74 protein-coding genes and 1 tRNA gene (1 of these 75 running past the window's edge) are annotated in these 85,891 nt (G+C 43.5%); 56 read left to right on the forward strand and 19 right to left on the reverse strand.

Annotation, left to right across the window (positions count from 1 at the left end; genetic code table 11):
• Nucleotides 1–865, reverse strand: partial view of a bifunctional proline dehydrogenase/L-glutamate gamma-semialdehyde dehydrogenase PutA gene (gene putA, locus CCS90_RS05100; protein WP_099018404.1) — the start only. It extends 2,246 nt beyond the left edge of the window; the window shows 865 of its 3,111 coding nt (coding positions 1–865); the start codon lies at nucleotides 863–865; its stop codon lies beyond the left edge, outside the window.
• A 162-nt stretch (nucleotides 866–1,027) separates the two neighbouring features.
• Between putA and CCS90_RS05105 the strand changes: the two genes are divergently transcribed.
• A complete protein-coding gene (locus CCS90_RS05105; RefSeq protein ID WP_099018405.1) occupies nucleotides 1,028–1,594 on the forward strand; it encodes an RNA polymerase sigma factor in 567 nt (188 codons plus the stop codon).
• Nucleotides 1,591–4,158, forward strand: a complete 2,568-nt coding sequence (locus tag CCS90_RS05110; protein WP_099018406.1) for a serine/threonine-protein kinase — start codon at nucleotides 1,591–1,593, stop codon at nucleotides 4,156–4,158. Before CCS90_RS05105 ends, CCS90_RS05110 begins: the two co-directional genes overlap by 4 nt.
• Nucleotides 4,159–4,198: 40 nt before the next feature.
• On the opposite strand, the gene CCS90_RS05115 is transcribed toward CCS90_RS05110, so the two are convergent.
• Nucleotides 4,199–5,290 carry a right-handed parallel beta-helix repeat-containing protein gene (locus tag CCS90_RS05115; protein ID WP_099018407.1) on the reverse strand — a complete coding sequence of 364 codons (1,092 nt, stop codon included), beginning with the start codon at nucleotides 5,288–5,290 and terminating at the stop codon, nucleotides 4,199–4,201.
• 519 nt (nucleotides 5,291–5,809) lie between these two features.
• Here CCS90_RS05115 and coxB point away from each other — a divergent pair.
• The 12 genes from coxB to CCS90_RS05170 all read left to right on the forward strand — a co-directional run bounded on the left by coxB (nucleotide 5,810) and on the right by CCS90_RS05170 (nucleotide 15,196).
• A complete protein-coding gene (coxB, locus tag CCS90_RS05120; RefSeq protein ID WP_099018408.1) occupies nucleotides 5,810–6,964 on the forward strand; it encodes a cytochrome c oxidase subunit II in 1,155 nt (384 codons plus the stop codon).
• A gap of 15 nt (nucleotides 6,965–6,979) precedes the next feature.
• The gene (gene ctaD, locus CCS90_RS05125; RefSeq protein ID WP_099018409.1) at nucleotides 6,980–8,602 is read left to right on the forward strand and encodes a cytochrome c oxidase subunit I; all 1,623 of its coding nucleotides are present in this window, start codon (nucleotides 6,980–6,982) and stop codon (nucleotides 8,600–8,602) included.
• A gap of 13 nt (nucleotides 8,603–8,615) precedes the next feature.
• On the forward strand, nucleotides 8,616–8,747 hold the full coding sequence (locus tag CCS90_RS15095) for a hypothetical protein (protein WP_257205607.1): 132 nt from the start codon (nucleotides 8,616–8,618) through the stop codon (nucleotides 8,745–8,747).
• Nucleotides 8,734–9,318, forward strand: a complete 585-nt coding sequence (locus CCS90_RS05130) for a cytochrome c oxidase assembly protein (protein ID WP_099018410.1) — start codon at nucleotides 8,734–8,736, stop codon at nucleotides 9,316–9,318. Before CCS90_RS15095 ends, CCS90_RS05130 begins: the two co-directional genes overlap by 14 nt.
• A 12-nt stretch (nucleotides 9,319–9,330) precedes the next feature.
• Nucleotides 9,331–10,209 (forward strand): cytochrome c oxidase subunit 3, encoded by an 879-nt coding sequence (locus tag CCS90_RS05135; RefSeq protein ID WP_442757002.1) that lies wholly within the window; start codon nucleotides 9,331–9,333, stop codon nucleotides 10,207–10,209.
• 103 nt (nucleotides 10,210–10,312) lie between these two features.
• Entirely contained in the window at nucleotides 10,313–10,525 is a 213-nt protein-coding gene (locus CCS90_RS05140) for a twin transmembrane helix small protein (RefSeq protein WP_099018412.1), read from the forward strand.
• 6 nt (nucleotides 10,526–10,531) lie between these two features.
• On the forward strand, nucleotides 10,532–11,239 hold the full coding sequence (locus CCS90_RS05145) for an SURF1 family protein (protein WP_133566487.1): 708 nt from the start codon (nucleotides 10,532–10,534) through the stop codon (nucleotides 11,237–11,239).
• Nucleotides 11,240–11,245: 6 nt separating this feature from the next.
• Entirely contained in the window at nucleotides 11,246–11,812 is a 567-nt protein-coding gene (locus CCS90_RS05150) for a redox-active disulfide-containing membrane protein (protein ID WP_099018414.1), read from the forward strand.
• Nucleotide 11,813: 1 nt separating this feature from the next.
• Entirely contained in the window at nucleotides 11,814–12,788 is a 975-nt protein-coding gene (locus CCS90_RS05155) for a COX15/CtaA family protein (protein ID WP_099018415.1), read from the forward strand.
• Nucleotides 12,789–12,795: 7 nt separating this feature from the next.
• A complete protein-coding gene (gene cyoE, locus CCS90_RS05160) occupies nucleotides 12,796–13,704 on the forward strand; it encodes a heme o synthase (RefSeq protein ID WP_099018416.1) in 909 nt (302 codons plus the stop codon).
• Nucleotides 13,701–14,465: a TatD family hydrolase gene (locus CCS90_RS05165; RefSeq protein ID WP_099018417.1), complete on the forward strand. Its 765-nt coding sequence runs from the start codon at nucleotides 13,701–13,703 to the stop codon at nucleotides 14,463–14,465. Before cyoE ends, CCS90_RS05165 begins: the two co-directional genes overlap by 4 nt.
• Entirely contained in the window at nucleotides 14,462–15,196 is a 735-nt protein-coding gene (locus CCS90_RS05170) for a tRNA threonylcarbamoyladenosine dehydratase (RefSeq protein ID WP_099018418.1), read from the forward strand. The genes CCS90_RS05165 and CCS90_RS05170 overlap by 4 nt, the downstream gene beginning before the upstream one ends.
• A gap of 103 nt (nucleotides 15,197–15,299) precedes the next feature.
• On the opposite strand, the gene lysM is transcribed toward CCS90_RS05170, so the two are convergent.
• Nucleotides 15,300–15,809 (reverse strand): peptidoglycan-binding protein LysM, encoded by a 510-nt coding sequence (lysM, locus tag CCS90_RS05175; protein ID WP_099018419.1) that lies wholly within the window; start codon nucleotides 15,807–15,809, stop codon nucleotides 15,300–15,302.
• 253 nt (nucleotides 15,810–16,062) lie between these two features.
• On the opposite strand from lysM, the gene CCS90_RS05180 reads away from it, so the two are divergent.
• The 4 genes from CCS90_RS05180 (at nucleotide 16,063) to CCS90_RS05195 (ending at nucleotide 20,923) form a co-directional block, all read left to right on the forward strand.
• The gene (locus CCS90_RS05180) at nucleotides 16,063–17,349 is read left to right on the forward strand and encodes a hypothetical protein (RefSeq protein WP_099018420.1); all 1,287 of its coding nucleotides are present in this window, start codon (nucleotides 16,063–16,065) and stop codon (nucleotides 17,347–17,349) included.
• A gap of 185 nt (nucleotides 17,350–17,534) precedes the next feature.
• A complete protein-coding gene (locus CCS90_RS05185; RefSeq protein WP_099018421.1) occupies nucleotides 17,535–19,619 on the forward strand; it encodes a VIT domain-containing protein in 2,085 nt (694 codons plus the stop codon).
• Nucleotides 19,620–19,644: 25 nt separating this feature from the next.
• Nucleotides 19,645–20,280 carry a class GN sortase gene (locus CCS90_RS05190; RefSeq protein WP_162846816.1) on the forward strand — a complete coding sequence of 212 codons (636 nt, stop codon included), beginning with the start codon at nucleotides 19,645–19,647 and terminating at the stop codon, nucleotides 20,278–20,280.
• A 277-nt stretch (nucleotides 20,281–20,557) separates the two neighbouring features.
• Nucleotides 20,558–20,923: a hypothetical protein gene (locus CCS90_RS05195; protein ID WP_099018423.1), complete on the forward strand. Its 366-nt coding sequence runs from the start codon at nucleotides 20,558–20,560 to the stop codon at nucleotides 20,921–20,923.
• 76 nt (nucleotides 20,924–20,999) lie between these two features.
• Here the strand turns inward: CCS90_RS05195 and CCS90_RS05200 are convergent, their stop codons facing one another.
• Nucleotides 21,000–21,962 (reverse strand): integron integrase, encoded by a 963-nt coding sequence (locus CCS90_RS05200; RefSeq protein ID WP_099018424.1) that lies wholly within the window; start codon nucleotides 21,960–21,962, stop codon nucleotides 21,000–21,002.
• Between the two features lie 202 nt (nucleotides 21,963–22,164).
• Between CCS90_RS05200 and CCS90_RS05205 the strand changes: the two genes are divergently transcribed.
• From CCS90_RS05205 to CCS90_RS05240, 7 genes are all read left to right on the forward strand, one after another.
• The gene (locus CCS90_RS05205) at nucleotides 22,165–22,596 is read left to right on the forward strand and encodes a hypothetical protein (protein WP_099018425.1); all 432 of its coding nucleotides are present in this window, start codon (nucleotides 22,165–22,167) and stop codon (nucleotides 22,594–22,596) included.
• A gap of 933 nt (nucleotides 22,597–23,529) precedes the next feature.
• Nucleotides 23,530–23,940 (forward strand): DUF4279 domain-containing protein, encoded by a 411-nt coding sequence (locus CCS90_RS05215; protein ID WP_099018427.1) that lies wholly within the window; start codon nucleotides 23,530–23,532, stop codon nucleotides 23,938–23,940.
• A gap of 269 nt (nucleotides 23,941–24,209) precedes the next feature.
• Entirely contained in the window at nucleotides 24,210–24,578 is a 369-nt protein-coding gene (locus tag CCS90_RS05220; RefSeq protein ID WP_099018428.1) for a DUF1428 domain-containing protein, read from the forward strand.
• A 36-nt stretch (nucleotides 24,579–24,614) separates the two neighbouring features.
• Nucleotides 24,615–25,289: a DUF2306 domain-containing protein gene (locus tag CCS90_RS05225; RefSeq protein ID WP_099018429.1), complete on the forward strand. Its 675-nt coding sequence runs from the start codon at nucleotides 24,615–24,617 to the stop codon at nucleotides 25,287–25,289.
• Nucleotides 25,290–25,393: 104 nt separating this feature from the next.
• Nucleotides 25,394–25,795: an ACT domain-containing protein gene (locus tag CCS90_RS05230; RefSeq protein WP_099018752.1), complete on the forward strand. Its 402-nt coding sequence runs from the start codon at nucleotides 25,394–25,396 to the stop codon at nucleotides 25,793–25,795.
• Between the two features lie 265 nt (nucleotides 25,796–26,060).
• Nucleotides 26,061–27,932, forward strand: a complete 1,872-nt coding sequence (mnmG, locus tag CCS90_RS05235) for a tRNA uridine-5-carboxymethylaminomethyl(34) synthesis enzyme MnmG (protein ID WP_099018753.1) — start codon at nucleotides 26,061–26,063, stop codon at nucleotides 27,930–27,932.
• A gap of 226 nt (nucleotides 27,933–28,158) precedes the next feature.
• The gene (locus tag CCS90_RS05240; RefSeq protein ID WP_246027012.1) at nucleotides 28,159–28,410 is read left to right on the forward strand and encodes a PLDc N-terminal domain-containing protein; all 252 of its coding nucleotides are present in this window, start codon (nucleotides 28,159–28,161) and stop codon (nucleotides 28,408–28,410) included.
• Nucleotides 28,411–28,714: 304 nt separating this feature from the next.
• Here CCS90_RS05240 and CCS90_RS05245 read toward each other — a convergent pair whose 3' ends face one another.
• Nucleotides 28,715–29,473: a fructosamine kinase family protein gene (locus tag CCS90_RS05245; protein ID WP_099018430.1), complete on the reverse strand. Its 759-nt coding sequence runs from the start codon at nucleotides 29,471–29,473 to the stop codon at nucleotides 28,715–28,717.
• Nucleotides 29,474–29,621: 148 nt separating this feature from the next.
• Between CCS90_RS05245 and CCS90_RS05250 the strand changes: the two genes are divergently transcribed.
• The 6 genes from CCS90_RS05250 to CCS90_RS05275 all read left to right on the forward strand — a co-directional run bounded on the left by CCS90_RS05250 (nucleotide 29,622) and on the right by CCS90_RS05275 (nucleotide 35,180).
• Nucleotides 29,622–31,058 carry an aldehyde dehydrogenase family protein gene (locus CCS90_RS05250; RefSeq protein WP_099018431.1) on the forward strand — a complete coding sequence of 479 codons (1,437 nt, stop codon included), beginning with the start codon at nucleotides 29,622–29,624 and terminating at the stop codon, nucleotides 31,056–31,058.
• On the forward strand, nucleotides 31,055–31,486 hold the full coding sequence (locus CCS90_RS05255) for a hypothetical protein (protein ID WP_099018432.1): 432 nt from the start codon (nucleotides 31,055–31,057) through the stop codon (nucleotides 31,484–31,486). The genes CCS90_RS05250 and CCS90_RS05255 overlap by 4 nt, the downstream gene beginning before the upstream one ends.
• An 82-nt stretch (nucleotides 31,487–31,568) precedes the next feature.
• Nucleotides 31,569–31,943, forward strand: a complete 375-nt coding sequence (locus CCS90_RS05260) for a hypothetical protein (RefSeq protein WP_099018433.1) — start codon at nucleotides 31,569–31,571, stop codon at nucleotides 31,941–31,943.
• A gap of 123 nt (nucleotides 31,944–32,066) precedes the next feature.
• Nucleotides 32,067–32,618 (forward strand): Pycsar system effector family protein, encoded by a 552-nt coding sequence (locus tag CCS90_RS05265; RefSeq protein WP_099018434.1) that lies wholly within the window; start codon nucleotides 32,067–32,069, stop codon nucleotides 32,616–32,618.
• 141 nt (nucleotides 32,619–32,759) lie between these two features.
• The gene (locus tag CCS90_RS05270; protein ID WP_099018435.1) at nucleotides 32,760–33,830 is read left to right on the forward strand and encodes an SO_0444 family Cu/Zn efflux transporter; all 1,071 of its coding nucleotides are present in this window, start codon (nucleotides 32,760–32,762) and stop codon (nucleotides 33,828–33,830) included.
• Between the two features lie 135 nt (nucleotides 33,831–33,965).
• The gene (locus tag CCS90_RS05275) at nucleotides 33,966–35,180 is read left to right on the forward strand and encodes a multidrug effflux MFS transporter (protein ID WP_099018436.1); all 1,215 of its coding nucleotides are present in this window, start codon (nucleotides 33,966–33,968) and stop codon (nucleotides 35,178–35,180) included.
• Here the strand turns inward: CCS90_RS05275 and CCS90_RS05280 are convergent.
• The 3 genes from CCS90_RS05280 to CCS90_RS05290 all read right to left on the reverse strand — a co-directional run bounded on the left by CCS90_RS05280 (nucleotide 35,177) and on the right by CCS90_RS05290 (nucleotide 38,829).
• Nucleotides 35,177–37,213 carry a putative bifunctional diguanylate cyclase/phosphodiesterase gene (locus CCS90_RS05280; protein ID WP_099018437.1) on the reverse strand — a complete coding sequence of 679 codons (2,037 nt, stop codon included), beginning with the start codon at nucleotides 37,211–37,213 and terminating at the stop codon, nucleotides 35,177–35,179. The two genes, CCS90_RS05275 and CCS90_RS05280, sit on opposite strands and share 4 nt — an antisense overlap.
• A 75-nt stretch (nucleotides 37,214–37,288) precedes the next feature.
• Nucleotides 37,289–37,858 carry a nucleotidyltransferase family protein gene (locus CCS90_RS05285; protein WP_099018438.1) on the reverse strand — a complete coding sequence of 190 codons (570 nt, stop codon included), beginning with the start codon at nucleotides 37,856–37,858 and terminating at the stop codon, nucleotides 37,289–37,291.
• The gene (locus CCS90_RS05290; protein ID WP_099018439.1) at nucleotides 37,855–38,829 is read right to left on the reverse strand and encodes an XdhC family protein; all 975 of its coding nucleotides are present in this window, start codon (nucleotides 38,827–38,829) and stop codon (nucleotides 37,855–37,857) included. The genes CCS90_RS05285 and CCS90_RS05290 overlap by 4 nt, the downstream gene beginning before the upstream one ends.
• Before the next feature lie 148 nt (nucleotides 38,830–38,977).
• Between CCS90_RS05290 and CCS90_RS05295 the strand changes: the two genes are divergently transcribed.
• Both CCS90_RS05295 and CCS90_RS05300 read left to right on the forward strand, forming a co-directional pair.
• Nucleotides 38,978–39,448, forward strand: coding sequence for a (2Fe-2S)-binding protein (locus CCS90_RS05295; RefSeq protein ID WP_099018440.1), 471 nt, complete (start codon nucleotides 38,978–38,980; stop codon nucleotides 39,446–39,448).
• Nucleotides 39,445–41,700: a xanthine dehydrogenase family protein molybdopterin-binding subunit gene (locus CCS90_RS05300; RefSeq protein ID WP_099018441.1), complete on the forward strand. Its 2,256-nt coding sequence runs from the start codon at nucleotides 39,445–39,447 to the stop codon at nucleotides 41,698–41,700. Before CCS90_RS05295 ends, CCS90_RS05300 begins: the two co-directional genes overlap by 4 nt.
• Here the strand turns inward: CCS90_RS05300 and CCS90_RS05305 are convergent.
• The 3 genes from CCS90_RS05305 to CCS90_RS05315 form a co-directional block, all read right to left on the reverse strand.
• Complete coding sequence (locus CCS90_RS05305) at nucleotides 41,697–42,308, reverse strand: flavin reductase family protein (RefSeq protein WP_099018442.1); 612 nt, start codon at nucleotides 42,306–42,308, stop codon at nucleotides 41,697–41,699. The two genes, CCS90_RS05300 and CCS90_RS05305, sit on opposite strands and share 4 nt — an antisense overlap.
• 114 nt (nucleotides 42,309–42,422) lie before the next feature.
• Complete coding sequence (locus CCS90_RS05310) at nucleotides 42,423–44,336, reverse strand: M1 family metallopeptidase (RefSeq protein WP_099018443.1); 1,914 nt, start codon at nucleotides 44,334–44,336, stop codon at nucleotides 42,423–42,425.
• Nucleotides 44,337–44,418: 82 nt separating this feature from the next.
• Nucleotides 44,419–44,495: transfer RNA gene (locus CCS90_RS05315), tRNA-Asp, on the reverse strand.
• 279 nt (nucleotides 44,496–44,774) lie between these two features.
• Between CCS90_RS05315 and CCS90_RS05320 the strand changes: the two genes are divergently transcribed.
• The 5 genes from CCS90_RS05320 to CCS90_RS05335 all read left to right on the forward strand — a co-directional run bounded on the left by CCS90_RS05320 (nucleotide 44,775) and on the right by CCS90_RS05335 (nucleotide 50,003).
• Nucleotides 44,775–46,247: a glyceraldehyde-3-phosphate dehydrogenase gene (locus tag CCS90_RS05320; protein WP_099018444.1), complete on the forward strand. Its 1,473-nt coding sequence runs from the start codon at nucleotides 44,775–44,777 to the stop codon at nucleotides 46,245–46,247.
• 247 nt (nucleotides 46,248–46,494) lie between these two features.
• A complete protein-coding gene (locus tag CCS90_RS15200) occupies nucleotides 46,495–46,557 on the forward strand; it encodes a hypothetical protein (protein ID WP_371411553.1) in 63 nt (20 codons plus the stop codon).
• Nucleotides 46,532–47,128 carry a DUF937 domain-containing protein gene (locus tag CCS90_RS05325; RefSeq protein ID WP_162846817.1) on the forward strand — a complete coding sequence of 199 codons (597 nt, stop codon included), beginning with the start codon at nucleotides 46,532–46,534 and terminating at the stop codon, nucleotides 47,126–47,128. Before CCS90_RS15200 ends, CCS90_RS05325 begins: the two co-directional genes overlap by 26 nt.
• A 194-nt stretch (nucleotides 47,129–47,322) precedes the next feature.
• Nucleotides 47,323–49,653, forward strand: a complete 2,331-nt coding sequence (locus CCS90_RS05330) for a DUF1631 family protein (RefSeq protein WP_099018446.1) — start codon at nucleotides 47,323–47,325, stop codon at nucleotides 49,651–49,653.
• 20 nt (nucleotides 49,654–49,673) lie between these two features.
• Nucleotides 49,674–50,003: a PilZ domain-containing protein gene (locus tag CCS90_RS05335; protein WP_099018447.1), complete on the forward strand. Its 330-nt coding sequence runs from the start codon at nucleotides 49,674–49,676 to the stop codon at nucleotides 50,001–50,003.
• Here the strand turns inward: CCS90_RS05335 and CCS90_RS05340 are convergent.
• Nucleotides 49,997–51,349, reverse strand: a complete 1,353-nt coding sequence (locus CCS90_RS05340; protein ID WP_099018448.1) for a TolC family outer membrane protein — start codon at nucleotides 51,347–51,349, stop codon at nucleotides 49,997–49,999. The two genes, CCS90_RS05335 and CCS90_RS05340, sit on opposite strands and share 7 nt — an antisense overlap.
• Nucleotides 51,350–51,354: 5 nt before the next feature.
• Nucleotides 51,355–51,993 (reverse strand): protein-L-isoaspartate O-methyltransferase family protein, encoded by a 639-nt coding sequence (locus CCS90_RS05345; RefSeq protein ID WP_099018449.1) that lies wholly within the window; start codon nucleotides 51,991–51,993, stop codon nucleotides 51,355–51,357.
• A gap of 139 nt (nucleotides 51,994–52,132) precedes the next feature.
• Here CCS90_RS05345 and rsmG point away from each other — a divergent pair, with 139 nt between their 5' ends.
• From rsmG to CCS90_RS05370, 5 genes are all read left to right on the forward strand, one after another.
• The gene (gene rsmG, locus CCS90_RS05350) at nucleotides 52,133–52,774 is read left to right on the forward strand and encodes a 16S rRNA (guanine(527)-N(7))-methyltransferase RsmG (protein ID WP_180236494.1); all 642 of its coding nucleotides are present in this window, start codon (nucleotides 52,133–52,135) and stop codon (nucleotides 52,772–52,774) included.
• A complete protein-coding gene (locus CCS90_RS05355) occupies nucleotides 52,764–53,534 on the forward strand; it encodes a ParA family protein (RefSeq protein ID WP_099018755.1) in 771 nt (256 codons plus the stop codon). The genes rsmG and CCS90_RS05355 overlap by 11 nt, the downstream gene beginning before the upstream one ends.
• Nucleotides 53,527–54,447 carry a ParB/RepB/Spo0J family partition protein gene (locus CCS90_RS05360; protein WP_246027013.1) on the forward strand — a complete coding sequence of 307 codons (921 nt, stop codon included), beginning with the start codon at nucleotides 53,527–53,529 and terminating at the stop codon, nucleotides 54,445–54,447. Before CCS90_RS05355 ends, CCS90_RS05360 begins: the two co-directional genes overlap by 8 nt.
• A gap of 118 nt (nucleotides 54,448–54,565) precedes the next feature.
• Nucleotides 54,566–56,314 (forward strand): phosphoenolpyruvate carboxykinase (GTP), encoded by a 1,749-nt coding sequence (locus CCS90_RS05365; RefSeq protein WP_099018451.1) that lies wholly within the window; start codon nucleotides 54,566–54,568, stop codon nucleotides 56,312–56,314.
• Between the two features lie 263 nt (nucleotides 56,315–56,577).
• Nucleotides 56,578–59,661, forward strand: coding sequence for an Ig-like domain-containing protein (locus CCS90_RS05370; protein ID WP_099018452.1), 3,084 nt, complete (start codon nucleotides 56,578–56,580; stop codon nucleotides 59,659–59,661).
• Between the two features lie 51 nt (nucleotides 59,662–59,712).
• On the opposite strand, the gene rimI is transcribed toward CCS90_RS05370, so the two are convergent.
• Entirely contained in the window at nucleotides 59,713–60,189 is a 477-nt protein-coding gene (gene rimI, locus CCS90_RS05375; RefSeq protein ID WP_162846818.1) for a ribosomal protein S18-alanine N-acetyltransferase, read from the reverse strand.
• Nucleotides 60,190–60,453: 264 nt separating this feature from the next.
• On the opposite strand from rimI, the gene iadA reads away from it, so the two are divergent.
• The 5 genes from iadA (at nucleotide 60,454) to mgtE (ending at nucleotide 68,514) form a co-directional block, all read left to right on the forward strand.
• On the forward strand, nucleotides 60,454–61,623 hold the full coding sequence (gene iadA / locus CCS90_RS05380) for a beta-aspartyl-peptidase (RefSeq protein WP_099018757.1): 1,170 nt from the start codon (nucleotides 60,454–60,456) through the stop codon (nucleotides 61,621–61,623).
• A gap of 25 nt (nucleotides 61,624–61,648) precedes the next feature.
• The gene (locus tag CCS90_RS05385; protein WP_099018454.1) at nucleotides 61,649–62,467 is read left to right on the forward strand and encodes a cyanophycinase; all 819 of its coding nucleotides are present in this window, start codon (nucleotides 61,649–61,651) and stop codon (nucleotides 62,465–62,467) included.
• Between the two features lie 113 nt (nucleotides 62,468–62,580).
• Nucleotides 62,581–65,385: a cyanophycin synthetase gene (gene cphA / locus CCS90_RS05390; protein ID WP_099018455.1), complete on the forward strand. Its 2,805-nt coding sequence runs from the start codon at nucleotides 62,581–62,583 to the stop codon at nucleotides 65,383–65,385.
• Nucleotides 65,378–67,075, forward strand: a complete 1,698-nt coding sequence (locus tag CCS90_RS05395) for a Mur ligase family protein (protein ID WP_099018456.1) — start codon at nucleotides 65,378–65,380, stop codon at nucleotides 67,073–67,075. The genes cphA and CCS90_RS05395 overlap by 8 nt, the downstream gene beginning before the upstream one ends.
• Before the next feature lie 77 nt (nucleotides 67,076–67,152).
• Nucleotides 67,153–68,514, forward strand: a complete 1,362-nt coding sequence (gene mgtE / locus CCS90_RS05400) for a magnesium transporter (RefSeq protein WP_099018457.1) — start codon at nucleotides 67,153–67,155, stop codon at nucleotides 68,512–68,514.
• 22 nt (nucleotides 68,515–68,536) lie between these two features.
• Here mgtE and tsaB read toward each other — a convergent pair whose 3' ends face one another.
• Nucleotides 68,537–69,196, reverse strand: a complete 660-nt coding sequence (tsaB, locus tag CCS90_RS05405) for a tRNA (adenosine(37)-N6)-threonylcarbamoyltransferase complex dimerization subunit type 1 TsaB (protein ID WP_099018458.1) — start codon at nucleotides 69,194–69,196, stop codon at nucleotides 68,537–68,539.
• A 56-nt stretch (nucleotides 69,197–69,252) separates the two neighbouring features.
• On the opposite strand from tsaB, the gene CCS90_RS05410 reads away from it, so the two are divergent.
• Both CCS90_RS05410 and CCS90_RS05415 read left to right on the forward strand, forming a co-directional pair.
• The gene (locus CCS90_RS05410) at nucleotides 69,253–70,062 is read left to right on the forward strand and encodes a M23 family metallopeptidase (protein ID WP_099018758.1); all 810 of its coding nucleotides are present in this window, start codon (nucleotides 69,253–69,255) and stop codon (nucleotides 70,060–70,062) included.
• Between the two features lie 330 nt (nucleotides 70,063–70,392).
• The gene (locus CCS90_RS05415) at nucleotides 70,393–74,913 is read left to right on the forward strand and encodes a beta strand repeat-containing protein (RefSeq protein WP_099018459.1); all 4,521 of its coding nucleotides are present in this window, start codon (nucleotides 70,393–70,395) and stop codon (nucleotides 74,911–74,913) included.
• Here CCS90_RS05415 and ttcA read toward each other — a convergent pair.
• Nucleotides 74,872–75,684, reverse strand: coding sequence for a tRNA 2-thiocytidine(32) synthetase TtcA (gene ttcA / locus CCS90_RS05420; protein ID WP_099018460.1), 813 nt, complete (start codon nucleotides 75,682–75,684; stop codon nucleotides 74,872–74,874). The two genes, CCS90_RS05415 and ttcA, sit on opposite strands and share 42 nt — an antisense overlap.
• A 95-nt stretch (nucleotides 75,685–75,779) precedes the next feature.
• On the opposite strand from ttcA, the gene CCS90_RS05425 reads away from it, so the two are divergent.
• On the forward strand, nucleotides 75,780–75,983 hold the full coding sequence (locus tag CCS90_RS05425; protein ID WP_099018461.1) for a DUF465 domain-containing protein: 204 nt from the start codon (nucleotides 75,780–75,782) through the stop codon (nucleotides 75,981–75,983).
• A 54-nt stretch (nucleotides 75,984–76,037) separates the two neighbouring features.
• Entirely contained in the window at nucleotides 76,038–76,907 is an 870-nt protein-coding gene (locus tag CCS90_RS05430; RefSeq protein WP_133566488.1) for a hypothetical protein, read from the forward strand.
• A gap of 13 nt (nucleotides 76,908–76,920) precedes the next feature.
• On the opposite strand, the gene CCS90_RS05435 is transcribed toward CCS90_RS05430, so the two are convergent.
• Nucleotides 76,921–78,246 (reverse strand): DUF1501 domain-containing protein, encoded by a 1,326-nt coding sequence (locus CCS90_RS05435; protein WP_162846819.1) that lies wholly within the window; start codon nucleotides 78,244–78,246, stop codon nucleotides 76,921–76,923.
• A 10-nt stretch (nucleotides 78,247–78,256) separates the two neighbouring features.
• Nucleotides 78,257–80,053 carry a DUF1800 domain-containing protein gene (locus tag CCS90_RS05440; protein WP_099018464.1) on the reverse strand — a complete coding sequence of 599 codons (1,797 nt, stop codon included), beginning with the start codon at nucleotides 80,051–80,053 and terminating at the stop codon, nucleotides 78,257–78,259.
• A 233-nt stretch (nucleotides 80,054–80,286) separates the two neighbouring features.
• Between CCS90_RS05440 and CCS90_RS05445 the strand changes: the two genes are divergently transcribed.
• From CCS90_RS05445 to moaB, 4 genes are all read left to right on the forward strand, one after another.
• Nucleotides 80,287–80,916, forward strand: coding sequence for a cupredoxin domain-containing protein (locus CCS90_RS05445; protein WP_162846820.1), 630 nt, complete (start codon nucleotides 80,287–80,289; stop codon nucleotides 80,914–80,916).
• Between the two features lie 92 nt (nucleotides 80,917–81,008).
• A complete protein-coding gene (locus CCS90_RS05450; protein ID WP_099018466.1) occupies nucleotides 81,009–81,854 on the forward strand; it encodes an AAA family ATPase in 846 nt (281 codons plus the stop codon).
• Nucleotides 81,855–81,866: 12 nt separating this feature from the next.
• A complete protein-coding gene (locus CCS90_RS05455) occupies nucleotides 81,867–83,042 on the forward strand; it encodes a vWA domain-containing protein (protein WP_099018467.1) in 1,176 nt (391 codons plus the stop codon).
• Between the two features lie 66 nt (nucleotides 83,043–83,108).
• Nucleotides 83,109–83,603, forward strand: coding sequence for a molybdenum cofactor biosynthesis protein B (gene moaB, locus CCS90_RS05460; protein WP_099018468.1), 495 nt, complete (start codon nucleotides 83,109–83,111; stop codon nucleotides 83,601–83,603).
• A 71-nt stretch (nucleotides 83,604–83,674) separates the two neighbouring features.
• Here the strand turns inward: moaB and CCS90_RS05465 are convergent, their stop codons facing one another.
• Nucleotides 83,675–84,988: an FG-GAP repeat protein gene (locus tag CCS90_RS05465; RefSeq protein ID WP_162846821.1), complete on the reverse strand. Its 1,314-nt coding sequence runs from the start codon at nucleotides 84,986–84,988 to the stop codon at nucleotides 83,675–83,677.
• Between the last annotated feature and the right edge of the window lie 903 nt (nucleotides 84,989–85,891).

Raw genomic sequence — 85,891 nt, forward strand, 5'->3', positions numbered from 1 at the left:
CCAAGCGATCGGCTTCCTCGGCATCAATGGTGACAGCTACATTTAACTTTTTGGCGTGGTTGGCAATTTCCAACACTTTGGGTGCCAGCTCACTGACCACTCGATTGACGTTGGCCACCTCATAACGTGGATGCAGTGCCGATAATTTTATCGAGATACTGGAGGCATCGTTGATGTGTCTTTTTTTATTGGCATCAGCAATGCTGGCAATGGATGACATGTAAGCCGCAAAATACCGATCGGCGTCTTCTTGGGTTAATGCGGCTTCACCCAGCATGTCATAGGAATAACGGTAGTCTTTAAATCCTTTTTTACCTGAGCGTTTGATGGCTTCTTTGATGTTGCGGCCCATCACAAATTGCTTGCCCATCACTTGCATGGCACGATGAATGCCTTTTCTGATGACAGGTTCGCCGGTTTTGTTGATGAATTTATCTAAGGCTCGTTTCATTCCGCCTTGGCTTTCATCCACATCAATGATTTTTCCGGTGAGCATCAATCCCCAAGTAGAGGCGTTAACAAACAATGAGTCACTTTTGCCTAAGTGAGATTTCCAATCGGCTTCGAGGATTTTGTCTTTAATCAATTTATCAGCAGTGGATTTATCAGGTATACGCAACAAGGCTTCAGCCAAGCACATCAACAAGATACCTTCTTTTGATGACAGATCGTATTCTTTCATGAAAGCATCAACCCCATCCATGTCGTCAATTTTTGCACGGACGTTGTTCACTAATTCAGTGGCTAATTGTTTGATTTCTTGGCGTTTGGTGGCCCCTGGGTTGGCGTAATCCAGCAGTTGGTTGACCCAAGTTTCTTCGTCAATTAAATAATGTGAGGAAAACGGTAAGGCGCTGATTGTCATGATGGTATCCGATGTCTGTAGATAAACAGCGTGGATTATAATGAAATAAAGACCTATAAGAAAGCATTGAACATGTAGATAAGCATTAATTGTGTGCTTGGAATAGTGAGCGGATCATTGGGTTTGGGTTATAATGTTAAGTGATCAACATTCCTAGACAGTATGCGGGCGAAGTTAGAATCAACAGCAACTTTATTGGCCAAAGTCAAAGACGGCGACAAAATGGCCCGTGATCAATTGTGTTCAACATACCTGCCGATGCTTAAAAGATGGGCTCATGGTCGCCTACCGGCCTATGCTCGAGATTTGGCTGAAACAGATGACATGGTGCAAAACACCTTAATCAAAGCCATGAATAAATTGGATTCATTCAGCTCGCTCAGAGAAGGGGCATTCTTGGCCTATTTGAGAAAAATTCTGTTGAACAACATTCGCATGGAAATCCGCCGATTCAGTAATCAAAGGGATTTATTGCAGTCCCATCATGAGGGTGATGAAAACGTCACTGGCGCTTCAGCCCTGGATCAAGCCATTGGTAATGAGGTGGTTGAAAAATATGAAAATGCACTGATGAAAATACCTGATCAAGCCCGAGAAGCGGTGATTTTAAGGGTGGAGCTGGGCTATTCTTACCCCGAAATTGCCACCGCCATTGAATGTGCCTCCGCCAATGCAGCACGCATGATAGTGGCTCGATCATTGTATAAGTTGGCAGAGAACATGAAGTGACCGAGCCGACTGATAAATGGCATGATTTATTACACCGACTGGCGATGGGGGAGGTTGTAGATTGGGATACCCAAGACATCAATAGTCAGGCAGAAGCATCCATTGTAGAGCAGTTGAAAAGTATTGAAGCCATTCAACGGGTTTTTGCCACCCAAAAGGCCGAACCTACTACCGTCAAACAGCGGACAGAAGCCAAGTTATTTGAATGGGGTCATTTGCATGTGGTCGAAAAATTGGGTGAGGGTGCATATGGCGAAGTTTACCGTGCATTCGATCCTATTTTGAACCGTGATGTGGCTTTGAAATTGTTGAAGCCAGATCAGTTGGCCACCTTCCACAGTAAGTTATTCATAGAGGAAGCCCAGCGCATTGCTCGGGTGCGAAACCGCCATGTTTTGGCGATACATGGTGCCGGAGTGAATCAGGCCAGGGCAGGATTCTGGTCAGATTTGATTGTCGGTAACACCTTGGCTGGACAAGTCAGTATGACTTTGGGTGACTTGTTACAAGTGGCATCATCCATGTCACATGCATTGGGGGCGGTTCATCAGGCTGGTTTGGTCCATGGTGATGTCAAAGCGGCCAATGTGATGAAGGATCAAAATGATCAGTTGGTGTTGATGGATTTTGGTGCAGGTTTGGAGTCAGGTACTGAACATGCCAGCAACCATTCAATTGGCTCGCCCATGTTGATGGCGCCAGAATTGTTTCAACAACAGCCGAAAAGCCCAGCCACTGATATGTATGCCCTGGGATGTTTATTGTTTTACTTGGCCAGTGGGCAATACCCGGTTAAAGGAGAAAATATCCTTGATATTGTGGCCGCACACCAACAGCAAAAATACCTTAAATTACTAACATTAAGGCCTGACCTGCCAGCTTCAATGAGTCAGCTGATTCAACAGTTAATAGCACCACAAGCAGCGGATCGACCGACTGCGTTTGAAGTGAATAAGAGGGTGGAAGACATCATCAATGAACCTGCCAGATTAAAAAAAAGACGTTTGCTGCTGGGTATCATGGGGTCTTTGTTGGTGGGAATGTTGTTGGCCAGTACCGGTTTGTATTTTGCCAACGTCGAACGACAAAAAGCAGTTTTGGAGCAGCAAAAAGCGCAAACAGTGAATGACTTTTTACATGAAATTCTGGGCTCATCGTTCAACTTAGGCACCGGTCGGGAAGTGCGGGTGGCAGACATGTTGGCATTGGCGGCTACCAATGCCAAGAATGATTTTAAAGACCAACCCAAAATTCTGGCCAATCTAACCACCACCTTGGGACAATCATTTCAAAATTTACAAATGATGGAGCAGAGCCAAGATCAATTACTGAAAAGTTTAAGCTTACATCAAACTTTGTATGGTGATGACCACCCTGATACGCTGCAGGTCAAATTGCTGTTGTCCAGAACCGAAGAGTCTATGGGCAATTATCAAGCCAGCGGTGACTTGTGCCAGTCAGTGATAACACAAAGTCAATCCAAACCTCAGTTGAAAAAAACCCTACAATCTGCTGAAGTCCTTTGTGCCATAGTCAAAACCAGTCTGGCTGAATATGCCGAAGCTGAGGCAGTGTTGAGTCGATTGATTGCCGAAGCCGAACAAGCAGCCAAGCCGACCAATCACCTCTACCTGGCATTGATGGCACAATCACAGAACCATTTTAATAGGTCTGACTTTGCAGCAGCCGTGGATGCAGCACAAAAAGCCATTGAAACAATACGCCAAGTTAAAAATTTCAAAGCGACCAATCTATTGGCCGCCAACAACCAATTGGCGGTGGCATTGAGTTCACAAGGTAAATACGCAGAGGCCGAACCCATCATGGTTGAACAGTTGGAATTGTCAGAGCAGTATTATGGCGTCAACAACATGGGTTATTTGCAAATGTTGATTAACCTGGGGGCCAATTTACAGAGCCAAGGGAAGTTAACAGCAGCTGTAAAGATTCAGGAACAATCCGTTTCGCTGATTGAATCATTGAAAGGCAGCAGTGATCGAATGACCTTGTCTAGCCAAATGAATTTGGCCAACACTTATGTTTCATTGAACCGCTTGGAGGAAGGTGAACAGCTGATGCGTGATGTATTGAAAGTTTCAACGAATGTGCTGGGGCCAGATCGCATGGAAACTTTTATGTTGCAATACAATTTGGGCGAATTGTTGAACAATACCGGCCGGTTCAACGAATCACTGTCTTTGAGTCAACAATCATTGCCACAGATGCAAACCACCTTGGGTGATGCCCATCTGGTGACATTGTTAACCCAAGACAACATGGCTGTCAGCTTTACCGGCATTCAACAACACCAACAGGCCTTGGCTTACTTCAAAACGGTGTTGCAGGGGTTGGAATCTGGTTTTGGTCAAGACAACCCATATTACCTATTGGTCAAGGGGCACCAAGTGGATGGTTTGATTCAGGCGGGTGAGATTGAGCAAGCCGCAGGGATGCAACAACAATTGATCGAAGTGCAAAGGCGTGTTTTGGGAGAGACTCATGAGCAGGTACTGCAAGCTGAAGTTAAATTAAAAGGCTTGCTCACGGATTTACAAAATCAGTGAGCAATCAATACAGTTTAATGGGATGTGTTTTTGGTCAAATTCAATCAAAACCATCCATAAAAATGGGTGGTTCAGCAGAGGTTTCGATGGCACCTAAGTCTACTTTACCTTGTTGTTTTCGGGTGTTGCCTAACAAATCGAGCGTGCCTTCAAACCAAGCCAATTCAAAAGGGGTGGGGATCGGCACAAAACTGGGTGGATCATAGCCGGCATTGACCAGTGGCGATCCATAAGAAGGGGTGAATTCTAAAATGCCGGTATTGAATTCAGGATCGGCAGAAAAATTACCTAGGTTGCTGAATGGGGCCACACCAGTTCGGATGCCCACATCATTGTAGTGCAGCCAAACATCTCCAGTGCCGCTGAGGTGTAAATCTCGGTTGCCATTGTCATACAGCACATTGTTTCCAATGTATGCCGAAGAACTGGATCTGGTGAATAAAACAAAGCCACCAATGTCGTTGGTAGAATCGCCACTGTTTTGTACCAAGGTGTTGTTGGTGAAGTAGATGCCTGAATTCAAGTCTTGGTCGATGGTGATGCTGTAACTGCCATTGTGAGCGGTGTTTAAAGTGAATACATTGTTTCTGATGTGGCTGTTTATTCCAGAACTGAAAAAGCTCAAGGCACTGGCCGTTTGTGCGTGGTTGTTGATAAATGCATTCCTTTCAATAATGACTTGCCCAGTATGACTGGCGGTGTTGGTGGGATAAAAACGCAAACCGCCAGCGGTTGATAAATTAGCGGTGCCCCCATTGATGAACGACAGGTTACTGATGGTGATGTCTGAATTGCCAGAGGACCTGATGTGCATGATCCGGGCGCTGTTGTTGCCATCTAAAACCGTGTTAAATGGATTGCCTGAAAGCTGTTGGCCGCATGGGTTGCCAAAAAAATCAGTCCACCCTCCAGATATTTCCAAATCCCAGCCAGCACTTTCGGTGTAACTGAATTCACTGCCTGTGGTTGGGTAACTGCCTTCGGCCACTTTGATCACATCGTGTTGGTTGTTACTTTGCGCACTGCTCAATGCCGATTGTAATTGGCCACTGGTGGTGGCACAAAACTCAGCGGCTTGGATATGGGGTGTTACAAACAACAATAAACTAATTAAAAATGTATGTTTTTTCATGGTTTTAATCCTCATTAAGTTGGTATCAATGCGTGCAATTTATTCAGACGCTTTGGTAGAGAGATGATTAATGAGGGCCAAACAACACAACATTTGTTTATTTATTTGTTAAAACAAAAATCTTGCCTATCAAAAATTTGGCAGAACTGCCAAGAGAAACCACGGCAGCGATGAATCTTGTTGAAGCAGACAGGGGTTGAAGTGGATGTAAAAATCTGTTGGCCGCCACGAAGCGCACAAGAATCACCATAATTGTGTTAATTGCTAACAAAAAAATAACACAAGTTGCAGATATTTGACATGTCACATGGTAGAATTGCCGCGTTTGGCCTGTGCGATATTTGTTCGCATTAATTGATTCAACAAAGGATCAGTTAAAACTTGGGTTTATGATTGATCCATGTCATTAATTTGACAGTTCTTGAATTGAAAAAATGCGTGTGGCATTTTTTGAAACAAGCAATCATCACCACACGTTTGTAGGCCGTGGTTTTCAAAAATTCATTAGGGTATTAATTTATGAAAAAAGCGCAAATGAAATTCATGATGCTGATTACAGGGTTGTTGGCTTCATCCATGTCTTTAGCTGAATATGGATTGAATTTAAGAAAAGGGGTCACTGAATTCAGTGAAACGGCTTATGGCATGCATACATTCACTTTGTGGATATGTATTGTGATTGGTATTGTGGTTTTTGGGGCGATGATATATTCCATTTTCGCGCACCGAAAATCCAAGGGTTTCAAGCCTGATACCTTTACACACAGCACCACAGCAGAAGTGATTTGGACCATCATTCCTATATTGATCTTGGTGGTCATTGCGATTCCAGCGACCAAAGCCCTGATTCAAATGGAAAACCCAATGGATGACGATGGTAAAAGAATGTCTATGGACATGACCATCAAAGTCACGGGTTACCAATGGAAGTGGAAATATGATTACATGGAAGAAGGTATCAGTATCTTGAGTACTTTAGCCAAGGAAAGCAATGTGGCAAGACAAAAAGGATCTGGTATTGACCCAAACACAGTTGAAAATTACCTGTTGGACGTTGATAACCCATTGGTTATTCCAGCGAATACCAACATCCGTTTTTTATTGACTGCTGATGACGTGATTCATGCATGGTGGGTGCCTGACTTTGGTTGGAAACGTGATGCGATTCCTGGTTATATCAATGAAGGTTGGACCAATGTCAAAACCCCTGGAACTTACCGCGGTCAATGTGCTGAGTTATGTGGTAAAGACCATGGATTCATGCCAATTGTGGTAGAAGTACTGAGCAAAGCTGATTATGCCAATTGGGTCGCTGAACAAAAAGGCGTCCAGCAAGAAGAAGCTGAGATGGTACAAACCGAATGGAGCAAAGAGCAACTTATGGCCAAAGGTGAAGAAGTTTATAACACCCAGTGTGCCACTTGTCATTTGCCGACTGGCGCCGGTATGCCTCCTGCATTTCCTGCCTTGGCTGGCAGCGAATTCGTTAATGGCCCGGCCGAAGCACAAATTGATTTGGTGTTGAATGGAAAACCTGGAACCGCCATGCAAGCCTTCGGTAAGCTGTTGTCAGAAACTGACATTGCAGCTGCCATTACTTATACCCGTAATTCTTTTGGCAACACAGCCGGCGATGTCGTTCAGCCTGCTCAAGTCAAAAGCATGAAACAATAATTAAGAGGATTTATTATGAGTCACGATATCACACATGATGAAGCATCCCACGGTCACGACCACGATCACAAGCCAAAAGGTTTTGTAAAAAGATGGTTGATGACAACCAATCACAAAGACATTGGTACTTTGTATTTGATTTTTGCCTTTGCCATGTTTATTTTGGGTGGCGCCATGGCCATGATCATTCGATTGGAATTGTTTCAACCTGGCTTGCAGTTTGTAGAACCTGATTTCTTTAACCAAATGACCACGATGCATGCATTGATCATGGTTTTTGGTGCAGTGATGCCAGCCTTTGTTGGTTTGGCCAACTGGATGATCCCATTGATGATTGGTGCGCCAGACATGGCCTTACCGAGAATGAATAATTGGTCATTCTGGATTCTGCCTTTTGCCTTTACATTATTGGCATCTACTTTATTTATGGAAGGCGGTGCACCAGCCGGTGGTTGGACCATGTACCCACCCTTGGTATTGCAAGGTGGGCACAATGTGGCTTACTTGGTATTTGCTGTGCATTTGATGGGTATTTCATCCATCATGGGTGCGATTAACGTGATTGCGACCATCATGAACATGCGAGCCCCTAATGTGGGTTATTTGAACATGCCATTGTTCGTTTGGACATGGTTGATTACGGCATTCTTATTGATTGCAGTGATGCCAGTATTGGCCGGCGCGGTAACCATGTTATTGACCGATCGTTACTTCGACACCAGTTTCTTTAATGCCGCCGGTGGTGGTGATCCGGTGTTGTTCCAACATATTTTCTGGTTCTTTGGACACCCTGAAGTCTATATCATGATTCTTCCTGCCTTTGGTGTGGTTTCAGAAATCATACCAACCTTTGCACGCAAACCATTGTTTGGTTACGTGTCTATGGTTTATGCGACGGCTGCCATTGCTTTCTTGTCTTTCATTGTTTGGGCCCATCACATGTTCTCAGTGGGTATGCCATTGGGTGGTGAGTTGTACTTTATGTACGCAACCATGATGATTGCGGTGCCGACAGGGGTGAAAATTTTCAATTGGGTGGCAACCATGTGGCGAGGGTCTATGACCTTTGAAACACCGATGTTGTTCTCCTTGGCCTTTGTGATCCTGTTCACCATTGGTGGTTTTTCAGGGGTGATGATGGCTTTGGCTCCTGTGGATTTACAGTACCATGACACTTATTTCATTGTGGCGCATTTCCATTATGTTCTGGTTACCGGTGCGGTATTCGGCATCATCGCTGGGGTGTATTATTGGATTCCTAAATGGTCAGGTCATATGTACAACGAACGTTTGGGTAAAATTCACTTTTGGTGGTCAACCATCTCAGTGAATGTATTGTTCTTCCCACAACACTTTTTAGGTCTGGCTGGTATGCCTAGACGAATTCCAGATTACTCGACTCAATTTGCTGAGTTCAATATGTGGTCATCTATTGGTGGATTTGCCTTTGGTTTGGCACAAGTGTTCTTCATCTACGTGGTTTGGAAAACCGTGCGTGGTGGCGAAAAAGCCACAGCCCAAGTTTGGGATGGCGCCAAAGGTTTGGAGTGGACAGTGCCTTCACCAGCTCCGCACCACACATTTGAAGAGTTTGGACCGGTTGATTTGGATAAAATGGCCCATGGTAAAGACCATTGATTGCTATTGAATCATGAATCAAGACGATAAAAAAACGACAGACCAACGCAAGGCCGCCAGAAAAACAGCATTGATTCTGGGGGCTGTTGCTTTGGGATTTTTTGCTTGGTCGGTTTATATTGTGATCACTCATGCAAAAGGATAATTCCAACAGAACCAAGGACAACAAAAAAGTCCTGAACATCAGTTTGGTGGTCGCGGTTTTGATGGTGGGTTTTGGTTTCGCATTGGTGCCCTTGTATGACATCATATGTGACATCACTGGCTTGAATGGAAAAACTGGCGTGATGGCTGCAAGTGATGTCAAAGAACAGGATGTAGGTCATACTGTGACGGTTCAATTTGATGGCACGGTTAACAGTAATTTACCCTGGTCCTTTCGGCCCAAGCAGTTTTCGATGGAAGTGATTCCGGGTAAATTGTATTCAACTGAATACATTGCCAAAAACATTTCTGAGGAAGACGTCACTGGACAAGCAGTGCCCAGTGTAGCACCGAATGAAGCATCTATTTATTTCAGTAAAACGGAATGTTTTTGTTTTACTGAGCAGTTGTTGACTTCAGGTGAAGAAAAACAAATGCCAGTGACCTTTATCGTCAGTTCAGATTTACCAAAGGACATTGAAGTGTTGACTTTGTCATACACATTTTTTAACAAAAATCGCATGACCACAGCGCAACAAGCTGAGGGCAATGCTAAACATGAAAAAATTTAGTTTTTAGGGGCAATGAGAATGTCAGAATTAAGTAAAGATCAATATTATGTACCGCATTTGGCTAAATGGCCTATCGTTGGTTCGATTGGATTAACAACCACTGTTTTGGGTGCCATTAATATGCTGAACAGCGAAAACCCTGGCACACCATGGGTGATGTATTTGGGTTTTGCCATCATTTTATTTATGATGTTTGGCTGGTTTGGTGACGTCATCAAAGAAAGCGAAAATAATTTATACAACACCCAAGTAGACACTTCATTCCGTATGGGTATGGTGTGGTTCATCTTTTCTGAAGTGATGTTTTTTGCTGGATTCTTTGGAGCCTTGTTTTATGCCAGAACGTTCTCGGTGCCATGGTTGGGCGGTGAAGGCACTGGTTTGGCGACCAATGAAGTGTTGTACCCAGGTTATGAAGGTGTATGGCCGACCAATGGCCCTGGCGATTTGAATGGTCATTATGACATCATCGATCCTTACCATTTGCCTTTGGTCAACACCCTGCTGTTGTTAACCTCATCGATCACCATCACCATTGCACATCATGCATTGAGAGCCAACAACCGAGCACAAACCATTATATGGTTGATTGCTACGGTGATTTTGGGTGCGATTTTCTTATACTATCAAGCTGAAGAGTATATCGAAGCCTATCAACAACTCAATTTGAAATTGTCATCTGGAATCTATGGCTCAACCTTTTTCATGTTGACTGGTTTTCATGGTATGCATGTAACCTTGGGTACCATCATGATAGCGATCATAACCATCCGAGTCATCAAAGGCCATTTCCGACCTGAAAGTCATTTTGGCTTTGAAGCCGTGGCTTGGTATTGGCATTTCGTTGATGTGGTGTGGTTGGGCTTGTTTATATTTGTTTATATACTGTAAGCAGATACCACACAATTCATTGCATTTAAAACCCATCACTTTGATGGGTTTTTTACATCAAATCAATTAAAATAGCGCGCATTACACACATACCCACCTGCATATGAAATACGTCATCATAGTACTGTTGTTGTTTATTCTGTTTAGTTTGGGCTCTGCCATGTTTTATTTGGTTAAAGGACAAGGGCAAAGCAAAAACACAGTGAAGTTTCTTACGGTTCGAGTTGTTTTAAGTGTTTTGCTGTTTTTGTTCATCATTTTGGCAGCCAAGATGGGTTGGATCGAAACCCAGTCACCCAGTTTTTTACAACCCTAAACAACTGTGAAAAAATTCCCTTGGTTTTTCAGTTTATTGTGGCTTTGTATCTTGTTGATCATGCTCTGGGCTGGCTTCTGGCAATTGGGGCGGGCTGAGGAAAAAAGTGCAATCAATGTCAAGATGGCTGAGGCGATTTTCAAGCAGCCAGTCAATACAGATGACTGGGAACAGTTGTCTGCTTTTGATTCAGTTGCTGTTACAGGTCATTACGCCAACACCCATTTTTTGTTGGACAATCAAATCATGGATGGTCAAGTGGGTCATTTTGTCTACTCGGCCTTCAAAACCACCCGAGGTATTTGGTTGTTGATCAATCGTGGATGGGTCGCTGATGATCAACAAGATTTTAATGCAACGGGCGCTCAGGTTGCGCTCAGAGGCTTGGTGGCTGATTGGCCGCGACCAGGTGTTCAATTGGGTGAACAAGTCCTGGAAAATCAGTCGATTCAACATGTGACTTACCTACCACAAGCACAGGTGCATGGCTTGTTAAAGCAACGCTTGTGCTCAGTAGACGTTGGCCGTGAGTGTGCTATTTTACCCGTGGTTTTGAAATTAGATCCAGCCATGGAACAGGGTTACCACCGAAAATGGCAACTGCCCAGAATGACGGCTGATAAACATCAGGCCTATGCAGTTCAGTGGTTCACCATGTCGCTGGTGTTGTGCCTCATTTATGTGGTTTTTTTGAGAAAAATTTATTCAAGTTGAAATTATATGCAAGCAAAGACTAAAAACAGGTTAACCATCGTATTGACTGTGTTGTTATTCACCGCGCCAGTAGTGGTGGCTTATTTACTCAGTTCTGGCTTAATTAAATACCAACCCGATGCGAAAAAGAACAACGGACATTTTGTTTCGCCATTGGTTAAATTGGCAGACTATTCAGATCAACCATGGGTGGATTCATTGATTGGACATTGGACTTTGATCAGGCGCGTGCCTGAGCCGTGTGCCAACCAATGTCAAGTGATGGAAGATGAACTTAATCGGTATAAATTGAGTTTAGGGCACAGGTCCAATAAATTGAACTTGATGTTGTTGTCTGATGGTTATCTTGCGGAAAGCCCCGATTTGTTTCCAAACATCAAAAAAGTCAATATAGCCAAAAACAGCCAATTAAAATCAGTGTTTGATCGCTTGTCTGAAGACTCCTTAAAAGCAGGTCACGGTTTGTATGTGGTGGCTCCAGAAGGGTATTTGATGATGTCATTTGCACCAGAAAACACTTCCACTGAAATTATCAGGGATTTATCATTGTTAGTAAAAAGAAAAGGCGATTAAGATGAAATATAGACATTTGGCATGGTTTGCAGTTGGGTTAACCCTTTGTGTGGTTGTCTTGGGCGCTTTTGTGCGTTTGTCTGATGCTGGTCTGGGTTGTCCGGATTGGCCAGGTTGTTATGGTCACTTGGCTTGGCCCAATGAGGTTCATGAAATCGAAAAAGCCAACGAATCATTCACCGAACGTGCTGTGGAAGTCCACAAGGCATGGAAAGAAATGGTTCATCGTTATTTGGCTGGTATTTTGTCATTGACGGTATTGGCTTTGTTTATTTGGTCTTTCAGGAAACGGCATTTGGAGTCATACACCTTGCCACTGATCACCTGTTTTGTGATTTTGTTTCAAGCGGCACTTGGGATGTGGACTGTGACCCTTAAATTACATCCAAGCATTGTGATGAGTCACCTTTTGGGTGGTTTGACCACCCTGTCCTTATTGGTGTGGTTGGCTTGTTCACGCACACCGAGTATCACGCCTTATCGTTATGCTGGGCATGTGAAACGATGGATGGTGGTGGTTGGGTTGGTATTGTTGTTGATGCAGATTGCCCTTGGTGGCTGGACCAGTGCCAACTACGCTGCATTGGCCTGTGTTGGTTTTCCGCAATGTAATGGTGTTTGGTGGCCTGAAATGGATTTTGTACAAGCCATGGATTTATTTAAACAGTATGGACCTAATTATGAATTTGGAGTGAAAGACGGCCCCGCCAGAATGGCAATACAAATGATGCATCGCATGGGCTTTGTGGTTGTCACGCTGTATTTTTCTTGGTTGATTTATAAGTTGACCAGAAACCGTGAATTGATGCCATTGGGTATAAGCTTGTTGGCCTTATTGCTGATACAAATTGTTTTGGGAATCATCAATGTGACTTATTCTTTGCCATTGGTGGTGGCCTCCATGCATAATGGTGTCGCTGCTTTGTTGTTGGTCAATATGGTGGTGTTGTTGTACAAAACCCGCCCGTCACAGTAGATAAATTATGAGTCAATTCAAACAATATTTAGAATTAACCAAGCCCAAAGTGGTGTTGTTGATTTTGTTCACTGCCTTGGTTGGTATGCTTTTGTCGATGCGTAATTTTCCGCAATCAGAATGGATTTTGGTTTTTTGGGGACTGTTAGGTATTGGATTGTCTTCCGGAGCGGCAGCGGCAGTCAACCATTGGGCTGATCAGAAAGCCGATGCCATCATGCTCAGAACCCAACATCGGCCATTGCCTAGCGGTGAGTTAAGTGCAGGGAAAGTGTTGTTATTTGCCAGCGTCCTCACCTTAATAGGGATGGGCGTACTGATTTATTTTGTCAATGTATTGACTGCGGTGCTTACTTTCTTGTCTTTGATTGGCTATGCCTTTGTATACACCTTTTACTTAAAAAGGGCCACGCCACAGAACATTGTCATAGGCGGAGCAGCAGGAGCCACGCCACCGGTTTTGGGTTGGACCACCATGACCGGTCATGTCACGGCAGATGCACTGATACTGTTTGGTATCATCTTTGCTTGGACCCCGCCTCACTTTTGGGCATTGGCGATTTACCGCAAAGAAGATTATGCCAAAGCGGATATTCCGATGTTACCGGTTACCCACGGGGTTAAATTCACGCAGTTACACATCATTTTATATACGGTGATATTGATCATTGTCACTGTCTTTCCATTTTTAACCGGTATGAGTGGTTTGATTTATTTAACCGGTGCTTTGTTGTTGGGAGGTAAATTTTTGTGGATGACACTGGAATTGAGAAGAACCCAATCACCCTTGTTGGCATGGCAAACCTTTAAATATTCAATCTGGTATTTGATGTTGTTATTTGCATTTTTATTGCTTGATCATTATGTTCATATGGGTGATGTGATGCCGCGTATGTTTCAGGAGCCCATCATTTGACTGGACTGATTGATTCACATATTCATCTGGATGATGTGCGATTTGATGAAGACAGAAATCAATTGATCAAATCAGCACAGAAGGTTGGTGTTGGTCGTTTCATTGTTCCAGCAGTCACGGTTAACAGGTTTCCAGCCGTATTAAAAGTGGCCAAAGAGCATGCAGCCGTTTCGTATACTTTGGGCTTGCACCCTTATTACATCAATGAACACAGTGCCACTGATCTGGAGTTTTTGGCACAGTCCTTACATGATTCCGGTGCAGTGGGTGTGGGTGAATGCGGGTTGGATTTTCAGCTGAAGGAATTGGATCGTGACAGACAAAAGTTGATATTTGAAGCACAGGTGGTGTTGGCGAAACACTTTGCTCTGCCCTTGGTTTTACATGTTCGTGGCGCCATAGACGAGGTGTTTAAAATATTAAAGAAGCATGCTTACTTTAACGCCGTGATGCACAGTTTCAATGGTTCAATTGAACAAGCCAGACAAATCATTGATCAAGGCATTTATTTGGGTTTTGGTCCAGCGGCTTGTAACCCAAATGCACACAAGCTGAAACAGTTGGTTGCCTTTGTGCCGGTAGAACATATTTTGTTAGAAACCGATGCACCAGACCAGCCTTTTTATGACTGTTTTAATCAACGTAACTTGCCCATTGATTTATGGCGAGTCAATGAAGAAATCGCCAAAATAAAGCACATCGATGCTGCTGATTTAGCCAAACAAACCACCTTCAATACCCAACAGTTATTTAAGCTATGAAAGCAAGATTTGGCGGCATAGAAAGGTTGTATGGTGTGGCACAATTAAGTCGATTACAAAACAGCCATGTGGCCATCGTTGGGGTGGGTGGTGTGGGTTGTTGGTCGGCAGAAATGTTGGCCCGAGCGGGTGTGGGTAAAATCACCTTGATCGATGCCGATGAATTGTGTGTGACCAACATCAATCGACAAATTCATGCTTTGGACAGTACTGTTGGTCAATCCAAAGTTCAAGTCATGGCCGATCGCATCAAAGACATCAATCCAGATTGCCAAGTGACCTGTCATGAAACATTTTTTATGGCTAAAAATGCCGATGAATTGTTGCTGGAGTATGATTATTTGATTGATGCCATTGATTCAATCAACCATAAAGTTTTGTTATTGGTTGAGTGTCGCAGAAGAAAAATTCCAGTGGTGACTTGTGGTGGGGCCGGTGGTAAAACCAACCTCTCACGCATTCAAACAGCTGATTTAACCAAAACCAGGGGAGACCGGCTGTTAAGGAAAGTTCGCAAAGAAATGCGCAACAACCATGGCATGAAAAAAACCAAGAAATTTAAAATTCAAGCGGTGTTTTTGGATCAAGAAATGCTGTTACCAGGCAGTGATGATAATCAACCAACCAGCCGTAAATTAGACTGTGATTCTGGTTATGGCACCAGTCCTATGGTCATCAGCAGCATGGGTATCAGGGCAGCAGATGTGGTGATTTCTCAACTACTGAAGTGATTGATTGTAGTCATCAGAAAGGCAAAAAAATAGCCACTCGATTCATAACAAACCAAGTGGCCATCCCACACCCTTATAAAGCGGCGTCCCTATTTGAATGATGTTATTCAGGAATTCTTAAAACCTGACCTGGGTAAATCTTATTGGGATCAGATAACATCGGTCTATTGGCTTCAAATATTTTTGGGTATTGACTGGCGTTACCATAAAACTCTTTGGCAATCTTACCCAAAGTGTCACCAGATTTTACCGTATAGGTTCTTGATTCCCAGGCTTCTTCACCGGCTTTGCCTTCTTCTGCAGCAGCGGCTTCGGCTTCGGCTTTCTCTGCCTCAACCACATCACTAGGCGCTTGGCCTAAAATCAGGTTGTCCTGTACCCTCGATACACCTGCGACATTGCCCGCCGTTAAAACGGCTTTTTCTTTTTGTTCTTGATTGGGTACATAACCAGATAAGGTCACTGTGCCATTGGCGAATTTGGTTTTCAAACTACTGACATCAACACCACTGTTTTCAATGTGTTTGATGATTGGTAATGTGACTTCAGCTTCTTTTTCGTCCTTGCCAAAAACTTTAGATCCCGCATCGGCTAAAAAATCAAAAAATCCCATAATATTCCTCTTATAATGAATGATTGTAATTAGCATATCAACGAATATAGACCAGGTCAATTCAATCCAATGTCATTTTACAATTTGTCACAAGCAACAAAAATTGTCATGGCTGGTTTGGTGTAGAATGTATTTTTTGTTATTCTGGCTAATAACAATCAGATCAACAGTTCATGACAGTCATCATTTGACAGTAAGAGGTCATTTTGACGATAATGATTCAATTATGTGTAAACCGTCGCAGGGGATTTAAATGAAAAAATTTTTAATGGTGGCTTTAGGTTTTTCGATGGGTGCCAATGCAGGGGGGCCAGTCTGTAGTCCTAATGCAGGAACCGCTTTTACCGATTACCTGAACAAAGCCTACACCATCAACAATGATGCACTTGGTACCAACACCTTGTTTGAACAATGCAGCAACATGTCTGATCAACAAGCCATCAGTGTGTTGAATGGCTGTGGTCCCTTGACCCATCCTATCAATGGATTGGGTATGAATCCAGTCGATCAATTTTTGTATGGTCTGATGCCAACTGACACCATGGGCATTGGTACCCATGTCAGTTTTGATGTATTTCCTTTTCCTTCACCAGGAGAGCCTGGTGACATGATGAAAGCCGATCCAGTCGATGTCTATCGCATCGGTAATGATGGCGGATATGAACGAATCGGCTCTATAGCCCCAGCAACAGAAGATTTGGGCCCACCCGGTTTGCCAGCAGGTGAAGAGCAAGTGATTCCAATCATTCATACAGCGTCTTCATTTGATGTGGCGGGTAATTTATTTGTCTTGGGTTACAAAACCAACTATGAATCCAGTGCCGATGTGATGGCAGGCACCGGTGAGGTGCTGTACAAAGCCCCTAAAATCATGATTGGACAAGTCAGCAGTGCGAACTTAACTGCTGCCGCAGGCGGTACCATACCGGCGATTTGGGCTGAAGCAGACACCAGTGGCAGTTGTGCTGCAGTGATGAATCAGTTTGCGGTCAGAACCAATACCTTTTCAGAATGTGTGGTGGCTGATTACATCGCCAACGGCAATGAAAATTCCGCGGTGGCCGCTTGTTTGGCCAGCACATCGGTATTGGACTTTGGCATCCATGATTTTGCGGTCAGTCCGCTGAATGGTAATTACTATGCCTTTGACACCATGACCATAGATGGCACGGATGTATTGATTGAAGTGGATGCGAACACCATGCAGACCACTTGTACCGATTATCCAGATGTCGGCAATTCGACCGGCGTACTATCCAGCTTGATGTTCAGCCAACAAAATAAATTGGTGGCAGTTTTTGCTGATGAAACCACAGGTCGTTGGATTGATGTGACGACCGGCACCTTAACTACTTTGACAGACAGCATCATCCCGTTCCCATTTGGTGATGGCAGCAGCTTGCCTTTTGCAATTCCACGCGGAGTCAATAGATCAGTGGCAGGCTTGGTGGATTTGATTTTCAAAAATGGATTTGAAGATTTGATTTTCGCCCATGGCTTTGATGCCACCTTGCCAGCACCGACATGTCCTGCTTTTTAACAGGGTATATATCATAAGAAGGTAAAAAGCCGATTTGTAGATCGGCTTTTTTTTGCCCTAAAAAACTGGGATTCAATAGGCTGCCATATTATGGCCATAATTAGCCACAATTCATCACAACAGCGTCTTGGTAGCTCCACATATGATTGATTAAATAAAGCCCAAGTCAATCATTTGAGGCATTTATGAAATCAACAAAACGCAACTCCATCCGCTGGGAACTGGAACAGTTGGCACAAAAGTCCAACCAACCAGCAAACCACAAAAACAAGCCACCACGCAAGTACCAAAAATTGGGCTTGAATTGGAAAGATGTGGTGATCTTTTCTATGGCCATGTTTTACACCACCCTGTATCACGTCAATGCCCATGCACAAAGTACCCAACCGGTCAATTTTGACGACATCTCAAGTGGCATGATGATGTCATTCAATAAAACCACTGGGGAATACCACAGTTTGCAATTGATCCAAACAGATTACGACGTGGATGTTTTCGGTTTATTGGCAACCATCAAGTTAAAACAAACATTTTTAAACCCGCAAGATCACTGGATCACCGAAGGCGTTTACGCCTTTCCCATGGCAGATAAATCTGCGGTCTATCAAATGAAAATGACCATTGGCGATCGGGTCATTGAGGCTGAAATTCATGAAAAGAAACAAGCCGAACAAATATACCATCAAGCCAAATCTGAAGGCTTAACAGCCACCATGGTTAAACAATACAGACCGAATATTTTCACTACCGATATCGCCAACATTGGGCCCAATGAAGTCATCAGTGTGGAAATCACATATCAAATGAACTTGCGCTATGACCAGTTGTTTTATGAGTTGCGCTTACCGATGGCCATCAAGGCACGGTATACCCCAGCCGATGTGGCACCCAATCTGCCCTCCACACAAGGTGTTAACGATTTGAATTACCGCCGCATCGATATCAATTTAGATGCAGGATTTGCGCTGGATGAAATCCGTTCTTTACATCACAACATTGAAATCGCACAAGACTTTGGCAAACACCAAATCAACCTGACAGATCAACAGCTGTATGATACCCAAGATTTTGTTTTGCGCTGGTTTCCAAAGACAGCACAAACCCCAAAGGCGGCGTATTTTTCAGAAATCAAAGACGGCTTTGAATATTCATTGTTGATGGTGTTACCACCTAACACCACGGAAAAATCCAGCAAGCCACGCAACATGACATTCATTATGGACACATCGGGCTCCATGCATGGACAGGCCCTGGATCAATCTAAAGATGCCTTGTTGTTTGCCTTGTCCGAAATGGATGACAGCACCTATTTCAATGTGATTGATTTTGACTCAACAGCCAAAGTATTGTTTCCAGCATCGCGCAAAGCGTCACCGGATAACATCAGTTTGGCATTGGATTTTGTCGATGGGTTCAGTTCCGATGGCGGAACCAATATGGCACCGGCTTTACAAATTGCCATGCAAAGGGAAAACATCAAGTCCGGTTACTTGAATCAAATCATTTTTATGACCGATGGATCGGTGGGCAATGAATCGATGATTTTTGATCAAATCGCCCAAGACATCGCAGATGCCAGGTTGTTTACCATCGCCATTGGACCCGCACCCAATAATTATTTCATGAGTAAGGCGGCCATGTTTGGTAAAGGAACTTATACCCATATCGCCAGTTTAGATCAAGTGAATGATTCAATGAGTCATTTATTTGCCCAATTGGCCAGGCCGGCTCTGACCGATGTGGCTGTGGCATGGAATACCTCTGGAGTGATTCAAAGCCCAAGCGTGATTCCTGATTTGTACATGGACCAACCTTTAGTAATCACCAGTAAAGTACCCGTCAGCCAAGCCAAAGCGGCACCGTCATTTGTCGTCAGTGGTTTGATCGGTGAAAACAACCAACAAAAAAGTTGGTCAGAACAAATCACCTTAAACCATGATGGCCAAACCACCGGTATCGCTCGATTATGGGCACGCAATCAAGTCGAAGAAATGACCGATGATTTGATGCTGGGCGGCGATTATACAGTGCTGAAAGAGGAGATCATCGAACTGGCCTTGAAACACCGTTTAATCACTGAGTTTACTGCCATGGTGGCGGTTGACAGAAATCCGGATGCCAGCCGATTGGCTCGAGCGAGGGCTGCAGCGCAGGCGAATGCGGCTGCTCATCAAGCCCCTTTTCCTCAGGGATCACTGGGCTGGCGCTGGAACCTGTTGTTTGGCATGTTGTTGCTGTCAGGGGCACTGATGTTACAGAGACGGGTTTAATAGAACGCAAATAATGGAGTCAATGATGATCAACACCAAACCTCAATCCTACACTTTAGCAGCCAGGCATAAAAGTTCTTTTAAGGCCGGCCGTCAATCCAAAAAAATGTGGGTCAAAATCATCATCGCCACATTATTATCCGTGGGCAGCTGGCAAGTAGGTTCCTCCGTCTACTTGCTGGCCAAAGCCCAGTTGGCACATTATTTTATCGCCGATGCGTGGCAAGCGACGTTACAAGAGGGTCAAGTGCACAAACCATGGGACTGGGCAGACACCCATCCAGTGGCCAAGATGAGTTTCCCTGACTTACAACAAAGTGCTTATGTGTTAGAGGGGGCCAATGGCAGAAACATGGCTTTTGGTCCAGCCCGAACCCTTACTTCAGGAATGCCTGGTGATTCACTGTCCACCGTTATCAGCGCACACAATGACTCACATTTCAGTTTTTTGGGACAAGTTAAACTCAATGATGTGATACAAATTGAAACGCTCAAAGGCCAATTCAACTATCAAGTGACAGATCTTCGGGTAATCGACTCCAGCCAACAACAGATCAACATCAACCCACAAGATGAGTTGATCTTAACCACCTGTTACCCATTCAATGCACTACAAACTGGTGGCAAAATGCGCTATCAAGTGACGGCATCACGGCGATGATCGGCATCAATGCGAGAACCCATCGCCTCCTTGTTGTTTAATATTTGTTGAATTATTTAGTGTGTATATGTATATATTTAAAGCGACAATCTTTATATATATGTATATACTTATTACCAAGGTTTGATTTCAAACATAAAAAGTAAAATCAATAAACAACCATAAATTACCGAATTGATTGTTTGAGCTGGGCTACTTTTGCACGATTATTCTCAAAACCTAATTCAAATAAACAATCAAGTTTGACTGAAATTTAATAACAAAAAAGAGGAAAAAAATGAAAAAACACGCGCTATTGATACTGTTGATCCCATTTGGCCTTTACTGGTCTGCGAGTGATGCGGAAGCAGAAAGTTCATTGATGTGGTTTCCAGCAGACAGTTATTTGAGTTGTCCAGAAGCATGCAAGAAATCGCCCGGTTATCAGTATGCTGTAGTGGCTACCATTTGGGAAAGAGATCAACATGGCGATGGGTTTATTTGTACGCAAAAAGACAATGGTAGACCTGGCTGGAACTTTCCAGATTACAAAAAAAGCCTGTGTGGTGTAGGCAAAGATGGCAAAGAAATCATCGGAGCCATTTCTCATTGCCTGTGCAGTAAAGAGGGCATATATGCACCTGTTAAAGTCAGAAAAGAATAACAGCAAGCACTGCCTACTGTATCCAATCAAGTGACGGCTTCACGGCGATGATAGGCCATCAAACAAACCGTGATGTTTACAAATAATCAAGAGGGCTGAATAGGTTTTTTTCGCTGAGTGCCTTGACCACATGGGTATAAATCATGGTGGTCTCTAAGTTTTTATGTCCCAACAGTTCCTGGATGGTTCTGATGTCGATGCCGGCTTGCAATAAATGTGTCGCATAAGAATGGCGGAGTGTGTGGGCAGTGATTTTCTTGTTAATGGCCGATTTAATCACCGCTTTTTTAAGGTTTCTGTTGTACGTACTTGCTGACACATGGTGCCTGCTGATTTGACCTGTTGCTGGGTCTTTGGACACTTTATTCATTTGAAAAAGATACTGCCACTTGAATGCTTTGTCTGCGTTTGGGTCTTTTCTTTTCAGTGCCTTAGGTAGTTCGGCTGATCCATAACCCATGGATAGATCTAATGTATGAGACTGCTTATTTTCAGCGATCAATGCATGAAATGGTTTCACCAGACACTGGGGCATCGGTAATGACCTGTCATCCAATGACTTGTTGTCCCAAATGGTGATACGGTTGTAAGCAAAATCCAAGTCTTTTATCCTTAAATTTATGGCTTCTGATATTCTTAAACCACAACCATAAATCGTCTGAGTGATGAGTTTATAGATGGAGTCTTTAAATTGATCAATCAGGTGTTTGGTCTCTTGGGCACTTAATACGGTTGGTAGGTGAACACTTTGTTTGGCTCTGAGGTCATTGATGTTGTCGCCTTCAAAAGAAATATCGAGCACTTTGTGATAGAGGAATAATATGGCATTGAATGCTTGGTTTTGAGTTGCAGCAGCGACCTTTCTGCTTGAAGTCAAATGAGTCAAAAACTGTTCGATTTCAGTTTTACCCATTTGCTTGGGATGTCGCTTGTGGTGAAATAGGATGTATTGTTTGATCCAGTAAATATATATCTTGGCGGTTTCTTCACTGTAATGCAGGAATTTTATTTTAACGTTAACTTGATCAAGTAATTTCATAAATGCATTTTAATCTCAATATAATCAGATAATAATGCATTTATGCATTTTAAACTCCTATATTCCTCTAATAAACGCAATTTGGGCATAAAAACATCAATATTTTGACCCAATAGGCTGTATTTTTAGACAAAAGCGCCCATTTTTTCTTTTACAAAGGGTTAAAATGCATGTTTAATAAGTTGTTATCTGGAAAAATAATATGAACATACTAAAGAACATACTAGGTACGCTTTTTTTGATTTTCGGGCTATTTACAATAGTCTTATATCTGTTGGGTATTTTCTCAATAGATATTGGGGGTTATCAAATACCGATGGGGCGCAATTTTAGTACTGAATTTTGGGGGTATATTAGTGCGGTGCTGTTACTTGCTGGTGGCTATATGCTTATTAAAAATAACCTTGTATCAAGGTGGCTTTTAATCGGTTCGGTGATTTTTTATATTCTAGGTGCAACAATGCCTCATTGGTCTTCGCATGGTTTTGGCGTATTCAATTACCTCATGAATCAATTTTATGTTTCATTATCAGTGCGCGTTTTATTAACAGTATTGGCAATTTATGCAATTCACAAAGTTATTGCAGATAACAAGTCGGTCCAATCGACGCCTAAAGGCGCGCTTGACCTCTGACGTTATGCGACACCAAGGAATCATATGCCTCTAGAAATACTCGCCGAAGGTTTTTTCGGTGGTCTACTTCGTTTGATTGGCTGGATCTTCGTTGACATCCTGTTCGAGCTAGCTATTCGCGGACTAGGATATTTAATCCTTAGGCCGTTCACTAAAGTAAATGTTGATAGTATTGCATGCGTCTTTACTGGTCTGGCGGTATGGATACTGGTGGTTTTTATATTTATATTCTACTTCTAGCTAATCAACTTTGAAGAATCTATTTTTTAATAGGCTAAATCGTTTAAGGTCATGTGAAATATTCAAACAAACGTTGTTCTGTCCAAGAAACTAGATTTTTAGGCGCGTTAGTTCATGCGCATAATCAGCAAGGTAGGTTAGGCTGAGCTCCGCGAAGCCCAACACCACAAGCTTCAATCACACCATAATGCAATGATTCATAGAACCAACCATCATCCCTAAAAAACAATTACATTAAATCAACCATCTCATGTTGGGCTTCGTGCCTCAGCGCCAACCTACATTTCTTTAAATTATTCACCGAAATTGTGGTTTTCGGATAATGAACTAATCAGGGACAGTCACTGATTAAAATACTGATGAAAAGTTGGTCATCCGCTCTTTGTACGGCAACATCAATGCATCAAGAAATGCGGTGTAGTGAATATGCATTATTGAGTTATTTACGCGGACAGCCAAAGTGATAATCAGGAAAATGTGCACGTTTACCCAGTAATAAGCGTAAATTAACGTATTGATGCACAACTATCCGCCCATTTCCAGATAATCATGCAATCAAAAAATCCCTTCAAAGTAAGAAATCAATGACTTACAATGAACCCTTTAAAAAAAGCGTGCACGAATTTAAACCAATATCTTGTTAGATGGCACTGATGCACTTTTAATAAATTGTTAGCTCTCTTGAGGGATTGAATGGAAACTAATGAAGGCCGTGTATATTTTGCTTTGGATGGTGATGACTTTGACCCGGATTCATTAACTGAGTTTTTGGGTGTCGAGCCAACATCGATTATGCGAAAAGGAACAAGAATCCCAGAGAAGTCTCCAGCCAAAAGTTCTTGGGAATTCTCTACTGAAAATATAGTTAATAATTTTATTGATGTGTTTGCTATGGCTGAATCAATTACCGAGCAACTAGAACCAAAAAAGACTCGTATCATCGAAGCCATTGATAAATTTAACTTGGTAGCTCGATTAGAAGTGGTTCTTTGGATTTCCATGAATGAAGAGCACTCAACTCCAGCAATAGGTTTTGAGCCAAATACAATAAAGTTTTTATCTGAAGTCGGGGCGTTTATTGATGTCGACACTTATAAGCACTAGAGCTAACAAGTTGCTGCATTTGACAGTCAAAAGCGTCATGCCTTTTGTTCCAAAAGCCACGCCACTTCTGCCTGCAAATGAGCAAGGCGTTAAACCCCCAAAACCCTGTCTCAATATCATCCCACCTTTAATTAAAAAAACTTCAGTTTTGAAATTGGTTTAAAATTAAATACAAACTCAAAGGGTCGTTTGAGTAATGGCTGCACTCGTTGTGGGACCTGTTGATGGTCGTTGAGTTCAGTGTCACTTAATTAATACTGGAGGATAGTATGGCAAACTATATTGATGGATTCGTTCTGCCAGTTCCGCGTGATCAACTTCAGAGGTATGGGGAAGTGGCTGAAAAAGTCGCCAAGATATGGAAGGAATATGGCGCACTTGAGTACTTTGAGTACATCAGTGATGACGCTGCCATGGAGGGCACGCGAAGCTTCACAGAGGTGGTCAATAGCAAGGAAGATGAAGCCGTTATTTTTGGCTGGGTGGTTTTTACTTCTCGTGAAGCACGTGATCTTGCCAATGAAAAAGTGGCTGCTGATCCCAGAATGACAGACTTGGTCAGTCCGCTGGTTTCGACCGCGCGACCGATTTTTGATGCCAAAAAAATGGTGTATGGTGGGTTTCGCTCTTTGGTGTAGTCAGCAGGGTCCGTGCTGAATATCAAGTACAAGTGATTGGATGTATTCACTCCTTACCATGGTGAAAATGCTGATGAAAAACATAAGACAACAACAGGAGATCAAATGAGTTCACGAATATCATGGGTATTAATGACCCTTTTGGCATTGGGTGTAGCAGGGTATGCGATGATGAACCTGCTTCTACCGTCATTTAGAAATCCATTTGTGCAGCAAATTTTTGCCCTGTCTCCTTCAGCCATTTCATTACACCTTTTTGGTGGCAGTGTTGCGATGATTGTTGGGGCGTTTCAACTCAATTCAAAATTAAGAGCTCGTTATATTGTCATGCATCGCTGGCTCGGCCGAGTGTATGTGCTGGCCGTTGCCATAGGCGGGGTCGCTGGTTTCATTCTGGCACTAAACTCCTTTGGCGGGATGACCACACACCTGGGGTTTGGCTTGATGGCAGTTTGTTGGCTTGCGACGACGTTGATGGCTTATTGGCATATACGCCAGGGAAACGTGCGCGCACATCGAGATTGGATGTTGAGAAGTTATGCGTTAACTTTGGCAGGTGTGACGTTACGAGTTTACTTGGGTATAAGTGCGTTGATTGGGGTTAAATTTGTGGATTTTTATCCGATTTTATCGTGGATTTGTTGGGTGCCGAACCTCTTGATCGTCCAGTGGTTTATAATTAAATACCCATATAAAAACTCAAATAACTGACCCGTGTTTTAAACGGAAGTCGTCAGGTTGGCAGGCGTCCGTTTATCAGCCTTTTAGCCAACTGTTTTTGCCTGTAATTCAGGCACCAGCCAGCAGGATCAATGATGACAGGCGAACGAGACTTAGATAAATTAGTGGCATCAATGTCCCCAGTTCTGATGAACGGTGAATATGTATTTTGTAGCTTCAAGGAAGCTCAATATGGAGATCACCAGACCTTAGAGCCGATGGTTTCGATTCAAGAATCAGAGGGGCTGACATTGGTCGTCCCTAAAAACAAAGCCGATGAAAATAATTTACATTATGAATCAGTTTTTAAAGGCATTACCTTGCGGGTTCATTCCAGTCTTGATGCCGTTGGGCTGACAGCGGCGTTTGCTAAAAAACTCACCGATCATGGAATCAGCGCCAATGTCGTTGCTGGTTACTACCATGATCATTTGTTTGTACCAATTGATTTTGCAGACAAAGCCATCGAAGCACTGAAAGAATTGGCTGGCTTATAAGGGACTTCAATGAAAACTGTCATGCTGGTTTTAGTCAATATTTCAGTCTCAGACGCAGCTTTTTCTTCAGTTTTTTGAACAACAAGTTCGTTGGTATGCCTGCGAGCAATTTCTGCTATTTGAGTTCAAAAATCGGGTTTCGCCACTGCTCAAGTTAATAATAGCTTCTATTTAGGGGTTTTTAGACCGTAACAAGGCTGGATAATGCTGGCATCTGGTTAAACTTTGGTATAATAGGGGGTTGAGTTTAATGTTGATAAATGCAATGAAATACGACCAAGTTTTTGATGTGATTGTTGTGGGTGGCGGCCATGCCGGTACTGAGGCCGCTTTGGCGTCAGCGCGCATGGGAGCAAAAACCCTGTTGTTGACACACAACATCGAGACCATCGGACAGATGAGTTGTAACCCAGCCATTGGTGGCATCGGCAAAGGTCATTTGGTCAAAGAAATTGATGCTTTGGGTGGAGTGATGGCCGAAGCCACAGACCATGCAGGCATCCAATGGCGAACATTGAATTCACGCAAAGGTGCCGCCGTACGTGCCACCCGTGCTCAATGTGACCGAACCTTGTATCGCAACCACATCCGAACCGTGGTAGAAAATCAACAAAACCTCTACATGTTTCAACAAGGTGTGGAAGATCTGATCATTGAAAACGATCAAGTCAAAGGCTGTGTGACTCAAATGGGCTTGGTGTATATGGCCAAAACCGTGGTACTTACAGTCGGTACATTCTTGGCCGGAAAAATTCACATTGGCATGTCTAATTATTCGGGCGGCCGAGCTGGTGATCCACCAGCCACTGTGTTGGCCCAAAAATTGCGGGCCTTGCCGTTTGATGTGGCGCGGTTGAAAACCGGTACGCCACCAAGAATCGATGGCAAAACAGTCGACTTTTCAGTGATGGAAGAACAGCCGGGTGATTCACCCAGACCGGTATTTTCATACATGGGTTCACTGGACCAACACCCAGAACAAGTCAGTTGTTACATCACCCACACCAATTTACAAACCCATGATTTCATTCGATCTGGTTTAGACCGATCGCCGATGTATTCGGGTGAAATTGAAGGCAAAGGGCCGCGTTATTGTCCTTCGATTGAAGACAAAATCATGCGTTTTGCAGATAAGGATTCACACCAAATATTTGTCGAACCGGAAGGTTTGAATACCCATGAGTTGTATCCCAATGGCATCTCAACATCCCTGCCATTTGACATCCAAATGAAGTTGGTGCGTTCGATCAAAGGTTTTGAGAACGCGCACATCACTCGACCAGGCTATGCCATTGAATATGATTTCTTCGATCCACGTGGCTTGAAGGCGTCGTTGGAAACCAAGTATGTTGAAGGTTTGTTCTTCGCGGGGCAAATCAACGGCACTACTGGCTATGAAGAAGCAGGCGCTCAAGGTTTGATCGCAGGCATGAACGCTGCTTTGCAGGTGGCTGGCAAGCCATCATGGACACCAGCGCGGAACGAAGCCTATATGGGTGTGCTGATTGATGATTTAATCACCCAAGGCACCAATGAGCCGTATCGCATGTTCACTTCCAGAGCTGAGTACCGTTTGATGTTGCGGGAAGACAATGCGGATTTCCGTTTGACCGAGAAAGGCCATGAACTGGGTTTGGTTGGTGAAAAAAGGATGGCAGCTTTTACTGAAAAACGTCGCCATGTCGAAGGTTCTTTAGAGCATTTGAAGTCTGTGTGGCTCAGTCCGCACAATGCTTTGGGTAAAAAATTCATCACCCAAACAGGGATTGAATTGAGCAAGGAGAACAGTGCTTATGATCTGTTGCGCCGACCTGATGTGAACATCAGTATGCTCAATGAGTTGGAAGAAATTTCATTGCCGTCGAAAGCTGAAAAAGTACTGGAACAAATCGAAATTCACAGTCAGTATGCCGGTTATTTGGAACGCCAACAACAAGAAATCGACAAGGCCAAAACCCATGCCGACAAAGCACTGCCCTTGGATTTGGATTACAGTGGCATCAACGGTTTAAGTGGCGAATTGACCGAAAAACTCAACAACATCAAACCCGAAACCATCGGCCAAGCTTCTCGCATCCAAGGCATGACGCCAGCTGCGGTTTCTTTGTTGTTGGTGTATTTGAAACGAGCAGGTTGATTCGGTTTACAAGCTTGCTAAATGAACAGGTCTGTCGTGCCGGCGAAAGCCAGTCTTTGGTGTATTCAGGCCTAAACTTTCATGATTTTGTGGTTTAAAACCAAATAGTTACATCATACCAAAGACGCAGATTTCCACCTGTCGACCAATCTTATCTGGCCGCTTTCAGCTGATTTTCACGCCGTGTTTGTTACACTCAATAGTCACTAAACATTTGGGAGACATCATGAAAGCAGCCATTATTATCAGTACTTTGTTATTACTTGGTTTCAGCAGCATGGCCATGGCAGCACCGTTCTTCGGCTATGGATGGGGTGGCGGAATCATTGGTCTTATTATTTTGATATTGGACATCATTGCCATCATTGAAGTGGTTAATTCTTCCAGACCAGTTGAACAAAAACTGTTGTGGGTTTTGATTATTCTGTTGTTACCATTGCTTGGATTGATTCTTTACTATGTGATTGGTAAGAAATGATCACCTACCACGGTAATAAGCAAAAATGATTAAAGTCAGTCTTGGTAAAACCATGGGGTTGCGTAATGATTGTTATGGATTGAGTGAGCTCATCAACAAGACACCAAACAGGTTGAAGGTCAATGCATGCAATTTGAACCAACAACCATGTGGTTTGATTCGAATGTTCAGGCTAAGTCAAGGTGTATAACAGTAGAATGCTCCCTAGTTAATTGTGGCAAGGAAAAATCAAACATGCTTTGATGATTAAAGTGATTATGTGCATATAGGGCATGATTTCACAACCGGAGCTCACTCGAAATGACTACAGATTCATTGTTTGGGTGATGGTATTGAATCCTCGTTCGCACCCTGTTAAATATCCCGAACCAAACAAATTATAATGGTTCAACTGGTGATACAGGTTGTAGATGGTTTTCTTCAATGGGTAGTGCTTGGATAAGGGTTTAGCCTCAGCATAAGCCTGATAAAAAACCGCTGGAAAACCGCCAAATAATTCAGTCATGGCCAAATCTGCTTCACTGTCACCACAGTAGATGGCTGGGTCAACCAACCAAACATGGTGTTCATCAAACAACACATTCCCTGACCACAAATCACCATGCAATAAACTGGGGAAGGGGTCATTTTCATTCAGCAAGGCTATCAGTTGGTTTTCAAGCTTCGACAGCGATTGTTTGAATTGCTGTTGCAGGCTGGGTGATTTGATTAAGCTGATTTGATGTGCCAAGCGATTGTGCACATAGAATTCACCCCAGTTATCGGTGGTGCGGTTTACTTGCGGATTCAAACCGATAAAATTATCTTCATGCCAACCAAAGCTGGGTTCTGGCACCAGATGCATTTGGGCCAAGGCTCGACCGAAAAGCTGCCACAGTGATTTTGAGCCAGCCATTTGATTGATGTGTTCAAGCTGCAAGCACCGTTCGTTTACCGAATAGATTTGAGGGATTTTGATTGGAAGGTGGTTGATGCTTAGTTTATTTTGTAAACACCTCAAGGCATCCGCTTCTTTGATCAAGGCTTTGGGGTCACCGGTTGGATTGGATTTGCTGAATTTCATGGCTTTTTAATTATAATCATGTATTCCTTCACATGAAATAAGTATGCTGTGATGTTATAACTGTCTCATTCGACAGCGCATGCAAAATATGGACGCATTGCATGACAGCACTTAAACTTTAAACTTAAATATAACAAGAGATTGATAGATGAGAGATTACCTCAATTTTTATTTGAATGGCCAATGGGTCAAGCCAGAAAGCCGTGAAACACTTGAAGTCATTAATCCAGCCACTGAACAAGTGGCCGGCCACATTTCAATGGGAACAGCTGCTGATGTGAATGAGGCGGTTAAAGCCGCTGGAGCAGCATTCGCTTCGTTTTCACAAACCAGTAAACAGGAGCGATTGGATTTACTGAACGCCATTGCAGCCGAATACAAGAAAAAATCTGTTGAGATTGCTCAGGCCATAACCGAAGAAATGGGTGCGCCTAAGTGGTTGAGTGAATCAAACCAAGCGGCATCTGGGTATTTGCACTTTAAATCGGCCATTCAAATATTGGAAGATTATGAATTTGAATTCAAACAAGAAACTTCATTGATACGCAAAGAACCGATTGGGGTTTGTGGGTTCATCACTCCTTGGAATTGGCCGGTTAATCAGATTGGGTGCAAGTTGGCACCAGCCTTAGCCACCGGTTGTACAGTGGTATGGAAGCCTTCTGAGGTGGCTCCATTTTCAGCTTATTTATTGATGCAAGTATTGCATGATGCCGGTGTGCCCAAAGGTGTGGTCAATATGATCAATGGTGATGGGCCGATTGTCGGATCGGCCATTTCTTCCCATCCTGATATCCAAATGGTTTCATTCACTGGATCCACCCGTGCTGGTGTGGCAGTGGCGCAAGATGCGGCACCTTCGATAAAACGGGTGACCCAGGAATTGGGTGGTAAATCTGCCAACATCATATTAGATGATTTATCAAAAGAAGCCTTTGCCAAAGCAGTGGCTGGAGGGGTTAAAACCATGTGTGTCAATTCAGGACAAAACTGCAATGCACCCTCGCGCATGTTTGTGCCCGAGAGTCGGTTGAACGAAGCTGAAGCAGTGGTCAAAAAGACCATGGAAAAAATTAAAGTGGGTGAACCCAATGATGAACTGACTTTTGTTGGACCAGTGGTATCAAAATTGCAATGGGATCGCATTCAAGCTTTGTTAAAACAAGGCATTGATGAAGGTTCTGAAATTTTGGTTGGTGGTTTGGGGAAGCCAGTTGGAGTGAATCAGGGGTTTTATGTCAAGCCCACCGCTTTTACTCGAGTCCGCAATGACATGACGGTGGCCAGAAATGAAATCTTTGGTCCAGTGTTGTGTTTGTTGCCATATGCTTCAGACGAGCTGGCGATACAAATGGCCAATGACAATGACTATGGTTTATCTGGATATGTTTCAGGGGCCGATATAAAACGAGTCATGCATGTGGCCAATCAACTGCGCGCTGGCATGATTCACATCAATGGCGCTCAAATGGATCGCACAGCACCTTTTGGTGGTTACAAACATTCTGGCAACGGTCGGGAAAGGGGACCACAAGGGTTTGATGAATTTTTAGAAACCAAGGCGCTGCTGGGAGCAGGTGAATGAAATTGGTTCAAGTCATCCTCAGTAACATGCCCAACGGCCGGAATCCACTGAGTTGGATTCCATTTATTTTGTTATTGATTGTGATGATTCCTGTCCTGATTTTAATGATCATCCTGATACCCATCATTTTGATTATTAACATGCTTAAATTGCGGTTTTTTCCCAATAAAAACCCCAAAACATTCATCACCCCATTTGGATTTGCGGCCTATTCTCAAGTCAACCGCAGTGTGGTTAATTACCCATGGCATGACATTGAAAAGGTTGAGGTTTGGGCCGAAGATAATGACACTTTTGCGGTGTTGGTGATGAAAACCGGCGAACCGGTTAAAGTCAAGGATGTTGCTGTAGAACAAATGAAGGCCCTGTGTGCTCAGCACAACATCACTTTTTATGAAGAGGTGGTGATTGTGCAAGAGGTGGATTGATTTCAAGTAAATTTTAACTGTTTTTCAGGTATAAAAACCCCATGGCTGGCAACATAAGCTGGATTAAACCGTGGAAGCCGTTATGCAAAATAAACAGGAAATCGTTGAAATCAAAGCCGGTGAAAAAGTCGAGTTATTCAGCCGCAGCTTCAGCAGTGTGCCGATGACGTATGAATTCACCGCCATGGCCAAACAAGGATTTGAGTTGTTGGGTCGAGTAGAAGTTCATGCCAAAGGTGGCTTAAGAAAAAAGCAAGTCAGGTTCAGCCAATTACAAACATCCAATACAGTCAAGGCAAGTCTGTGGGATACCTTCCTCACTATTTATGTGGTGGCCGATGCCGACCTAAAAGTGACAACGCCAAAACGCAAAATGAATGCCTTGCGCTTCACCCTGGTCATGGCACTGTTGGTGATCGTGGTGGCATCTGCGATTGTAATCACCCAACTTCTATAAACCAGTGCGGAGGAGAGAATGACTAGCGAAGACTTTGTTTTCAGGACTTTTTCAGCAATCTGGTTCAAGGCTCAAAGGGTGATATACTGATGTTGGCATGATCAAACAAACGCAGGTGGGAAAATGAATAACAATGAATCGATCGTTAACAAGCCTAAGCATGATGTGATACAAACCCTCAGAACCGCACATCAAAATCAAACGCAGCTGAATTTAATGGCTGACCAAAAGGCCAATATTTTAATCGGAACATTGGTGTTGATGTTTACGGTGGTATTGACTCGTTTGTTACAGTTTATGGAGGGTAATCAACAACTGTTACTGCCCTTGTTGGTGCTTGTCCTGATGCAATTGATTCCATTGGTGTTGACGGTGCTGGTGCTGATTCCAAAAAACATCAATGGGCCAAAACATCAAGACATATCAAACATTGCCAACCCCTTGTTTTTTGGATTCTTTACCCGCTATTCAGAACAAACCTACACCACATACTTAAACAGCATATTGCAAGATGATGAGAGTGCAAGGGCATTGTTGATCAAAGACATTTACCAAATTGGGTTGATATTAAGGCGTAAATACATCTTGTTGCGCATGGCTTATGTTTCGGCCTTATTAGGGGTGATGGTTCCTCTGTTGATTTGGTTGTGGATGATGATCAATCCCGGCGTCTGACACATTAAAAATGTATGGCTTTTGTATACTGGTTTTTTCAGAGCCCTGTTCTTTATTTGAATCCTTTCATAACAGCGAAAGCAAATATTCCAATGCCTGGTTTTATTGATATAATGCCATTTTGCAACATCCTATTATGAAATGACTCTTGTATCTTCTTATTCAGAGGCATTGTGGCAAATGTCTATGGAGGCAGCGCCTTGGTTGGTCTTGGGACTGGTTATTGGTGGCCTGTTCAAGAGTTTGATACCCACGGCATTCCTGCACAAGCATTTGACACAACCTGGTTTGGCATCGATCATCAAAGCAGCGATACTGGGTATTCCACTGCCATTGTGTTCATGTGGCGTGATTCCTGCTGCCATAGGATTGCGTCAAGCCGGCGCTTCAAAACCAGCTACCACCTCATTTTTGGTGTCTACTCCTGAGACTGGCGTTGATTCAATCAGCATCAGCTATGCCATGATGGGTCCATTTATGACCATAATAAGACCTGTTGCGGCCTTGTTTTCAGCGTTGTTCACGGGTTTGCTGGTTATGTTATTTGCTGGCGAGGAAAGCCCGCAACAAGCGAAACAAAAACAATCTGCCAGTCCATCTTGTTGTGCCAGTTCAGCTGAAAAAAGCCAACAAGAAGCACCGCCTCAGGGAATCTTAAAATCAGCTTGGGACGGCATTTACTATGCATTTTCGGATTTGTATCCAAGTATTTTAAAATGGTTGGTCATCGGTTTGTTGTTTGCTGCAGCGGTACAGGCCTTTGTCGCTGAGGATTGGTTGTTGCAGTGGGGCGACAGTTGGTTGGTCATGTTCATGATGTTATTGATTGGTATTCCAATGTATGTTTGCGCTACCGGTTCAACACCGATAGCTGCTGGATTTTTGATGGCTGGGATCTCACCTGGTGCTGTGCTGGTTTATTTATTGGCAGGCCCCGCCACCAATATAGCCACCTTGGGAGTGGTTCGTGAACAAATGGGTAACAAAACCATGTGGCTGTATTTACTCGGCATCATTGGCAGTGCGCTGTTCATGGGTGTGTTGGTGAATGTGTTTGCATCACAATTTGAAATCAATTCGCAGATCAATCATTCGCATGAGTTTATGCCATATATTTTACAATTATTGAGTCTGTTGCTTTTGGTCTGGGTGGCGTTGATGCCCTTGTTTAACAAAGCAATCAAGAAGGACCAATCCAGTTGTTGTGATTGATAGCCAATCAGCGATGTGTCTAGATGGCCTAATTGACCCATGTCATGAATCAAGGGTCAATCAACGAGCATGAACCGATTGCCTGTGCGAAAGCATGGAATATGACCACTGATAATCTGAAATGAGCTTACAGCGATGAAAAACACTTTGATTTCTGCCAAACAAAACCCAATTGAATTGGTGTTGTTGTTGGCTGTGTATACATCATTGGGTGCATTGACTATCGATCTCCAGTTACCGGCGATGCCGCTGATTTTGCAATCATTTGGGTTTACTGAGTCTAATCAACAACAATGGATCATCACAGCCTATATGTTGGGTTTTGCTGTGGCACAAATTTTCTATGGCCCCGTTTCTGACAGCATCGGCAGAAAGACTGTGCTGATATTTGGTTTGTTGGTTTATATCGTCGCGTCAGTCATGTGTATTGTGGTCGATTCATACTATTGGTTTCTGGCCGCCAGGGCATTACAAGGTGTGGGTGCTGCTGCCGCAAGAATCATGGTCAATGCCATCACCAGAGATTTTTATGCTGGCAATGAAATGGCAAAAATCACCTCCTTGGTGATGATTATTTTTATCATGGTACCGGTGCTGGCACCTACTTTGGGCTCATTGATTCTTTGGGCAGGCCCTTGGCAAAATATTTTGTATGTTTTTGTGGGGTTTGGTGTGTTGGCCTTGGTTTGGACCCTCATACGTCTGCCAGAATCCATTCAGCCAAATAACCAGAGGCCATTTAATTTTGTACTGATTAAATCTGCCTTCATGACAGTGATCAAGGAACCCATTTCTATGGTCTTTGCGGTGGTCAGTGGGGTCATTTTCAGCGGATTCATGGCCTACCTCAATGGGGCTGAACAAATCTATTCGAACATCTATCAAGCCAAACATTTATTCCCATACTTATTTGGTGTCATTGCTTTGTTTTTTGGGGTGGCGGCATTCATCAATGCCAAGATTGTTATGAAGTTTGGTGCTTTAACTGTCACCAATGGGTCGATGGGGTTGATGGTGGCGAGTACTTTGCTGTATTTAGTCATCACCTTTTTGTACCAAGGTGTTCCGCCGCTGTGGACTCTTGTTGTGATGTTGATTGTCATCAATATGTGTATCGGCTTGGTTTATGGCAATGTCATGGCCATCGCTATGTATCCCTTGGGGGCTCATGCAGGCATGGGGGCTTCAGTGATTGGTATGGTCTCTGCTTTATTGGCCGCTGGGCTTGGGATCATGATTTCACAACAACTGGATCAAACCATCTATCCCATAGTGATTGGCTTCTTTTTAACTTCATTAACAGCCCTGTTGTTGATCCGTGTTTATGGCAAAGACATTGAGATGGATTAACCGCTGAAAACAGCTTTGTTTTTAGATCTTTTGCTCATCAGTAAGAGTTTATTGGCTTCTTTAACCGTCACCGGATAACTTAAATAAAAACCTTGAAATCCATTGATAGAAAGCTTTTTCAATAAATCAAATTGATACCGATTTTCAACCCCTTCTACCACCACTTTTTTGTTCAATCGGTGGCACAAAGGAATCAGTGATTTAAGGATTTCTTCATTGATGTCTTGGTTGTTGAGGTCTGAAACAAAAGAGCGATCAAATTTAATCACATCCGAGGGGAAGGCCCTTAAATAATTGAGCGATGAGTAACCCGTTCCAAAGTCATCAATGGCGACTTGGATCCCCATCTTTTTGAGTTCATTCAGCGTGTTTTTGCCACTTTCAATGTTGTGCATGGCTGTGTTTTCTGTGATTTCAATGGTCACATCATTGGCCGGAATTTGTTCTCTTTGCAAGGCAGCTTTAATGTGGTCTACTATTTGACCGTTTTGAATGGTTTCAGCCGTTACATTGATGGATATTTTAGCCGCTTCGTTGTTGATGAATTTCCATTTTCTGACTTGTTGAATGGCACGATCAATCACCCAATAATCCAACTCAATGGCCAAGCCCAAATCATGAATTAAATTCAAAAAAGCATCCGGCGTCAGTAATCCGCGTTTGGGGTGTTTCCATCGAATCAATGCCTCAAAACAAATGATTTTATTTTCTGCTGACCAAATGGGTTGATAATAAATCTCAAATTGTTGAAGTTTAAAAGCCGTTCTCAAGTCATTTTCAAATGACAAATCTGCATAAAGTGATAATTTTAATTCAGGGTGAAAAGTTTGGAGTTGTTTGCCACCTGACTGTTTGGCATATTGCAATGCTTGGTTGGCTTGATGCAACATGGTTTCTATGCTTAACTCAGGTTTTAGTTGGGTTGATCCCGCACTCATTTCTAAGTAGTAAGTCTTGCTTTCTGATTTCAACGGTCTGGAAAATGATTTGCGTAATTTTTCAGCTCGGGTTAATTGTTCTTTTCCATACCCACCAGTGACCACAACAAATACATCACCATGTAATCGCCCAAAAAATCGGTGGGCGCCGGTGCATAGAAATTCCAATCTTTTGGCCAATAAAATGATGAGTTCATCACCCCTTTTGATGCCTTCTGCATCATTGATTCTTTGCATTTGATCGACCCCAATTAAAGTCAGGGTTAATCGTTCATGTGAGCTGGCTATTTGTTTCCAGTTCATCAAATGCTTATGGATGGCTTGTTGATTGGGTAGCCCTGTTAGACCATCGGTTTGGTTAAGGTTTTTTAGTTTTTCTGAGGATCGCTGGCTACTGATCCGTTCAACGTCTAGCAACCACATCACTAAACTGACACCAATAAAAGGATAAAAGATCAGTTCGAAAATTCCATGGTATGGAACCAGTAATAACAGCAATTGACTGCCATCAAAAATATAATTTTCAATAGCCAACCAACCAAGGAATGCCATCTCAAAGCCGTAAACAAAAAATCCAATGGTGACTAATTTTTTTCCTAACAGTGGATTGGGGTCATTACGCAAAATGTAAATGGCAGTGCCCAAACAAGCCATCCCAGCTACCAGATACCTTGCACCCACCCGCATTAAATACCGCAATTCTTTGGGATCTGATTCTGAATTTTTAAATAAGGTGATGAAACAAGCAATCAATAAACACAAAACCAAAAGTCTGATGATGTTCTTTTTACTGATACTGGTGCCATTAACCAGTGAGACGGTGCCGACAACTAAAAATGAAATTTGTAGGTAGCCTGCAGTAGACATACAAAATAAATTAATCAGTCTTGGTACCGAAGAAACGCTGTAGTTCAGCGCAATCATGGTGAAACAAAAATATACAGCAATCAGGTATAGGGTTAAGCTGAAAAAGCTGTATGACCAGTAGAACAGGTAGTTTCTTTGATAAATTTTAGCAAAATGCAGCAATAACCAACCAATCAATACAGAACTGATTGCTTGTGCTATTAGCGTTATGTTGTAAAAATCACCCACCTGTTTGCGTCCTGTTTATTGAGGAGGTATTAAAGCCTAATCAGGTTGAGGCTGTCAATGCCTGAAATTAAGAGTTCAATCCAGGGTCATTAATTTTGTTAAGTCATCAAACGTATCTATATCAAGCTTTGCGCTTGGACATGCTATAGAAAATACATTGTTTTGATGGTCAGAAATTAATTTTCTGGCACCATGTTTGTCAGGCAAAGACAGTAACTTATTGAAATATTCTTGAGGAAAAATAGCTGGAACACCGTTTATATTTTGGTAGTGTGAGCTGATGATTTGATGTGGCGAGTGGATGGCAGCTGCCACCAAATTCTGATAATGGCTTGGTGGAATCATCGGTTGATCGCACAGGGCAATTAATAGGGCGTCAGATTGGTTTTTAAGACAGTCAACACCGACTTTGATTGAAGACCCCATGCCAGACTGCCATTTTGAATTGATTACTACCTGGCTTTTAGCCTGTGTTGGGATGGCTTGATGGTCATGCCCTAATACCACGACAACATGGTCACAACATTTCAGTAGACTGTGCTCAATCATCTGCAACAAGGTTGCGTTTTTGAATTTTATGGTTTGTTTGTTTTTCCCCAATCGGCTGGAGTTACCTGCTGCGAGGATTAATCCGTTGATTTTCATGTTTGATAGAAATGTTGCTGAAGTTGGGCTGCCACTGAAATCGCGATGTTTTCTGGCATCTGCCCGCCAATGTCTAGACCCACTGGTGATTTCAGCCTTTGCTGGAGCTGGCTTAATGTTAACTGGGCTTTTTGTAGCACTTTGTCCCTTCTTTTTAATGGGCCCAATAATCCCATCCATTGAGTTTTGGTGGCAGCAAAGTATTTCAAATATTCGGCATCTCTTTCCAAATGGTGGCTCATGATAATCACTGCAGCAAAATCGTGGCCAGATAACGTGGCATTCAAGTCATCTGGGTTGACTTGAATGGTTTGGGTATTTAAATGTTGTGTGGTTTGTGTCAAGCGACCGGCTGCATGATCAATCAAAGTCACATGCCATTGTAATAAATGTAAAACATGTAAAACGGGTATCACATCAATGCCGGCACCACAAATCGCAATTTTAGGCGGTGGATGGTAATGTAAAGGGCTTGTTGAGTCTGAGACCGCTTGGTAAAAACCGGCAGTTGATTCAAGCATTTGCTGGTTCTTCAATAAATAATAACTACCGACTGGGTATTGGCTGTTATTTTCAGATTCTATATACAACTGTAGCGAAATTGACTTTCCGGGCAATGGATTGAGTGCACTGAAAGGCAAGTAATCATCTTTTAATAGTTGTAGCACCAGGTGTATGGTGCCATCACAGCCGGCGCCTAAGCCGAAAATGGATTCATCGCTTAAATCATACGTCAATTGACAGGCTTGTTTGGTTTCAAATACGGTCATGGCATGCTCTGCCACATCGGCTTCTAAACAACCACCACTGATCAAGCCATGGGTGGTTCTATCCTGTTCAATCAACATCATGGCACCGGCTTTTTTATAACTTGAACCCACAGTTTTAACCAATGTGGCAAGCACCAATGGCTGACCTTGTTCTTTGTGTTTAAGGTAGATACCCCACAATGGATTGATTTGTTCCAACATAATGATTTTGCATGTCGATTGCTCCCATTATAAGACGTCTTGCTTGGTGAGTGATGTGCCAATATAGACAATTGAATCCGTGACTATTGATACATTACATTTCGTAGATTGGAATTTATAATCATAAGGCACTCATTCAGGACATGTCATGATTACTTTTAAAATTAATGCTCAGGAAGTTAACTTTGATGGAGATCCCCAAACCCCTGCTTTGTGGGTTATTCGCGATGAATTAAAATTAACGGGTACCAAATTTGGATGTGGCATAGGGCAGTGTGGTGCCTGTTCCATTCATTTAAATGGCCAAGTCATCAGATCCTGTGTCACGCCAATTGAATCAGTTGCTGGTCAGAGCATTACGACCATAGAAGGTTTGGCTGAAGACAAGCAATTGACTCCGGTTCAGCAAGCTTGGATAAAACATGATGTACCGCAATGCGGTTATTGTCAGTCCGGTCAAATCATGGCAGCCACTGATTTACTGCATAAAAACCCTAACCCCAGTGATGCTGACATCATACAAGCCATGAGTAATATTTGTCGTTGTGGTACCTATGTCAGAATCAAGAAAGCCATTCATGATGCCGCAGAAATGATGAGCAAAGGGGCACAGTCATGAATTCCAATGAAGTCAAAGTAAATCGCAGAAAGTTTTTAATAACCGGAATGACGGTCTCTGGTGGCTTGGTTTTTGGCTTGCCAACATGGGCCAACTACCAATCTGATACTGCAGAAAACAAGCTGGGTTTTTTCATTGAAGTCAAACCAGATAACACCGTGGTTATTGGCAGTAATCAACCTGAAATTGGACAGGGTATCAGAACCGTTTTACCGATGATGGTTGCTGAAGAGTTGGATTTGAATTGGTCGCAAGTCGAAGTGGTGCAAATGCCATTAGGCATTGTAAAAACAGCGGATGGCTTCACTTGGAAATACGGTGGCCAAGGTGTAGGCGGCAGCACGGGCACCAGTGGCAACTGGAATTTTATGCGTGAAGTGGGTGCCTCGGCCAGACAACAGTTCATTTCAGCTGCAGCCAAAGTTTGGAAAGTCGACCCAGCCAGCTGTCACAGCAATGAAGGCCATGTCATTGGACCCCAAAAAAATCAAAAAGCATCCTATGCCTCATTGATTACAGTGGCATCACAAATACCCCTTGCAACAACCAAGCCCAAATTAAAAGATCCTGCGAACTTCAAGATTTTAGGCAAACCTCACAATGCCGTGGCCGTTGAGGATTTGGTCACTGGAAAGGCAAAGTATGGGATTGATACCTATGTAGATGGCATGAAAATCGCGATGATTAAGCGGTCCCCATATTTAGATGGCACCGTGCGGTCATATGATGACAGTGAAGCATTGAAAATCCTTGGGGTGGTCAAAACCACAGCAATCAAAGGGCCACAGTTGGGTAAGCCCTACAATATTTTGGCCAGTGGTGTGGCGGTGATTGCTGACAACACATGGGCGGCAATGCAGGGTGTGGCCGCTTTAAAAATAGACTGGGACAAAGGGCCGCATCACAAAGAATCAACGGCCTCATTCAAAGCACAGCTGAATGAATTATTACAAAGCAAAGGACAGGTGGTCAGAGATGATGGTGATTTCAAAGCCAAATTTGCTGCTGCTGATAAACAATTGACCAGGCGGTATGACATTCCATTTGTTTCACACGCGCCATTGGAGCCACAAAATTGCTTTGCACATGTGCAAGGAGATAAAGTGCGCATCATTGTGCCCACTCAAATGCCCAGTGGTGCATCGCGGGCAGCTGCAGCAGAAACGGACATTGATCGTTTGGATATCAGCATTGAGATGACCCGAGTGGGTGGTGGCTTTGGGCGTCGATTGAGCAATGATTATGTTTCAGAAGCCTGTATCATATCCAAAGCAACTGGCTTACCGATTAAATTGATGTGGTCGCGAGAAGACGATATAAAACACGATTTTTATCGACCTGCTGGGATTCATGAAATGAATGCAGGGTTGAATAAGCAAGGTGAATTGATCGCGTGGCAACATCGTTTGGCATCGGCCAGTAAGTATTACCGCCGCCCCAATTTGTCAGAAACCGAATATTGGAAGGCAGAACTGTATACCGATGACTATCCAGCAAACCTCATTGCTGATTATCAAGTGGAGTACCATTCGGCGCAATCAGGTATGCCGCGTGGTTCATGGCGGGCCCCAGCACACACAGCCAATGGGTTTGTGATTCAAAGCTTTATTGATGAATTGGCGCATGAAAGTCAGCAAAGCCCGTTGGATTTTCAACTGAAATTGCTTGGAGATTCCAGAGAGATTCCATATGAAAATCATGGTGGACCGACTTTTAATCCAGGAAGATTGGCTGCATTGTTGCAATGGGTTGCGACCAAGATTGCGTTCAAGCAACCAAGACCCAAGGGCAGAGGTGTGGGCATTGCCACACATTTTACTTTTGGTGGTTATGCAGCGCATGCCATTGAAGTCAGTGTTTCACCAGAAGGCGACCTGACCATTCATCGAGTGATTGGGGCAATTGATTGTGGTTTTGCGGTTAACCCTCGTGGGGTAGAGGCACAAATGCAAGGTGGAACCATCGATGCTTTGAGTACAGCCTTAAACTTGGAAATTACAGTCAAAGATGGACAAGTGGTGCAAAGTAATTTCCATGACTATCCTTTGATGAAACAAAATCAAGCCCCAGAAATGATGGAGGTTCATGTGGTCAATCATGGCAATGAGCCTGCTGGAGTGGGTGAAATACCTTTGCCTCCTGTGGCCCCCGCATTAACCAATGCGATTTATGCAGCCACAGGCATCAGAATCAGGCGTTTGCCAATCAAGGATCAGTTGCAGGTGGCAATGAAAAGTCAAACCAAAGCTTAAACGCGAGGATAAGGAAAAGATTGGATAGATTGCAGTCCGTAATAGTTGTTGAGGCCTGAAACGCCTGCACTTTGGGCTCGCTGCAAATCAATGTAGCCTTCAGTGCTTAACAGTTCATCGGCCAACTCCATAATTTCTATAACGCCTATCACCATTTGGGTTTGGTTGATGGCTATGGGTAAGATTTCTGCCAACTTCAATCCAATTTTAATCTGGGCTTGTTCTACGAATGGCGCAGGGAAATGATTGATGATTTGTTCGCTGAATCCGCAGGCGGAAAATTCTGATTGTGCTGCTGGGTATTTTGCAGCCGTTTGGTGAGCCTGTTGCACCATTGAAGTCGGAACATGGTTAATGGTGTAGTGTTTTGTGGTTAAGATGTTTTCTAAGGTGTGTCTGGGTACTTCTTCGCTGGGTCGGGTGATAAAACCCAAGATGGCTGGGTCACTTCCTAAATGAACCACCGAGCTGAAAAGGGCCAAATTGGATTGCTGCTTAAGATTCTGGGTGCCAATCAAATTCGCGGGTTTAATCCCAGTGATTGAATTGATGAGATTCAGTCGCTTGATGCGATCAAACGCTTGCAATTTGTCTTGGGTGATTAACATGTGACTTTTGCCGGATGAAAAATCACATGTTACTGCGTCCTATGTTAGTTTTCTGTCAATTTCAAAAACAGGTGGTTTATTCATGATGCTTAATCATCATTTTGATTTTGATGTTTACTCAGGTTGTTTAAATCCCACTATGGCATCAATTTGCTTGATGGCAATGTTGTGGTAACCAGGTCTGGATTTGATGTAAATATTCATCGCTAAATTATGCAAGTCGGGGTGTTCCATCAAGGCTTCATACAAGGGTTTAATTAATTTAACTCGACCGATACTGGACAAGTAATCAATCAACCTGGCATAGGCTGCTTGGTATTGGTTGTTGATGCTGATTTTCAGCCAGTCATGGGCTATTTCACTGTTTTTTCGTTGAGTCAGTTGAAAGGCATGGTCTAATTCATGCAATTGCTCGGTGTTTAATTGTGGTGGTAGGGCGCGTAAAAAATGCAACCATTCTTGGGTGGTCCACGATGCCGTATTGATTTGCTTGGCCTCAACATCACCGGCCAACCAAGTTTCAACCTGTTGATCAATCACGGTAAATATTTGAGTCGCAGGTGGGGTGAAAAATTCAGGTAAACCAGGTTGATTCAACCAAACATCAACTTGTTTTTCGGTGATTTTATGGGGGAATTGACGCAATAAATTATGCTCGAGGTATGCAACAAAATCTTGGCTGGTTATGCTCTTGAAAGCATATTGTTCAAAATAGCCATTTAAAAATTGATCGAAATCAGGTCTGCCAACTTGTTGTTCCATCCATTCTAAAAAGAAACGTCCTTTGTCATATGCCACTCCACTGAAGTAGTCATCAGGATCACTGGTTTTGCTGGGGTTAATGAGTTTTTGTGCATCTTCACTTAATTCACTCATTTCTTCCACCAAGGACTGATAGATCAAGGTTGATTCCATCAGCATACGATCGGTTCCATATATAGCCTCTATGATTCTGGCTTCAATGTATGAAGTAAATCCTTCATTGAGCCAAGCATCCTGCCACAAAGCATTGGTCACCAAATTACCTGACCATGAATGGGCCAATTCATGGGCAATCAATGAATCCAATGAGCGGTCACCAGCGATGACAGTGGGTGTGATGTGAGACAATTTAGGGTTTTCCATTCCACCAAAAGGGAAACTGGGAGGAAGAATCAACAAATCATATTGTCCCCATCGGTATTTTCCGTACATGGCTTCAGTGGCTGTGATCATGTTTTCGGTCGAGGCAAATTCATAGGCTGCGGCCTGTAGTATTTCCTTTTCTGCATAGATGGTGACGTGCTCACTGATTGTTTGTAACTGCAGGTCGCCGATGGCAATGGCGATCAAATAGGCAGGTATGGGCTGTTGCATGGAAAAAGTATGGATGCCGTCAATGGCTTGTTGGTTGTTGTTATCTGCACTCATGACAACTTTCAGCCCAGCCTTAACCTGAATGTTGGCGTTGTAGGTGACTCTAACAGAGGGTGTGTCTTGTACCGGGATCCAGCTTCTGGCATGTACAGCTTGGGATTGAGAAAATAGAAATGGGTGCTTTTTACCGCTGGTTTTTTCCGCTCCTAACCATTGTAAACCAGAGGCCTGGGGCATGGTTTCATAGCTGATTTTGATGGGTGCGTGGTTGTCAGGTAAGTTGATTATCAATTCTGAGCCCAAGCCTTCTATGGATTGGCCCATGCGCCAAACCAATTTGTGGGTTTTTTTTGCTTCTATGGACTCTACCCGTTTAATTTTTAAATCACGGGTATCCAAAATCAATTGATTCGCTTGTGGTTTGATGACTTTGTAATTGATCGTGACAAAACCATCCATGATCTGCTGTTTAAATTTAACTTTTAAATTTAAATCTAAATGAGTGATTTTGACTTGGTCATGGCGAGAAAATGAAAAAACATCAGGTCGTTGTGGCAGGGTATCCATGGTTTCTGCTGTTTCAAGTGTTGCTTCTGGTTGACTGGGTTTGATTGGGCTTTGGCAGCCGCACAGGAAGAAACAGGTCAAAATAATCAGGCGCATAATTTTCATCACATCATCAAAAAATGATTATGTTAACGCAATCAGTATGAATTACAACCAGAGAAGATCGATAAAGTAAGGAATATATGAATGGCGGAGCGGACGGGACTCGAACCCGCGACCCCCGGCGTGACAGGCCGGTATTCTAACCAACTGAACTACCGCTCCGCAGTGGTGATTCATCTCAATCAAATTGAGAGCGCGCATTCTAATATATATTAAAAATTATGTGTAGTTTTTTTCTCAACAAATTAAAAGCAGCACCCGCTGACAACCTGTTGTATTCGGTGGTAGAATATGCGCCCAATTATTGAGGAGATTCTGTCCTGTTCTGATTCCTCTGTTTGCTCATCAATGTTCAGTCATTTAGAGTGGATTGAAGCGAAACTTACAGGATCTTCTTAAGCACCTTTATTCGACTTAATTGGCCAATTGGCTGGAGATGCAATGACTGAAGAAAATAGACCGTTACCAACCGAGTTTTTCGCCGATTGGAAAGAAAGAGAAGCGCTGGCAGAAGGCATGATCCCATTGATCGGCAGGTTATACCGTCGACGCAATGTGTCATTGTATATGTACGGTAAACGCATGATTAATCAGTCAGTCACTGATTTGATGAAAGCCCATCGTTTTGTGCGTCAAGTTGAAGCCAGTGAATTGAGTGAATACGAAACATTTCCTTTTATCAAAGCCATTTCGGAATTGCCATTAGGTCCTGCGCACATCGATGTGGGTAAAATGGTTTATCGTTATTTCAAGCACAACAGTTATGATGAAATTGAACAATCTGATGTCGATTCTTATGTCAAACAAGAGTTGGCACATTTAATTGATTCAGATGCCAAACCACTCGAAAAACCTCAGGATGTGGTTTTGTATGGTTTTGGCCGAATTGGCCGATTGGTGGCACGCCTGTTGGTTGATAAAACTGGCGGCGGTGATGTGCTTGTGCTTAAAGCCATAGTGATTCGAAAAAGCAGTGCAGATAATGATTTGGAAAAACGGGCCGCGTTGTTGCGCAAAGATTCAGTCCATGGAAAATTCAATGGCACCATTCGCGTTTTACATGAACAAAATAAATTGGTCATCAACGGCAATGAGGTGCAAGTCATCTATGCCAATTCACCCGCTGACATTGATTATACAAGCTACGGAATCAACAATGCTTTGATTGTAGACAACACCGGTGTTTGGAAAGATGAAGCCGGTTTGCGTGGTCACTTAAGACCAGGCGCTGCCAAGGTCTTGTTGACTGCTCCAGCTCAGGGTGATATTCCGAACATTGTGTATGGCATCAATCATGATTTGATTACCCCTGACAAAGAAGTTATTTGTGCGGCTTCATGCACCACCAATGCCATTGTGCCAGTGCTGAAATGTTTGAATGAAGAATATGGTATTCAACATGGACACATTGAAACCGTTCATGCTTATACCAATGACCAAAACCTGATTGATAATTATCACAACAAAGATCGCCGTGGCAGAAGTGCGGCGCTGAATATGGTGTTGACCTCAACGGGTGCTGCCAAAGCAGTGGCCAAAGTATTGCCTGAACTGGCTGGTAAGTTAACTGGTAATGCGATTCGTGTTCCCACCCCCAATGTTTCGATGGCTATACTTAATATCCAATTAGGCAAAGGAACAGACTTAACTCAATTGAACGAATTTTTGCGCAAGAAATCATTGCATTCCAGGTTGCAACAACAAATTGGTTATACAGTTTCTTCAGAGGCTGTATCGACTGATTTTGTTGGCTCAAGACAGGCTTGTGTGATCGATTCACAAGCCACCATTGTGGAAGACAATCATGTGGTGTTGTATTGTTGGTATGACAATGAGTATGGTTATTCATGCCAAGTGGTTCGTTGTTTGGAAAAATTTGCTGGAGTGAATTGGCCAGCCTATCCAAGTAACTGAGCTTAAATTTCTCATAAGGATTCAAAAGGCGGCCAAGTGCTGCCTTTTTTGTGGGCGTCAATAGAGTGACATTTTTTGACACTTTCTAGCAATGGCGTGTTGGTAAAACCATTGGTTGAGATTTTGATTTTTTCAAGTTTGTTGGCGATAGGATTGAAGTGAATTCAGTTTTGTGAACTCAATTTCAACGGCTGCCATTTAATGATTGTTGACAAATCCTTTGTTGTAATCCGGTACCAGTACATTTATTTTAAATGCATTATCAACTTATACAGGAACAACAGATGTCAGGAATTTTCGATTTAATTAAAAACAGTGTGGGCCAACAAGCTGTCGAACAAGTGGCGCAAAAGGTAGGCGGCAACAAGGAAGCCACACAAAGAGCCATTGCAGCAGCCATTCCAATGTTGTTGTCGGCGTTACAAAAAAACACCAAGTCGCGGAGTGGTGCTGAGTCTTTAGCCCATGCACTGGAAAAAGGTCATGACGGTGGTATCTTGGGCAATTTAGACGGCTTATTGGGCCGGTCTGGTCATGAATCCACGGGTGAAAAAATATTGGGTCATGTTTTGGGCAGTCGTCAAAACAATGTTTCCAATCAATTGGGCAAAGCCACTGGATTAGGTGCTGCCGATGTGAATACCATTTTAGCCAACTTGGCCCCCGTTGTTTTAGGTGCTGTGGGTAAAGCCAAGCGTGAAAACAATTTAGGTGTTTCCGGTTTGCAAGACATGTTGAAAAAAGAACGAAAGACCATCAAGAAACAACAACCCAACCTGGGATTTTTAGAAAAAGCATTGGACGGTGATGGTGATGGAGAAGTTGATTTGTCTGATGTGCTCAAGCACGGATCAGGATTACTCAAGGGATTCTTTAAATAAGCAGCAGTTAGATTTCAATATGACCACAATCTGCAACTGTACAGATTGTGGTTTTCCTTGCCAATCAGTGATTTATCATGTAATTTAAAAGGTGTGTGAGGAGTGTCATTAATATGTGTTACACCCTCTGATGTAAGCGTAGTATTCGATTCCCCTTTTGGGAATAAAATGACTTAAAAATATTTAGTGATGCGATGAACAAACAACAAATTTTAAATGAATGTATAGTTATATTTGATAAATACCTTCAAGTGAGTCTTAAGGAGTCAATGAAACTGACTTTGCAGGATTTGTTCAGTAAGGCAGAAGTGGCTGGTTCTAACCAAGAAGAACAAGAGTTATTCAATCTGTACCGTCAATTAAAAATAGGGGCCAAAGATTTTTCAATACAGTTGAGAGAAAAAATCAAAGCCATGCCGGAATTCATTTCGGCTGAAGTGAATAAATCAGACTCTAAAATGTCTTTGTCACTGGTTGAAGATGAAGAGCTGTCAATTTCATTGGCACTGACCCAATTAGATTCTACTTTAGAGGTCATGAGCCACGCTGAGTTGTACACGCTTGAAAAGCGAATGAATGTACTTTTTGGTAACGAGAAAATTGATAAAACCAACATGCCATTTTCTCCGGCATCAATTGTGTGGTTGTTCAGTCATGCCTTTAAGTCGATTGGTTTCGATGTCAAAGTAAAAACCCTGATTATCGATTTCATCATCAAAGAATTTGGTAAAAACATCAATGATGCTTACCACGACATCAATGAAGTATTCATAGCTGCTGGTATTTTACCGAACATTCAGCCTGAAGTGATCAAGCCTAGAAATAAAAAAAGTGAGGCGGTTGATCATGACAACCAAGTCGAGCAATCAGAGTCAGATGATGAACAACAAAATGACGGCAGTGATTCTGGTCAAAGAAACGGCAATACGGGCAGCCAATCCAATAGAAATCACCACCAACAAAGTGGCAGTCATGCCAATGCAGGCCAGAACACACCTCAAGAAAGTTATGGTATAGAAGATAACTCAGGTTACCAACAACGGCAGTATGACCCTGAAAGCAAAAGGTTGGTGGAGTCTATTTTTAATTTATTGTCACCAAGTCATGGTTCAGCTGTTGGGCATCAACAAGGTGGAGGCCAATCAGGTGGTGGTCAATCAGGTGGTGGTCAATCAGGCGGTGGGTCATTCAATAACACCCCCAGTGGTGCACCCGTACAAAACATCCCTGACAATGACTTTGACCAAGCATTGGCTCAAATTGCCAAAGAATCTGGCATTGTAGCCACCAGTAAAAACATCCATAATTTGAAGGAGATGTTGGCGGATCAAGTCAGGAACAACACCGGAAACTTTTACCCTGAGTTGTCTCCGAAACAAAACAAAACCTTAGACCTGATGGGCCTAGTCTATGACGAAATTGAAAACGATGAAACCATAGACACGCACATCAGATCGTCTTTTAATGCCATCAATGTTCCCTTGTTAAGGACGGCGATCAATGATGAGAGCTTTTTTATTGATTCAGGGCATCCAGCCAGAAAATTCATGGAGCTGTTGGTTGAGTCATCGCAAAAGTGGCATGGCACCAATGTCATCAAACAAATCCACCAATACAGTGACACAGCGGCCAAATCCTTTGATGGCACCACATCTTCATTTGTCAAAGCCTTGGATGAATTGTCTGATTATTTAAAGGTAACCAATACCCGAGCAGAAAGGGCTGAACAAAAATGGGTCAGTGCTGCTCAAGGCAAAGAAAAAATGGATGTGACCAAGGCCGAGGTTGAGTCGCATTTAAATGAAATCTTGGAAGGCTGTGATATTAAGTTTGTCAAAGACATCATTCATCATGTCTGGCGAGATTCATTGACCTTGACCCTGTTGAGAGAGGGTAAGGACTCCGAACAATGGGCGAAGAAAATACAGTCGGCAAAAACCATTGCACAAATTGGCAATAAAAATCAATTTATGAACCTAACCGGGCCTGAGAAACTCAGCGCCATGCATCATTTAGACCAAACCATGGATGAGCTCGGTTTTTCAAAAAGAGACCGCATTTCTACCAAAGACAACATCCACACTTGTTTGGGGTGGCAAGAAATTGGGGAGGACGAAGCGAAAAAAGAAGCACCGAAGCTTAAAAAAGTACTGTCTATTGATGAAGCCGTTAAAAGTGAAAAAATAGAAACGGCCAATAAAAAAATTGAAGAAATTCGTGAATTGAATGACGAAGAAAACGCCATGAAAGAACGGGTGGTTAACTTACCGTATGGCACCATGTTCGATTTCATTATCAATCAACAAAACGATGTTTTAAGGCGAAAACTCAGTTGGGTCAGTACGATGAGTGAAAGTGTGTTGTTCGTCGACCTGGTTGGCCGACATCCGCATAAAATGAAACTACAAAGATTGGCGATTGATTTGTGCAGAAAAAACATCATTCGTGTAGAATTGCCAGAAGGTGGTTATTTCAAAAATGCATTGAATAAAATCATCGGAAGGCTAAAGAGTATGGCAGCTTAATCAGAGATATGGAAAAATAAATGACCGAAAAAAGAATAAATAAAAGAGTCAATCCACCAGATGGTTCTATCGTAGTTAACCAAATCAATGGCAAGGTATTGGGTAAAATTATTGATGTGTCTGCGGGAGGTTTTTTGTTGGCCGGAAGGGAAAAGTACAGTGCTGGTATGATCTTTCAGCTGAACTTGATCTTGGAAGTCAATCCGCAAGTGTCTTTGTCAGTGGGTGCAGAATGTATATGGTCTGACCCCCAAACCAGTGGTCTGACATTTGGGGGCTTTCAAATCATTGATATATCAGGGCAAGACAATCAAACCCTCAATGACATCATTGATCAAATAGATCACTGAACTGTTAACATGGCATTGACGTTTACAATGTCTTCTTGTTGTAAAACGCCTGCGGCTCTTTTCAGTCTCAATATATTTAACAGGTAATCGTGTTTGGCTCGTGAATAATCTCTTTGCGCTTGGTATAAGCTTCTTTGTGAATTGAGTACTTCAACGATGTTTCTGGTGCCTACTTCAAACCCTGCTGCTGTGGCTTCCTCGGCGCTTTTTGCTGAGACAACTGCCAGTTGCCTGGCTTGAACAGAGCTCCAGCCTGCTTCAACATTGTGCACTGCATTTCTGACATTCCTCACAGTCGAAAACGTGGTTTGGTCTAAGTTTTCCATGGCGGCTTTGTATTCAAGTCTGGCTTGGCGTGTCAATGAAGAGGTTCTGCCACCAGAGAAAATAGGCACGCTGACATTCAAGGAAATGGAATTTGAATCTCTTTCACTGTCAGGAAATTCTCTTAAGACCACTGTACCATCAGCTTGCGGCTGCAGAAATGAACTGCCTTTGGAATTATTGGTCGATAAGTTGGCTGACAAATCCACGGTTGGAAAGTGGCCAGATTGTTGTTGTTTAACCGTATATTCAGCCAATTCGGCATCGATTTTAGCCACACCCAAATCTGGGTTGTTTGATAAAGCCAAGATTTCCCATGCTTTGATGTCATTTTCTGATAAGTTGACTTGTTCAATGTTATCAGGCAATGAATTTAAGCTGGCATAATAGGTCTGGGTTATTTCATACAGGGCTTCTTTGGTGTCATCTAACAAGTTTTTCGCATTGATCACGCTGGCTCTAGAACCATCGTATTGTGCACGAGCTTCATGTACATCGGTGATGGCAGCCAAACCAACTTCATAGCGTTGTTCTGCTTGATCTAATTGGCGTTGAATGGCCTTTTCTTCAGACTCAGCAAATTTAACAGCATCAATATTGGTTAAGACATCAAAATAACTTTGCGCCAACCTGATTAAAAATTCTTGTTGAGCCACATCGTATTGCGCCATGCCTCTGGCTTTTCGTAAATCAGCTTGACGTAAACCAATGAAGTTGGCATGGTCGTAAACGGATTGATTTAACGACAAGGTCCATCCATCAGATTCAGATTTATCAGGGTTGCTGACGGTACCGTCACTGTAAGTGGTTTTGGAGTCAGACTCAGACTTTGACCAAGAGCCTGATACTTGCGGCAAGAAATTTGCCATGGCTTGTTTTTTGCTTTCAAGTGAAGCTTGCTGATTGTATTGAGCCGCTTTCAGTTGGGGATCTCTTTCAAGTGCTACATTGAGAACGTCAACCAAGTCTTCTGCCACTGCGGTTCCAGCAACTAAGGTGCTTAATAGGAATAATTTTTTCATAATTTTTAGAGTTTAAATGTAGGTTGTTGATCGGCTTTTATAAGTTTGCCAACCATTGTGTCGAAATGTGATGTATAGACTGCAGCCGATTGATACATTCTGGCTTCCATGATGGGTTCGTCACCAATGATGGCAAATACTTGGCCATCAGGATTTAACCAATCAAAGACGGCTGCTGGTACTTCATCTAATGCACCGGTGATGATGACCCGATCGTATTTTTGTTGTGGGTTAAATTGATAAAAATCTGCGGTTTCGCAAGTCACATTTTCGATTTGATTTTCTTTGAGTTTTTGTTTTGCGGTTTGGGTGAAGTCTTCAATGATGTCAATTGAATGGACATAGTTCACCAGTCGGCTGATCAGTGCCGTCACATAGGCACTGCCAGTACCTACTTCCAACACCAGTTGTGAAGGGTTTAAATCCAACGCTTGTAACATGCGACCTTCTACCACAGGTTTCATCATGCTTTGATTGTGACCAATGGGTAGGGCCAAATCTGCGAAAGCCAGTTTACGTTGAGGAACTTGCACAAATTCTTCTCTTTGAACCAATAGCATGGCATTCAAAATGTCTTTGTTGATCACGTCCCAAGAACGCACTTGTTGCGTTACCATATTGTGTCTTGCTTTATCAAAATTCATGTTTTTTAATTCGCCTTTTTTGTTATGATGTGATGATCATATCCTTGAATGAACAACCCGAAGGTTATCTTAATATTAGCTTACGGATATAAAACTTCATATCATGGGTTAAAAGTCACATTTTATGATACTTTCATCAATGAACGAAGCCAAATTAATAAAGTTACAAACAAATAGACTGATTTCAGGTATGGAACAACTCGCTTTGCCCACTGAAAATGCACCGATTATTATGGCGTACCTGTTGTTGTTACAAAAATGGAACAAAGCATACAACATGACTTCTATAGATGAACTGGGTCAAATGGTTACCCACCATGCCTTGGATGCACTGGCAGTGGCGAACCATTATCAAGGCCAGCGTATCATTGATGTAGGTACTGGTGGCGGCATACCTGGGTTTATTTTAGCCATCATGTTCCCTGAAAAACATTTGGTGTTGTTAGATGCCGTAGGTAAAAAGGCACGTTTCATGCGACAAGTTAAACGTGAGTTGGGCTTGGTAAACACCGAAATAGTTCATCAACGGGTGGAAAATTATTTTCCAGAAGAAAAATTTGATGTGGTAACATCACGTGCTTTTTCAGAGTTGAATCAGTTTTTGCAGGTGACAGCCCATTTAGGTGGCATCAAATGCCAGTATTTGGCCATGAAGGGGCCAAAAACAGAGACTCTGAAATCAGGATTGCCTTTCAAGCAGACCGCTTTGTGGGAAATCAAAGTGCCTTTTTTAGACGTTGAAAGAAAGTTATACCAATTTGAAAAAACCCATGAAAATTAAAAACAAAATCATTGCAGTTGCTAACCAAAAAGGCGGAGTGGGCAAAACCACAACCACAGTTAATTTGGCGGTGGGATTGGCTCAATTAGGAAAAAAAGTTTTGTTGATAGACCTTGATCCGCAAGGCAATGCGACCATGGCATGTGGCACCGACTCTAGAAATTTAACGGTTTCTGCCTGTGAGTTATTGATGGATGAGTGTGAAGCAAAAGACGCCATCATCAAAACGGAATTGTTGGATGTGATTGGTTCAAACACCAACCTGACTGCCGCAGAGCTTCAAATGATGGAATATGAAGACCCACAAACAATTCTGAAACAGCAATTGTTGCCGGTGGTTGAAAATTACGACTTCATCTTAATTGATTGTCCACCATCACTCAGTATATTAACCATCAATGCATTAACGGCTGCTCACAGTGTTTTGATACCTATGCAATGTGAATATTATGCCCTGGAGGGTTTGACTTCATTGTTGGACACCATTGAACGGGTCAAGCAAACAGTCAATCCAGAATTGGAGATTGAAGGCTTGTTGCGAACCATGTTTGATGGACGGAATAATTTGGCCAATGATGTGGCCGCCCAAATCAGCGAGCATTTTGGTTCAAAAGTATTCATGACTGTGGTCCCACGAAATGTGAAAGTGGCCGAAGCGCCCAGTTTTGGTCAATCAGCCATTGAATACGATCAGTTGTCCAGAGGTGCGGTTGCATACAAAGGTTTGGCCAGTGAATTACTAAGGAGGAATCATGCCTGAAAAGATGACCAAGAAAAAACTCAGTAAGAAAAAAGTCAGCAAAAAAATGGCACGAAAAAGTGGTTTAGGGCGAGGCTTGGATGCATTGCTTGGCAGCCGCAATTCCAGCCAAGCTACTGAGGCTGGATCAGCTGAAACCAGTGAGTTACAAAACTTAGGTATTGAGCAACTACAACCCGGTCAATATCAGCCCAGAAGTATTATGGACCAAGCCAAATTACAAGAATTGGCGGATTCAATCAAAGCACAAGGCATTGTGCAACCGATTGTGGTCAGGAAATTAACCAACAATCAATATGAAATCATCGCCGGCGAGAGGCGTTGGCGTGCTGCCCAGTTGGCACGGTTGTCTGAAGTGCCTGTATTGGTTAAGCAGGTTGATGACCGACAAACCATTGCCATGGCGTTGATTGAAAACATTCAAAGAGAAGACCTCAACCCACTGGAAGAGGCGATGGCTTTACAAAGGTTGATTGATGAATTCAGTATCACCCATGCTGAAGCGGCTGAAGCGGTTGGTCGTTCAAGGGTGGCTGTCAGTAATTTATTGCGATTGCTGGAGTTGACCAAACAAGTCAAAGCCATGTTGAATGATGGCTTGTTGGAAATGGGTCACGCACGTTGTCTGTTGTCTTTAGAAGCACAGCAACAATTGGTGGCGGCCAATGAAATCATTGCCAAAAAGATGTCAGTTAGACAAGCAGAGGCATTGGTGAAGTCTCTGAAGAATCCTGTAAAACAAAAACCCAAAACCGAAGCCAAGTCTGCAGACATTCGACATTTGGAGCAGCAATTGACTGAAAAATTATGTGCTCAAGTTGAAATTCAGCACAGCAGCAAAGGCAATGGAAAGTTGGTCATTCATTACCACGGATCTGATGAATTGGACGGTATTTTAAATCGCATCAAGTGAATTTAAACGAGCGTTTAATTTTTTACTAAAAAATACCTTTTGATTGGCTGTTTTGCTTGATTTTATCGGGTTGAAAGGTTAAGGTTTGCCACCAATTTTTCTCTTGGATAAAATTCGCATGAGCACAACGAACCAAGCCTTAGCCGACTGGGTTAAACAAGTTGCTGAACTCACCCAACCCGATCAAATCTATTGGTGTGATGGCAGTGAAGCTGAAGATCAGAAATTCAATCAAATGCTGTTAGATGATGGCAGTTATAAACAGCTCAATTCTGAAACCCATCCCAATTGCTACTTGCATTTATCTGATTCACAAGATGTTGCACGGGTTGAACACTTGACGTTTATCTGCACCCAAAAAGAAGTGGATGCAGGGCCTAACAACCATTGGATGGATCCAGCGGCAGCGCACGATAAGATTGATGCTTTATTTGCTGGCTGTATGAAAGGCAGAACCATGTATGTCATTCCTTATTGCATGGGACCTATTGATTCACCGATTGCTCGATGTGGTGTTGAGATCACTGACAGTGCTTATGTGGTGCAAAATATGCGCTTGATGACCAGAATGGGTCAGGCTGCATTGTCGCGGATTGAACAAGAGGGTGGCTTTGTCAAAGGATTGCACTCAACCGGTGAATTGGATCCCAATCGCCGTTTTATCATGCATTTTCCAGAAGAGCTGAGCATCAAAAGCTTTGGTTCAGGTTATGGTGGCAATGCTTTATTGGGTAAGAAATGCCATGCTTTAAGGATTGCTTCCTATCAAGCCAAAACCGAAGGTTGGTTGGCTGAGCATATGTTGATTTTGGGTATCAAGACACCCGCAGGTAAACAACATTATGTGGCCGCTGCCTTCCCATCAGCTTGCGGTAAAACCAATTTGGCGATGTTGATTCCACCAGAAGGTTACCTGAAAGATGGTTGGGAAATCAGCACCGTCGGTGATGACATTTGTTGGATGAGACCGGGTGAAGATGGTCGCTTGTGGGCGATTAACCCTGAAGCCGGATTTTTCGGCGTGGCACCTGGAACTGCCAAAGAAACCAATCCCAATGCTTTGGCGATGTTATACCAAGACACTATATTCACCAATGTTGCAGAAACAGCAGACGGTCAACCTTGGTGGGAAGGTTTGGATGACCGCACGCCCCAAACGGATTGGCAAGGCAGACCATATGATCCAGCCAATGGTCCAGCAGCACACCCTAATTCTAGATTTACTGTATCAGCCAAACGATGTCCAAGTTATTCAGCAGAATCTGAATCCGCCACTGGCGTGCCGATTGATGCCATTATATTTGGTGGCCGCAGAGCCAGTTTGGTGCCATTGGTGACCGAAGCCAGAAGTTGGGATCACGGTGTTTTGATGGGTGCCACTGTGGCTTCTGAAACCACTGCAGCAGCGACCGGCGCTGTGGGTGTGGTCAGACGCGACCCAATGGCAATGAAACCATTTTGTGGTTATCACTTTGGCGATTACTGGGGACATTGGGTTGGGATGAAAAACCAAGCCAATAAATTACCTAAAGTATTCACCGTCAATTGGTTCAGAAAAGATGAAAAAGGTCAATTCATGTGGCCTGGTTTTGGTGAAAACATGCGTGTTTTAGAGTGGATCATTGGTCGTTGTGATAATCAATTAGGCGCCAATGAAACAGCCATTGGTTTATTGCCATCCAGTCAAGACATCAATACCAAAGACTTAGGTATGGATTTATCGGTTTTGGATGAGTTGTTAAAAGTGGATAAAAGCGCTTGGAAAGACGAAGTCACTTCTGTGGAAGGGTTTTTAAGGAATTATGGCAGCCGTGTTCCTGGCGAGTTGTTCCGAGAGTTGAAAGAGATTGATGATCAGTTAAGTTGATCGACACCAACAACTTTCAAATTTAAAAAGCCCTGATATTCAGGGCTTTTTTTGTGGCCGCTGGTATTTTTTCAATAATTCATGTCATTGGGCGCTTTATTGTGACAAATACAACCATTCTGTCACAAAGCAATGATAAAATTATTGCTTAAATATAAGCACACCTAGACATTCAATCACTGATTCCTTATGACATGGTCAAATGGGCCTGGAGTTTCGAACGTCTTTACTGATGAAAAAAAGAGGCAATTTAGGCACATATTATGAAAACAACAAACAAACACTTAACGGCATTGTTGCTAACAGGCATGATCAGCTCGGCTCAGGCAGTTGATTTATTACTCGAAGGGTTTGAGACCGATGGCAATGGCAGTCGATACATCGCTTCAACCCCGTTTAATGATGGCGGCAGTGACCACTGGAATCGAACTGATGGCAGTGATATCAGCAACACCACCGCCCCCTACAGTAATTACCAAGGCAGTTACTTTTGGGCCGCTGAAGATGTCAATGACAATGGCGGCAATGGCATGACGCCGCAGACCCTTTTGTTTGAAGACATCAACATCAATGCTTATAACAACTTGGCTTTCAGTGGGTTGTTTGGAGCAGGCAATGGACCCGGTGCTACCAACTATGACGCCGCAGATTTTGTGAAAATTCAATACCGTATTGACGGATCTGGCAATGACACCTATACCGATGGTGTTTGTTTTGCTTACCAGGACAATGGTGACGATTTCAATGAACCATTTGGTTTGGATGCCGATTGTAATGGGGTAGCGGATGAGCCTTTGCTTGAAATGATACCAGCCATGGCCAGTTATGGTTTCACCATTCCAACGACGGGTTACACCATAGATTTGTTGGTTTCGGTCAGTGTCGATGCTGGTTCAGAAGAATTTGGGTTTGATCAACTGCTCTTAACTGGTGACGACACTGGCGTCGATACGTTGCCAGTGGTGCTAGCAACCAACCCAGCTGACCAAGCAATTGATGTTGAATTGAACTCAAACATACAAATTACTTTCAGTGAAGCCGTGGATGTAGGCGTCAACGCAGTGACGGTAGACTGCACCCAAAGCGGCATCCAAATTTTTGGTGAAATGTTTGATGTGTCATCGATAGATTTAGCCACCAGTGATTTCATTTCAACTGATGTTTGTACAGTGACCTTAGATGCATCAGTCATCAATGACCGTGATGGCACTTTCAATCAATTGGATGGTGACAGAGATGGCAATGCAGGCGGTGACTATGTATTCAGCTTTACTGCTGTTCCTGATACGGCACCTGAGGTCAGTTCAACTGATCCAACTGACGGTTCAGTGGGTTTACAAATTGATGATAATTTAATCGTTAATTTTTCAGAATCCATTGATGCCACGGCCAATGCAGCAACTTTGGTTTGTAGTCAATCTGGCGCAGTGTCATTGTCAGGTGTTCAAGTGGATGATGTGGCTGTGATGACCATCGATCCTGACAGCAACCTGATTGACCTTGAAACTTGTGACTTGACGTTGCTGGCGGCTGAAATTTTTGACAATGACTTGACCCAAGACAACATGGTTGCTGATGTGGTGATATCCTTTATGGTCGGTTATCCCGTGGTAGAAATTTTTGACATTCAAGGTGATGGCTTGGCTTCCCCTTACCATTTAAGCACAGTAACCACCTTAGACAACATTGTGACTGCATTGGACAGCAATGGGTTTTATATGCAAACACCTGATGCTCGCAATGACAGTAACCCACTGACATCCAGTGGTATTTATGTATTTACCGGCGGCGCGCCTGCGGTATCTGTAGGTGACCAGGTTGACTTAACCGGTGACATTGAGGAGTTTTTTGATTTAACCGAATTCACCAACCCAGGTAGCTATGTGTTGACCGTAGATGCTTCGAACCAACCCTTACCGGCCGCCATCATTTTGGATGCCAATTTCCCATACACTGATCCAACGGTGTTTCCTTGCGGCATTGAATCATTGGGTTATGAGTGTTTTGAAGGCATGTTATTTGACATGCCAGCAGGTGTGGTCAGTGCTGCATCCGCAGGATTTTTCGGCAGTGATATCAATGATATAGTGGTCAATGCAGGCAGTCAGCGTGCGATGCGTGAACCAGGAATTGAATACCCTGATTCTTTGGCCTATCCAGGTTTACCTGAGTTTGATGGCAACCCTGAGTTGATTGAAATGAGTGTTGAGGCCTTGACACTGCCTTTCCAAACCCTGGCAGCAGGCACAAAAATATCAGCCAAGGGAGTCATCAGTTATGGTTTTGGTGATTATGAATTACAACCTTCGGAATTGATTGTGATTGAAGAAAATGTCATACCAAAACCGGTACGCGATGCTGTGGCCGATGAGGTGACCATTGGTTCAGCCAATTTATACCGGTTCTTTGACCCGATAGACGATCCAGGTGAAGAGGACGATGACCAAATTGAAGATCCGGCCGTGTATGCCAATCGCTTGGTTAAGTTAGCCAAATATGTAGTCAATGACCTTAAATCGCCGACGCTGATTGGTTTACAAGAAGTTGAAAATTTGAATGTATTGAATGAGTTGATTACCGCCATATCCGCAGAAGGTGGCCCGACTTATACGGCGAGTTTAATTGATGGCAATGACCGTGGTGGCATTGATGTGGCTTATTTGTATCAAGCTGCGCTGTTAAGCAATGTAGTGATTACTCAATATGGCGCCGCTGAAATAAACACATTTGACAGTTCTTTGTTACATGATCGTCCGCCATTGCGATTAAAAGCCACGGCTGACTTAAGCAATGGTGGAACGCTGGATTTGAATGTTTTGGTGGTTCATATGCGATCCAGAGGTAGCATAGACAGTGCGTCAGACGGTGAACGGGTTCGCAGTAAAAGGCTGCAACAAGCCAATTCAGTGGCCGCCATGATCGATGTTATTCTGACCGAAGATCCGTTGGTTGGTTTGTATGTGATTGGTGATTTCAATGCCTTTCAATTCACTGATGGTTATGTTGACGTGGTGGGTCAAATTACCGGACAAGCCATCGCTGCGGACAATTTGCTGTGGGACGAGCCCTTATTTGTCAATGCGCCATTGACACAAGCGGTTCAAACCTTGGTGGCTGAAGACCAGTATTCCTTTGTATTCAGTGGTATTGCACAAATTTTGGATAATGCCATCATGAATGACATCGGTTTGATGAATATGACGGGTTTCCAGTTTGTACGTGGTCAGGCCGATGCCAATATTGACCTTGAGTCCAACAACACTTCCGTCAGGTCCAGTGACCACGATGGCTTTGTTATATTTGTTCAAGAAGACAATGATTTGATTTTCAGCCATGGTTTTGAATAACAACAAGTAACATTTTGATGCAAAAAAGCCCGGGTGATTTCACGGGCTTTTTTATTGAATCTTGGCGGCCATCACGATGGCGTGTTCCTTGACCTTTCGACCTTCAACGGTGGTGTAAATGTAGTAGTTCCTGCGCTTACCAATTGAATTAAATCCATGTTTTTCATACAGGCGGATGGCAGCCAGATTACTTTCCCTCACCTCTAACCACATTTGTTTGGCTTGGTTGATGCGACTGACCAACATCAATCGGTGCAGCATTTGGCTGGCCAGAGACTGTCTTTGGTATTGTGGATTGACGCTGATGTTTAATAGATTGGTTTCTTCAAAGCCCACCATCATAAAGGCATAACAAACGATTTCATCAGGATTTGTTGCCAACGTACCTTTGATGCATTGGTAACCTGCGGCCACACAATCTTGCATGATTTTCAATGGCCATGGATTGGGGTAGACCTGTTGTTCAATCTCAATGATTTGTGGCCAATCTATGGCTGTGATTTTGCTGTAAATAAGGGTGTTTTTCAATGAACGGCAAATTATTAAAATGGGTTAAATTATACACTGGAGTGGTTTTGTTGAAAGCTGGTGATTTATTGAACTGATTTACGGATTAAATGGGTCAAGCTGTGGTCATCAAAAAAACAATGATGTACCATACATTGTCTGGCATTCTCATTGAGAATAGGCCACTTTGACTTCAAGTTTTTATAATTTGATGAATAAACAACCAGGTCATTTCAACGCTGCATGTTGTTGTCATGTTTAAGCCATAAATTTAATCAAGGGCCAATGATACATCTATTAAGAAATGTGCATGTTTATGCACCAGAAGATTTGGGTAATTGCCATGTTTTGGTGGCCGCAGGCAAAGTGGTTGCCATCAGCCATGAAGTGCCGCACATCGAACCGAGCTTGTTAACAACTGATCAAGATTATGCAGGTAAAAAATTAATTCCTGGACTCATTGATGGACATGCACATATCACCGGTGGTGGTGGTGAAACAGGATTCAGCAGTAAAGTACCTGCTGTACATTTAAGTGAATACACCCAAGCCGGTGTAACCACTGTGGTGGGCTTGTTAGGCACCGATGATTTAACCCGCAGCACATCTTCATTGGTGGCACAAGTTTATGCTTTGCGCGAATCTGGATTAAGTGCTTATTGTTATACCGGCGGTTATCACATTCCTTTGACGACATTAACCGGTTCGGTCAAAAGTGACATTGTTCATATTGAACCCATTTTGGGAGTGGGTGAATTGGCGATTTCAGATCACCGCTCCAGTCAGCCGACTTTTGATGAAGTGGCACGCATTGCCGGTGATGCACATGTGGCTGGGTTGATGACTGGTAAAGCGGGCATCGTGCATTTTCACTTGGGTGATGGCGATCGAGGCATGGACTTAATCAATGACTTGTTGCAACAAACTGAAATACCCGCCAGGGTTTTGAACCCAACTCATTGCAACAGGAAAAAAGTTTTGTTTGATCAAGCCTGTCAATTAACTCGTTTAGGTTGTTACATCGATGTCACCGCTTTTCCTGTGGCTGAAGATGAAGATGGATTGACTGCGGCCGATGCCTTCAAGCAATTCAAAGCCAATGGGTTTCCACCAGACAAATTCACCATTTCTTCAGATGGTGGTGGTTGTTTGCCTCATTTTGATGCACAAGGTGAGTTGTTGCATATGGATTTTGGGCGCAATTTGGCCTTGAGTGAAACACTGAAAGAATTATTGGATGCAGGCTTGGCTACAGATCAAGTTTTGCCTGCATTCACCAGTAACGTGGCGAAATTGCTGCGCTTAAATACAAAAGGACAGGTCAAAGTTGGCCTGGATGCTGATTTGGTGATTTTGGATACTGAACACCAAATTCAAGATGTTATGGCCATGGGCCAATGGCACAGGAAAAACCACCAAACCCTGATTTACGGTGGTTTTGAAACCAACAAATAAAGTAAAAACATGGAATTATAAGCATATGAATCAAACCCCAAACAAAGGCAAAAGAGGATGGGTTATTCCCATCGGCGGTGCAGAAAAGAAATTAAGAGACCGGGTGATCTTAAAAAGATTTTGTGAACTCTCAGGCCAAGAATCAGCCAAAATATTGGTCATTCCAACGGCCTCAGAACTTGAGGACACTGGACCGAGGTATGTAGATATATTTGAATCAATGGGAGCTTCATCCAAGTACATACCGGTCAATGAACGAGAAGATTGTTTCAACCAAGAGATTCAAGATTCATTGTCGAATGCCACTGGTATTTTCATCACTGGCGGCAATCAATTGCGCTTATCTACCATACTGGGTGGCACACCGGTGGCTAAATTGATTCGTTCCTTGAATGCGTCAGGTGTTCATGTGGCGGGAACCTCAGCGGGAGCCGCGATCATGTCTGAACACATGATCGCTGGTGGCCAATCTGGCCCAACACCGCATGAAAATGGTGCGGTGATGGCACCTGGACTTGGCTTAACCAATAAAGTGATTATTGATCAACATTTCCGACAACGTGGCAGAATTGGTCGTTTGATGGCAGCACTGTCTTATAACCCTTTCGTTTCGGGATTGGGCATTGATGAAGACACGGCTGCCTTTATTTCACCCGATGGGGTATTAGAAGTGGTTGGTTCTGGCGCCATCACAGTGGTTGACCCTGCTGATTTGTCACATTCCTCGATGTCAGATGCCAGGCACCGCGATGCCATTACCTTAATTGGTATGAAACTTCACGTACTGGCCAAAGGGGCTAAATTTGACATCAATGAACGGATTGCTTATCCACCAGAGAGATAATCGTTAGTTCAATGATGGAATGTGATATAAATTCATAAGAATTAAAAAAATAACGACGGCACAAGGAAGGGCAAAAACCAACAACATTAATTAAAAAAAACCAAGAGGCAGCGATGAAAATATTAACCACCAATGTATACGTAGGTCCTAATTTATACGCCCACTTTCCGGTCATCAGACAGCAACTTGATCTGGGTGTTTTAGAACAGTGGCCAACCGCTAAATTAGGTGCAAAATACATCGATGCCTATTTAGAAGCATTGCCAGGTTTGGTAGAACACGGTTGTTCTTATGGCGAACCTGGTGGTTTCATTCGCCGTTTGCGGGAAAACGAAGGCACATGGTTAGGTCATGTACTGGAGCACACCGTGATTGAATTACAAGCCATGGCCGGATCGGATGTGACTTTTGGTAAAACCCGTTCAATTGATGGACAGCCAGGTTGCTATGACATGGTTTTTGAATACAAACAAAAAGATGTGGGTTTGGCAGCTGCAAAACTGGGCAGACAATTGCTCTTCAGTTTGATGCCCGCTGATTTGAAAGCTGAATTGCAACCATTCATTGAAGATGATTTTGATTTTCAACAACAGCTGACTGATTTTATCCGGTTTGCACAGCGCAAAGAGTTGGGCCCCAGTACGGCTTCTATAGTGAAAGCAGCTGAAGAGCGCAACATCCCCTGGTTGCGGCTCAATGAGTATTCTTTGGTACAATTTGGTCATGGCAAATACCAGCAAAGGATTCAAGCCACCATCACCAGTAAAACCACCAACATCGCAGTGGAAATATCCTGTGACAAAGAAGACACCCATAATTTATTGCGTGATTTGGGTTTGCCCTTGCCGACCCAAGAATTGGTTTATTCCGAGGAGGGTGCGATCAGAGCGGCTCGCCGTATGGGATATCCAGTGGTGGTCAAACCCTTGAATGCCAATCATGGCCGAGGCATCACCATTGACATCAGTACTGATGAGGAAGTGGCTGCGGCGTTTCAATTTGCCCGCGAAAAAGGCACCTCAAGATCGGTGTTGGTCGAGTCTTTGATTTTAGGCTATGACCACCGCATGCTGGTGGTGAACGGTGAATTGGTGGCAGTGGCTAAACGGGTGCCAGGACACGTCATCGGTGATGGTAAAAGCAGTATTGCTGAGTTGGTTGAAGTGGTCAATCAAGACCCCAGGCGCGGCGTGGGTCATGAAAAAGTATTGACCATGTTAGAGCTGGATCGCCAGGCAGAAAAACTGATGAGTGCAGCTGGTCACACCGCCGATTCAGTGTTGCCAGCGGGTGAAGTGTTTTTCTTGCGTTCTACTGCCAATTTATCAACCGGTGGCACGGCGATTGATTTAACCGATGAAGTACATCCGGATAATCGCGCCATGGCCATTCGGGCAGTGATGGCAGTTGGTTTAGATGTTGGTGGCGTAGACTTTTTGACTCAAGACATCAGCCAATCATACAAAGAAATAGGTGGGGCCATAGTAGAAGTCAATGCTGCACCTGGTTTTAGGATGCATGTTGCACCTTCAGCAGGACAGCCTCGTGATGTAGCAGGCAAGGTGATGGACATGTTGTTCCCACCAGCGACACCCAGCAGGATTCCGATTGCTGCCATCACGGGTACCAACGGTAAAACCACCACTTCAAGGATGTTATCGCATGTGTTGAAGATAGCCGGACACCATGTGGGGTCTACCTCAACTGATGGTGTTTATATCGATGGTCATTTAACGGTTAAAGGCGACATGACTGGGCCGATGGCGGCCAATATTGTGCTGCGTGATCCTACCGTTGATGTGGCTGTGATGGAAACCGCCAGGGGTGGTATCTTGCGTGCTGGTTTGGGTTACAACTATGCCAATGTTTCGGCTTGTTTAAACATTGCCTCGGATCATTTGGGTTTACGTGGCATTGATACTTTAGAGCAGCTGGCAGAGATTAAACGGGTGGTGGTCGAAGTGGCAGAGGACACGGCTGTATTGAATGCAGATGACCCGCATTGTCTGCAAATGGCTGATTATACTCGTGCCAAAAAACTCTGTTATGTGACCATGAATCCATCCCATGCATTGGTTAAAGAGCACATCAAACAGGGTGGTACGGCAGTGGTTTTGGAACAAGGCATCAACGGAGACATGATAACTATATATGACACGGGTAGTCACATCCCCTTGTTGTGGACACATTTAATTCCGGCCACCATTGAGGGCAAGGCCGTACACAATGTACAAAATGCGATGTTTGCCAGTGCCATGGCATTTGCCATGGATGTTGAGTTGGAACAAATTCGTCATGGCTTAAGAACTTTTGATACCTCTTTCTTCCAAGCCCCAGGTCGCATGAATCAATACGATGAACACCCATTCAAAGTAATATTGGACTATGGACACAATCCAGCAGCCATCAATATGGTTTGTCAAACCATTGATCGGTTTGAAATCAGTGGTCGAAAAATTTGTGTCTTGTCAGCCCCAGGTGACCGACGCGATGAAGACATATTGGCGATTGCGGATGAAGCGGCGGGCCACTTCAATCATTATGTGTTAAAAGCAGATGACAACAGACGTGGCAGGGACTTGCAAGAAGTGCCACAAATGCTCAGAAAACAACTGATTACACAAGGTATTCCAGAAGAGCAGATCACCATCATTGCCGATGAAACAGAGGCTGTTGATGGGGCTTTGTCCATGGCCAGAGAAGGGGATTTATTGTTGATTTTTGGTGACGACATCACCCGTTGTTGGAAACAGATCATTAATTTCAATTCAGGCTTAGAAGATAACAACACGGAAACCATTCAGCCGGTTATTTCCAATGTCATCAAATCAATGGACGACGGATTGGACATCGGTGAATATGAATTAATCAAAGACGATCGTGGTGTAAGGATTGCTCGACAAGAAGACAATGACTGAGAAATATTTAAAGCTGGATGATTCACGCCGCTTAACTGGGCCGAACCTTTATGGATCTAAGGCCGGTGCCGTCATCGATGTGTTGATTTCAGGGTATCAGCACCAAGCGGTGATTGATTATTGGCATTCAGAATTGAACTTAATTTTGAAACAGCTGGCTTGGACCACTGAAACCAGTTTCAATCGCATCTTCCACGGTGGAGCCAGCTTGGGTTTTACGGCGCCGATAGATGTGTTGTATGCAGCCACTGAAATCAATGAAGCCGCTTGGCAGCGAGTGGTTAACCATTTTACTGAAAAGCCGCAAAAACCTTTGAAACAGGTCATTGAATGGTTACAGCAAGAAATAGCCAAAGAAGCGAATCCAGCATTGATTGCTTTACAACAAAGTGCGCAGGCACATCAGGTAAAATTTCTCAGTGATGATGATTTTGTTTCATTGGGTTATGGGGCCAGCTGTCAGGTTTTCCCAATCAGACAAATTCCGCCAGCCGAAAGCATCGATTGGGCTGCGATTCATTCCATACCTTTGGCGTTGGTTACTGGAACCAACGGTAAATCCACCACGGTGAGGCTGGCTTCACATGTGATTAAAACGGCTGGTAAAAAATGTGGCATTACCTCAACTGATTACATCCGAATTGATGAGCAAATCTTAGACACGGGTGATTATTCAGGGCCTGGAGGCGCGAGAACCTTGCTGCGCCACCCTGATACTGAAGTGGCCATATTAGAAGTGGCTCGTGGTGGGATGTTGCGCAGAGGACTTGGGGTGAACCAAGCCATGTGTGCAGCCATCACCAATGTCGCGGCTGACCACTTGGGTGATTATGGAATGGACACGGTGGATGATATGGTGGCTGCAAAATTTGTGGTGCGCCAAGCATTGGATAAAGATCAAGATTTGATTTTGAATGCCGATGATGCCGGCGTGGTTGCTTTCGCCCAAAATATCGAACATAAAATTGTTTGGTTCAGTTGGTTTAAAAACAATCCAGTGATTCATAAACATCTACAAACTGGTGGTCAAGCTGTGTATGTCGATAAAGGCATCATCTGTTTTCACGATGGCGCAGACGAATCGGCCATTGTGCCGGTGAATGAAGTGCCCATAACCATGCTGGGTGCAGCCAAGCACAACACCCACAATGCAATGGTTGTGGTTGCACTCATGTTTGCCATGAAGATTGAACTCAAAGCCATACAGAAGGGTTTAACAACCTTTGACAGCAGTCCTCAAAACAACCCAGGCCGGGGAAATTTGTTTGCGGTTAAAGATTTTCAAGTCTTGGTGGATTTTGCACACAATGAACATGGTTTGGCTGCCATGGCCAACACCATCAAACACATGCCAGCTGCCAGGCGCTTGGTGTTATTGGGTCAAGCCGGAGATCGAGACGATGAATTAATCAAAGGCTTGGTTAAGTCGGCTTTGTTGGCAGCGCCTGATTGCTTGGTGGTGTGTGAACTCGAGCATTATTTGCGTGGTCGAAAGTTGGGAGAAATTCCAGCCTTGATTGAACAATATGCGCTGCAATTGGGCATGAAAAAAAATCAAATCATCCATGCCAGCTCATCCTTGGCCGGTGCTGAAAAAGCATTGGAATGGGCCCAGAAAGATGACGTGTTGTTGCTGTTGTCATTGACCCAACGTGATGAAGTGATTGAATTATTGGAAAAAAATAAATAACATAACAAACTAAAACTCACCATTCATTTACAATAAAATCATATACTGAATACACTCAGTGACTAACAGGACTACACATGGTTGAATCGGTACCTAATGAGGCCACAGAAAAAGACATCTCTGCATTAAACGACGCGCTCAAAGAAGAACGAATGGGTGCGGTCACGCGGATTGTTAACGGCATTCCGGGTGCTGAGGTGGCTTTGTTCTTGGAGTCATTGCCTGTCGATAAAAGACAAGCGGTGTGGGAAGTGGTTGATGAAGCTTCGCAAGGCGAAGTGTTGGTGTCGTTGCATGACGAGGTCCGGGATAACCTGATAGAAGGCATGGACACCGATCAATTGGTTGAAGCCACCAGAGACTTGGATCTGGATGACATGGCGGACATCATTGTTGATTTACCGGAGGAAGTGTCCAATCAATTGGTGCTTTCCATGGACAAAGCATCGAGGGATTTACTGAATCAGGTATTATCGTATGACGAGGATTCAGCCGGTGGTTTGATGAATCCAGATGTGGTCACGGTCAGAACCGATGTGACAGTTGAAGTGGTTAAACGATATTTTCAATTTCGTGGCAGTTTGCCGACGCCTGTGGGTGACTTATTTGCCGTTGGCCGAAAAGGACATTATATTGGACGGATACCGTTAGGCACTTTCCTGACCAGTGATCCCAAAACCCCAATTAAAGACATCATAGATGAAGATGCACCAGCCATTTTAGACAAAACCCCAGCCAGCGAAGTGGCACAGGATTTTGAGCACAATGATTGGATTTCCGCCCCCGTGGTGGATGACAAAAACATCTTGATTGGACGAATCACCATTGATGATGTGGTGGATGTGATTCGGGAAGAGGCTGAACGCTCTGTGATGCGGATGGCGGGTTTGAATGAAGAGGGTGATATGTTTGCCCCCATTTTGACCTCATCCAAACGCCGAGCAGTCTGGCTGGGCATTAATTTATTGACGGTGTTGTTGGCGGCATTTGTCATTGGCATATTTGAAGACACCATCAAGGAGATCGCGGTGTTAGCTGCATTGATGCCGGTGGTGGCATCCATGGGTGGAATCGCAGGCTCTCAAACCTTGACTTTGATGATCAGAGGTATGGCCACCGGTCAAGTGGGTAGCGGCAACATCAAAGATTTGTTGTCACGAGAATTTATGATTGGTGTAATCAACAGTTTCTTGTGGGCCGCCGTTTTGGCTGTGTTGTGCGCATTTTGGTTCAAAAATTGGGACATGAGTGTTGTACTTGGCCTGGCACTGGGCATAAACTTGGTGACTGGTGCACTGGCAGGTGTGTTGATTCCAGTGGTCCTCAGACGCATGAGCATTGATCCTGCCATAGCAGGTGGTGTGATCCTGACTACGGTGACTGATATCGTTGGCTATGTGTCATTCTTGGGTGTGGCCACTTGGTTGTTGATTGCTTAAATAATCAAATAAGTTTAGGCGTTCAGTTAAACACCACTTTTTCACGAATATAAGAAGGTTTGATGTCGATGATGTTTTGCGCCTCGCTGGTAAATCGTTTGGGTGCGATTTCCAATAAAGTCATGGCATCAGGTAGCATTTGATCGGCTACCGTTGTGCCATCGTGCACTTTCACCATTTGTTTGAATGCACTGCCTGCACAAACGTCGAACCCTCCACAGTTCAAATCTTCCGGTAAACTCAAGGCATCATCTGATAATCTGACCAATTCTGTTGGTTCTTGTTCATTATGGTGACTGCCAAAGGTGGCCCAATACACTTCACCCATCCTTGCATCATTGGCGATCATGATTCTGCTGTTTGGATGTGTCTTCATGACTTGGTAAGCCATATTATATAGGGTTGATATGCCCAAAACAGGAAGGTCTAGGGCCAGGGCCAAACCTTGTACCACAGACATGGCAATCCTTACACCTGTGAAGGCACCAGGGCCTTGGCCAAATACAATGCCATCCAAGTCAGACTTTTTAAGTTGTTGTTCATCCAACAGCTCCTGTAAATAGCCCAAAACCAATTCAGCATGCTTTTGTGGTGCAAGCAAGGTGCGATGAGTGATCAAGCCTTGATGTAACAAAGCGACGGAACAGTTTTCAGTTGAAGTTTCAATGGCAATCAGATTCATGGTTTTGCTGACAAAATATCAATGATAGAATGAAGTTTTTATTATATGTTAATGCCATGAAATATGTAATTTTTGTCCTCTCGGTTTTTTTTGCCTTTGCTGCGAATGCCAGTGAATATTTCTTAAAACTTAAGGGTGAGCCAGTACAAGGTGCTTTGATCATTGGTCAAACCAATCCACAAGCTGAAGTCTATCTGGATGACAACAGAATGGCGATGACAGAAGACGGGTATTTTATTTTTGGCTTTGGACGCTTTGATGATAAGGACAAAGTGCTTGCAATCAAACACCAAGGGCAAACCTATAAAACCACAGTGCCAGTCATGGCTCGAGAATTTCCAACTGAGAGAATTGATGGGCTGCCAGCCAATAAAGTCAATCCACCGGCTGAAAGGTTGGCACGTATCGCCAAAGAATCGGCTCAAGTCAAACAAGCTCGAGCGGTGTGGTCTGAACAAAAAGCTTTTCTCGAATCCTTTGTGTGGCCAGCTGAAGGCCGGGTCAGTGGGGTCTATGGTTCTCGGCGGATCCTCAATGGAGAACCCAAGCGGCCCCATTATGGTATGGACATAGCGAATGTCACTGGATCAACAGTCATTGCTCCTGCCAGTGGTGTGGTGACCATGGCAGTCAATGACCATTACTACACCGGAGGTACCATTATCATCGATCATGGTTATGGTTTAAACACCACTTATTTACACCTCAGTCAAGTCAATGTCAGTGAAGGCCAAGTGCTAGAACAAGGGCAGAAAATTGGTGAAATCGGGGCCACGGGTCGTGCCACCGGCCCGCACTTGGATTGGCGCTTGAACATCGGCACATCATTGCGTTTGGATCCGCAACTGATCATTCCCCCAAAGTGACCAACGGTAACTTGGGTTTAAGACCTGATACTTTAACCACGCCAAAACAGCATTGAACGATTTGCATGATTGATCTTTTGCTCACAGCATGATTAAAAAACTTAATTCAACTCATCTGGCCTGATGTGGTTGTAAAGGTCTGCAAGGTTGATTCAGTCAATACAATCACTTGAGCCAGATCTGTGGACTATAGCAGAAAATAAATTGACACCAACTCAGCGATTTAAGGGGTCTAAATTTATCAGTGAAGCAAAGATTAAGGGTGGTAGAAATTGTATCAACCGGTTAGAATAATTAATATTTTAGAATTGAATTTAATGGGGAAGCAGGATGAGTCACAAGGCATCTAAACAATTATTGAGAAAAACATTAACCGCCACCTTACTGTTGTTGGTATCTACTTGGGCACTGGCACAATCCAGTTTGAGTTTCAGTCTATCGACTCAACCAGACACCATTGGACCTGGCAGTACAGCTAAATTGGTATTCGATATCAACAACAACACAGCTGCAGTGGTTGATACCATGGCTTTCAACCTGAGTTTACCGGCTACCCCGGGACCGGTTAATATCGGAGAAGTGGCTATCAATGGATGCGACGGTATACTGACTGCGCCAGCAGGTGGCACCACCATTAGCTTGGTTGATGGGGAGCTTTCAGGATCTTCGAGCTGCCAAATTGAAGTTTCAATCACCGCCAACACTGCGGGTGTGCATACATTCTCGGCCACCACATTGACCTCTTCAGCAGGATCAGCCATCAGTAATACAGAGGATTTGGAAGTCCTTATTGATCGACCCGGCTTCACGCAATCTTTCAGTCCGAGCACGGTCAACAGGGGCGAACGAACAACCCTTACCTATTTGATTGATAATACTTCGAATGCTTCAGATGTCTTTAATTTAGCCTTTGTCAATGATCTGCCTACAGGATTGGTTTTTGCTTCTCCGCACAATACAAACAGCACCTGTGGTGATTCAGAGTTCTCTGTAGATTCCAATCAACAAAAATTCACCATGATCCCAAAGAGCTTTATCCTGGCAGCAGGTACATCTTGTACCGTGCGTGTCGACCTTAAAGCTACGGGTGTCGGGACCATCACAAATCAGTCAGGAAATTTAACTGCGCTGACTTTCCCTGGGTTTATCACCTTGGATTCTGGTTTTTCTGAAGCCAGTATTGAATCAGTTTCTGGTGATGTTCTGTTACAAAAAGATTTTACCAATGATCCAGTACCTCCTGGTAGTGTGGTGAATTTGGCATACACCATCAATAATTTTGACCGCAACACAGCGGTTACCCAGTTGGCCTTTGATGACGACCTGGGTGCAGCCTTGACAGGCTTGCTTGCAACCGGACTTCCTGTCAGCAATGTTTGTGGAACCGGGTCCAATTTAGATTTTGCTGGCGGTGTTTTAAGCCTGACCGGTGGACAATTACCCAGTGAGGGTGTATGTAATTTTTCAGTGACCTTGCAAGTACCCTTGAGTGCTACAGCTGGTGCTTATACCTCGACCTCTGATGTCATCAGCTATGACAGGGACGGTTCAGCCAGTACTGGCAATGACGCCACAGACACTCTTTTTGTGGCCGCAGCACCGATCATCGAGAAATCATTTTTGAATGATCCAGTCACGGCAGGTGGATCGGTTGATTTAGAATTCACCATCACCAGTACCAGTCAGAGCAGTGTGTCTACAGACATCAATTTTCTTGATGAATTGACTACCTTTTTACCTTATCCAGTGTCAGTTACTTTGCCGGCAGATGGATTTTGTGGTGCGGGCTCAAACATGACAATGGTTAATCCGGGCACTGATCGTCAAAGTTTAAGCATGACGGGTGGTACTCTGGCAGCTGGTGCTTCTTGTACCTTTGCCGTGACAATTGACATTCCAGTGGGCATGCCATCTGGTGCATATGTGAATACCACAGAAGCCGTTTCAGCCACCGTTGATGGTGCTGTAGTTACTGGCAACCAAGCCGTTGATGACTTGGTGGTGGTTGCGGCACCCAGGTTAACCAAATCATTCACCGATGATCCTGTGTTACCTGGTGACTTGGTCACCTTGGAGTTCACCTTGTCTCATGGTTTGGAAGAAACTGCTGCTGCCACAAGCATTGGTTTTACTGATGATTTAGATGCCACCTTAAGTGGCTTGGCCGCGGTGGGTTTGCCGATTAATGATGTCTGTGGTGTGGGTTCTTCCATCAGTGGCACCAGCGTGTTGACTTTTACCGGCGGTGCTTTGAATCCAGGTGAATCATGTACTTTTTCTGTGAGTTTGCAAGTGCCTGCTGGCGCGGCATTTGGCAAGTACCTCAACACCACTTCAGATGTGACTGCGGTGGTCAGTGGATTGTCCGTAGTCAGCTTAGCGGCCAGTGATGAATTAAATATAGCAGGCATGACTTTCACCATAGATAACTTAACAGATACCTTCATTGAAGGTGTAGGAGGCTTGTACGATTTGCGGGTCTATATTGAAAATTTGAGCCCTGCTGATAATGCGACAAATATGACCTTTTCCTTGAATCTGGCAGATGCTTTGCCTGGTACGCCTGATATCAGTGCAGTTGGTTTACCGATGAATGATGTTTGTGGAACGGGTTCAACCGTCACTGGTGCTTCAGGCGATACCTTTTTGATTATGGTGGGCGGAAATTTACTGGCGGGCACCAGTTGTACTTTTGACATACAATTACTGATGCCAACAGCGGCACCATTGGGTGATTATTCGTACATCACTTCAGTTTTGAGCTGGACCGCTGGTGGTTCATCCAATACGGCTGATCCAGCAACTGATGATTTTTCTGTGATCGAAGCCCTGTTGTTTGACAAGGCATTTACCAATGACCCCGTAGGAGCTGGTGATACAGTGACTTTGTCATTCGATATCAGCAACAATTCATCAGTCGATGCAGCAACAGCCATTGCATTCACCGATGATTTAGATGCCACCTTGAGTGGCTTGGTTGCAGTGGGATTGCCGATTAATGATGTTTGCGGTTTGGGTTCACAAATTTCGGGATCCAGCGTACTCACCTTATCTGGTGGTAACTTACCAGCCAGTGGTTCATGTCAATTCAATGTCACTTTACAAGTGCCCGTCAGCGCAACAGGCGGTTCTTATACCAACACCACCAGTGTACTCACTGGTAGCATGTTGGGTAATGCGATTACCGGCAATGCAGCCACCGATGCATTACAAATCAGGGCATTGAATTTAAGCAAATCATTTGCTGGCGATGTCGCGGCAGGCTCAAGCGTAGACTTGACGTTTAATTTAATTAACCAGGATGTTGGACTGATTCAGCAAGACATTAACTTTAGCGATGACCTCAATGCCATGATTCCAGGTGCGGTTGCGGTTGGTTTACCAGTCAATAATGTGTGTGGCGCCGGTTCATTGCTTTCAGGCACTGGTACCATTTCATTGTCAGGCGGTACTTTGCCAGCTTCAGGTTCATGTATGTTTACGGTCTCGGTCTCGATTCCCGCAGGTACCACAGCTGGATTGTATGTGAACACAACATCAGATGTCTTGGCCAGAAACAACCAAGGTGGCGAGCCTGCAACGGATGATTTAACCGTGGTACCACCGCCGTTGTTCAGTAAAGACTTTTCGGTCGCTCAAGCCAATTTGAATCAAATATTTAACTTGAGTTTTTCTATTGACAATACAGCCTCATCGTTGACTGCCAGTAACCTGTCGTTTGTCGACAGTTTGCCTTCAGGTTTGGAAGTTGCGGCACCAGCAAATGCGATTAACACCTGTACCGGTGGAACCTTTTCGGCGACAGTGGGATCAACCAGTATCAGTTATTCTGGAGGCAGTGTTGCGGTAGGTGCATCATGTCAACTTTCAGTTGATGTGGTGGCCACAAGTTCAGGGGTAAAAAACAATGTAACTGGCGACTTGACTTCTACTGGAGGCAACAGTGGCCCAGCCAGCGCCAGTGTTGAAATTGTGGGTACGCCTTTATTCAGCAAAACTTTTTCATTGGCCCAAGCCAGTTTGAATCAAGTGTTTAATTTGACTTTTGATATAGACAATACAGCATCGGCTTTGGCAGCAACCGCCATTGATTTTACCGATAACTTCCCTGCAGGTTTGGTCGTGGCCACCCCGTCCAATTCAGTGGTAAGCTGTGCTGGTGGAACTTTAACCGCGGCGAATGGCTCCGGCAGTGTGACTTATACAGGTGGTGGTGTAGCCGCGAATGCGTCATGTACCATCTCTGTTGATGTGCTTGGGACCACTTCAGGTGTCAAAAACAATGTAACAGGTGATTTAACTTCAAGTGCAGGTAACAGTGGTACAGCCTCAGCTGATGTGGAAATATTTGGGGCACTGAACATCAACAAGTATTTTACCGATGTTGAAGTGTTTGCCGGTGATTTGGTTGATGTTAATTTTGAAATCCAAAACACCAACACCGTGGCAGTAACCGACATCAGCTTCACCGATGATTTGGATGCCTTTATTTCAGGAGCGGCAGCCGTCGGATTACCGCAAAACGATGTTTGTGGCTTGGGTTCAACCATAACAGGTACCAGCATCATCAGTTTATCAGCCGGTCAATTGGCGGCTGGTGAAAGTTGTTTGATTACGGTGTCAGTACAAATTCCATTCAATGCCGATGGCTCGTTTATCAATCAAACCAGCCCAATCAGTTACACCATCAATGGCAATCCTGTCATCGATGAGCCGAATACAGCTGGTAATGCAAGCTTGAGCGTTTTGGGCGAGCCAGTGGTGGTGCCAGTGAATCAGTACACTTGGCTGTTGTTAATGATTATGTTGTTAGCTGGTTTTTACCACTTTAAAAGGTTGAGAAGGCTGTAAACCTTTGAAGTCAAATAGTTTGGGATCGCACAGGTGCGATGGGGTTATGCTGGTCATGGCCTTGGCAATGTTATCAACCCGACCAGGTTGAATGCGATCCCAATCATGTAACATGTGTTTAATTGCTTGGCGTTGTAAATTTTCTTGTGAGCCACATAAGTTACATGGGATGATTGGATAATCTTTGTGCTTGGCATAGTTAATCAGGTCCTTTTCACGCACATAAGCCAAGGGTCGTATCACCACATTTTTACCATCATCACTGCGTAGTTTGGGAGGCATGGTTTTCAGTTTGGCACCGAAAAACATATTCAAAAACAGGGTCTCTACCATGTCATCTTGGTGATGACCTAAGGCTATTTTGTTACAATTCAACTCTTCCGCCACGCGATATAAAATGCCTCGACGCAGGCGAGAACACAAGCCACAAGTGGTTTTACCCGCAGGAATAATCTCTGTCACTATCGAATAAGTGTCTTCTTCTATGATTTGAAATTCGATGTTTTGTTGTTGTAAATATTCTGGCAGCACATGTTCTGGAAAACCGGGTTGCTTTTGATCCAAATTGACTGCCACCAAATCAAACTCAAAAGGTGCTTTGTTTTGAATCAATTGCAACAATGACAGCATGGCGTATGAATCTTTGCCGCCAGACAAACAAACCATGATGCGATCACCGGCTTCAATCAAGCCAAAATCTCCAGAAGCTTTGGCCATTTGGCGTCTGAGTTTATTTTCCAGTTTATAAAATTCAGTGTTATCTGTTTGCATGGTGTGGATATCGACCCATTGGGTTAATTAGGCAAGAAATGTGGGCAACGATAGGGTAAAATTTTAAAACATTCAATCATTTTTTCCATTTATACATGTCATTAAGCCAAAGTGAAATCGTTCAAAGACTTGTTGAACTAGAAAACGAGCACCGAGAACTGGATGAGATCATTGAATTGTTAATCAATTCAGGCGAAATAGATGAATTGAAAATCAAACGATTAAAAAAACGCAAACTCAGAATCAAAGACATGGTGGTTTTTTATGAGAATATGTTGATCCCTGACATTGATGCTTGAACGTTCAGCCACATATCTTGTCTTAAGTTCCACTTGTACCGATAAAGACCACTTATGAAAAATACCCTGTTTAATCAAACCACTGCTTTAATTCTCATCGTATTATGCCTACCCATGGTGGCTGATGCCTTGCAAGCTAACATTGAGGAACCTGCATTTATTCAACTCAATGAACAGCCTGGCAACAAAGCCTTACAGGTGTCAGTGGTTAGGTACAAACCGCGAATGGGTGGTGATCAATATGTTGATTTGGTTGGTGCTGTTCATGTTGGTGACAAACAATATTATCAAGGCTTGAACGAATTGTTTAAAGGTTATGATGCGGTGCTGTATGAGTTGGTGGCACCTGAAGGGACTTATATTCCCAAAGGCGGTGGCGACAAAAAAGACACAAGTTGGTTATCAAGCATCCAGTTAGGGATGAAAGACCTTTTGGGGTTGTCTTTTCAAATGGAAGAAATTGATTACACACAAAACCATTTTGTTCATGCTGACTTTACACCTGAAGAATTCAGCCAAAGCATGAAAGACAAAGGCGAATCAATCTTCGGTATGGTTTTCAAAATGTGGCGAGCGGGCATATCACAACAACTGTCCGGTCAATCCAGTTCAAGTGATATGGATTTGATGATGGCGTTGATGTCATCAGACCGACAAAATGCACTTAAATCATTGATGGCCAAAGAATTGGTCAATTCAGACGGTGTATTGAAAGTTTTAGAAGGTCCGGAAGGGTCAACACTGGTGGCCGCGAGGAACCAAAAAGCATTGCATGTGTTGAAACGAGAAATGGCGAAAAACAATCAATCTTTCGCCATATTTTATGGTGCAGCACACTTGTCTGATTTTCATCAACGGCTGGTCAGGGATTTTGATATGGTACCCGTTTCAACCCAGTGGCTGGATGCCTGGAAATTAAAATAACAGGCTGATTTAATCAATCAAATCCACTGGCAAAAATAGGATCAAAGTCCACTTCGTAAATTGGAGACATGTCTGTACCGTTGATCAAACCCAATGGTGTGTAATCTGAGTAATCAGGAAAGATGTAGCCCAAAAATCTGTTTTGCTGCCGTTTGATTAAGACTTCACTGACCACATCACGGTAATCCACTGTGGCTTCTACATCGCCGTCTTCAAACAACTGTTCTGGAGCCAGTCCTGGAAATTGACCATAAAACCCAGCATTGACATGATCGCCAATAACAAACATGGGGTTGCCATATCCATGGTCGGTACTATGATCACTGTTCTCATAAGCACGGCGACCAAACTCAGATTGCACAATGATGGTGAATTTACCATTGTGTGTGGCGGTCAAGTCTTGATACAGTGCATACAATCCTGCAGATAATTCTGTGGCTAAATCCGCAAATTGACCAGTGGTTCCGGTACCTTGACCCACATGAGTATCCCAGCCACCTGTCGGTACATAGGCCACTTCCAAATCAACGTCGTTTTTATACAATTGAGCAACGGTACGCATTTGCTCGCCAAAAAAACCAGCCGGATAGACCGCATTGTTACCTGGGGTATAGTTGTCCCAATCGATGCCTTGAATGATGGTGGAGGCGTTCAAAGTTTGGTGACCAACCAGCTGTTCTAACGATGTTGGACTGGCATAAATTTCTGCCAAAATGTCTTGCATGTAATCGCCCCAAGCCCAATGTCCGTCAGACAAACTGAATTCTTGTGGGTTGGCCATCACCAAGGCCGTTGGATCACCCAATACCGCATCGGTGTTGTTGTAAGATGGCACAACTGAAGGCATCACAGCATCATCAGGCGTGTGTAGTGAAGAATTAAAGTAGCGAGTCAGCCAGCCTGTACCTAAGGAACTGACGCCTTGTGTGCCAAGTTCCATGTACCTGGTGGCTTCAAAATGTGAACGATTGGATTCAACCAATCCAGTGGCATGAACGATTGCCATCTTGTCATTATTAAAAAGATCAGCCATTCCTGTGGCAGAAGGATGCATGCCAAATTCACTTTGTCCATTCAGCGCCAAAGAAATTGAATTTGGAATATGTAAATTGGGTCTTAATAAAGTGTAATGGGTGTAATCATTGCCAGAGCGAGGAGGCACCATATTGAGACCATCCATACCACCGTTTAAAAACACATAAACCAATAAGTCTCTACCAGAACCGCCTGATCCACCTTTTAACATGGTGTTGGCAAAGCCCAATTGTAATCCACCCATTCCAGCCACTGTTACCAGACCTGAACCTTTAAGGAATTTTCTTCTGTTGATATTTTTCATGCTTGTTTCCTTATCTGTAGCTGAATTCAGCGGTGAGAAATAGGGTCGACACCACGGCATACAATCGTTCTTGGTTGTAGGCTGGCCAATTGTTGGTGTTGATGTCTATGGGCGTGTTCCTGTCGTTGCCGACAGGGTTTTCGAAGTCGTCATACGACATGAATTCAGCCAATTTATCTTGGCTGTTGGCGTCAGGGACAATGCCACAAGCTTTTTCATACCAATAATTAACTATACCATTGGCTGTTCTTTCATTGACTGTCAGTGCATCATTGGTTATTTGTAATATTTGATTGAAGGGAGTGTCATTGTTGTTGCCATCACGGAAACGACTGGTCCATTGAATGAACTTCCAAGTTGACATGGTACTTGATGCTCCCAGCCAATGAGACTTAATGTCTGGATAGCCATTGGGTGAAGTCCAACCAAAGGGTGGTTGACCTGAGTCTTGAAAGCCCCAATGGTGCCAGCCCGAATATTCTTCAGTTGGGCTAAAACTGAAAGTGTATTCAATTTGTCTTAAGGCCGAGATGGTTTTTTCAAAGGGTCGTTTGATCTTGTCACCCCAGCTGTTGAGAAAATCTGCAGATTTTAACAACACTTCCATCGCCAGTTTGATTTGATCAGGTGATTGCCAGTTTTGATGTAAGCTGTTAGCGACCAAATCAACCGTGCTTTGCGACGGTTCATCGGCGATGAATCTGCGACACAATTTAAAGGCTAAAAACTGAGCGGTTGCTGGGTGCTCTGCTAACATGTCAAGAATGTCATTGACATCTTTTTCAGGGTCATTGGCATCGTAGAAAAAATCAGTACCCATCACTCGTTTCACACCTTGGTCATGCCAATCAGGACGAAACATAAATAGCCCAGTCGGTGCCAAAGTCAGATCTATCGGTGGGTCATCATAAAGGTATTGATAGTCTTGCCAGCTGGCGCCGGAAAAAGACCACCCAGTCAGTGCCCTGGCCAGTTCCAATACATCGGCTTCTACATAGCCCAACCTTCGGCCTTGTCCATCGGTGGGGACATCTTGCCAAGCCATGTGTCCATAGTAGTTTTGTGCACTGATGGTGTGCAGTTCTAACAATTCCCTGGCATAGTTTTCATTGGGAGCAGATTGTTCGTTGACGCCATTGCCCAAATAAGACAACATACAATTCGAGCGAGTGACTTCATAAAGCATGGTGCGAAAATTGCCCAAGGCCTGAGGTCTGATGACATCTCGATCATAATGGACAAACATCGGTTGGATGTTGTCGCCATCCATGTAAACGTTAAAGTGGTTGTGCCAAAAATCTGCCATCATTTCCAGCAATTGTCTTTTGCTGTTAATGCCGCGGATGAAGGCTGCATAAATGGTTTCTCTTCCCGGCTGAATGTGGACATCCCAAGGAATGTCTTCACCCCCAGGAATATGCACGTGTTCTTGAAAAAACTGTTGTTGGGTTTTATTGAATGTCTCAAATCCCTGGGTGAGCATGGTATCAACGACACTGTCATCGATGTTTTGAGGCTCCAATTGTTCATCAATATAAGCCAGAACGCGATCCATTTCTGTTGCACCTGGCAAGCCTTGAATGTGGTTTAAATCGGCATTATTGGGTCCAAAAGCCATTTTGCACATGATGCGATGGGTTAAATTGGCAGGGGTTATGGAGCCACCTTTCAGTAATGGTGGGCGGCTTAAAGCAATGGGTGATTTTGAAAAAATGTTCGGTTTTTTGTATTTCTCATTGGCCGAAATCGACTTTGGTGCCTTCTTAACATGAGAAGGATCAGGGTATTTTTTTTGGTATATATTCATTGCTGCTGCCTTTATTTATTGATTATAACATAGGATTAAAGCCCTGAGATTAGTGAGAATCAGTTCACATAATCATTTTAATAATCTAAAAATAAACGAAAATTTCTAATTAATTAACGTTAAAAGCCGGAAATTAGGTATGCTTCGAGGGCTTGAAGTTAAAAATAATCGGCATGAAAAATAATTGTCAATTTAAAATTCCGTCAATCCTATTAACATTGTTGAGTTTTTCAGTGTTGAGCAAAACTCATGTGGTTACCGTTAGAGACAATTCATTCAACCCTGCCACGGTTGTCATTGAAGCAGGAGATACTGTGCGATGGGTTAATGCAGGACCCGGTGCTCACAATGTGTATTCAATGGGTCGTTTTCGTTGTGCCAATGGCTGTGATGCCAATGCCGGTGATGGGTCGCCATCAAGTGATCTTTGGGTGGCAGAAGTGACCTTCAGAATTCCAGAAACTGTGCCCTATGAATGTCAGCCACATGTTCAATTCGGTATGGTTGGTACCGTCGTGGTGCAAAACCCAAGTTCAACCACCACCCATCAAATCACGGCCAATCCTGATAATACATTTACCCCTGATCATTTACATATCATGGCGGGTGATGTGGTTTACATCAATAACCAAGGAGGGGAACATAATTTTCAAGCAGATGATGATTCAATCATATGTGCTGATGGCTGTGAAGGGGATGGCCAATCTGTTGACAGCGATCCCACTGGGTTTCAATGGGAGTTGTATCGAAGGTTTGATACGCCACGACTCATTAGATACCATTGTGCCAATCCGAATCACTCCGCGCAAACAGGGGTGTTGAAAGTCATCAGTGATGTGCTGTTTTCCCATGGTTTTGATTGAGTCCTGAAATTCAACCAGCTATTTAAAAGACTTGATGGCACTGTACCCACTCTGTTGTTAAAATAGTCGGTCACCCAAAACGCCATTATCCCATGACAAAATTTACTGGATCTGAAAAGTATGTAGCCACTGATGACCTGCAATTGGCGGTGAATGCTTCTGTGACTTTACAAAGGCCCTTGCTAATTAAAGGTGAGCCAGGTACTGGCAAGACCATGCTGGCTGAAGAAGTGGCGGCTGCCATGGGCAAGAAACTGCTCAGTTGGCACATCAAATCAACCACCAAAGCACAACAAGGTTTGTACGAATATGATGCGGTTTCACGCTTGCGCGATTCTCAATTGGGTGATGCCAAGGTTCATGACATCAAAAATTACATCAAACAGGGCATGTTGTGGCAGGCCTTCAATGCCGAAGAACAAGTGGTGTTGTTGATTGATGAAATTGACAAAGCCGACATTGAGTTCCCCAATGATTTATTGGTGGAATTGGATAAAATGGAATTTTCAGTTTATGAGACTGGAGAAACCATCAAAGCCATACACCGGCCAATCATCATCATAACCAGTAACAATGAAAAAGAGTTGCCTGATGCGTTCTTACGTCGCTGTTTCTTTCATTACATCACATTCCCTGATAAAAAAACCATGGAAGCGATCATCAAGGTGCATCATCCAGAGCTTAAGAAAAACATGCTCAATGCCGCCTTGGAAGTGTTTTTTGAAGTCAGGGAAGTGCCAGGTTTGAAAAAGAAACCATCCACTTCTGAGTTGATTGATTGGATTAAATTGTTGGTGGCAGATGACATTCCTATTGAAGCCTTACAAAACAAAAGCATCAAAGAAGCCATTCCGCCTTTGTATGGTGCCTTGCTAAAAAATGAACAGGATGTACACATGTTACAAAAATTGGCATTCATGATGCGCCGTCAAGGTTGATGGTGAGATCCTATGCTCATTGATTTTTTCTATACCTTAAAAAAAGCCCAATTACCTGTGACCGTCAAAGAGTTATTGGTGTTGTTGGAAGCATTGGAAAAACAGGTGGTGTTTGCCTCCATTGATGAGTTTTATCAGTTGTCTAGACTCTGCATGATCAAAGATGAAAAGCATTTTGATCGGTTTGATTTGGCTTTTGGTCATTATTTTCATGATTTGGCAATGATTGAAGATTTTGAATCATTTTTGATACCCCATGATTGGCTTAAGCCGGACTGGATTAAACAGTTGTCAGACGAAGAAAAAGCCCAGATAGAAGCATTGGGTGGCTTTGAAAAATTGATGGAGACTTTGCAAAAGCGGTTAGAAGAACAACAAAAAAAACACCAGGGTGGGAACAAATGGATTGGTACCGGTGGCACTTCGCCATTTGGTCACAGCGGTTATAATCCAGAAGGAGTCAGAATTGGCGGGGAAAGTCGGCACAATCGTGCCACCAAAGTGTGGGAAAAGCGTCAATTTAAAAACTTAGATGGCCGGGCAGAGTTGAATACCCGGTCAATGAAAATGGCTTTACGTAAGCTGCGAAAGTTTGCTCGCACCGGTGCTGCAGATGAATTGGATTTGGCCAGCACCATCAAATCAACCGCGGAGAATGCCGGTTTATTGGATTTAAAAATGCGTCCTGAACGGCACAATGCCGTTAAATTGTTGGTGTTTTTTGATGTGGGTGGTTCGATGGATTATCACATTCAACAATGTGAGGAATTGTTCACAGCGGTTAAATCAGAATTCAAGCATTTGGAATATTTTTATTTTCACAATTGTGTCTATGAAAAACTATGGAAAGACAACAACCGTCGTTGGCAAGAAAACATCAGCACTTGGGATGTGATGCATACATTTGGCAGTGATTACCATGTGATGATTGTGGGTGATGCGGCCATGTCACCTTATGAAATCACTGAGAATTTTGGCAGTGTTGAGCACATGAATGAAGAATCGGGCTTGCTTTGGATGCAAAGGCTCACCAATCAATGGAAGAAAATGGTTTGGTTGAATCCAGTACCTGAGGAATATTGGTCATACACCCATTCAACTCAAATCATGCGTAAACTGGTCAACCAGCAGATGTTTCCATTGAACCTCAATGGTTTACAGGATGCGATTGATTCATTGGCTAAATAAAGCTGAGTTGTGTCCATCATTGGTTATAATTATCCAAACAAATAAAAATCTATACAGATAAATATCATGTCAAAAATCACTTTAAACATAGCTGTACTGACCGTCAGTGACACCCGCACAGCTGAAACAGACACTTCAGGATTAAAACTTAAATCATGTGCCGAAGCCGATGGTCATAAAGTGGTCGCACAAAAAATCGTCAAAGATGACTTGTTTCACATCAGGGCAGTGGTTTCGGCATGGATTTATCAGTCTGACATTCAAGTGGTGCTGATTACTGGCGGCACTGGATTTTCAGCCAGAGACGTGACACCGGATGCTGTAGAACCCCTGTTGGAACAAGTTATTCCTGGTTTTGGTGAGTTATTCAGACAGGTTTCATATGATGAAATAGGTTCCTCCACCGTTCAATCAAGGGTTTTGGCTGGCATTTCCAATCGCACATTCGTCGCAACCATTCCGGGTTCAACCGGTGCCTGTCATACGGCTTGGACGGCCATATTGAGTGAACAACTGGACAGCCGCCACAAACCTTGTAATTTTGTTGATTTGTTGCGGTAAAAACACGCGCTGTTGGATGAATTTACTTCCTTTGGTATGACTCTGCTTAAACAAGCGCTTCTGCGGTTGAATCAATCACAACAAGGGATTGTGCTGTCAGCAGTCGTGTTGCTGTTGGCATCAAATCCATTGCTGAAAATCAATGACGTGTAAAAATACGCGGCTCCTGATCTTGGAATGGTATTAAAAGATGGAGCGCCAATGGCCAACACGCCATCATCGAGGGCAACCGACAATCCAAATTGCTTATCGACATCAGCATCTGTCGCCGTCATCATGCCATTGTCTTGCCAGACACCAGAACCATCACGTATTTTCAAAAAAACTGCGCCCGCATTGGTCGCTGTGCTGTCGTCACCAAAGGCACCAATGGCCAAGTGGTTTTGGTGAATGGCCACTGAGTGACCATATTTCTGTGTTCCCAACTCGGTGAATTCATGTTCTCCCATTAAATCATAGATAAAGACCCTGCCAATATGATTCGCACTGACTCCGGAGGCGCCAACCCCAGCGATGTATTCGTCTCCAATGCGTCCTACTGCGCTGGAAATTCCGAATTGGTCACTGCTTAATAAACTTGCAGGCTCAATTGGTGTGGATTGAACCCAGCTGCTGATGATCTGATCACGATTAAAAGGGTAAGCGGCCCCTTGGCCAAATTGATGATTTGGAGCACCTCCTAATAACAAATCACCGAATAAGGCGATGGATGTCCCCAAGTGTCCTCTTTCATCAGTCGCTGTGTCATCGTCTTGCAAATCTCCCAGACGTTCCCAAAGCAAATCGTTGGCTTGACGGTAGAGGAAAATCACGCCATGACTGCCACCAAACAGCGGTGCGCCCACCACCACAATGGTTTGTTCAGGTAAGTTTCCAACGTCAGGTATTGATATATCTATATCTACAGATGTCCCCATTTGAATGGCTGCGCTGGTTGCTGAGTCATCAGGCAATAATTTTTCAATCTGTTGCCAATCCGTACCATTCCACTCAAAGATATACGCTGCACCAGAATCTGTCCAAGTAGCGCCACCAGTGGCTTCATCATCACCAGGGGCGCCAATGACAATAAAATTTCTTTTGATGGCCACATCCATACCAAAGAAGTCATCTTGTGAGGGCGTTTGGGCTGTTAACTTTTGAAATTCAATCCATTGGCCGCCAACATAACGAAAGACATAGGCAGCCCCTGCACGCAAATGTGTACCAGGTGCCGGGTCATGAGGAACATCAAATCCTGGTGCACCGATCACTGCAAAATCACCCTCAATGTCAATGGCATGGCCAAAGCGGTCTCTGATGTGGCCGTCGGAAGCTTCAATACGCTGTTCAGGGCCTGGTTGTGCATGGGCGTTGATTTGAAAAAACAAGGTAAGCAACAGCATAAGGAATATGCTGAGTAATTGAATCCCAGTACATTTTATTAAAAACTTGGCTGAATTTTTAATACTCAATGCTATGGGGCTTGTCAATAACAACCTGCTTTGGTGGAATAAATGGTCATGATATTGCGAAAGTTGGTTCGCTGTATTCATTTCAGTATTTGGCATATTAATCACCTGTCTAACTTGTAATGTCTCCTTAATAAGTGTTTTGTAACTTATATATACATGCGATAAAGAGCCTAGAACAACGCCAATTGTTTTTTAAAGCACTGAGTTTATAAGTACATAAAAATCCTATAACCATTAAAAGCCATCTCAAGAGCCCATCCTACAATACTTACATTTGCTGCTGTGCTCGTTCTGAATGAAGTGGAAGTTGTCATCCTGAGGTCAGGTAATGAAGTTCATGCGATTTAGCCGAAGGTTAAGAAGCGTGAAGGGAGTGCCGTAGGCCGTGTAGCCGAAGGATCTCATGAAGTTGGTATGGGCTAATTGTTTACCATTGCGTGGGCTGTTGGAGATTCTTCGATTCCGCCCTTAAAGGGCCTGCTTTTGGCTTCGCTGCACTCAGAATGACAGCGCCTTGTCGAACAGTCAGGTAGGATGGGCTCTGCCCATCAAAAATTTATCAAACACCAAAGCTATATCACGCTGAATATATGCCAAACTATTGAATAGTTTTTTTAAATAGGTATGTTATTAATGCGATGGTTTATTATCTGAAGTCATCAAATTTAACCCGTTATAGATGGGCATAGCCCATCCTACAATTATTACATTTCCTACAATACTTACATTTACCGCTGTCTCGTTCTGAATGAAGTGGAAGTTGTCATCCTGAGGTCAGGTAATGAAGTTCATGCGATTTAGCCGAAGGTTAAGAAGCGTGAAGGGAGTGCCGTA

Source organism: Marinicella litoralis (assembly GCF_002591915.1).
Taxonomy (GTDB): Bacteria; Pseudomonadota; Gammaproteobacteria; order Xanthomonadales; family Marinicellaceae; genus Marinicella; species Marinicella litoralis.

Excerpts from the sequence above, each read along its gene's own strand:
- CCS90_RS05195 (WP_099018423.1), top strand. The coding sequence starts at position 20,558 with ATGAAAAAACACGCGCTATTGATACTGTTGATCCCATTTGGCCTTTAC.
- CCS90_RS05215 (WP_099018427.1), top strand. The coding sequence starts at position 23,530 with ATGGAAACTAATGAAGGCCGTGTATATTTTGCTTTGGATGGTGATGAC.
- CCS90_RS05365 (WP_099018451.1), top strand. The coding sequence starts at position 54,566 with ATGAGCACAACGAACCAAGCCTTAGCCGACTGGGTTAAACAAGTTGCT.
- lysM (WP_099018419.1), bottom strand. The coding sequence starts at position 15,809 with ATGGGATTTTTTGATTTTTTAGCCGATGCGGGATCTAAAGTTTTTGGC.
- CCS90_RS05410 (WP_099018758.1), top strand. The coding sequence starts at position 69,253 with ATGAAATATGTAATTTTTGTCCTCTCGGTTTTTTTTGCCTTTGCTGCG.
- CCS90_RS05270 (WP_099018435.1), top strand. The coding sequence starts at position 32,760 with ATGACTCTTGTATCTTCTTATTCAGAGGCATTGTGGCAAATGTCTATG.
- CCS90_RS05260 (WP_099018433.1), top strand. The coding sequence starts at position 31,569 with ATGCAAAATAAACAGGAAATCGTTGAAATCAAAGCCGGTGAAAAAGTC.
- CCS90_RS05360 (WP_246027013.1), top strand. The coding sequence starts at position 53,527 with ATGCCTGAAAAGATGACCAAGAAAAAACTCAGTAAGAAAAAAGTCAGC.
- moaB (WP_099018468.1), top strand. The coding sequence starts at position 83,109 with ATGTCAAAAATCACTTTAAACATAGCTGTACTGACCGTCAGTGACACC.
- CCS90_RS05345 (WP_099018449.1), bottom strand. The coding sequence starts at position 51,993 with ATGAATTTTGATAAAGCAAGACACAATATGGTAACGCAACAAGTGCGT.
- CCS90_RS05220 (WP_099018428.1), top strand. The coding sequence starts at position 24,210 with ATGGCAAACTATATTGATGGATTCGTTCTGCCAGTTCCGCGTGATCAA.
- CCS90_RS05295 (WP_099018440.1), top strand. The coding sequence starts at position 38,978 with ATGATTACTTTTAAAATTAATGCTCAGGAAGTTAACTTTGATGGAGAT.
- mgtE (WP_099018457.1), top strand. The coding sequence starts at position 67,153 with ATGGTTGAATCGGTACCTAATGAGGCCACAGAAAAAGACATCTCTGCA.
- CCS90_RS05180 (WP_099018420.1), top strand. The coding sequence starts at position 16,063 with ATGAAAAAATTTTTAATGGTGGCTTTAGGTTTTTCGATGGGTGCCAAT.
- CCS90_RS05355 (WP_099018755.1), top strand. The coding sequence starts at position 52,764 with ATGAAAATTAAAAACAAAATCATTGCAGTTGCTAACCAAAAAGGCGGA.
- CCS90_RS05255 (WP_099018432.1), top strand. The coding sequence starts at position 31,055 with ATGAAATTGGTTCAAGTCATCCTCAGTAACATGCCCAACGGCCGGAAT.
- CCS90_RS05415 (WP_099018459.1), top strand. The coding sequence starts at position 70,393 with ATGAGTCACAAGGCATCTAAACAATTATTGAGAAAAACATTAACCGCC.
- CCS90_RS05330 (WP_099018446.1), top strand. The coding sequence starts at position 47,323 with ATGAACAAACAACAAATTTTAAATGAATGTATAGTTATATTTGATAAA.
- CCS90_RS05300 (WP_099018441.1), top strand. The coding sequence starts at position 39,445 with ATGAATTCCAATGAAGTCAAAGTAAATCGCAGAAAGTTTTTAATAACC.
- CCS90_RS05310 (WP_099018443.1), bottom strand. The coding sequence starts at position 44,336 with ATGAAAATTATGCGCCTGATTATTTTGACCTGTTTCTTCCTGTGCGGC.
- CCS90_RS05185 (WP_099018421.1), top strand. The coding sequence starts at position 17,535 with ATGAAATCAACAAAACGCAACTCCATCCGCTGGGAACTGGAACAGTTG.
- CCS90_RS05275 (WP_099018436.1), top strand. The coding sequence starts at position 33,966 with ATGAAAAACACTTTGATTTCTGCCAAACAAAACCCAATTGAATTGGTG.
- CCS90_RS05130 (WP_099018410.1), top strand. The coding sequence starts at position 8,734 with ATGCAAAAGGATAATTCCAACAGAACCAAGGACAACAAAAAAGTCCTG.
- CCS90_RS15095 (WP_257205607.1), top strand. The coding sequence starts at position 8,616 with ATGAATCAAGACGATAAAAAAACGACAGACCAACGCAAGGCCGCCAGA.
- CCS90_RS05150 (WP_099018414.1), top strand. The coding sequence starts at position 11,246 with ATGCAAGCAAAGACTAAAAACAGGTTAACCATCGTATTGACTGTGTTG.
- CCS90_RS05430 (WP_133566488.1), top strand. The coding sequence starts at position 76,038 with ATGAAAAATACCCTGTTTAATCAAACCACTGCTTTAATTCTCATCGTA.
- CCS90_RS05335 (WP_099018447.1), top strand. The coding sequence starts at position 49,674 with ATGACCGAAAAAAGAATAAATAAAAGAGTCAATCCACCAGATGGTTCT.
- CCS90_RS05320 (WP_099018444.1), top strand. The coding sequence starts at position 44,775 with ATGACTGAAGAAAATAGACCGTTACCAACCGAGTTTTTCGCCGATTGG.
- ctaD (WP_099018409.1), top strand. The coding sequence starts at position 6,980 with ATGAGTCACGATATCACACATGATGAAGCATCCCACGGTCACGACCAC.
- CCS90_RS05200 (WP_099018424.1), bottom strand. The coding sequence starts at position 21,962 with ATGAAATTACTTGATCAAGTTAACGTTAAAATAAAATTCCTGCATTAC.
- CCS90_RS05135 (WP_442757002.1), top strand. The coding sequence starts at position 9,331 with ATGAGAATGTCAGAATTAAGTAAAGATCAATATTATGTACCGCATTTG.
- CCS90_RS05450 (WP_099018466.1), top strand. The coding sequence starts at position 81,009 with ATGACAAAATTTACTGGATCTGAAAAGTATGTAGCCACTGATGACCTG.
- coxB (WP_099018408.1), top strand. The coding sequence starts at position 5,810 with ATGAAAAAAGCGCAAATGAAATTCATGATGCTGATTACAGGGTTGTTG.
- tsaB (WP_099018458.1), bottom strand. The coding sequence starts at position 69,196 with ATGAATCTGATTGCCATTGAAACTTCAACTGAAAACTGTTCCGTCGCT.
- CCS90_RS05265 (WP_099018434.1), top strand. The coding sequence starts at position 32,067 with ATGAATAACAATGAATCGATCGTTAACAAGCCTAAGCATGATGTGATA.
- CCS90_RS05240 (WP_246027012.1), top strand. The coding sequence starts at position 28,159 with ATGAAAGCAGCCATTATTATCAGTACTTTGTTATTACTTGGTTTCAGC.
- CCS90_RS05305 (WP_099018442.1), bottom strand. The coding sequence starts at position 42,308 with ATGTTAATCACCCAAGACAAATTGCAAGCGTTTGATCGCATCAAGCGA.
- cyoE (WP_099018416.1), top strand. The coding sequence starts at position 12,796 with ATGAGTCAATTCAAACAATATTTAGAATTAACCAAGCCCAAAGTGGTG.
- CCS90_RS05105 (WP_099018405.1), top strand. The coding sequence starts at position 1,028 with ATGCGGGCGAAGTTAGAATCAACAGCAACTTTATTGGCCAAAGTCAAA.
- CCS90_RS05465 (WP_162846821.1), bottom strand. The coding sequence starts at position 84,988 with ATGCTGTTGCTTACCTTGTTTTTTCAAATCAACGCCCATGCACAACCA.
- ttcA (WP_099018460.1), bottom strand. The coding sequence starts at position 75,684 with ATGCAAACAGATAACACTGAATTTTATAAACTGGAAAATAAACTCAGA.
- CCS90_RS05395 (WP_099018456.1), top strand. The coding sequence starts at position 65,378 with ATGACTGAGAAATATTTAAAGCTGGATGATTCACGCCGCTTAACTGGG.
- CCS90_RS05455 (WP_099018467.1), top strand. The coding sequence starts at position 81,867 with ATGCTCATTGATTTTTTCTATACCTTAAAAAAAGCCCAATTACCTGTG.
- mnmG (WP_099018753.1), top strand. The coding sequence starts at position 26,061 with ATGAAATACGACCAAGTTTTTGATGTGATTGTTGTGGGTGGCGGCCAT.
- CCS90_RS05205 (WP_099018425.1), top strand. The coding sequence starts at position 22,165 with ATGAACATACTAAAGAACATACTAGGTACGCTTTTTTTGATTTTCGGG.
- iadA (WP_099018757.1), top strand. The coding sequence starts at position 60,454 with ATGATACATCTATTAAGAAATGTGCATGTTTATGCACCAGAAGATTTG.
- CCS90_RS05385 (WP_099018454.1), top strand. The coding sequence starts at position 61,649 with ATGAATCAAACCCCAAACAAAGGCAAAAGAGGATGGGTTATTCCCATC.
- CCS90_RS05190 (WP_162846816.1), top strand. The coding sequence starts at position 19,645 with ATGATCAACACCAAACCTCAATCCTACACTTTAGCAGCCAGGCATAAA.
- CCS90_RS05155 (WP_099018415.1), top strand. The coding sequence starts at position 11,814 with ATGAAATATAGACATTTGGCATGGTTTGCAGTTGGGTTAACCCTTTGT.
- CCS90_RS05325 (WP_162846817.1), top strand. The coding sequence starts at position 46,532 with ATGTCAGGAATTTTCGATTTAATTAAAAACAGTGTGGGCCAACAAGCT.
- CCS90_RS05425 (WP_099018461.1), top strand. The coding sequence starts at position 75,780 with ATGTCATTAAGCCAAAGTGAAATCGTTCAAAGACTTGTTGAACTAGAA.
- CCS90_RS05250 (WP_099018431.1), top strand. The coding sequence starts at position 29,622 with ATGAGAGATTACCTCAATTTTTATTTGAATGGCCAATGGGTCAAGCCA.
- CCS90_RS05115 (WP_099018407.1), bottom strand. The coding sequence starts at position 5,290 with ATGAAAAAACATACATTTTTAATTAGTTTATTGTTGTTTGTAACACCC.
- CCS90_RS05285 (WP_099018438.1), bottom strand. The coding sequence starts at position 37,858 with ATGAAAATCAACGGATTAATCCTCGCAGCAGGTAACTCCAGCCGATTG.
- CCS90_RS05440 (WP_099018464.1), bottom strand. The coding sequence starts at position 80,053 with ATGAATATATACCAAAAAAAATACCCTGATCCTTCTCATGTTAAGAAG.
- CCS90_RS05245 (WP_099018430.1), bottom strand. The coding sequence starts at position 29,473 with ATGAAATTCAGCAAATCCAATCCAACCGGTGACCCCAAAGCCTTGATC.
- CCS90_RS05140 (WP_099018412.1), top strand. The coding sequence starts at position 10,313 with ATGAAATACGTCATCATAGTACTGTTGTTGTTTATTCTGTTTAGTTTG.
- CCS90_RS05340 (WP_099018448.1), bottom strand. The coding sequence starts at position 51,349 with ATGAAAAAATTATTCCTATTAAGCACCTTAGTTGCTGGAACCGCAGTG.
- CCS90_RS05290 (WP_099018439.1), bottom strand. The coding sequence starts at position 38,829 with ATGTTGGAACAAATCAATCCATTGTGGGGTATCTACCTTAAACACAAA.
- rsmG (WP_180236494.1), top strand. The coding sequence starts at position 52,133 with ATGAACGAAGCCAAATTAATAAAGTTACAAACAAATAGACTGATTTCA.
- cphA (WP_099018455.1), top strand. The coding sequence starts at position 62,581 with ATGAAAATATTAACCACCAATGTATACGTAGGTCCTAATTTATACGCC.
- CCS90_RS05370 (WP_099018452.1), top strand. The coding sequence starts at position 56,578 with ATGAAAACAACAAACAAACACTTAACGGCATTGTTGCTAACAGGCATG.
- CCS90_RS05230 (WP_099018752.1), top strand. The coding sequence starts at position 25,394 with ATGACAGGCGAACGAGACTTAGATAAATTAGTGGCATCAATGTCCCCA.
- CCS90_RS05170 (WP_099018418.1), top strand. The coding sequence starts at position 14,462 with ATGAAAGCAAGATTTGGCGGCATAGAAAGGTTGTATGGTGTGGCACAA.
- CCS90_RS05435 (WP_162846819.1), bottom strand. The coding sequence starts at position 78,246 with ATGAAAAATATCAACAGAAGAAAATTCCTTAAAGGTTCAGGTCTGGTA.